The sequence below is a fragment of the Mesorhizobium sp. WSM4815 genome (assembly GCF_055811575.1).
This window is the reverse complement of sequence record NZ_JBVVQS010000095.1, coordinates 113,268-224,237: the sequence shown is the minus strand read 5'-3', so window position 1 is coordinate 224,237 and position 110,970 is coordinate 113,268. Positions and strand designations below refer to the sequence as shown.

Here is a 110,970-nt window from a genome sequence, read left to right as displayed (position 1 = left end):
GCCGGCGAAACCAGCCTTGCGTTCCAACAGATATCGGCGGTGTTTTCCGGAGTCGCCGACCTGAAGAGAGTGTTCGAGGCGGCGAAGCTGCGCCGCACCAACGGCCGTCAGACGCTGCTCTTCGTCGACGAGATCCATCGCTTCAACCGCGCCCAGCAGGACAGTTTTTTGCCTGTCATGGAAGACGGCACCGTCGTGTTGGTCGGCGCCACCACCGAAAACCCCTCATTCGAGCTGAATGCGGCGCTACTGTCCCGCGCGCGCGTGCTGGTCTTTCATTCGCTCGGTGAGGACAGCATCGCAAAACTGCTGGCCCGGGCCGAGGACACCGAGGGCAGGGCGCTGCCGCTCGACGACGAGGCGAGGGCGATGCTCGTCCGCATGAGCGATGGCGATGGTCGTGCGGCGCTGACGCTGGCAGAAGAGGTCTGGCGCGCCGCCAAGTCAGGCGAGGTGTTCGGCGCCGAGGGCCTGCAGCGCATCGTCCAGCGCCGCGCGCCGATCTACGACAAGGGCCAGGACGGCCATTACAATCTGATCTCGGCGCTGCACAAATCGGTGCGCGGCTCCGACCCCGACGCCGCCCTCTATTATCTCGCCCGCATGTTCGACGCCGGCGAGGATCCGCTCTATCTCGGCCGCCGCCTGGTGCGCATGGCGATGGAGGATATCGGGCTGGCAGACCCGCAGGCGCTGGTCGTCGCCAATGCCGCCAAGGATGCCTACGACTATCTGGGCTCGCCAGAGGGCGAGCTCGCCTTCGCCGAGGCCACGGTCTATCTCGCCAGCGCGCCTAAATCCAACGCCGTCTACACCGCCTTCAAGGCTGCCACACAGGCGGCTAAGGAGTTCGGCTCATTGCTGCCGCCCAAACACATCCTCAACGCGCCGACCAAGCTGATGAAGGAAGAAGATTACGGCGCCGGCTACCGTTACGACCACGACGAGCCGGACGCTTTTTCCGGACAGGATTATTTTCCGGAAAAGATGGGCCGCCGTAAATTCTATGATCCGCCCGAGCGCGGGTTCGAGCGTGATATCAGGAAGCGGCTCGACTATTGGGCGAAGCTGCGCGGCGAGCGGAAAAAGTAGGCTCGCGCCTACTTTCCCGCTCAGGGGCAGGGATTGACCGAGCCACCCTGTAAGGGCAGTAAACGGCGATGATCAATCTCCTCCTCGTTGCTGCGGGCGGCGCTATTGGTGCCGGGCTCCGCCACGTCGTCAATTTCCTTGCGCTGCGTCTTGTCGGCCCGAGTTTTCCCTGGGGCACGATGGCGATCAACATTGTCGGCTCGTTTGCCATGGGCCTGTTCATCACGACCCTGGCGCGGCGCTACGGCGGATCGAACGAGATTCGGCTGTTCGTCGCCACCGGAATCCTCGGCGGCTTCACCACGTTCTCCGCCTTTTCGCTCGATTTCGCGACGCTGTGGGAGCGCGGCGCGACGCTGCCGGCGTTCGGATACGCCCTTGCCAGCCTCATTGGCGCGATCATTGCCCTGTTTCTGGGTCTTTGGCTCGCAAGAAGCTTGCCTTAATGCTATTGCCCCCGCTTGCAGCGCCGCGTGCCCCTCAGGGCGCGCCAAGGACGCTGTAGCTTTTTGATTTGCGCATGACCCTTTCCGAAGATCGATTTCAGGTCATGCGCTAGAAACGGGTAAAAACGAGACAATGGCAGGCGTAGAACAGATCACGGTGGAGGCCGGCGAGGCGGGCATGCGGCTCGATCGCTGGTTCAAGACCCATTTTCCGGGTCTTGGCTTCGGCCATCTGCAAAAGTTGCTGCGCTCCGGCCAGATCCGTGTCGATGGCGGCAGGGTTAAGGCCGATACCCGCGTCGAGCCGGGCCAGACGGTTCGCATCCCACCGCTCGAAGTGGACAAGAAGGGCGAGAGCCCGCTCACCGGTCACTCGATCCGCAACCAGGGCGACGCCGACGTTCTGGCCAAGATGCTGATCCATGAAGATCCGAAAGTGTTTGTCTTCAACAAGCCGGCCGGCCTCGCCGTCCAGGGCGGCTCAGGTGTCACCCGCAATGTCGACGACATGCTGGAAGCCTGGCGCAGCCAGAAGGGCGAGAAACCGCGTCTGGTGCACCGGCTCGACCGCGACACGTCAGGCGTGCTGGTCGTCGCCCGCACCAGGCTCGCCGCCATGAAGCTTGCCGAGGCGTTCCGGGCGCGTGAGACCAAGAAGACCTATTGGGCGCTGGTCAAGGGCGTGCCGCCGAAGCGCGAGGACAAGATCTCGACCTGGCTGATCAAGGAACCGACGCCCGACGGCGACCGCGTGCGCGTCGCCAAGCATGGCGAAAAGGGCGCCGACCACGCGGTGTCTTATTACCGGATCGTCGAGCAGGCGGCGCAGACCCTGTCGTGGCTGGAGATGGAGCCTTATACCGGCCGCACCCACCAGCTTCGCGTCCATGCCGCTCACATCGGCTGCCCGATCATCGGCGATCCCAAATATTTCGAGGCCGATACCAATTGGGATTTTCCCGGCGGCATGCAGAACCGCTTGCATCTGCACGCGCGCCGCATCGTCATCCCGCATCCCGACAAGGGTTTCATCGACGTCACCGCACCGATGCCGCCGCATATGCGCCAGAGCTGGAACCTGATCGGCTTCGACGACGCCAGCGCGGAGGACTAGGTCCAGTGGGCATGGCCACAGATACGCTCGACCGTCGCGACAGGGTCGACATGGCCGCCGCCGCCATCATGGTCGGGCTGACCTTTTCCTGGGGGCTGAACTACGTCGCCGCCAAGATCTCCTATGCCGGCTACGATCCCGTTTTCCTGTCGATCGCACGGTCGGTCATCGGCGGGCTGTGCGTTCTCGTCTGGTGCCGCTGGCGCGGCATTGCGCTTTTTACCAGCGACGGAACCCTTGTCGCCGGCATTCTGGCAGGCGCGCTTTTTGGTCTCGAGTTCCTGTTTCTCTATGTCGGGCTCGAACAGACGACCGTCGCGCGCAACACCTTGCTGGTCAACACCATGCCGTTCTGGGTGCTGGTCGGCGGGCATTTCCTGCTCAACGAACGCATCACCGCGCGCCGGCTCGTCGGCCTTCTGCTCGCTTTCGCCGGCCTGGTCGCGGTGTTCTCCGACCAGTTGAGCGCCGATAACGGTGCGACCCTGATTGGTGATCTGCTCAGTCTCGGCGCCGGCATTCTGTGGGCCTTGACCTACATCGTCATCAAGCGCACGAAACTGGCGGAAACGAGCGCCGAGAAGTTGCTGCTCTACCAACTGGCCGGCGCTGCGATGGTCGGCGCCTTGGTGCTGCCTTTCGCCGGGCCGCCCGTCCGCGACTTCGCCGCTATGCCGACCTTGGCCTTGCTTTTCCAGGCGGTCTACATCGTCGCCTTCACCTATGTGCTCTGGTTCTGGTTGCTGCGGCGCTATCCGGCATCGGGCCTGTCGAGCTTCACCTTTCTTTCGCCGGTGTTCGGCGTTCTGTGCGGCGCCATCTTCTTGAACGAGCCGCTGACCATCCGTATTTTCCTGGCACTCGGCCTCATCGCAGCCGGTCTGATCATTGTGAATCGGCCGGCCCGAAAACAGATCCCCGGATGAAAGGCTCCGGCATGCGCGATATTCTCAACGACCTCGAAGCGGGAAAGCAGCTTTCCGATCCGGATCCGGTACGCCGTGCCCAGATCCAGATGAAGACGCACCTGCCGAAACGCTTCTACAAAACCGTCTCGGTCGCACCGGCCGAAGCTGGTTTTGCCGTTCATCTCGATGGCAAGCCGGTCCGCACGCCGGGCAAAGCGCTTCTGATCCTGCCGACCGAAAAAGCCGCCGCTCTGGTCGCCGGCGAGTTCGCTGCCCAAGGCGAGACGATCGACCCGATGACGATGCCGGTCATGCGTCTGGTCAACACGGCCATTGACGGCGTCGCCAGCGACCCGCAGGCGGTTTTGGAAGACATCCTGCGCTTTGCCTCGTCAGACCTGCTCTGCTATCGCGCCGACGCCCCCCAAGGGCTCGTCGATCGGCAGAACGAATATTGGGATCCCGTCATCGATTGGGCGCGGAGCGCGCTCGGCGCCCGGTTTCACCTCGCCGAAGGGGTGATCCATGTCGAGCAGCCGCGCGAGACCATTGCGGTGCTCGGCGTTCATCTTGCCCAGCGTGCCGACCCGCTCCGGCTTGCCGCCATCCACGTCATGACCTCGTTGACGGGATCGGCTTTGCTGGCGCTGGCCGTCGAGTTCGGCGAGATCGACGGCGACGCCGCCTGGGCTGCCGGCCATGTCGACGAGGACTGGCAGGCCGAGCACTGGGGCCATGACGCGGAAGCTGTCGCCCGCCGTGCCCACCGCAAGCGCGACATGATGGCCGCCGTCGGTCTCCTCGAGGCGCTCAAGGGCTGACGGCAATCGCCGCCCCCTCACTTCGTTTCGCCTTGCCCATCAGAGCGACGCGCGTCCAGTCGGGCGCACTATACATCGTGCTTTCCGAAGATCGATTCCGCTCTTCGGGCCGATGCATTGGACCAAAGTCATAATCCCAAAGACGGGCTGCCTCTGGGCGGCGCTTTCTGTCACTTCTCGCGGCGATAGCTGCCCGAGTTCGAGCCCAGAGGCGACACCGCGCAGCATCAAGCACAGCGAGATGTCACGGGAGGACGAATTCATGGCAATGGCAGTGACCGCCGGCAGAGCAAGCCGCGGAATGACGCGGGAAGAGAAGAAAGTCATCTTCGCTTCCTCGCTCGGCACCGTTTTCGAATGGTACGATTTCTATCTCTACGGCGCATTGGCTGCCGCGATCGGCTCGACATTCTTCAACTCGTATCCGGAAGCGACGCGCAACATCTTTACGCTGCTGGTTTTCGCCGCTGGCTTCCTCGTGCGCCCGTTCGGCGCGCTGGTGTTCGGCCGCATCGGCGATCTCGTTGGTCGCAAATACACCTTTCTCGTCACCATCATGATCATGGGCCTGTCGACGTTCCTGGTCGGCCTGCTGCCTGGTTCGGCAAGCTGGGGCATTGCAGCGCCTATTATCCTGATTGCGCTGCGCATGCTGCAGGGCCTGGCGCTCGGTGGTGAGTATGGCGGTGCGGCGACCTATGTGGCCGAGCATGCGCCCGACGACCGCCGCGGCTTCTACACATCGTGGATCCAGACGACGGCGACACTTGGCCTGTTCCTGTCGCTGGTCGTCATCCTTATCGTGCAAAATTCGCTGAGCAAGGAGGATTTCGAGGCCTGGGGCTGGCGCGTTCCATTCCTGCTCTCAGCCATTCTGCTCGGCATATCGGTCTGGATTCGCCTGTCGCTTGCCGAATCGCCGACCTTCCAGCGCATGAAGGACGAGGGCAAGGGCTCCAAGGCGCCGCTGACGGAAGCCTTCGGACAGTGGAAGAATGCCAAGATCGCCATTTTGGCGCTTTTCGGCCTTACTGCCGGCCAGGCCGTGGTTTGGTACAACGGCCAATTCTACGCGCTGTTTTTCCTGCAGAACGTGCTCAAGGTCGACGGCCAGTCGGTCAACATCATGATCGCCATCGCGCTGGCGCTCGGCACGATCTTCTTCGTCGTGTTCGGCTGGCTCTCCGACAAGATCGGCCGCAAGCCGATCATCATGGCGGGCCTGGCGCTGGCGATCGTCACCACGTTCCCGCTGTTCAAGGCGCTGACCTGGGCAGCCAACCCGGCGCTCGCCACCGCACAGCAAAACACCCGTGCCACGATTACCGCTGCGCCTGGCGACTGCAAGTTCCAGTTCAATCCGACCGGAACGCGCAAGCCTCTGACATCGTGCGATATTGCGACGGACTTCCTTGCCAAGAGCTCGGTGCCCTATGACATTGTCACGACAGCGGCACCGGGGACCGCGGCCAGTGTCAAGATCGGCACCGCAACCGTGGCGTCCTATGATGCCGTGGCAGCCGCAGACAAGGCAACTTCAAGCGACGCCGCGTTCAAGAAGGCAATCAACATTGCACTGCGGGACGGCGGCTATCCGCTGAAGCGTGGTGCGGCCAAGGTCGCCGACCAGAAGCTTGACGCCTTCGTCGCGGCCAATCCGGAACTGAAGCTCGACGCCGCCGCAATCCGCGCCGGCGACAAGACGACGGTTGCGGCCGACCGGGCGGTCAAGGACAAGCTGCTGACGGCCGATGATGCCGCGGCGGTGCCCGAGATCACCGTCTACAGCGTCCCGGCGGCAGGCGCCTTTGCGATGTTTGCCGACCCTGAACAGGTCAGTTGGGCAAAGGTCATCGGCATCCTGTTCATCCTGGTCCTTTACGTGACCATGGTCTACGGACCGATCGCCGCGATCCTGGTAGAAATGTTCCCGACCCGCATCCGCTATACCGGCATGTCGTTGCCCTATCACATCGGCAATGGCTGGTTCGGCGGCCTGCTGCCGGCGACGGTGTTCGCGCTCAGCGCCTACAGCGGCGATATCTATTACGGCCTCTGGTATCCGGTGGTGATCGCGGCGATGTCGCTGGTCATCGGTACGATCTTTGTCAGGGATACGCTGGGAACGGACTTGCACGCCAAGACCTGATCCTTGCCTGACGGCAAAATGAAAAGCCCGGCGCGAGCGATCGCGCCGGGCTTTGCAATTCGTCAAAAGCGATGCGGAGGAAAGGTTAGCTCTTCCGGTCCTGTTTTTCTTCCTCGATGGCCGCTTCGTGATACCAGCCGCTTCCGAAATCCGTACGGTTGCGCAATGAAGCAAGTTCTGCCGCGAACTTAGCCTTTCCGCTTAAATCTAAGGCAGAAGCGCGCGCTGCCACCGGGAACATCAGGATTTTGGCCGACTGACGGGTAGGAGTGATTTCCATTGTCGGTCTCCCTTCTTGTGCAGAGCCTTGCCAATTCAATCTTTCCCCAAGATAGGTTCTGCAATCCAGTTAGGCAATATGATTATAAAAAGATCAGTATCTGCCTGTTATTTATGCAGAACATGCTTGTGATTGATCCGGACGCATTGCGATTACGCGGCAGCGGATTTGTCGGGATGCGGCGTCAGTTTTGTCGCATCCTTGGCCGGCGAGAATGGCACACGAATTGCTTTTTAAAAATCCGGCAGGTCGGCTGCAGGGTGGCTGGCATGCCGGCGCCGTCCAAGGTTCGGTGATCAAAGCAACGAGAGGCTAGAATGACGAAATACAAGCTCGAGTACATTTGGCTCGATGGATACACCCCGGTTCCCAACCTTCGTGGAAAGACGCAGATCAAGGACTATGCCGAATTCCCGACGCTCGACCAGCTTCCGCTGTGGGGCTTCGACGGTTCCTCGACCATGCAGGCCGAAGGCCACTCGTCCGACTGCGTGCTGAAGCCGGTCGCCGTCTATCCGGATCCCGCGCGCAGCAATGGCGTGCTCGTCATGTGCGAAGTCATGATGCCGGACGGCGTGACGCCGCATGCATCCAACAAGCGCGCCACCATCCTCGACGACGAGGGCGCCTGGTTCGGCTTCGAGCAGGAGTATTTCTTTTACAAGGATGGCCGCCCGCTCGGCTTCCCCGAAAGCGGCTACCCTGCGCCGCAAGGCCCGTACTACACCGGCGTCGGCTACAGCAATGTCGGCAGCGTCGCCAGGCAGATCGTCGAGGAGCATCTCGACCTCTGCCTTGCCGCCGGCATCAACCATGAAGGCATCAACGCCGAGGTGGCCAAGGGCCAATGGGAGTTCCAAATCTTCGGCAAGGGCTCGAAAAAGGCCGCCGATCAGATGTGGATGGCCCGCTACCTGATGCAGCGCCTCACCGAGAAATACGGCATCGATATCGAATACCACTGCAAGCCGCTCGGCGACACCGACTGGAATGGTTCCGGCATGCACGCCAACTTCTCGACCGCTTATATGCGCGAAGTCGGCGGCAAGGACTATTTCGAGGCGCTGATGGCCGCCTTCGACAAGAACCTGATGGATCACATCGCCGTCTACGGGCCGGACAACGACAAGCGTCTGACCGGCAAGCATGAAACCGCGCCATGGAACAGGTTCAGCTATGGCATCGCCGATCGCGGCGCCTCGATCCGCGTGCCGCATTCGTTCATCAACAACGGCTACAAGGGCTATCTCGAGGATCGCCGCCCGAACTCGCAGGGCGACCCCTACCAGATCGCCTCGCAGATCCTGAAGACGATCGCCTCCGTCCCGACCAGCGCCGAGGTTTCGGCCGCCGCTTGAGCGCTCGTCACGGCTCGGACCTGAGAGGTCTGCAGCGACTGGATCCATCAAAAACCCGGCGGTTTCGCCGGGTTTTTTTGACATCGACGATCCCGGCGAGGATGACGCCGCGCCTGGGTCAGCCTGGTTATTCTGGCTACCTCGCTAGCCGCGTGCCCGCAAGGCGGCGGTCAGCGGCAACCGCGTCGCGGCAATAGCCGGGAACGCGCCGCCGAGGGCGCCTATGGCGAGGCCAAGCACGCCCGCGGTAAGCATGACATCGCCGTTGACCGTGAGCTGGAAGCTCGTACTGGCATTGTTGACGCCAATGGTGCTGGCCTGCCAGCCGTTGAAGACAAGCCAGGAGGCAAGGATGCCCAAAGCCGCGCCGACGGCCGCGATCGCGAAAGCTTCGAACCATGTCGCGAAAAAGGCCGAGAACCGACTGAAGCCGAGCGCGCGGACGGTGGCGATCTCGACAGTACGGTCGGAGACGGAACTCATCATCGTGTTCAATGCACCGGCGGTCGCGCCAATGGCCATAAGCAGCGTCACCGGCCAGCCAAAGAAACGGATGAGGCTGGATATCCGTTCCGATTGCGCGATGTAGAGATCGGCTTCCGAAACAGCGACCAGAGGGCTAGTGCTTGCGGCTGTCAGCCTGGCGTTCAGCGTTGCCAGGGATGATGGACCGGTGAGGCGCAGACGCAGGCTTTGCACCTGTCCTTGCCGGTCGAAGGCAGCACGAACTGCATCGAGATCGCCCCAGATTTCGGATTCGAACGCACTGCCATTGGCTGCGAAATGCCCTGTCACCGTCCAGTCCACGGCCCCCAGCCGGACGGCATCGCCAATGCCGAATCCCGGAAATTCGCTGGCGATTCGCGAGCCGACCACGATCTCGCGGGCGCCGGGGGCAAACAAGCGTCCCGCCGATAGCGCGACGCCATTGCGGATCGATGGACCACCAACATCCATGCCGCGAAGCGCAAGCGTCGTCGAGGCTTCGTCCTGCGCCCGGGCGACATCCACTGGAACCACAAGTTCGCGGGATGCCAGCAGGCCTCCCGCGCCATTGCGAACGACTCCGATATCGCCGGTCATCGATTGAATGCTGCGAATCGCATCGGCCGGGATATCCGAACCGGTCTCCTGGTTCGTACCGCCTCCGAGGACAACGGCGACAGAGGGTGAGCCGGCGCCAGCCAGGGCTTTCTCGAAACCCTTGGCCATGGCGAGGAAGCCGGCGAGGACCGCGACGACCAGCGCTACCGACAGCGCCATGGATAGCGAGATCGCGAGGCGGCGTGGCAGGCTGGAAAAATTGGCTCTCGTCATAACGAGCGTCTGTCTAAGCTGGATGGACATGGCGACTACCTCGTTCTGAAGGCGATGATGATAGGGATTCGCATGGCGTTGATGGCAGGCAGCAGGCCGGTCGCGAGGCCCAGAGCAAGGACGATGGCCGCCGCCTTGACCAGCACGAGCGGCGAGAAGACGAGCCCGAGGGTCGGTCCGGCAAGCACGGTCCCCAGTTTAGCCAGAGCGAGGCCCACGCTTCCGCCGATGATGAAGACGAGCAGCGTCTCGCTAAGCACCAGCGCCATGATCCTGAGACGGGAGATGCCCAGCGTCTTCAGCACGCCGATTTCGAAGGTGCGCTCGCGCACGGCGAAGACCATGGTATTTACAACAATCAGCAGCAGCGTGATGAAAGCCGCACCCGTGACGAGATCGACGATCAGACCGATATCGGCATATTGGCGCAGGAACGCTTCGAGGAACTGCTTTTCCGATTGGCTGCGTGTGGGGGCGGCAGAATTGGCGAACAGCGCATCGATGCGGGTGGCGAGTGCACCGGCCTTAACGCCATCGCGCGGGCGAACGATGAATGCATCCACCGTATCCTTGCCCCTCGCGCGGGCCGCATTGACATAGTCATAGCGTGCAATGGTGAAATATGTGTCGGTGCTGGCGCTTTCACCTTCGAAAATCCCCGCGATCTCAAAACGCCAGTCATGGCCCCCGTCCTGCCTGGCAATCTGGAACGCGGTCACGCCGATACGCTGGCCGACGCGCCAGCCTTGCGCTTCGGCCAGCGCGCGGCCGACTAGTACCCGGTCGCGCCCCTTGCCGAGCGCCTCGACCAGCGCCGGCGTCAGACCGAGCTCCTTGCCGTTGACGGCCATGAGTGCCTGCGGCTCGACGGCGCTGACCGCGATCACGTTCTTCTCGACATCCACAAAACCGCGCATGCGCGCCATGTAGCCGACTGCGGCGGCACCGGGTTCGGCGGCAATGCGGGAGAGATGCGCCCTTGGCAGGGCTTGCGTGCGTCCCGCCGCGCTCATTACGCCGATGATGTCTTCGCTGGCGGCCGAAGCCCCCTGCGAACCGGCGAGGAAGCTCGCCGTCAGGCCGTAAATGAGAAAGGCGACAGCGACGCAGACCATGAGGAGGACGGTGCGCAGCGGCTTCCGCCAGGCGTTCTTCCAGGCAAGATCGAGGAAGGTCATGAGGCGGCCCTCTTCTCTTCGACGAACTGACCCTTGTCGAGGTGCAAGGTCCGCTTGGCCGAACGCGCTGCCTGCGGGTCGTGCGTTACCATGACGATCGTCTTTTCCAGCTGACGGTTGAGGAATGAGAGCATCTCCAACACCTCGTCGGCGGATTTCCGGTCGAGATCGCCAGTCGGCTCGTCGCAGAGAAGCAGGCCGGGATCGGATACGATGGCGCGGGCGATACCGACGCGTTGCTGCTGCCCGCCGGACATCATGGAGGGATACTGCTTCTCGCGACCGGAAAGCCCGATGAGATCGAGCATTTTTCCGACCCGGTCGCGGCGTTCCCTAGCCGATAGAGGCTTCAGGAGCAGCGGCAGTTCGACGTTCTCCGCGGCGTTCAGCATCGGCAGGAGATTGTAGAACTGAAAGACGATGCCCATGTTGTGCGCCCGCCAGGTCGAGCGCGCGGCCTCGCCCATTCGGTCGAGGCGATGATTGCCTATGCTGAGGCTCCCCGCATCCGGCGCATCTATCCCGGCAAGCATGTTGAGCAGCGTCGACTTGCCCGATCCTGACGGACCCATGACCGCGACGAAATCGCCGCGCGGGATGGCTAGATCGAGCGCGGAGAAGATCGGGATCGCCTCGCCGCCTATGCGGTAGCCTTTCCGCACGCCCGCGAGAGCAATGTAAGGGTCTTGTGTCATTGCTTGGTGTCTCCAGTCTTGCTGAGAGTGTCGATGAGGGGAATGCGGATGCCCGCAGCCATGTTCGGCCGAATCCCTTCCGGCGGATCGCTGAGCGAGAGGCGCAGAGTGATCGTGCCCTTCTCGATGGAGGCGATGGGTGCGAGCCGAAGAACTTCGACGGCGAAGGGCTGATCCGGAAAACCGTCGAGAACTGCCTCGCCGTGCAGTCCAGGCCGAAGTGATGCGATGCTGGTTTCCACCACATCGGCATCGATCACCATGTTTGTCGTGTCGGCAATCGTCAGCAGGCTTTGGCTCTCGCGCACACTGTCGACGCGGGCGAGCACGGTGTCGCCTATATGAGCGTCGAGCCGGGTCACGGTCCCGGCGAAGGGCGCACGCACCGTCAGTTCCCGAACGGGCTCCTCGGCGATGCGGATGGCAAGCTCCGCGGTTGCGAGTTCCTGCCGTGCCTGGGCAACGGCGTTTTCGACGCTCTCGGCCGCGCTGCGCGCCTCCTCCAACTGCTGTTTGGAGGCAGCATCACGGGCAGCAAGCGTTGCGGTGCGGCCGAGGGCGGAACGCGCCTGGTCGAGATCGATGGTTCGGGCGGTGAGCAAAAGATCCGCCGCGACCGTGGCGGCCCTGGCCCGTTCGAGCGCGAACCAGGCTCCCGCATCGTCGAGTATCACCAGAGCTTGCCCGGCATCCACGAAATCTCCCAGTTCGATCGCGATGTTGGTGATCCTGCCTTCATATTTGGAGAAGACCATCGTGGCACGCGGTGCGATGACCGTGCCGGAGCCGGTGATCTCGCGGGCGGCGAGGGGTGGGCGGACAGCAGATTGCGCTGCTTGCTTCTCGACCTGTGGAAGGCTCGCCTGTTCGACGGGCGCGACAACAGCGTTGTCGGCCGCGCTGCCTGTCAGGCCTGTCGTCGTCAGGACCCTGTCTTCAAAACGGCGATATGCCTTTGGCGAGTAGAAAGCGACGGTGGCGACGACTAGTGCAGCCAGCGCCGACAGGCAGACGGGAAGGATGAGACGCCGGAGGTCTTTCTTCTGTATCTCGACGGTGTCCGGGGCAGATCCGAGAGATAGAGAGGTGAGCGCTGCGGCCAGTTTGCGGTCGTGTTCGGTGATCGTGTTCATGCCGCCAGTGTGATCAACCGGGCGGGAAAAGAGACCTGAAACGCGTTCCAGGCCGTGCTCGATCGCGATTTAGGCCGTGAGACTCTCAGATGGAGCCTTCTTCCGCCTCCATTCGAGCGGCGTCATTTCGGTGACGCGACGGAACTCACGGTTGAAGTTGGACTTGGCCAGGAAGCCAACGTCGAACATGATCTCGGTTACGGGCTTCTCGGTGTCTGTCAGTAGGTCGCACGCTTCTGCGATCCGGTGATCGTTGACATATTGCGAGACGTTCTTGCCCGTCGCACGGTTGATCGTCGCGGAAATCCGCCGGGCTGGAATTCCTGTCTTGCGGGCCAGCCGATCGAGATTGAGATCGACATCGCGATAGACGCGCTTCGTCTCCATCAGAACCTGAACTGCGGCGATGGTTTCCCTATCCTCCGCTATCTCCAATCTGGGAGTAATTCCGAGAGTCTGAGCGGGCCTGCCGCGGCGGCTGGCGGTCGCGACGGCAATTGACAGCAGAGCCAGCACTGCAAGGTTTGCAATGGTGACCAGCAGCGGGGTGTGGGCTCCCCGCGTCCATGCAAAATCGAAAAAGACGAAGATGTCCATCGCCGCCGACAGAAGCAGGGCAGATGCCGCGAAGAGGATTGCACGATAGGTAGATCCAGCATTCTCGAAAGGCGCAAGGCGCAGCGCATCCGCGCCCGACCGCATCAGTAGCAGTATCGCCATCGCGTAACCGACGAAGATCACTGCAATGCCGATGTCGATGGCGTCCCCCCATAGCGCGATAAGCAGCACCACGCCGGCAGCTGGAAGAAGATGCAGACCGACGCGCAGGAGGGTTGAAAGGTCACTCTTCCGGACCAGCCCGGACACGCCGCCATAGACAAGCGGCGGTACAGTTGCCGCGACGACAGGAAGGATGCGGCCAACGCCATCCACGCCGTAACCCCAACGCAGACCCAACAGCGTCGATTGAAAGGTGGCCACCAGAATCAAAGTGAGAAACGGCACATTTGGCTGCGCATCGTCGTCACGCCGGGCGACGGTGACGAAGAGAATGAGCAGCAGGATGGCGACGACGAAAGGAAGCGGGATGAAAAGCATTGGGTCTGCACAAGCCGGATGGCGAAAGACAATCGATCGGCGCCATCATGGTCCGCAGCAGAATTTTTTGCGACCTCGATTGTGTTCCAGGTCGAAAATTGCGGCAACGGCTTCGTCGACGGCCGCTGCTCACAAAAAGTCAAAGACCCAGGAATGGGATGGATTTTCGGAAGGATCGTGTGCAAAAATTCAGAAATGCAGCGTCTTTTGCGCATCGAATGGAACGCGGCGCCGTAGTCTCTCCGGCGGTCTGCCCGAGCAAGAACCCCGGCTTGTGCCGGGGTTCTTTTTGCAACGATTTCGGTGAGTTAGACCGAGTAATACATGTCGTACTCGACCGGATGCGGGGTCATTTCGAAGCGCATCACTTCGGCCATCTTGAGCTCGATGTAGCTGTCGATCTGGTCGTCGTCGAAGACGCCGCCGGCCTTCAGGAAGCCGCGGTCCTTGTCGAGGCTCTGCAGCGCTTCGCGCAGCGAGCCACAGACGGTCGGGATCTTCTTCAGTTCCTTAGGCGGCAGGTCGTAGAGATCCTTGTCCATCGGCTGTCCCGGGTGGATCTTGTTCTTGATGCCGTCGAGCCCGGCCATCAGCATGGCGGCAAAGGCGAGGTAGGGGTTGGCGCCCGGATCGGGGAAGCGGACCTCGACGCGCTTGGACTTCGGCGACGAGCCGAATGGAATGCGGCAGGAGGCAGAGCGGTTGCGGGCCGAATAGGCGAGCAGCACCGGCGCTTCATAGCCCGGCACCAGGCGCTTGTAGGAGTTTGTCAGCGGATTGGTGAAGGCGTTGATCGCCTTGGCATGCTTGATGATGCCGCCGATGTAGAACAGGCAGCTCTCCGAGAGGCCGGCATATTCATTGCCTGCGAAGGTCGGCTTGCCGCCCTTCCAGATCGACTGGTGGACGTGCATGCCCGAGCCGTTGTCGCCGAACACCGGCTTCGGCATGAAGGTGGCCGTCTTGCCGTAGGCGTTGGCGACCTGGTGCACGACATATTTGTAGATCAGCATCTTGTCGGCGTTGCGGACCAGCGTGTCGAACTTGATGCCGAGCTCGTGCTGGGCAGCGGCGACTTCGTGGTGGTGCTTTTCGACACGCACGCCCATTTCGGCGAGCACGGTCAGCATTTCAGAGCGCATGTCCTGCGCCGAGTCGATCGGCGGCACCGGGAAATAGCCACCCTTGATGCGCGGGCGGTGGCCGAGATTGCCGGTCTCGTAGTCGGTGTCGTCGTTGGACGGCAATTCGGTGGAGTCGAGCTTGAAGCCGGTGTTGTACGGATCGGCCTTGTACTTGACGTCGTCGAACACGAAGAACTCGGCTTCCGGGCCGACGAAGATCTGATCGCCGATGCCTTCCGCCTTCATATAGGCTTCAGCCTTCTTGGCGGTGCCGCGCGGGTCGCGATTGTAGGATTCTCCGGAGATCGGATCGAGGATATCGCACAGGATGACCATGGTCGACTGCGCGAAGAACGGGTCCATATGCACCGTCTCGGTGTCGGGCATCAGCACCATGTCGGACTCGTTGATCGCCTTCCAGCCGGCGATGGAGGACCCATCGAACATGACGCCGTCGGCAAACATGTCTTCCTCGACCTCAACGACATCCATCGTCACGTGCTGCAGCTTGCCCTTCGGATCTGTGAAGCGCAGGTCAACGAATTTCACGTCGTTGTCCTTGATCTGCTTCATGATGTCTTTGGCTGTCGTCATGTCATGTTTCCCTGTCTGATGACGTTTCGAGGAGATGATCTGAAATCAGAATCCTCAGACCGCGTCCATCCCTGTTTCGCCGGTGCGGATGCGCACGACTTCCTCGATGTTGGAGACGAAGATCTTGCCGTCGCCGATGCGGCCGGTCTGGGCCGCCTTGCGAATGGCTTCGATGGCGCCTTCGACCGCGTCGTCGCCGAGCACGACCTCGATCTTCACCTTGGGCAGAAAATCCACGACATATTCGGCGCCGCGATAGAGTTCGGTATGGCCCTTCTGGCGGCCAAAACCCTTGGCCTCCGTAACGGTGATGCCTTGCAGCCCGGCCTCCTGAAGCGCTTCCTTCACTTCGTCTAGCTTGAACGGCTTGATGATCGCTTCGATCTTTTTCATGTAAAAGTGGCCTCCACTGTCAAAAAAGACGGGTTGTGAGCCCCGCTTGCGCCTCTTTCAAGCACGAACTGTGCCAATTTGAGGGGATTCGAAGCGGTATCACGCGATTTCGATGCCATGCCGCGTTGAGGGCTAAATTCGCGTCATTCGCTGCATTGGCTGCGCCATGGATACTGGGAACCTACACATTGTCGGCGCTACCGTCCGCACAATAATTGGGCAGATAGAGCATTTCGCGGGCAATTGTGCTTCGACGACGCCATTGTCCCTAACGATGTGCTTATAGATCGTGCCATTTCATCGCAGTTTGCTTCGAACCTAAAACTGGACAATGTTTGACTCCAGGGATCGGGGTTTGACCACAAGGATCGGGGTTTGACCAAATGGATCGGGTTTGACCACAGGATCGGCTTGAGCCAATGCGGATCGGCATCCATGAGCAATGAAATTCTGTCTCCGGCCGAAATGGCTGAGGCCGACCGGTTGACGATTTCGGCCGGACCATTCGATGGCATTGGCTTGATGCGCAATGCGGGTGCCGCAGTCGCTGCGGTGGTGCTCGCCCATTTTCCGGCTGCCAGGCGTGTCCACGTGCTGTGCGGGCCTGGCAACAATGGCGGCGATGGCTATGTCGTCGCCCGCATTCTTGGGGACAGCGCCGTCGACGTCTTGCTGTGGGCATCCGGCTCGCCCAAAGCCGGCAGCGACGCGGCGCTCGCCGCGTCGGAATGCCGGGTCAGTCCACGGCCGTTGTCGGAATTTGCTGCCGATAAAGGTTCGATCCTGGTCGATGCGCTTTATGGGGCAGGGCTGTCCAAGCCGCTGTCCGGTGATGCCGCCAGGGCGGTCGAGGTTGCGACAGAACTGAACCTGCCTGTCGTCGCGGTCGATCTGCCCTCAGGCGTGTCAGGCGAGAGCGGCCAGATTCTCGGCCCGGCATTTCGCGCCCGAATCACGGTGACGTTTGCGCGAAAAAAGCCCGGCCATCTGCTGTTGCCGGGGCGCGAGATGTGCGGCGAGCTGGTGCTTGCCGACATCGGCATTAGCGACGATATCGTTGCGCCGCTTGAACCACTCACCTTCGAGAACATCCCGCCGCTTTGGCTCGAAAATTTCCCGGTCCCAGCCGTCGACGCGCATAAATACAGGCGCGGCCATGTCGGCGTCTTTTCCGGCGGGCCATCGGCGACCGGTGCCGCACGGCTATCGGCGCTTGCCGCGGCCAGAAGCGGGGCAGGGGCGGTGACCGTGCTGTCGCCGGCGAATGCCGTGCAGGTGAATGCCGCGCATCTGACTTCGATCATGCTGCAAAAGGCCGACAGCATCGCGGACGTGCAGGAATTCATCGACGGCCGCCGGCCATCGGCGTTCGTCCTCGGACCCGGATTTGGCGTCGGCGAAAAAACCCGCGATTTTGCCCTCGGCGTGCTGGCCGCCGGAGAGCGGCAGGACGGCAGGGTCGACGGGCTGGTGCTCGATGCCGATGGTATCAGCTCGTTTCGCGATGCGCCCAACGTTCTGTTCGAAGCCGCCCGTCGCCCGAACGCACCGGCGCTGGTGCTGACGCCGCATGAGGGCGAATTCGCCAGGCTGTTTGCGGACATCGCCGGAGACAAGACCCTGTCCAAGCTGGCCAAGGCGCGCTCTGCCGCCGCGCGCGCCGGCGCCATCGTCGTCTACAAGGGCGCGGACACGGTGATCGCGGCGCCCGATGGCCGGGCGGCGATCAACGGCAACGGCGCGCCATGGCTGGCCACCGCCGGTTCGGGCGACGTGCTGTCGGGCATCATCGCCGGGTTCCTGGCGCAAGGCATGCCGACTTTCGAAGCCGCCTGCGCGGCGGTCTGGATCCATGCTGAGGCCGGCAGCCGTTTCGGACCTGGGCTGATCGCTGAAGATCTGCCGCTGGGGCTGGTGCCGGTGCTGCGCGAGCTGGCCGAAAATCGCAACGGGATGACCGCTGAATGAACCGTCGGCTCGCCTTGATCGCCGTGATTTTCGCCAATTTTTTCTTGGCCAGCCTGGCGCGCGCCGAAGGTCCGGTGATGATCGTCGACGATCCGGCCGTGCTGGCCGGTCTCGACGCCAGGGGTTTTGATTTCGCCGGCATTTTCGATGTCGAAGGCAAGGGCGACCTGAAGACGCTCTATGACAAGGCGCCGGCCTATCATCAGATCGTCGAAACGATTGGTGGCGATGTCGCCGCGCTGCGCGCCGAGATGAAGGGTGGCGGGCGGTCGCTCTACGAAGTCACCGACGGCAATGTCGGCCGCATCATCGACATGCGCTGGCTGAAGACCGACGCCGCGCGCATTCGGCTGGTCGGTGTCGTCAACCGGCTCGATCGGCGTGATTTCGCCGAAATACGAGGCGACGGGGGCTGCGGCGAGGTCCGTTTCATCTACCGTCTTGCCTACAGCTTCAAGAAAAACGGCAAGGTTCTGGCCTCGCGCTTGCCGTTCAATTTCAATGCCATCTATAGCGTCGCGCCGGACGCCGATGGCGGCTGCGTCGGCGTTGCCGGACGCTGGACGCCGCAGCTCGATGAGACCGTCGACATCGGCTGGCTCATCGGCGGGCCGCTTGAAAAGGCCGGACTGAGCTTCAAGCAGCTCGAGCTCAACGCCCAGATGGTGCGCTTTCCCTCCGGCCAGGAGACCGAATTTGGCGGCCAGGCTGCCTACCTCATGCGGATTTTTGGCGTCGATGGAGAGACGGTCAGCGAAAAGCCGCTGGAAAACACGCCGGATGTGGCGCTGCTCTCGGAAGACGCCGCGCTGAAAGCAAAACTCGCCGACTATCTCAGCGCCAATCTCGCGGCGGTCGATCTCGGCGTCTACGAAATCCCCAATGAATTCTTGGCGAAGAAAGTCGTCTCATGGTCGACTTTCGGCAGCGCGAGGCAGGCCAATCACCCTTTCACGCCGCTGTTCCAGCCCGCGGATTTTTCCGGGCTGGACTATTCCGCGCTGAAGCTGCTGCGCACGCCGGAAGCGCTGGTCGAGCGGCTCGACAATGGCGCCTGCCAGGGTTGCCATCAGGCTGGTTCGACCGCCGGTTTCCATTTCATCGGCCTCGACGACAAGACGACATCGCCGCTGAACCGCATCGAGGTCGGCATCTCGCCGCATCTCCATGCCGAGATGCCGCGGCGCGAAGCCTGGCTGCGTGCGACCGCCGACGGCAAGGAGCCGAACCGCCTCCGCCCGCTGTCCTTCGCGCCGCCGGCCGTATGGAAAGACGCCAGCGAGGTCGCTTACGCACCGGCCGAGATGGCGATGCCATGTTTGATGCCGGAGGATGCGGCCCGCTTCGGTACGTCCTGGCAATGCGGTGGCGGCACCGTCTGCACGGCGCTGGCGACCGCATCGGGGGTGCGGACGAAACTGGCGCAATGCCTGCTGCCCAAGGACAGCGAAAAGATGTTCTCCGGCCATCCATGCCTGACCGGCTCGATCGCCAGCAACGGCACGCAGCCTTTCAATGACCGCTACAGCATTAGCGGCCAGTTCGCGGCCTTCGCCACCGACATTTCGCGCACCGCCTACACCTGCCGGCCGCCGAAGATCGGTGTGCCGGCCGGCATCGCCTATCGCGGATGCAATGACAAGGACCGTGCCTTTGCCGGCTTCAAGCCGGGCAAGCCGATGCCGAACGAGATCTGCGGGCTGGTCGGCGGCAAAAAATTCGACATCTGCGTGGCGACCAATAATTTCGACCAGTGCCTGGGCGGCGCCGTCAATCGCGGCAACCGGCCGGCTTGCTCGGCCGATCATTTCTGCCGCGAAGATTACATGTGCCAATCGCTGCCGCCCGACACGCCTGGTATCGGCAAGGTGAAAGGTGTCGGCTTCTGCTCGCCGACCTATTTTATCTTCCAGATGCGCATCGACAATCATGCCACGCCGTGGTCGGGCGCCGTCCGCGCGACGATGGGCGCAGGGTTCGGCGCCGCGGAAGCGGAGTGAGCTTTTGCTGTGGTCGCTTTCGCGACATCAGCGCCTCACAACGGAATGTTGTCGTGCTTCTTCCAGGGGTTTTGCATGTCCTTGTTGCGCAGCATGCGCAGCGCACGCGCAATGCGGCGGCGGGTCGAATGCGGCATGATCACCTCGTCGACATAGCCGCGCTCGGCGGCGACGAAGGGCGACAGGAAGCGATCCTCGTAAGCCTTTGTATGTGCTGCGATCTTCTCAGCATCGCCGATGTCCTTGCGATAGATGATCTCGACCGCGCCCCTGGCGCCCATCACTGCGATCTGCGCCGTCGGCCAGGCATAGTTCATGTCGCCGCGCAGATGCTTCGACGCCATCACGTCATAAGCGCCGCCATAGGCTTTTCGTGTGATGACGGTGATCTTCGGGACGGTCGCTTCGGCATAGGCGAACAAGAGCTTGGCGCCATGCTTGATCAGCCCGCCATATTCCTGCGCGGTGCCGGGCAGGAAGCCTGGAACGTCGACGAAGGTGACGATCGGAATCGAAAAACAGTCGCAGAAGCGTACGAACCGCGCCGCTTTGCGGCTGGCGTCCGAATCGAGCACGCCGGCCAGCACCATCGGCTGGTTGGCGACGAAGCCGACCGTGCGCCCTTCGACGCGCCCGAAGCCGGTTACGATGTTTTTTGCAAAATCCTGCTGGATCTCGAAGAAGTCACCCTCATCGGCAACTTTAAGGATCAACTCTTTGATGTCGTAAGGTTTGTTGGCGTTGTCGGGGATCAGTCGGTCGAGCGACAGATCATGATCGGTGACCGACTGATAACATTCGATCTCGGGGATTTCAGCCGTGTTGGAGGCAGGCAGCAGATCGACCAGCCGGCGCATCTGCAGCAGCGCCTCGACGTCATTGTCGTAAGCGCCATCGGCGATCGACGACTTCGTCGTGTGGACGAAGGCGCCGCCGAGGCTCTCGGCGGTTACCGTCTCGTTGGTGACGGTCTTCACCACGTCCGGGCCGGTGACGAACATGTAGGAGGTGCCGCGCACCATGAAGATGAAGTCGGTCATTGCCGGCGAATAGACGTCGCCGCCGGCGCAAGGGCCCATGATCACTGAAATCTGCGGGATGACGCCGGAGGCGAGCACATTGCGCTGGAAGATCTCGGCATAGCCGCCAAGTGCTGCCACGCCTTCCTGGATGCGGGCGCCGCCGGCGTCGTAGAGGCCGATGATCGGTGCGCGGTTGCGCAGCGCCATCTCCTGCACCTTGACCACCTTTTCGGCGTGGGCCTCGGACAGCGAGCCGCCGAACACAGTAAAGTCCTTGGCGAAGACATAGACCGGCCGGCCGTTGACGGTACCCCAGCCGGTGACGACGCCGTCGCCGGCGATCTTGGTTTTCTCCATGCCGAAATCGGTCGAGCGATGCTCGACATACATGTCGAACTCCTCGAACGAGCCTTCGTCGAGAAAGACGTCGATGCGTTCGCGCGCGGTGAGCTTGCCCTTCTTGTGCTGAGCGTCGATACGGGCCTTGCCGCCGCCCATACGCGCCATGGCGCGGCGGCGCTCGAGTTCCTTCAGCACGTCCTTCATCGCTCGGTCCCCAAAACGGAAAGCTGATTTGTGGTAATCATGGCGGTAAGCGAGCGCAAGCGCCGCTTTTCGCGTCGGTCTCGATAGGCTGGCGGGCACCCGGATCGAACGGGGAACAAACAGCCTTCAACAGCGAAACTTCTTGGCAGGCATTCGCCGGATATGGCAAACTAAACTCATGAAGAACCGCATAGAAATATCCGAGGATTTGAACCGCCGGATCGACATGTTGGCCTCGCGCTCAACCCTGACTCGCGATCAGATCATTGAGGACGCATTGTCCCATGGCCGTTCTCTGGCGTGGCAGGAAAAGTGGATCGCCGGTGTTCAGGCGGGGATCGAGGCCGCCGACCGCGGAGACTTCGCAAACGAAGAAGAGATCGCGGCGGTTCTCAACAAATATGGTCAGGCATAGCGGTCGGTGCGAATTGTCTGGACCCGACACTATCTGATCGAGCTTGCATCAATCGGCGACTACATCGGCCAGCATAACCCGCGTGCTGCCGCCCGCCTCGTTAATGACATTCATTCAAAGACGGCTCGGCTGTTGTCCGCGAATCCGTTTATCGGACGTGTCGGCGAGATCAACGGCACTCGTGAACTGGTGATTTCCGGCACACCCTACGTCGTTGCGTATCGGGTGAAAGACACTCAAATAGAGTTCTGTTCGTCCAGCATGGGGCGAGGGAATGGCCGCGAGAAGCTTGAGCAGACCTTCACGGCTGCTCGTCGTGGCTGTTTTTGCTGCGCTGCAACATAACGGCCCTTGCATTTCGTGGCGAACTGGGCCATATGCGGCGGCATAGGCGCTTGGGCCGGGACCTATCCGGCCTTCTCGACGAATGAGACTGGTTGCGTCTGTTTTCCCTCTTTCCGGCACATCGGCAAGGCGGCGAAAAAGCCCCGTGGCATGATGCCTGCGGGCACGACAGCGCAGCCGTGCGGACGATAACGTCCGCCCGCCTTGTCGTTTCATGACAGTTTTTCGACGGCAGGTTGCGCCCTGCCGCCATTGATGTTTGCGGCCAGGAGCCGCGTGAAAGAAGAATATTTTGAACAACGAAAACACTTTGACCGGTAACGACAATCTGACCGGTAAGAACACTGGCGAGCTTTCGGGATTCGCAGCGCTTGGAATTACGGGCGCGCTGCTCAAGGCCACCCATGGCGCAGGCTTCACCGATCCGAAGCCGATCCAGGCCCAGGCGATCCCGCCGCAGCTGGAAGGCCGTGACATTTTCGGCATCGCCCAGACTGGTTCGGGCAAGACCGCGGCGTTCGCGCTGCCGATCCTTTCGAAGATCATCGCTCTCGGCACCAAGCGCCGGCCGAAGACCGCTCGTGCGCTGATCCTGGCACCGACGCGTGAACTCGCCGTGCAGATCGAAGAGATGATCAAGCTCCTCGCCAAGGGCGCGCATGTCTCGACAGCACTCGTGCTTGGCGGCGTCTCGCGCTTCAGCCAGGTGAAGAAGATCGCTCCCGGCGTCGACATTTTGATTGCCACGCCCGGCAGGCTGACCGATCTGGTGCGTGAGGGCGACCTCGTGCTTGCCGACACCAAATGGCTGGTGCTCGACGAAGGCGACCGCATGCTCGACATGGGCTTCATCAACGACGTCAAGCGCATCGCCAGGGCGACCGCGCCGGACCGTCAGACGGTGCTGTTCTCGGCGACCATGCCGGCCGAAATCGCCGAGCTGGCGAAAGGCCTGCTGAAGAACCCGATCCGCGTCGAAGTGGCGCCGCACAGCACTGCGGCGGCCGAGATCGTGCAGGGCGTCGTCTTTGCCCGTACCAAACAGAAGCGCCAGGTTCTGGCGACGATGCTCGCCGACGAGGCGATGAAGTCCGTCATCATCTTTTCGCGCACCAAGCATGGCGCCGACAGGGTGACCAAGGATCTCGAGCGCGATGGCTTCAAGGTCGCCGTCATCCACGGCAACAAGTCGCAGAACGCCCGCCAGAAGGCGCTGAACGATTTCCGCGAGGGTTCGGTGCGCATTCTTGTGGCGACCGATATCGCGGCGCGCGGCATCGACGTGCCCGGCATCAGCCATGTGGTGAATTTCGACCTGCCGGACGAGGCGGAGAGCTATGTCCACCGCATCGGCCGCACCGGCCGTAACGGCATGGACGGCATCGCCATCACGCTTTGCGACCCGTCCGAGAACAGCAAGCTGCGTCAGGTCGAGCGCATCATCCGCACCAAGCTGCCAATCGTTGCCGACCATCTCGGCAGTCCCGACCCGCAGCGCAATCCTGCCGAAAAGAACGAGCGCAGCTTCGAGCCGGCCAACGACCGTAATGGTCGTCGCGACGGCAGGCGGCCGGGCGGCCACAACAACGGCAACAAGCGCTTCGGCGACAAGCCGGCCTTTGCCGGCGAACGCAAGCCGGAGGGCGCCAAGGCGTTCAAGGGCAACAACAAGCGTCGTTTCGGCGGCAAGCGGCCAGCAGCGCGGGCTGCGTAATCAGATAGCGCATCCGGCCCGCGCCTGTCGGGTCGGCTGCTCACAATGAAAAAGGCGATCGGAGCGATGCTTCGGTCGCCTTTTTCGCCAGAAATCTACTTCACCACCGCCTGTACCCAGACGACAATGCGCTGGGCGAGGAAAGCTGTGGTTGCTGGCGACAGCGCGTCTCCGGCAATGACATGGTTGTCCCGATCGCCGGTATCGTCGACCGGCACCAGTTCGTGCGCCGCGCCCCAGCGCCCGGCGATGTCACGGGTGCGGTCCGGCCGCACGATCCTGTCCGAATCGGAAAGGATGAAGAGGGCAGGGATGGTCGCCTTCTCCACCGGCGCGCCATAGGCCAGCTCGGTCAGCGCCACCATCGGCAGCGTCGCCGCGATCGGATAGCGCCAGGTCCAGAATTTCTCGTGCAGCGCATTGCGCGGCACGAAGCTGCGGTCCTTGCCGGCAACCAGCTCGGCGATCTCTCGGCCCCACGGCATGGTCAGAAGTTCGGCGCCGGAAGCCTTGACGCCGAAATTCGGCGAGATGAACGCTATTGCCGCCACCCCGTCGGATGCGCCCGGCTGCGTCGCCGCCCAGGCTGCCAGCGAGCCGCCGGTCGAGGTGGCGATGACGATCACCTTGTCGCCGATCGCTCGGCCGATGGCGAGCGCTTCCTCATAGTCGTTGATCCAGGCGTTGACGCTGCCGTCCGCCATTGCGGCGCCGCCCTGTCCGTGGCCGGTGAGACGGGTGTAGTAAAGATTGGCGTCGAGCTGGTCGGCCACCTCGTCGGGAAGCGGCCGAACCTCGCCCTTCGACGCCGAAAAGCCGTGGATATAGACGATCGACAGCGGCGTCCTGGCGTGAACCATCGGATTGGCCCAGATGATTTCCTTTTCCAGCCCGTCGTGGATATCAGGTACGGCCGCCTCTTTGCGTGTCAGATAGGCTTGCGGGTCATCGCCGATCACGGAAGGATCGAAGCGGATCGTGATGTCGGCTGGGACGCGCGGGCCAAAGACGTAGGCAAGGACGAGAATGACGGCGAGAGCCAATATCGCAAGCACGATCCGTCGCCCCATCGCAGACTCCATGCAATAAATCTCAGCCTATGACCACGATGGCAAACAGGCAACGACGTCCCGCCGGCGGCGGGATCGCCAACTTTGATGGCCGATCTATTCGCTCGGCGGCTTTCGGTCGAAATTAAGCGGACGCGCCGTCCAGCGGGTCGCGGTGCTGATGACCCATCGGCAGAACGGTCTCGGCAGGATTCTGAGCAGCTTCAGGCCCCAGCTCAAGCGCCACGGGAAGGTGACTTCGAAGCCGCCGGACTTGATGCCGCGCGCCATGCGGCGCGAGGCGCGATTGACCGGCATCAGCCCGGGCATCGGCAGCAAATTCTTCTCGGTCAGCGGGGTGTCGACGAAGCCCGGGTTTATCACCTGGATGCGGACGTTCATCTTGTCGAAATCGTACTTCAGCGATTCGGCGAGGATATTGATCGCCGCCTTGGTGCCGCCATAGGCGGCCGTGGTCGGCCAGCCGAAATAGGCAGTGACCGAACCGACCAGGACGATATGGCCGCGCGCGCGGACGCGCATGCGCTCGATGACCGGCACCAGGCCGTGGATGATGCCGAAATAATTGACATCGAAGGACTGGCGAAATCCACGGACGGTGAGGTCTTCGCCGGCGGTCGCAATATAGCTCCCGGCATTGAACACGGCCAAGACGATCGGGCCGAGATCCTTCTCGATCGCCGCGACCGTCCTTGCCATGCGGTTCTCGTCGGTGACGTCGCAAGGATAGGCCGTGACGTGGCCCGGCATCTGCACCGTCTCGACAACAAGCGTGTCGATCGGATCGTCGTCGAGCGCCGTCACCGCGACGACATAGCCTTGCGCCGCAAGGTCCTTGGCCAGTGAACGGCCGATGCCGCTGCTGCCGCCGGTAATCCAGGCGACGCCGTGCTTCGGGTCGGCCCGATAGAGTGTCATGCTATGCCCTGCGACTTTTTCTTAGCCTGTGCTCTAGCGGTGAAGAAATCGGATGAAAAGAGCGCTTTTCAATGGTGAGCTTCAATGATTGGCGCAACGCAACGTCTGTTTTAGGAAATTGCAGCCCGGAAATGCTGCTGGACCAGGCAAATTCTTGCCTTGAAACCCAAGCTTCGGGTTTCTAGGGTTCGGCCGCAAGCATAAAGGAATCTCCATGCCCCGTTCTGTGATCGAAGCGATCGGCAATACGCCTCTGATCCGCCTCAACAAAGCCTCGGAAGAAACCGGCTGCGAGATCCTAGGCAAGGCCGAATTCATGAATCCGGGCCAGTCGGTCAAGGACCGTGCCGCGCTGTTCATCATCCGCGACGCCGAGCAGCGCGGACTTTTGAGGCCGGGCGGGGTGATTGTCGAGGGGACGGCCGGCAACACCGGCATCGGATTGACGTTGGTCGCCAAGGCGCTTGGCTACCGCACCGTAATCGTCATCCCGGAGACGCAAAGCCAGGAGAAGAAGGACACGATCAGATTGCTTGGCGCCGAGCTGATCGAGGTGCCTGCCGTTCCCTACAAGAACCCCAACAATTATGTGAAACTGTCGGGCCGTCTGGCCGAGCAGATGGCCCGGTCCGAGCCGAACGGCGCGATCTGGGCCAATCAGTTCGACAACGTCGCCAACCGTGATGGCCATACCCGCACCACGGCGGAAGAAATCTGGGCCCAGACCGGCGGCAAGGTCGACGGTTTCGTCTCGGCGGTCGGCTCCGGCGGAACACTGGCAGGGGTCGCCTTCGGGCTCAAGGCCAGGAGCAAGGACGTCAAGATCGCGCTCGCCGATCCGCTCGGTGCGGCGCTCTACAGTTTCTACACCAGCGGCGAGCTGAAATCCGAAGGCAGCTCGATCACCGAAGGCATCGGGCAGGGGCGGGTCACCGCCAATCTGGAAGGGTTCACGCCGGATTTCTCCTTCCAGATTCCGGACGAGGATGCACTGCCGATCGTCTTCGACCTGATCCAGGAGGAAGGCCTGTGCGTCGGCGGCTCGACCGGCATCAACATTGCCGGCGCGATCCGGCTGGCACGTGAGATGGGTCCCGGCCATACCATCGTGACCGTGCTTTGCGACTACGGCACGCGCTATCAGTCGAAATTGTTCAACCCGGAATTCCTGCGTCAAAAGCAGCTGCCGGTGCCGGGCTGGATGGAACAGCGGAGCACAATCTCGGTGCCGTTCGAAAAGGTTGGGTGATGGCTTACAGGACGGATGCCCTGTTTCGCGACGACGCCTATCTCAGGACGGCTGATGCCGTGGTTGTCGCCGTCAACGACCGTGGCGGCATCATTCTGGACCGGACGATCTTCTATGCCACGTCGGGCGGGCAGCCTGGCGATACGGGCACCCTCGAACGCGCCGACGGCAGCCTGATCCCTGTTGCCGCCACCATCACCGGTGAGACCAAGGATGACATCATCCATGTGCCGCCGCCTGAGCAGGCGGTGCCTGAGGTCGGTGAGCCGGTAAAGCTTGCCCTCGATTGGCAGAGGCGGCATCTGCTGATGCGCATGCACACAGCCTGCCACTTGCTTACCGTCGTCTGCCCGTTCCCGATCACCGGTGCCTCGGTTTCCGAGGACGACAGCCGTATCGATTTCGATATTCCGGATGCCGGCTTCACCAGGGAAGACGTGACGGCCCGGCTGATGGAATTGGTGCGGGCCGACCACCCGGTCTTTGTCAGGCTGATCACCGACGAGGAGTTGGCGGCCAATCGGGGACTGGTGAAATCGAAGAATGTTCGGCCGCCGGTCGGCACGGGCAAGATCCGCTTGGTCTGCATTGGCGAGAACGCCTCGATCGACAGCCAGCCTTGCGGCGGCACTCATGTGAAGAGCACTGGAGAAGTCGGCGAGATCCATATCGGCAAGATCGAGAAGAAGGGTCGCGAGAACCGGCGCTTCCGAATACGCTTTGGACCAATGCCGCCGGCCTGATAAACAGCCGGCCTGATAAACAGATTATCGAAGGCGGGCAGGAGAAGAACAATGGCCGAAGACAGCCCTTTCACCATCGATGCGGACTGGTTGCAGAAGCGCCTCGGCGAGCCTGGCCTGACCATCGTCGACGCGTCCTGGTATTTGCCGGCGCAGAAACGCGACGCGCGCGCCGAATATGACGCAGCGCACATTCCGGGCGCCCGTTTCCTGGATCACGATGCGATCTCGGATCCTGATTCCCCACTGCCGCACACACTGCCGTCGCCGCAGCATTTCGCCCAATATGTCGGCGCCATGGGCATTTCGGCCGACGACACCATCGTTGTCTATGACGGCCCGGGCTTCTTCTCGGCGCCGCGCGCCTGGTGGATGTTCCGTGTCATGGGGGTGTTCCAGGTCTACATATTGGACGGCGGCTTCGATCGCTGGAAAGCGGCTGGACGGCCGGTGACGGCGGAGCCGACGAAGATCGCGCCTTGCGTGTTCCATGCCGACTTCGATGCCGCTCGCGTCGCCAGCCTGGCCGACATGCGCCGGATCGTCGAGACCGGAGAAAGCCAGATCGCCGACGCGCGTTCGCCTGGCCGGTTTGCCGGTACCGAGCCGGAGCCTCGCGCCGGCGTCCGCTCGGGTCATATGCCCGGCGCGCGCAATGCGCCGTTTTCGGCGCTTGCCGAGGATGGCGAGTTGCTGTCGAAAGACCGGTTGCGCAAGGTGATCGAGGACGCCGGCATCGACCTGTCAAAGCCGGTCGTCACCTCTTGCGGCTCAGGCGTTACGGCGGCGGCGATCACGCTGGCGCTCGAGACGCTAGGCCACACCGACAACAGGCTCTACGACGGTTCATGGACCGAATGGGGTGGGCTTGGCGATACGCCCGTCGTGACGGGCAAGGACTGACTGCGATGGAAAACGGCGCGCTTGAAGACATCGAGGTCACGGTGACGTTTCTCGAAATGCATGCGCCGCCGGCCTATTCGCCGCCGCTGCCGTACAACCGCCAGATCGCATTGCTGAAAACCAAGGACATTCCGCTGCATTTCTACCGCTATTTGATGGATCGGGTGGGCCGCAAATGGCACTGGGTCAACGTGCTGAGGCTGAGCGACGAGGAGCTTTCTGCCGGGATCCACCGCGAGGACCGGGACATCAGGGTGCTGTATCTCGACGGCTCGCCGGCCGGCTTTTTCGACCTGAAGCCGCATCTGCCGGGAGAAGTGGAACTGGCCTATTTTGGCATGATGGAGCACGCCACCGGCCAAGGCATCGGCCGCTGGTTCCTGGGTGCGGCGATCGACGCCGCCTGGTCGCACGGACCAAGGCGGGTGACGGTGCAGACCTGCACGCTCGACCATCCAGCGGCATTGCCGCTGTATCAGAAGCTCGGCTTTGAACCGGTCGCGCAAAAGAAGGAGATGGTGCATCCAATGACCTTCGCCGAACGTGCGGCCAGCGTCATGCGGCCATGATTTTCTCCGCAGACTGAATTTCATCGATGCTTCAGCTCGGAGGCAAACTGTTGGAGCGTTCGCCACGCATCCAAGGGAACGCGTGGCGCTCGAAATGGCGATGGGAGGATCAATGATGATTCGGGTGGTGATGGCCGGTGCGACCGGCTGGGTCGGCAAGGCACTGGTTCCGGCGATCGGGGCGCAAGGCGACATGGCGCTGGCCGCGGCCGTGTCACGCAGCGGCGCTGGGCAGGATTCCGGCCTGCTGGTCGGCCTGCCGGCAAACGGCATCATCGTTGCCGCCTCGCTGGCCGAGGCAATGGAGGTGCCGTCGGACGTGCTGGTCGACTACACCAAACCGCATGTCGTGAAGGACCACGCGCTGCTGGCCATCGAAAACGGACGGCACGTGGTGATCGGCACCTCGGGGCTGGGTGCGACCGATTTCGGCGAGATCGATGCTGCAGCCCGCGCCAACCGTGTCGGCGTCATTGCCGCAGGCAATTTTTCGATCACCGCCACGCTGATGAAGCGGTTTGCCCTGATCGCGGCGAAATACGTGCCGGATGTCGAGGTCATCGACTATGCCAGCGCCAGGAAACCCGACGCGCCGTCCGGCACGGCGCGCGAGCTTGCCGAAGTGCTGGCCGAAGTCCGCAAGGCTTCGACCGCGCGGCCGGTCTCGGAGGTCTCCGGTGTGCCGGGAACGCGCGGTGCGGCGGTTGGCACGGGTGAGGGGGTGCAGGTGCATGCGCTTCGCCTGCCTTCCTACATCCTGTCCTGCGAAGCGCTGTTCGGCCTGCCCGACGAGCGGCTGACCATCCGCCACGACGCCGGCTCGTCCGCTGCCCCTTATGTGGCCGGCACGCTGCTCGCTATCCGGCGGGTACAGGAGATCACAGGGCTGGTGCGCGGTCTCGACGCGCTGATGGACTGATCCAGATTGGCAGGAATCGGGTGGGAAGCGCTGGCGCAGCGACGTAATTTCCGGTCGACGACATCGGAGATTTCACCATGACCATCCAATTCAAGGCCTTGCCCACGGAAGGCGTCAGAGCTTTGCAGCGCGGCGGGCCGGACGCCTATGGCCTGATCCCAGAGCGGAAAATATCCGACGGTGACGGCGTGCCTTGCCGCCACTGCCTGAAGAACGTCGCCGCTGGAGAAGCCTACCTTGTCCTGGCTTATCGGCCATTCCCGCAATTGCAGCCTTATGCCGAGACCGGTCCGATCTTCCTGCATGCCGAGCCTTGCGAGCGCGCTGCCGAGGCCGAGGCGCTTCCCGAAATTCTCGAAAGCAGCGACTACATCGTGCGCGGCTACGGCAGCGACGACCGCATCGTGTACGGCAGCGGCGGCGTCATCCCAACGGGCGCTATCGCGGCGCGGGCCGAGAGTTTGTTCGAGCGCGACGACATCGCCTATGTGCATGTCCGCTCGGCACGAAACAATTGCTACCAGTGCCGGATCGAGCGCGCGTGACCGGATCGGTCGCAGCTGTCGTACGCCTGTCGCAATGTCGCGTTATGGAATGATTGTCGATCGATTTGCCGACCGCGGATGAACCGGCGGGAGATCTCGATATCAGAGGAAGCGGGGCTTTGGCTCCGCTTTTTTGCTGCCTGCATTATATTTCTTTACCCAAAGAAAAAGCCCGCCGGAATGACCGACGGGCTTTGACTGTTGTCTGGACGGCTCGAAAATTAGTTGAACTTGTACTTCGCACCAATGCGGACGGTGTGAAACGAAGGCGTAGAGGTGAGAGTGTCGTCCGGCAGCCCAAGTTCAGAGGAAAAATCCTCCTCGGAGAACTGCGAGTAGCGGTACTCGAGGCCGACGGTCACGTTGCTGGACATGGCCGTTTCCAGACCACCACCCACCGAGAAGCCGCTGGAGTCCCAATCGAGGATGTCGCCTATGGGCGAAGACGCATTCAGATCGAAATGCTGCCAGCTGTAACCGCCGAGCACATAGGCGAGTGTCGATTCGTTGACTTTCATGCCGACGCGGGCAAGCACATCGAAGCCGTAATCGGTATCCAGATTGATCGATCCGCCTGGAAATTCCAACTCGGAAGTCATGCCGGAGTAGCGGGCATCCACCATGACACCTGCGACCCAGCTGCCGAAATCATGGTCATAGCCGACGTTCAATTCGCCGAACACACCTTCGCCGCCGAGCCCGTTGAACTCGAGCCCGCCAAGCGGCGGAACTTCGATCTGATGCACCGACGCACCCGCGCCGGCGGCGCCGCCGACGTAGAAGCCGGTCCAGTTGTAGGCAGGCGCTTCAAAAGAGGCGACGCCGCCATTCTGGGCGCCGAAGCGATAGTTGGCCCCGACCTGGAACGTATGCCGCGATGTGTCGATATTGAGGGCGCCATCCAGCAAACCGAACTCGGAAAGCAGATCATCATTGGTGCCGAAGCGGGTATAGCGATATTCTGTCTTGATGGTCCAGTTGCTGTTGATGGCCGTTTCAACGCCGGCTCCGACGAAGTAGCCGCTCTGGTCCCAATCCAGGTCAATACCAGCGTTGGTGTCGAGTTCGTATTTCTGCCAGGAATAGCCGCCGAGCACATAGCCCAGCGTGTTCGGCGTGAACAGGTAACCGGCCCGCAGACCAGCGTCGAAACCGTAAGTCTCGCGGACCGAAGCCTCGAATCCAGCTACGTCGAGCGTGGTTTCAATGTTGCCGATATGGGCGTCCAGGAGTCCGCCGATCAGGAAGCGCGGCGACACCATATAGTCGTACCCAACGGTCAGCTCACCGTATACGCCTTCACCACCAATGCCGTTCAACGAGAAGCCGGGAAGGAAATCGCTGCTGAGCTCGTGGACATTGGCGCCGGCGCCGACGCCGAAGCCAACATAAATGCCACTCCAGTTGAACGCCGACGTCTCGACGACCGGCACAAGCGCGTCGGCGGCATGAGAAGCCGAACCAAGCGCCAGAACGGAAACTGCGCCAAGAAGAAGAGATTTTGCGAATCGTTTGTTGATCATTGCCCCTGCCTTTTGAAAAACCCGTCAGCCGTCTAGCACCTGCCCGTGCTGGCGGATGTAACAAAAAAGCCACAGTAATGACACATTGCAAGCAAAGCGGGTAAAGCCGGCCAGTTGATCGCAAACCGTGAAATTTTCTTGTGGAAAAAAAAGCCGCCGGGGCGCCGGCGGCTTTGTCGGGAGAGAATCAGCGGCAGGTTCAGGCGGCGAGAACGGCCTTCGGCTCGACCAACTCATAGCCGAGTGATTCGGCCACCGCGCGGTTGGTGATCTTGCCCTTGTGGACATTGAGGCCGTTGCGCAAATGATGATCGTCGACCAGCGCGTTCAGGCCTTTGTCGGCAAGCTGCAGGCCGTAATGCAGCGTCGCGTTGTTCAACGCCTGGGCCGAGGTGACCGGCACCGCGCCCGGCATGTTGGCGACGCAATAGTGAACGACGCCGTCGACCTCATAGGTCGGGTCGGCATGAGTTGTGGCGTGCGAGGTCTCGAAGCAGCCGCCCTGGTCGATGGCAACATCGACCAACACCGAGCCTTTCTTCATTCCCGACAGCATTTCGCGCGAAACGAGTTTTGGCGCGGCGGCACCCGGGATCAGCACGGCGCCGACGACGATGTCGGCCGAAAAACATTCCTCTTCCAGCGCCTCGACCGTCGAGTAGCGGGTGTGGACGCGGCCGCCGAAGATATCATCGAGCTGGCGCAGGCGCGGGATCGAGCGGTCGATGATGGTGACGTCGGCGCCAAGGCCGGCCGCCATCCGTGCGGCATGCAGGCCGACGACGCCGCCGCCGAGCACAGTGACCTTGCCAGGCAGCACGCCGGGCACGCCGCCGAGCAGAACGCCGCGGCCGCCATTGGCCTTCTGCAGCGCGGTGGCGCCCGCCTGGATCGACAGGCGGCCCGCGACTTCCGACATCGGCGCCAGCAGCGGCAGGCCGCCGCGGTCGTCGGTGACCGTCTCGTAGGCGATGGCCGTCACGCCCGAGGCCAGCAGGCCCTTGGTCTGCTCCGGATCCGGAGCGAGATGGAGATAGGTGTAGAGGATCTGGCCGTCACGGAGCTGGACCCATTCGTTGGGCTGCGGCTCCTTGACCTTGACGATCATGTCGGACTTGGCAAACACGTCGGCGGCCGTCTTGGCGATGGTGGCGCCGGCGGCGCGATAGGCGTTGTCGTCGGCGCCGATGCCGGCGCCGGCGCCGGTCTCGACCAGCACTTCGTGGCCATGCGCGACATATTCGCGGACCGATCCCGGCGTCAGGCCGACGCGGTATTCGTGGTTCTTGATTTCCCGGGGGCAGCCGACGCGCATCTTCTTCTCCTCCTGATCCAGCCTTTTGGGGCATGTTCGCTGTTGAGAGACAGTGAACCACGAATCGTCGCGTAGGTGTTTGCGAATACGCTTGCGCAAGACGGTGCGGTTCGATAATCGTTGCGTAAAACAGCTGGATTGTCGCAGGAATCCCGAAAAATGCCGCTCGACAGGATTGATATCGCCATCCTCGAAACGTTGCAACGGGATGGGCGGATACCCAACGCGGCGCTTGCCGAGAAGGTCGGCCTGTCACAGTCGGCCTGCTCGCGGCGGCTGGACAATCTGGAGAAATCCGGAACCATCCGCGGCTACCACGCCCGGCTGTCCAATGCCGCTCTTGGCCACCAGATGACGGCGATTGTGCATATATCGCTGTCGGGGCAATTCGAAAAGACACTGTCGGATTTCGAGGCGGCGATAAAGCGCTGCCCGAACGTGTTGTCCTGCCACCTGATGTCGGGTGAATACGATTATATCCTGCGCATCGCGGCAAAGGACCTCGTCGACTATGAGCGCATCCACAAGGAATGGCTGTCGGCAATGCCGCATGTGACGAAGATCAACTCGTCGTTCGCCTTGCGCGAGATCGTCGACCGGACGGCGGTCGGGATGAAGCCGGAACTTGCCTAGGCTTTGAAAGCCTCCGTTACCACCCGGTCCATCGGGATGTCATGCGGCTGCGGGTAGATGGTGGCGATGCGCTGCAGTTCGTAGCCGACACCGATGACCAGCGGCTTGAACGGCATCGCCGCCAGCGTGCGGTCGAAGAAGCCGCCGCCATAGCCCAGCCGATACTGTCTCGGATCGATGCCGACGACAGGCGAGATGACGATGTCGGGCAGCACCGCATCGCCTCCAGCCGGGATCGGGATGTTCCAGACGCCCTTCTCAAGCCGGTCGCCCGGTGCGTAGGCGCGAAAGATGAGCGGGCGGGCTTTTTCGACGACAACAGGCAGCGCGGTACGGCCGCCGCGCTCATTGACGGAAGCCATCCAGGCCCGCAAATCCGGCTCGCCGCGGAACGGCCAGTAGAGGCTGACCATGCGGCCGGCAATATCGCCGATCACCGCGTCGAGGTTTTTGCCGATGCGCTGCGACATTGCCGTCCGCACCTCAGCCGGGACAGCGAGGCGCGCCGCAATCAGCCGCTCGCGCTCGGCCTTGCGCCATCGTTTCACGTCGTTCCAGTCGGATAGGGGCGGCCGGAATTCCGGGTCGAGCTCGTGCATGAAGCAAGGCGGCGAGGAATATTGCCCCGGACCGTCGTCATGATCGCTATGCAAGTTCCTCTCCTTTCGTCTGCTTCGATGAAATTATACTCGGCGGCAGGATGGGGGCATGTACAACAGCGACATCTTCCGGCGTGCAGTCGGCAAAGTCGGATGTTGTTGCGGTGCACAAAAGTCGCTACATCAGCCTTGGCGAAATTGCTGTCCAGTCTGCGCTCCCGCCCCACCTGCTCTCCTGGCCCAACCTGCTCCCGGAGTGAATGAGATGAACGAAACCAGCCATCATGTCGTCGTCGTCGGGGCGGGCTTCGGGGGTCTCGAACTCACCCGCGCGCTTGACGGCGCGCCGGTGCGCATCACCATGATCGACAAGCGCAACCATCATCTTTTCCAGCCGCTGCTCTATCAGGTGGCGACTACGGCGCTGGCGACCTCGGAAGTCGCCTGGCCGATCCGCCATCTCCTGCGCAAGCGCAAGGATGTGACGACACTGCTGGCCACCGTCAGCGGCGTCGACCGCGCCGGCAGAAATGTGCTGCTCGATGATGGCGGCGCGGTTGGATACGACACGCTGCTGCTGGCCACCGGCGCCCGCCACGCCTATTTCGGCCATGACGAATGGGAGAATTTCGCACCGGGGCTGAAGACGCTGGAGGACGCCACCACCATTCGACGGCGCATTCTGCTCGCCTTCGAGCAAGCCGAGCGGGAAAGTGATCCCGCCAGGCGCCAGGCGCTGCTGACACTGGCGATCGTCGGTGGCGGACCAACAGGCGTGGAACTGGCCGGCACCATTGTCGAACTGGCGCACGAGATGCTGCGCGGCGAGTTCCGCAACATCGATACGCGGCAGACGCGCGTGGTGCTGATCGAGGCCGGTGACCGTATCCTTTCCAATTTCGCGCCGGAACTCTCCGACTATGCCAGCAAGGCGCTCGAGCGGCTTGGCGTGACGGTCGAACTCGGTCGGCCCGTGACACGTTGCGACGCGGAGGGTGTCGTCTTCGGTGAAACGCATCTGCCGGCCAGGACTATCCTGTGGGCAGCAGGCGTCGCCGCTTCGCCGGCTGCCGAATGGCTGGGGGCGGCAGCGGACCGCGCGGGCAGGGTGCTGGTCGACCCCGATCTGACTGTGCCGGGCAGTCCGGAGATTTTCGTCGTCGGTGACGCTGCGCACGTCCTGCGGCCGGATGGCCGCATGGTGCCCGGCGTAGCACCCGCCGCCAAGCAGCAGGGCCGGCATGTCGCCGCGACGATCAAGGCCCGGCTTGCCGGCGACATGAACCCGCGGCCTTTCCGCTACAGGCATGACGGCGATCTGGCGACGATCGGCAAGCGCGCCGCCGCGATCGACATCGGCTGGATCAAGCTCACCGGCCGGCTGGCCTGGTGGCTATGGGGCCTGGCGCACATCTATTTTCTGATCGGCTTCCGTAACCGGCTTGCGGTTTCGCTGAGCTGGCTATGGATCTACCTGACAGGGCAGCGCAGCGCGCGGCTGATCACCCAAGGCGACGACGACAGGCGCTGACGTCTCCGCCCGCGCACATGCATCCGCACGTCATCTGTTCCCTTATGGACTCGACCGGATTCAGGCGCGAAGCTCTGCTTCGGTCAGGACTTGGCACGCTATTGAAGGCTGGCACGCCGTTGAACAGCAGCCGGCTCGAACCGCATCATCGACTTGATGTTCGACGGAGAACCAATTGATCCCATGCGGAAATTAGTCGTCGCCACCCTAAGCCCTGTAAACCACCTGGCGGACATCGATGTAGCTGGCGCGGAAGCCGGCTTCGCAATAATGCAGGTAAAACTCCCAGAGCTTCTTGAAGCGATCGTCGAAACCGAGCGGGACGATCTTTTCCCATGACCCACAAAAACGGTGGCGCCATTCGGCGAGCGTGCGGGCATAGTCGTCCGGGAAAATGCGCTCGCGCAGATGAGCAAGGCCATGGTCTTTGCCGAGCGTTTTCAGGATCGACGGCGTCGGCAGCATGCCGCCCGGGAAGACGTAACGCTGGATGAAATCCGGCCGGGCGCGATAGGTATCGTAGGCTTTCTCGTTGATGGTGATGATCTGCAGGCCGGCGGTGCCGCCAGGCCGCAGGCAATCCTTCATCTTGCCGAAAAACACGGGCCAGTACTTTTCGCCGACCGCCTCGAACATCTCGATCGAGGCGATGCGGTCGTAGGAACCGGTTTCGTCGCGGTAGTCCTGCAGCTTGATGTCGATCTTGTCGGCAAATCCAGCCTTCTGGACGCGTGCTCTGGCGAAATCATGCTGTTCGCGGCTGATCGTCAGCCCGGTGACGCGGCAGCCGATCTCGCGCGCCGCGAATTCGGCAAAGCCGCCCCAGCCGCAACCGATTTCAAGCACGTGGTCGTTCGCGCCGATGCCCGTGTCCTTGGCCAGCGCGCGATATTTGGCGGCTTGCGCGCTTTCCAGATCGTTGGCACCAGCCGCATAGAGCGCCGACGAATAGGTCATGCTCGGATCCAGCCATTCCTTGTAAAAGGCGTTGCCGAGATCGTAATGCGCCGAAATGTTGCGCTTCGAGCCGGTGCGGGTGTTTTGGTTGAACCAGTGGCGGACACGCTGGACGGCGTTGATCAACCAGCTGGCGCCGCCGGCGATGCGCTCTCCGATTTCTGAATTGACGACGAACAGTTCCAGGAAACTGGTCACATCGGGACTGTCCCAATCGCCGTCGATGTAGGATTCGGCGATGCCGATGGTGCCGCCGGTGAAGGCACGGCCGGGCAAACGCCAGTTCTTGAGCACCAGTTCGGCGTCCGGACCCGGGCCCTTGCCGCCGACGAGGACGGCACGGCCGTCCGGCATCCTCACCTTGAGCGAGCCACGCGGCAGGTTCATCGCTGCCGACAGCACCATGCGCGCCTTGGCCGGCAGGCCTTTGACGGTCTCGGCGAAATTGAATTCGTCCAATTTGACCGCGTCGCCCGACGCAACGCCGGTGTCTTCCTTGTGAGCCATGTCACGCCCCCGGGACTTCTGCGGCGCCGGCGCAAAATCGCCGGTTTCCAACTCTCTCGCAGTTCATCGGCAGGGCGCGAACGCCGCTTCCCGATGAATCCCCGCAGCAATCTTTCACGTCATCAAGGGGAACTTCAAGAGCCAAGGCAAGCGAGCACGGATCATGGAAAGATTTTGGGGGAGGGCGCTGATCAACGCCGGAATCACTATGGTTGCAGCCACCCGGATGCAGTAGTTTTAGCCATGCGTTATGTCATCGTCATCTGCGCCGTCACGTTCTTCCTGATCTGGGACGGGCTCTACAATCAGGGCAGCTATCTCGACACCACGGTCAGGGAGATTAACCGCATCGTGCGCTACATTACCAGCATGATGTAAGTTTCCTCGCCATCGCCCCAACGCGTTGTTGCCGCGACATCGTTGCCGGTTGACGCAATCGTGTTGCCCACACAAAACATGGCTGCACATCGATCGAGGAGGCTGGGGTTGATCCGGCATATCGTTTTCTTCAGCGCACGGCACAAAGAGGACGTCGAGGCCGTACGCACGGGCTTGCTGGCGCTGGGCAACATCCCCCATTCCCGTCTGTTCGAGGTGACGCTCAACAGCAAGGTCGACCCGCTTTCGGACGAGATCGACTTGGTCGTTTATGCCGAGTTCGAGGATGACGCCGCTCTGGCCGCGTACAAGGCGCATCCGCTCTATGCCGAGACGACCAGTCAGGTCAAACCGCTGCGTGAATTGCGCTATTCGGCGGACATTGTGGCTGCGACTTGAAGGGAAACTGACCGAAGCAGGAGCGCACCCATCTGCGGCCGTTGGTTCGGTCGGATCAGCGCCCTGCCGCTTTCGCGCGTCGCCAAGGCAGCGTGGCCAAGAACAGCCATCGCGACGACCGCTGCCGCTATATGAAATCCGTGCGCGTCAGGCGAGGGCTCTTGAACCAACTTCCGGAATGATGCACACCGCGCCGGCATGATCGAGACGATGCCAGCACGCCCTCATTCGCCCGGCGCTTATCCGCCCGGCCCCTGTCCGCTTGACCATCTTGTGCTGCCGACCGCGAGCCTCGACGTGGCACGGGCGCGGCTGGCTTCGCTTGGCTTTGTCGTGGCGCCGACCGGCATCCATCCTTTCGGCACGGAAAACTGCTGCGTCTTCCTTGAGGACGGCACCTATCTCGAGCTGCTGGCAGTGGGCAATGCGCGAGCGGCGGCGAAAGCGGTCGCTGACGACAACGTCTTCGTCGCGCGCGATCGCGCCTATCGCGACAGCTGCGGCAATGAGGGATTTTCCGCCCTTGTCCTGGGCACCCAAAGTGCGGATGCCGACCACGCACGCTATGTCGAAGCCGGCCTGTCGGCTGGAGACATGCTGAGCTTTTCGCGCGCCTTCACCGACGCGGCGGGAAACAGCGACACGGCATCGTTCAAACTGGCCTTCGCCTCCGGCACCGGGGCGACGGACGCATTCCTGTTTGCTTGCGAGCGGATCAATGCGCCGAAAGTGGACCGCAGCGCGTTGCAGGTCCACGCCAATGGCGCAAACGGCATTGTCGAGGTCGTGGCGGTCAGCAATGAGCCATCCGAACAGCGCCGTTTGACTTCGATCGCGACGCACAGTCCGGCGACCGTGCCGGGGAGCAGCACTGCGTTTGAGCTGCCGAACGCGACCTTGACCCTGCTTGACCCCGTCGCTTTCGAATCGCGCTTCGGCATACCTGCCGGCGCGCCATCGGAACTCCGCTTCGCGGCGATCGTCTTTTCAGTTGGTTCCGCCGACACGGTCGCCAAGCTGCTTGCCGCAAGTTCCGTAGAACATGACATACGCGGCGATGATATTGTCGTGCGGCCGGCATCCGGGCAGGGTGCGGTCTTCGTTTTCCAGGAGAAAGCATGAGCAAGCCCAATTCGTCCGTAACCGTCGGCAATGTCGTCTTCGGCAACACCGCGCCGCTGTCGCTGATTGCCGGCCCGTGCCAGCTTGAATCGCGCCAGCACGCCTTCGACATGGCTGGCGCGCTGAAGGAACTGACCGAGAAGCTCGGGCTGGGCCTCGTCTACAAGACCAGTTACGACAAGGCCAACCGCACCTCGCTTGGCGGCACGCGCGGCGCCGGGCTCGATGCGGCGCTGCCCGTCTTCGACGATTTGCGCAAGGCGTTTTCGCTGCCGATCCTGACCGATATCCACACCGAGGAACAGTGCGCGCTCGTCGCGCCGCATGTCGATATCCTGCAGATTCCGGCTTTCCTCAGCCGCCAGACCGATCTGCTGGTCGCGGCGGCAAGAACTGGCAAGGTCGTCAATGTGAAGAAGGGCCAGTTCCTCGCGCCGTGGGACATGAAGAACGTCGTCGCCAAGGTCACCGGTTCCGGCAACGCCAATGTGCTGGTCACCGAGCGCGGCGCGTGCTTCGGCTACAACACGCTGGTGTCCGATATGCGCGCCCTGCCGATCATGGCCGAGATCGGCGCGCCGGTGATTTTCGACGCCACGCATTCGGTGCAGCAGCCGGGCGGGCAGGGCGGCTCGTCAGGCGGCGATCGGCGCTTCGTCGAGACGCTGGCGCGCGCCGCGGTTGCGGTCGGTGTCGCCGGCGTCTTCATCGAGACGCATCAGGATCCCGACAACGCCCCCTCCGACGGTCCCAACATGGTGCCGCTGAAGGACCTTCGGGCGCTGCTTGAGAGGCTGATGGCATTCGATCGCGTCGCCAAGGGCTGAGCAAGTTCAGCGGCCCAGCCCTAAGTCCGACCCGAAACTTGTGATCAACAGGCGCCGGTTGTACGCTGCCCAGGCAACCGAGTGCCTTGGAGGAGGAAGCCATGTCCGTCGCCCGCGTCACCGAAATCACATCATCGTCGAATAAGAGCTTTCAGGACGCCATCGAACAGGGGATTGCCCGCGCCGCAAAGACATTGAAGAACGTCGAAGGCGCCTGGATCCAGGACCAGAAGGTCGTCGTCGAGAACGGCACGATCTCCGCCTACCGCGTCAACATGAAGGTCACCTTCATCCTCGCTGAGTGATCAGCCCTGCACGTATGACCGCGTCCATAAAAATCTGGAACCTTCGCAGCCCTCTCCTCATTGTCGAAGCTGAAGTGAACGACAAGAGGAGCACATCATGACAACCCAGACAGGACACACTGAAGCCATCGCTGCCTCGCGGGTGATCGGCACTTCCGTCTACAACACGGAAGGCACGCACATCGGCGACATCGAGGATGTCATGCTCGACAAATTGTCGAATGGAATCATGTTTGCCGTGATCGGCTTTGGCGGATTTCTCGGCATCGGCGAGAAATACCACGCCATTCCGTGGGCGAGCCTCGACTATGACGAGAACAAGGGCGGCTATGTCGTGCCGTTCACCAAGGAGCAACTGAAGGCAGCTCCCGCCTATTCGATCAACGAATTGACGGGCGCCGACGGCGAGGCCGCGCGTGATGCTTCATACAGTTACTACAGGGTCGAGCCTTATTGGCATTGATCTTGCTCTGCCGGAATCAAAAGGCCCCCGGTTGAACCGGGGGCCTTTTTTGCAGGATATCTACTCCGCTGCAAGGGTCGACAACTCTACCGCGCCCTGTTGAGGCTGCTGAGTGTCACACGACGTCAAAAACGCCGCCGCGATCAGGAACAAACTCACAATACCGCTCAACTGAGACATGGCGAAACTCCTCCTGTTTCGCCCCGCGCAGCTGTGAGCATAAACCAGAAAGCCGCATGCCGCCAAGGCCTATGACTGACATGACTTATGATGACAGCAACTTGTGCTTCGTGATTCGATGTGGCGGAAGTGGCGGCACTATTTGCGGACGCCCCGATTGCGTTTTGCGGCACTTTGGCTAAGACGTGCGCGACGCTTCGTCAGATCAATCGGGGACATCGCAATGACTGCCATCATCGACATTGTCGGGCGCGAAATCCTGGACAGCCGCGGAAACCCGACCGTCGAGGTCGACGTCGTGCTCGAAGACGGCTCGATGGGCCGCGCTGCGGTGCCTTCCGGCGCCTCGACCGGCGCGCATGAGGCGGTCGAGCTGCGCGACGGCGGCGCCCGCTACCTCGGCAAGGGCGTCATGCGGGCGGTAGAGGCCGTCAATGGCGAGCTGTTCGAGGCTATCGGCGGGATGGAAGCCGAGAACCAGATCCACATCGACCAGACCATGATCGAGATCGACGGCACACCCAACAAGAGCCGCCTCGGCGCCAATGCGATCCTTGGCGTGTCGCTGGCGGTGGCCAAGGCTGCGGCGGAAGCGGCTGGCCTGCCGCTCTACCGCTATGTCGGTGGCACCAAGGCGCATGTGCTTCCGGTGCCGATGATGAACATCATCAACGGTGGCGCCCATGCCGACAACCCGATCGATTTCCAGGAATTCATGATCCTGCCGATCGGTGCGCCGACACTGCGTGACGGCGTGCGCTGGGGTTCGGAAATCTTCCATACGCTGAGGAAGCGGCTGAAGGACGCCGGCCACAACACCAATGTCGGCGACGAGGGTGGCTTCGCTCCTAACTTGAAAAGCGCGCCCGCAGCGCTCGATTTCATCATGGAATCGATCGAGAAGGCTGGCTTCAAGCCGGGCGAAGAGGTTGCGCTCGGCCTCGACTGCGCCGCGACCGAATTCTTCAAGGACGGCAACTACGTCTATGAAGGCGAGAAAAAGACCCGCGATCCGAAGACCCAGGCCAAGTATCTGGCCAAGCTCGCCGCGGACTATCCGATTATCACCATCGAGGATGGGCTGGCCGAAGACGACTGGGACGGCTGGAAAACGCTGACCGACCTCATCGGCAACAAGACCCAGCTGGTCGGCGACGATCTGTTCGTCACCAATACGGCCCGGCTGCGCGACGGCATCCGCATGGGCGTCGCCAATTCTATCCTGGTCAAGGTCAACCAGATCGGCTCACTGACCGAAACGCTCGATGCCGTCGAGACCGCGCACAAGGCCGGCTACACCGCGGTCATGTCGCACCGCTCGGGCGAAACCGAAGATTCGACCATCGCCGATCTCGCCGTCGCCACCAATTGCGGGCAGATCAAGACGGGTTCGCTGTCGCGCTCGGATCGCATGGCCAAGTACAATCAGCTCATCCGCATCGAGGAAGAGCTCGGCAAACAGGCGCTCTACGCCGGCAAGTCGATCGTGAAGGGCTGAGCCGCAGAAAATCCTAAAACCCAGAAAATCCGAAAACGAAAGGGCGGGGCATTCTCGCCTTTTTTGTTTCAACACCGCCAGATCCAGTCGCCCGTAACCGTCCATTAAGCACAATCGGGCGAGAAAGGGCGAGTCGCAGAGTGGTTAGAGCGCCCTTTGCGCGTCCAGGCGGGCGCGCGGCGCTCTAAGGGATTTAGGTCATGTGGACACGTCAGCACAAGCAGAGAAATACCGGTCGGCTGATCATCCCCTCGCTCTGCGTCGCGTTCCTCGCCTATTTCGGTTTTCACGCCTACCACGGCGAATTCGGCATCTATTCCAAATACCGGTTGGAGGCCGAAGCCGTCGACCTGCAAGGTAAGCTCGATGCCGTCAAGGCGCGCCGGCTCGATCTGCAGCGGCGGGTTCAGCTGATGCATCAGGGCACGCTGGAGAAGGACATGCTCGACGAGCAGGCGCGCAAGGCGCTCAATGTGTCCCACGCCGACGAAATCACCATCATGCTACCGGCCACGGCAAGATAACCAAATTCAAGTTAATCGCCGATATTTTCAACGATTTTAATCGCTTAGACGCATGTCAGCCATGCATTTTTCGGCATGGCGAAACGCTTTCTCGCGTGTTAGCCTTTGCCAAATCGGTCGGGAGAACTGATCTCCCTCAGTGTCCGCAAGAGACGCCAACAGGGAGTGATGCATGGCCACCGCCGCCAGAAAAGCGCCTGCCAAAACCAAACCCAAATCCGACGGCAAATCGGCAGGGCTTTCAGCCCCCAAGCCTCTCGACTTCACCAAGGATGAGGAGCTTGACGCCTACCGGCGCATGCTGCTCATTCGCCGCTTCGAGGAAAAGGCCGGCCAGCTCTACGGCATGGGCTTTATCGGCGGCTTCTGCCACCTCTATATCGGCCAGGAAGCAGTTGTCACCGGCATGAAGATGGCGCTGATCGACGGCGACCAGATGATCACCGCCTACCGCGACCATGGTCACATGCTGGCGATGGAACTGTCGCCGCGCGGCGTCATGGCCGAATTGACCGGGCGCCGCGGCGGCCTGTCCAGGGGCAAGGGCGGCTCCATGCACATGTTCTCCAAGGAGAAGCATTTTTACGGCGGCCACGGCATTGTCGGCGCGCAGGTCTCGCTCGGCACCGGCCTCGGCTTCGCCAATCGCTATCGCGGCAACAACAATGTGACACTGACCTATTTCGGCGACGGCGCCGCCAATCAGGGCCAGGTCTATGAGAGCTTCAACATGGCCTCGCTGTGGAAGCTGCCGGTGATCTTCATCATCGAGAACAACCGCTATGCCATGGGCACCTCGGTAACGCGTTCGTCGGCCGAGACGGATTTTTCGCACCGCGGCGCCTCCTTCAAGATCCCCGGCATCCAGGTCGATGGCATGGACGTCCGTGCAGTCAAGGCAGCCGGCGATCTCGCCACCGAATGGTGCCGTGACGGCAAGGGGCCGCTGATTCTCGAAATGCAGACCTATCGCTACCGCGGCCACTCGATGTCCGATCCGGCAAAATACCGCTCCAAGGAAGAAGTGCAGAAGATGCGCTCCGAGCGCGACCCGATCGAGCAGGTCAAGGCGCGCCTGCTCGACAAGAAGTGGGCTGATGAGGACGAGCTCAAAGCCGTCGACAAGGAGGTCCGCGACATTGTCGCCGACGCCGCTGAATTTGCCCAGAACGACGCAGAGCCGGATCCGTCCGAGCTCTGGACCGATATCGTACTGTAACGAGAGGGCAAGGCCATGCCGATCGAAATTCTCATGCCCGCTCTCTCGCCGACCATGGAAGAGGGCAATGTTTCCAAATGGTTGAAGAAAGAGGGCGATAAGGTTGTCGCTGGTGATGTCATCGCCGAGATCGAAACCGACAAGGCGACGATGGAAGTCGAGGCCGTCGACGAAGGCACGCTAGCCAAGATCGTGGTTCCTGCCGGCACCGAAGGTGTCAAGGTCAACACGCTGATCGCCGTGCTCGCCGTTGATGGTGAAGACATCGACAAGGCAGGCGAAGGCATCGGCGAGGAACCTGCCAAGGAAACTGCAGCGCCAGCGCCTGCTGCGGCCAAAAGCGAGGGCGCAGCACCTGTCGCCGCGGCGCCGAGAACCGAAATCGCCGCCGATCCCGACATCCCGGCCGGCACGGAGATGGTCTCGACCACGGTGCGCGAAGCGCTGCGTGACGCGATGGCCGAGGAAATGCGCCGTGACGCAGACGTCTTCGTGATGGGCGAGGAGGTCGCCGAGTACCAGGGCGCTTACAAGATCACGCAAGGGCTGCTGCAGGAATTCGGGGCGCGTCGCGTCGTCGACACGCCGATCACCGAGCACGGTTTTGCCGGCGTCGGTGTTGGCGCGGCGATGGCCGGCCTGAGGCCGATCGTCGAGTTCATGACCTTCAACTTCGCCATGCAGGCGATCGATCATGTCATCAACTCCGCCGCCAAGACGCTCTACATGTCCGGCGGCCAGATGGGCGCGCCCATCGTCTTCCGCGGGCCAAACGGCGCGGCCGCCCGTGTCGCCGCCCAGCACTCACAGTGCTATGCCGCCTGGTACAGCCACATTCCCGGCCTCAAAGTGGTGATGCCCTACACCGCCGCCGACGCCAAGGGATTGCTGAAGGCCGCAATCCGCGACCCGAACCCGGTCATCTTCCTCGAGAACGAAATCCTCTACGGCCAGTCCTTCGATGTGCCGAAGATCGACGATTTCGTGCTGCCGATCGGCAAGGCGCGCATCCACAAGCCGGGCAAGGATGTCACCATCGTCTCCTTCGGCATCGGCATGAGCTACACGGTGAAGGCCGAGGCCGAATTGCGCGGCATGGGCATCGATGCCGAGATCATCGACCTCAGGACCATCCGCCCGCTCGATTTCGACACCATCATCGCCTCGGTGAAGAAGACCAATCGTCTGGTGGTGGTGGAGGAAGGATTTCCGCAGAGCTCGGTCGGCGACCATATCGCCAGCCAGGTGTCGCAGCGCGCCTTCGATTTCCTCGACGCGCCGGTCATCACCATTGCCGGCAAGGACGTGCCGATGCCCTATGCGGCAAACCTCGAAAAGCTGGCGCTGCCCAATGTCGGCGAGGTCGTCGAGGCGGTCAAAGCCGTCACATATCGCTGATGAATGGGGAGGATCCGGTGGCGACTGCGAGAGAGACACGACGGATTGCTTGGGCGATTTTTTGGCGCGCGGGCCTTACAGGCATTGTCCTCGGCTTTGTCTCTGGCTTTATATTCGGATTTGTCATCAATTTTGTTGGAACGATCGCCGGCGTTGATCGGCAACTTCTTTACCAAATAAGTGCGTGGGGTGGCGGTATTCTCGGACTGGTCGCTTCTTTCCTGGCATTCAACTATTTCCTCGCTTGGTCGATCGGCAGACCGATCGGTGAAAAGACTCTTTCGCTATCTGTATAGCGCTGCTGACACGGTGAACGCATTTCGCTTGGGAGAAGAATACCTATGCCGATTAACATCACCATGCCGGCCCTGTCGCCCACGATGGAAGAGGGCAATCTTGCCAAGTGGCTGGTCAAGGAGGGCGACAAGATTTCGCCGGGCGATGTGATCGCCGAGATCGAGACCGACAAGGCGACGATGGAAGTCGAAGCTGTCGATGAGGGCACTGTGGCCAAGCTGGTGGTTCCAGCCGGCACCGAAGGCGTCAAGGTCAACGCGCTGATCGCCGTGCTCGCTGCCGAAGGTGAAGATGCGGCGGCTGCCGCGAAAAGCGGCGACGGCGCTGCGCCGGCAAAGGCCGAGGCAAAACAGGATAAGGCGCCAATCTCCCCACCCGTGGGGGAGATGTCGACGAAGTCGACAGAGGGGGGCGCTGTCCCGCCAGCGGCAAGGAACGAGGCGCCCCCCTCTGGCCTGCCGGCCATCTCCCCCACAAGGGGGGAGATCAGCCAGTCGGACGGTCGCACCTTCGCCTCGCCGCTGGCCCGTCGCATCGCCCGGGAAGCCGGTGTCGATGTCTCCGCGGTGACAGGCTCCGGCCCGCATGGCCGCGTGGTCAAGGCCGATGTCGATGCAGCGATTTCCAGCGGCGGCGCCAAGGCAGCACCCGCCGCGAAAGCGGCACCTGCCGGCGCTCCGGCTCCGGCGGCCGCAGCCAAGCCAATGTCGGACGACCAGGTGCTGAAACTGTTTGCCGACGGCTCTTACGAGCTTGTCCCGCATGACAACATGCGCAAGACCATTGCGCGCCGGCTGGTCGAGGCCACGACCACCATCCCGCATTTCTATCTGACGCTCGACTGCGAGCTTGATGCGCTCCTGGCCCTGCGCACGCAGGTCAATGCGGCCGCCCCGGTGAAGAAGACCGACAAGGGTGAGGCGCCGGCCTACAAGCTGTCGGTCAACGACATGGTCATCAAAGCGATGGCAATGGCGCTGATGGCGGTGCCGGATGCCAATGCGTCATGGACCGAGAGCGCCATGGTCAAGCACAAGCATGCCGACGTCGGTGTCGCCGTGTCGATCCCCGGCGGGCTGATCACGCCGATCATCCGGCGTGCCGACGAAAAGACGCTGTCGGTCATCTCCAACGAGATGAAGGATCTTGCCAGCCGCGCGCGCAGCCGCAAGCTGAAGCCGGAAGAATACCAGGGTGGCACCACGGCGGTGTCCAATCTCGGCATGTTCGGCATCAAGGACTTTGCCGCCGTCATCAACCCGCCGCATGCAACGATCCTGGCGGTCGGCGCCGGCGAGGAGCGCGCGGTGGTCAAGAACGGTGAGATCAAGATCGCCACCATCATGTCGGTGACATTGTCGACCGATCACCGCGCTGTCGACGGCGCGCTCGGCGCCGAACTGCTCGTCGCCTTCAAGCGCATGATCGAAAACCCGATGGGCATGCTGGTCTAGAGGGAAAAGAAGGCGGTGCGGGAACTCTTCACCGGCCTTTTTGCCTTCAGCCCTTCCAGCGTTGCAACGATCGTCGTGCATTGGCTGTTCGTGGGCTGGCGGGTGAGGCGCGCGCCGGCAGATTTCGACCGGAGTGGGGCAAACGCATGAAAACAGTCCTTTGCTACGGCGATTCGCTGACCTGGGGCTATGATGCGGCAAGTCTGGATCGCCACCCGCTCAAGGACCGCTGGCCGAGTGTGCTGCAGGCGACGTTGGAAGCCAGCGTCGAGGTCATCGCCGAAGGCTTGAACGGCCGCACAACGGCTTTCGACGACCATTTGGCCGGCGCCGACCGTAACGGCGCAAGAGTGCTGCCGACGATCTTGATGACGCATGCGCCGATCGACCTGGTCATCATCATGCTCGGCGCCAACGACATGAAGCCGTGGATTCACGGCAATCCGGTCGCCGCCAAGCAAGGCATGCAGCGCCTGATCGATATCGTGCGCGGTCACGACTACCCGTTCGATTGGCCGTCGCCGCAAATCCTGATCGTCGCGCCGCCCGCCGTCAGCCGCACGGAAAACGCCGAATTCAAAGAAATGTTCGCCGGCGGCGATGAAGCGTCGAAGCGGCTGGCGCCACAATATTCCGTCCTTGCCGACGAGGTCGGCTGCGGCTTCTTCGATGCCGGCTCGGTGGCCGAGACCACGCCACTCGACGGCGTCCATCTCGACGCAGAGAACACGCGCAAAATCGGGCAGGCATTGGCGCCAATCGTGCGCGTGATGCTGGAACTCTAGTGAATCATGGGAGAAATCCGTGGCTGAGAACTACGACGTCATCATCATCGGCTCCGGCCCCGGCGGCTATGTCACGGCGGTGCGTTCCGCCCAACTCGGGTTCAAGACAGCGATCGTCGAGCGCGAGCATCTCGGCGGCATCTGCCTTAACTGGGGTTGCATCCCGACCAAGGCGCTGCTGCGTTCGGCCGAGATCATGCACTATTCGGATCATTTAAAGGACTACGGCTTGAAGATCGACGGCAAGGTCGGCGTCGATACCGCTGCCGTGGTCGACCGCTCGCGAAAGGTCTCGCTGCGGCTGAACGGCGGCGTCGCCTTCCTGATGAAGAAGAACAAGGTCGATGTCATCTGGGGCGAAGCCAAGCTGTCCAAAACGGCTTCCGGCGACAGGCCGGGCGAGATCGTCGTGTCGAAATCGTCGAAGAAGCCGATGGAGCCACAGCCGCCGGCGCCCAAGGGCGTCAAGGGCGAGGGCACATACACTGCCAAGCACATCATCCTGGCGACCGGGGCCAGGCCGCGGGCGTTGCCCGGCATCGAGCCCGACGGCAAGCTGATCTGGACCTATTTCGAAGCGATGGTGCCGAAGGAGATGCCGAAATCGCTGCTGGTGATGGGTTCGGGCGCAATCGGCATCGAATTCGCCTCATTCTACCGCACCATGGGCGCGGAGGTGACGGTGGTCGAGCTATTGCCGGCGGTGATGCCGGTCGAGGACGCAGAGGTCTCGAAATTCGCGCAAAAGCAGTTCGAGAAGCAAGGCATGAAGATCATCCTCGATGCCAAGGTCACCAAGGTCGAAAAAGCTGCGAACTCGGTAACCGCGCATGTCGAGATGAAGGACGGCAAGGTCGAGAAGATCACCGCCGACCGGATGATCTCGGCCGTCGGCGTGCAGGGCAATATCGAGAATCTCGGCCTCGAGACGCTCGGCGTGAAGACCGATCGCGGCTGCGTCGTCGTCGACGGCTACGGCAGCACCAATGTGCCCGGCATCTATGCCATCGGCGACGTTGCCGGCCCGCCTATGCTCGCCCACAAGGCCGAGCATGAAGGCGTGGTCTGCGTGGAAAAGATCGCCAACGTCCCCGGCGTGCACGCCACTGACAAACTGAAAATTCCGGGCTGCACCTATTGCAACCCGCAGGTTGCCTCCGTCGGGTTGACTGAAGCGAAAGCCAAGGCCGAAGGCAAGGACATCCGCGTCGGCCGCTTCCAGTTCGCCGCCAACGGCAAGGCCATCGCGCTCGGCGAGGACCAGGGTTTCGTAAAAACCATCTTCGACAGGAAGACCGGGCAGTTGCTCGGCGCGCATATGGTCGGTGCCGAAGTGACCGAGCTGATCCAGGGCTTTGTCGTGGCGATGAACCTGGAGACCACCGAGGAGGAACTGATGCACACGATCTTCCCGCACCCGACGCTGTCGGAGATGATGAAGGAAAGCGTGCTCGACGCCTATGGCCGCGCGCTCAACGCGTGATAAATTGACCGCGTGAGACTCAAAAGGTGAGAGCCAAGGAACTCAACCGTAAGGTAATTCGTTTCCGGATGCATTTATCACCAGAGGAGAGGGCATATGGACGTGAATGGCGTGGGCTGGATCGCAGCCATCATCATCGGCGGGCTGGCGGGCTGGCTTGCCGAGATGTTCATGAAAAGCAACATGGGCATCTTGATGAACATCGTTCTGGGCATCGTCGGCGCGATCGTGCTGAATGCCATCCTGCAGGCGCTCAACATCGGCGCCTTCGGCACCGGCTGGATCGCCTATCTGATCACCGGTTTCGTTGGCGCCTGCCTGCTGATCTTGGCAGGGCGCATGGTGCGCCGTTAGTTGCTGAACTCTTGCCATGCGAAAACGGCTGTGGCGGCATGCGCCGCCCCGGCCTTTTTCTTTGCAGCGAAAAGTCCTAGATGGAAAGCGAACGCCGGAAGCGATCGCGAATGAACTGGATTTCTGATGGTCACCGTCCTCGACACGATCGCCAATGCGCCGCGCCTGCGGCATCCTGAAAAGGCGCACAAGCCTGACCAGGATGTGCTGCGCAAGCCCGACTGGATCCGCGTCAAGGCGCCGATGTCGAAAGGCTATGCCGAGACGCGCGACATCGTGAAGTCGCACAGGCTGGTGACGGTGTGCGAAGAGGCCGGGTGCCCCAATATCGGTGAGTGCTGGGAGAAGAAGCACGCCACCTTCATGATCATGGGCGAGATCTGCACGCGCGCCTGCGCCTTCTGCAACGTCGCCACCGGCATTCCGACCGCGCTCGATCCCGATGAACCGGCGCGCATCGCCGACGCCGTCAAGCAAATGGGTCTAACCCATGTCGTCATCACCTCAGTCGACCGCGACGATCTCGCCGATGGCGGCGCTCAGCACTTTGCCGAGGTCATCGGCGCCATCAGGGCGGCAACGCCTTCGACGACGATCGAAATCCTGACGCCCGACTTCCTGCGCAAGGAAGGCGCGCTGGAGATCGTAGTGGCGGCCAAGCCTGATGTGTTCAACCACAATCTGGAGACCGTTCCATCGAACTATCTGACAGTCCGCCCGGGCGCCCGCTATTTCCATTCGATCAGGCTGCTGCAGCGGGTCAAGGAACTCGATCCCTCGATCTTCACCAAATCCGGCATCATGGTTGGCCTTGGCGAGGAGCGGAACGAGATCCTGCAATTGATGGATGATCTGCGTTCGGCCAATGTCGACTTCATGACCATCGGTCAGTATCTGCAGCCATCGAAAAAGCACCATCCGGTGATCCGTTTCGTCACGCCGGAGGAATTCAAGTCTTTTGAGACGATCGGCAAGACCAAGGGCTTCCTGCTGGTGGCATCGAGCCCGTTGACGCGTTCGTCGCATCACGCCGGCGACGATTTCGCCAAGCTGCGCGCGGCACGGGAAGCGTTTCTCAAGAAGTCCGCCTAACACACTGGTTTCATGCCACAATTCGAAGCCCATCGCCGCGTTGCGCATACGTCGGAACAGATGTTCGCTCTGGTCGCCGATGTCGAATCCTATCCGCAATTCCTGCCGCTTTGCGAGGCGCTGACGGTTCGCTCGCGCAAGGAACGCGACGGACGTACCCTCCTCGTCGCCGACATGAGCATTGGCTACAAGGCGATCCGCGAGACTTTCACCACGCAGGTGCTGCTAAAGCCCGACGAGAAGGCCATCGACGTCAAATACATCGACGGTCCGTTCAAATATCTGAGCAATGCCTGGCGTTTCGAGCCGGCCGACGGCGGTTGCAATGTCTGCTTCTTCATCGACTACGAATTCAAGAGTCGTATTCTGGGTGCGGTGATGGGAGCGATGTTCGATCGCGCCTTCCGCATGTTCTCCGAGGCGTTCGAGAAGCGCGCCGACGTCATCTACGGCGCAGCGCCGGCAGCCTGATCGGCGGCGAGCGCGCGCAAGCCCAGTTTAAGCGCATGCCCGACCGTCTCACGGCGGATGAAATTGCGGCCCTTGTCGGCAAACAACTGCAATTCGCTGACGACCGGCCGGCCGGTCAAGGCGATACCGAACCAGACCAGGCCGACGGGCTTTTCCGTCGAGCCGCCGCCCGGACCGGCAATGCCGGTGACGGCAAGGGTCAGCCCGGCGCGCGAATGGGCCAAGGCGCCGGCTGCCATCTCGACCGCCGTTTCCCGTGAGACCGCGCCGTGCACCTTGAGCGTGGCGGCGGAAACGCCGAGCATCTCCGTCTTGGCCTCGTTGGAATAGGTGATGAAACCCCGGTCGACCACCGTCGATGAGCCGGCGATGTCGGTCAAGGCGGCGATGATCATGCCGCCGGTGCAGCTCTCGGCCGTCGCCAGCATGATGCCGCGCTGTTGGCAGGCTTGAAGCAGGGCATCTGCGAGATCGCTGTTGCTCATTCGGGGACATCACCTGGAAACACGACGCTGGCGGTCGCGATGGCGGCTATGCCTTCCTCGCGTCCGACAAAGCCGAGCTTTTCGTTGGTCGTCGCCTTGATCGAGATGCGGTCCCGGGAAATCGCCAGCATTGCCGAAAGGATTTCGGTCATTGCTTCGCGATGCGGGCCAACGCGCGGCGCCTCGCAGATCAGCGTGATGTCGGCATTGGCGATGCGCCCGCCGCGCGCGCGTACCAATCCTGCCGCATGTTCGACGAAGATCCGCGAGGCCACGCCTTTCCACTGCGGGTCCGACGGCGGGAAATGCGTGCCGATGTCGCCCGCACCGCAAGTGGCGAGCAGCGCGTCGGTCAAGGCGTGCAGGCCGACATCGGCATCCGAATGGCCGGACAGTTTCTTGTCGTGCGGGATCGAGACGCCGCACAGGACGACATGGTCGCCGGGCTCGAAGGCATGGACGTCGTAGCCATTGCCGGTGCGGATGTCCGGAAAACGCGGCCGTTCGCCGGAAAGCCGCTGATCCGCCATCGAGATATCCCTTGCCCAGGTGAGTTTGACATTGTCCGGCGAGCCCGGGACGATTTTCACCGGAATATTCGCCCATTCGGCAATCGCGGCATCGTCGGTGAAGTCCGCCTTGCCCAGATGATGGGCCTTTTCATGGGCGGCCAGGATCGGCCAGAACGGGAAGCCCTGCGGCGTCTGGGCGGCATGAAGCCCGTTCCTGGAAACCGTCTCGCCGATCATGCCGGCGGCCGATTCGCGTTTCAGCGTATCGGCGACGGGCAGGGCAGGCAGCGCTGCCTGGCGCTCGCCGATGGCGGCGATCGTGCGGTCTATCAATTCCGCGTCGACGAACGGGCGGACGGCATCATGGACCAGAACCCGGCGCGGCGCATGGCCTCTCAGCGCCAGCAATCCGAGCCGGACGGAGTCCTGCCTGGACGCGCCACCGGTCACCGTGACCACCCGATCGGCGTTGGCGCCGGCGGCGCTGCGAAAAAGTCCGCTGTCGTCGGCATGAATGGCGACGACGACAGGACCGATTCCCGGATGCGCCAAAAACACGTCCAATGTGCGCGCGATGACGGCACGGCCGCCGATCCTTTGATATTGCTTCGGCCCGTCGGCCTGACCGGCGCGCGCGCCGCGGCCGGCGGCGACGATAACGACGGCAACCTTGTCGTCCGCAGCCAAAGCCTGCTTTTCGCTTGCGTCTGTCATGCCGAGACGCTTAGCGCATCATCCCAAAAAGTGGAATCGCTTTTCGGAAGAGATCATGCGCAGATGCAAAGTGCCAATAGCCTCCCCAACACGCACCGCACTTTGGCTAGTGCCAGCATTTTCCCAAATGCGCCTTAATGCGACGTCATTGCGCGTTGCACATTGCCGCCATTCTGGCTAGTGAATGTGCAGCTATCAAAAATGCTTGGTTTTTGTGCATGCTTGACCTGACCAAATTGGCATCTCCGCTGGATGTGGGTCGTGTGAGAATCCGCAATCGCGCTTTTCTCGCGCCCATGTCGGGCATAACAGATGAGCCGTTCCGGCAGCGTGCCTATGCGCATGGCGCCGGGTTGGTGGTGTCGGAGATGGTGGCGAGCGGCGAACTTGCCAGGGGCAGAGCCGGTTGCGGCCTGCGCATCCGCCATTCCGGGCTGCCGGTGCACATGGTCCAGCTTGCCGGCCGTGAGGCGGTGCATATGGCAGAGGGCGCCCGTATAGCCGCGGGCGAGGGCGCCGACATCATCGACATCAACATGGGCTGCCCGGCCAAGAAGGTGACGGGCGGCTATGCCGGTTCGGCGCTGATGCGCGATCTCGATCACGCTTTGTCGCTGATCGAGGCCGTGGTCGGCGCCGTCGAGGTGCCGGTCACGGTCAAGATGCGGCTCGGCTGGGACGAAAGCGCGCTCAATGCGCCTGTTCTGGCGCGCCGCGCCGAGCAGGCGGGGGTTCAGATGGTGACGGTGCATGGCCGCACGCGCTGCCAGTTCTACCAGGGCAAGGCCGACTGGCGCGCCATCGCACGCATAAAGCAGGCTGTTTCGATCCCGGTCGTTGCCAATGGCGATGTCGGCTCGCCGGCGGAGGCAGCAATGATCCTCGACCAGTCGGGCGCCGACGCGGTGATGATCGGCCGCGCACACTACGGCGTGCCATGGACGGCAGGCAGCATCGCGGCAGGCGCGGCAAAAGAGGCGACGCCCGGTGTGCCGGAAAGCCCGCAAGCGCTGGCCGACTACGTCGTTGCCCACTATCAGGACATGCTGTCGCTCTACGGCATCGAAAGCGGCGTGCGCCAGGCGCGCAAGCATCTTGGCTGGTATCTCGACCGCCACGCCGCTGGCGTCGTTGATGAGCAGCGAAGGGCCATCCTTACCTGCTTCGAGCCCGTCCGCGTCATTGCCGCGTTGCGCGAGGTGTTTTCAAGCGCTGCCGAGGCGATGAACCTGCGGAGCGCAGCATGAATGCCACCGTTGCACAGAACATGGACATCGCGGACGCCGCACACATCGTGCTCAACACCATCCGCCGCCCGGTGATCATGCTCGATGCGGAAGGGTTCATCACCTTCGCCAACGCCGATGCCGAGGATTTCTTCCGCTCGAGCGCGACCATGCTCGCCCGCAACACATTATCCAAGCTCATTCCGTTCGGCAGCCCGTTGCTGACGCTTGTCGACCAGGTGCGCGAGCGCCGGGCACCCGTCAACGAATACCGGGTCGACGTGTCGTCGCCGCGCCTCGGCATCGAGAAGGTCGTCGATCTCTATGTCGCGCCGGTGTCGGAATTCCCGGGCTCCGTCGTGGTGATGTTCCAGGAACGGTCGATGGCCGACAAGATCGACCGGCAGATGACGCACCGCGGTGCCGCACGCTCGGTGACCGGCCTTGCCGCGATGCTTGCCCACGAGATCAAGAACCCGCTATCCGGCATCCGGGGCGCCGCCCAACTGCTCGAACTGTCGGCTTCCGACGAGGATCGCGCGCTGACCCGGCTGATCACCGACGAGACCGACCGCATCGTCTCGCTGGTCGATCGCATGGAGGTGTTTTCCGACGAGCGGCCCGTCGATCGCTATCCGGTCAACATCCATATCGTGCTCGACCATGTGAAGGCGATTGCCAAGAACGGTTTTGCCAAGCGGATCAAGATATTGGAGGATTATGATCCATCATTGCCTCCGGTTTTCGCCAACCGCGACCAGCTCATCCAGGTGTTCCTCAACCTGGTCAAGAATGCGGCCGAGGCCATTGGCGGCGATCCGCAAGGCGAGATCACCCTGTCGACCGCGTTCCGGCCGGGCATCCGTGTTTCCGTTCCGGGATCGCAGGGCCGCGTGTCGCTGCCGCTGGAATTTTGCGTGCGCGACAACGGTTCTGGCGTCTCCGAAGATATCCTGCCGATCCTGTTCGACCCCTTCATCACCACCAAGCCGAACGGGTCGGGGCTTGGTCTGGCGCTGGTCGCGAAAATCGTTGGCGAGCATGGCGGCATCATCGAATGCGATTCGACGCCGCGCGCAACTACCTTCCGCATCCTGATGCCAGCCTGGAAAGAAACGCCGTTCGGCACAGACGACGATGGCGAAGGAGACCGCAAATGACGGTTCGCGGCAATATTCTCGTCGCCGACGACGATGCGGCCATCCGCACCGTCCTCAATCAGGCGCTTTCGCGCGTCGGCCATGAGGTGCGCGTGACGTCCAACGCCTCGACGCTGTGGCGCTGGGTGGCGGCGGGCGAGGGCGATCTCGTCATCACCGACGTGGTTATGCCCGACGAAAACGCCTTCGACATGCTGCCGCGCATCAAGAAGGCGCGACCGGAACTGCCCGTCATCGTCATGAGCGCCCAGAACACGTTCATGACCGCGATTCGCGCCTCCGAAACCGGCGCATACGAATATCTGCCGAAACCGTTCGACCTGACCGAGCTTCTCAACATCGTCAACCGGGCGCTTTCCGAGCCCCGACGGCCGAAAATCGATGCGCGGGCGGACGAGCCGCCGGAAACCATGCCGCTGGTTGGCCGCTCGGCCGCCATGCAGGATATCTACCGCATGCTGGCGCGCATGATGCAGACCGACCTGACGGTGATGATTTCAGGCGAATCGGGCACCGGCAAGGAACTGGTCGCGCGCGCGCTGCACGAGTATGGCCGCCGCCGCGGCGGCCCCTTCGTCGCGATCAACATGGCTGCGATCCCGCGCGACCTGATCGAATCGGAACTGTTCGGGCACGAGAAGGGCGCCTTCACCGGCGCGCAGAACCGCTCCACCGGCCGTTTCGAGCAGGCCGAAGGCGGCACGCTCTTCCTTGACGAGATCGGCGACATGCCGATGGAGGCGCAGACCCGCCTGCTGCGTGTCCTGCAGCAGGGCGAATACACCACCGTCGGTGGCCGCACGCCGATCAAGACCGACGTGCGCATCGTCGCCGCCACCAACAAGGATCTGCGCACGCTGATCAATCAAGGGCTTTTCCGCGAGGATCTGTTCTATCGCCTGAATGTTGTGCCGCTAAGGCTGCCGGCGCTGCGCGAGCGGTCCGAGGACGTTCCGGATCTCGTCCGGCACTTCTTCAAGCTTGGCGCCAGCGAAGGCCTGCAGACCAAGCGCATTTCCACGGGCGGCATCGAGCTGATGAAGCGCTATCCGTGGCCGGGCAACGTGCGCGAGCTCGAAAATCTTGTCCGCAGACTTGCCGCGCTCTATTCGCAGGACGAGATTTCTGCCGAAGTCATCGAGGCGGAACTGAAGACCGGCGAGAGGCCGGTCGTTCCCGGCCGCGGCAACCTCATTCCCGACGACCTGTCCATCGGCCAGGCGGTGGAACATTTCCTGCAGCGCTATTTTGCTTCGTTCGCCGGCGACTTGCCGCCCGCCGGCCTCTATCAGCGTATCCTTTCCGAGGTCGAATATCCGCTGGTGCTTGCTTCGATGACGGCAACCCGCGGCAACCAGATCAAGGCTGCGGAGCTCCTCGGGCTCAATCGCAACACGCTGCGCAAGAAGATTCGCGAACTCGGCGTCAACGTCTACAAATCGACCAGGCAAGCTTAGAGCGCCGTTTTCTTTCAATAAATCGATCCCGAATTTCGGGCCGGTGTGACAGAGCGAAGCCTTTTCCGGGGGATCGAGCGCCGAAACAGTTCCGTCCAGGCCACACTTGTTGCATAATCGCCACAATGCGTTGCATACATCCGACGCAATCACTGGCTCTAGACGGCGACATGGCTCCACGGGCATCGAGACTGAGCGAAACGCTTTTCAGCGAACCCCGCACAAGTGACGGGCGCCGGCTGCTTGCGCTGCCGGGCGTAGTGGCAATTGCCGGTGCGCTGGTTACGGCGGCGATCTCCTTCGCCATCCTCGTCGGTGCCACGCCGATCACGCCGGACGAGAGCACAACGCTGGCGCTAATCGCCGTCAATGCGGCGTTCATCCTGTTCCTGATCGCGCTGGTTGGCCGCGAAGTACATCGTATCGTGATGGCGCGCCGGCGCGGCAAGGCGGCGTCGCGGCTGCATGTGCGGATCGTCGCGATGTTCGCGCTGGTCGCCGCGATTCCTGCCATCATGGTGGCGATCATCGCCTCGATCACGCTCGATATCGGTCTTGATCGCTGGTTCGAAATCCGCACCAAGACGATCGTCAATTCGTCGCTGTCGATAGCCGATGCCTATGTGCAGGAGAACGCTCGCAACCTCCAGGGAACGACCCTGTCGATGGCTTACGATCTCGACGCCTCCCGCACGCTCTACGGCCTCGATCGAACCGGCTTCCTCGATCTGATGAACAAGGAAGCCGTTGGACGCTCGCTGGCCCATGCCGCACTGATCAGGTCCGACGGTTCGTTCGTCATGAGCGCCAAGACCGACGCCGATTTTGCCATGCCGGAGCCGCCGGAAGGCGCCATGAGCGGTGCCGCTGACGGCAGGCCGGTGCTGATCGAGCCGAAGACGCGCAACATCATGGGCGCCATCGTCAAACTGCGCGAGATCGAAGGGCTCTATCTCTACACCATCCGGCTCGTCGATCCCGAGGTGATCAAGGCGCGGCAGATTGTCAGGTCCAACAGCGACGAATATCGCGGCCTCGAAGACAGTCGCCGCACTTCGCAGGTGGCCTTTGCACTTCCCTATCTGTCGCTGACGCTGATCATCATCCTGTCCGCCATCTGGACCGGCATCGCCGTGGCCGACCGCCTGGTGCGGCCGATCCGCCAGCTCATCGGCGCGGCCGACGAGGTCGCGACCGGCAATCTCGACGTTGCCGTGCCGGTTCGGCCCTCCGACGGCGACGTCGCCTCGCTCGGCGACACCTTCAACAAGATGCTGCTGGAACTGAAATCGCAGCGTAACGAGATTCTGTCCGCCAAGGATTTGATCGACGAGCGGCGGCGTTTTTCGGAAGCCGTGCTTGCCGGTGTCACCGCCGGCGTTATCGGTGTCGATCCGTATGGCATCGTCACCATCGTCAACCGGTCGGCCGAAACGATGCTGGCCATATCCGCCACCGCCGCACTCGGGCAAAACCTCTCCGCCGTGCTGCCGCATGTCGGCCGCGTCTTCGAGATCGGCCGCAAGTCGGGCAAGCCTGTCCATCGCGAGCAGGTGACCTTCTATCGCGCCGGCGCGGAGCGCACCTTCAACGTGCAGATCACGGTCGAGGCCGGCGACGACGGTTCGGAAGAAAAATCCTATGTCGTGACGGTGGACGACATCACCGATCTGGTCCAGGCGCAGCGTTCCTCGGCCTGGGCGGATGTGGCGCGGCGCATCGCCCACGAGATCAAGAACCCGCTGACGCCGATCCAGCTTTCGGCCGAGCGCATCAAGCGCCGCTACGGCAAGGTCATCACCGAAGACCGCGAGGTTTTCGATCAGTGCACCGATACGATCATCAGGCAAGTGGAGGACATCGGCCGCATGGTCGACGAGTTCTCCGCTTTCGCACGCATGCCCAAGCCCGAAATGAAGGCCCTCGATTTGCGCGAATCGTTGCGCGAAGCCTCGTTCCTCGTCGAGGTGAGCCGCTCCGATATCACCTTCGAGCGCGTATTCGGCAACGAACCGCTCAAAGGCACGTTCGACAGCCGCCTGATGGCGCAGGCCTTTGGCAACGTCATCAAGAACGCAGCCGAGGCGATTGACGGACTTGATCAAAAGGACCGCTCGCACGGCATAATCCGGATTCAAGCCGGGCGCCAGAATGATACGATTCGCATCGATGTCATCGACAACGGCAAGGGCTTGCCGCGCGAGAACCGCCAGCGATTGCTCGAGCCTTACATGACGACACGCGAGAAGGGCACCGGGCTCGGCCTCGCTATCGTCAAGAAGATAGTGGAGGACCATGGCGGCCGGCTCGAATTGCATGACGCGCCGGCGGATTTCCACGACGGGCGAGGCGCGATGATCAGCATCATCCTGCCACTCGCCGCCACTGTACCGTCGCGCGGCGAAGGCAGGACAGAACCCGAAAGAGAAACTGAAAAGGTCGGTAATGGCGTCTGACATTCTCATCGTCGATGACGAGGAAGACATCCGCGAGCTTGTCGCCGGTATCCTGAGCGACGAAGGTCACGAAACCCGCACGGCATTCGACGCCGACAGCGCCCTGGCGGCGATCGCCGACCGGGCGCCGAGGCTAATTTTCCTCGACATCTGGCTGCAAGGCTCACGCCTGGACGGACTGGCGCTGCTGGACGAGATCAAGACGATGCATCCGAGCCTGCCGGTGGTGATGATCTCGGGCCACGGCAACATCGAGACGGCGGTCTCGGCCATCCGCCGCGGCGCCTATGACTTCATCGAAAAACCGTTCAAGGCCGACAGGCTGATCCTCATCGCCGAACGTGCGATTGAAACCTCGAAGCTGAGACGCGAGGTTTCGGATCTCAAGCTGCGCAGCGGCGAGACCTTCGACCTGATCGGCATGTCGTCGGCGATGAGCCAGTTGCGCCAGACCATCGAGCGCGTCGCGCCGACCAACAGCCGCGTCATGATCATCGGCCCATCCGGCTCGGGTAAGGAACTCGCGGCACGCGCCATCCACACGCTGTCGGCGCGCAAGGGCGCCCCGTTTGTCACGCTGAGCGCCGCCAACATCACGCCCGAACGCATGGAGGTCGAGCTGTTCGGCACCGAATCAAACGGTGTCGAACGCAAGGTCGGCGCGCTTGAGGAAGCCCATCGCGGCATTCTCTACATCGACGAAGTGGCCGACATGCCGCGCGAAACGCAAAACAAGATCTTGCGCGTGCTGGTCGAGCAGCAGTTCGAGCGGGTAGGGGGCACCAAACGGGTCAAGGTCGATGTCCGTATCATTTCGTCGACGTCGCAGAACCTGGAGGCGATGATCGCCGACGGTCGTTTCCGCGAGGATCTCTATCACCGCCTGGCGGTGGTTCCGGTCATGGTGCCGGGATTGGCCGAGCGGCGTGAGGACATCCCCTATCTTGTCGACAATTTCATGAAGCAGATCGCCCGCCAGGCCGGAATCCGGCCGCGGCGCATCGGCGACGACGCGCTGGCGGTGCTGCAGGCGCACAACTGGCCAGGCAACGTTCGCCAGTTGCGCAACAACGTCGAGCGGCTGATGATCCTGGCGCGCGGCGACGATATCGACGCACCGATCACCGCCGATCTCTTGCCTGCCGAGATCGGCGACGTCATGCCGCGCACGCCGAACCAATCCGATCAGCACATCATGGCGCTGCCGTTGCGTGAAGCGCGCGAACAGTTCGAGAAGGACTATCTGATCGCCCAGATCAACCGTTTTGGCGGCAACATCTCGAAGACGGCCGAGTTCATCGGCATGGAGCGCTCGGCGCTTCACCGGAAGCTGAAATCGCTGGGCGTCTGACAGCCAATCCGGTCGTGGCCTACGCAATTATCGGTTACGGCGGCGGCGGAATCGCATAAGAAACGCTGCCGCGCGTCTTTTGGGCCGCGCAACGACGCTGTAGCATTTTGTTTTTTGCGCATGCTCCTTCCCGAAAATAGAGTCCGATTTTCGGGGTCATGCGCTGACTTCTTCAGGGGTGACCCATGCCGCGCATTGCCTATGTGAACGGGCGCTATGTCGCTCACGCCGACGCTTTCGTGCATATCGAGGACCGTGGCTATCAGTTCGCCGACGGTGTCTACGAGGTCTGCGAGGTGGCGCGCGGCTTCATCGTCGACATGCCTCGCCATCTCGGACGGCTGAACCGCTCGCTGACCGAATTGTCGATCGACTGGCCGGTCACGCCGGGCGTGTTGCCGATCATCCTGCGCGAGGTGGTCCGCCGCAACCATGTCGCCGATGGCCTGGTCTATCTTCAGGTGACGCGCGGCGTCGCCAGCCGTGATTTTGCTTTCCCGGCAGGCACGAAGCCGTCGCTGGTGGTTACCGCCAGGAAAGCCGACCCCGCTGCTGCCGCCAGGAGGGCCGAAAGCGGAATCAAGGTCATCACCGTGCCGGAGAACCGTTGGGACCGGGTCGACATCAAGTCGGTCGGCCTGCTGCCAAATGTGCTCGCCAAGCAGAAGGCCAAGGAAGCCGGCGCCCAGGAAGCCTGGTTCGTCGATGCCGACGGCACCGTCAAGGAAGGTGGGTCGTCGAACGCCTGGATCATCACCAGGGACGGCGTGCTGGTGACGCGTCCGGCCGAGCACGGCATCCTGCGCGGCATCACCCGCACCACGCTGTTCGACGTGGCCGCCAAGCTCGGCCTGACGATCGAGGAGCGGGGCTTTTCGGTCGCCGAAGCCAAGGCCGCGCGCGAGGTTTTCATCAGCTCCGCGACCACAATCGCCATGCCGATCGTGGCGATCGACGGTGCTCCGGTCGCCAACGGCCATCCGGGCTCGATAACACTTTCCTTGCGGCACGCCTTTTTTGACGTTGCGGAAAAAAGTCCAGCCTGATAACCGCACAGGTGGAATGAACATCAATATATCTCGTTCTGCTTGTCGTTATTGACGGCAAGACGGTGTTTGCGCGCTTGACATGTGCCAGTTAATTTGGCGCATTGGCCTGCAAACCGAAGGGGATCGGCGAAAGACAAGAACAATGGCGGAACGATCGCAAAATCTTCAGGACCTGTTCCTGAATTCAGTTCGCAAAAGCAAAAACCCACTCACCATCTTCCTCATCAACGGCGTGAAGCTGACCGGTGTGGTCACTTCCTTCGACAATTTCTGTGTTCTGCTGCGTCGAGACGGCCACTCCCAGCTCGTCTACAAGCACGCCATTTCCACGATCATGCCGAGCCAGCCGGTTCAGATGTTCGATGGCGAGGAAAGCCAGGGCGCCTGATTGGCACGTAAGAAAGACGCGGATCGCAGCGTTCGCGAAAAACCAGCATATCAGCCGGGGGCGGAGGCCGAAGGCCCGACCCGGGCCGTGGTCATCGTGCCGGTGCTTACCCGCCAGCCGCGCGGCGACGAGGACACCAATCGCCCGCGCCTGACGCGTTCTGCCGAGGCCCGCCACGACGAGGCGGTTGGTCTTGCCCAAGCCATAAACCTCGACCCGATCCATACCGCGGTTGTGACCGTCAACGATCCCCGGCCTGCAACCCTGCTCGGCAGCGGCAAGGTCGCGGAGTTCGCCGAGATCGTCAAAGAGGGCCGTGCCGAACTGGTCATTGTCGATCATCCGCTGACGCCGGTGCAGCAGCGCAACCTGGAAAAGGAATTGAACGCCAAGGTGCTGGATCGCACCGGCCTGATCCTGGAAATTTTCGGCGAGCGCGCGCGGACCAAGGAAGGCACGCTGCAGGTCGATCTGGCGCACCTCAACTATCAGAAGGGCCGGCTGGTGCGAAGCTGGACTCACCTCGAGCGCCAGCGCGGCGGTGCCGGTTTCCTCGGTGGCCCTGGCGAAACGCAGATCGAATCGGACCGCCGTGTCCTGCAGGACAAGATCAACAAGCTGAAGCACGAGCTGGAAACAGTGCGACGCACACGTGACCTGCACCGCGCCAAGCGCAAGAAGGTGCCGTTCCCGGTTGTGGCCATTGTCGGCTATACCAACGCCGGCAAGTCGACGCTGTTCAACAGGCTGACCGGAGCTGGGGTGCTGGCCGAGGACATGCTGTTCGCCACGCTCGACCCGACACTGCGTCGGGTGCGGCTGCCGCACGGCACGCCGGTCATCCTTTCGGACACGGTCGGTTTCATTTCGGACCTGCCGACGCATCTGATCGCGGCCTTCCGGGCAACGCTCGAAGAGGTGGTCGAGGCCGATCTCGTCATCCATTTGCGCGATATTTCGGATCCCGACACGGCCGCCCAGGCCGAGGATGTCGAGCGCATCCTCGCCGATCTCGGCGTCGATGCCGGCGACAGCAGGCGCGTCATCGAAGTGTGGAACAAGATCGACCGGCTCGATGCGGGCAACCGGGAGCGGTTGCTCGCCGACGGGATCGACGGCAGCAAGGCACCGCCGATTGCCATATCGGCCGCCACCGGCGAGGGCATCGATGTGCTGAAGGCGATCATCGAGACACGAGTTTCAGGCGAACTGGAAACGCAGACCGTCACGCTCAAGCCTGACCAGCTTGGGTTCGTCGACTGGCTCTACCGCAATGGCGACGTGGTCTCGCGCACCGATAATGAAGATGGCGGAATAACCGTGTCGCTCAAAGCGACGCGAAGCGCACACGAAGAGATAGAAACCAGATTGCACCGTAAAAACAACGGGTAATTTCTGTTACTTCGCGCTTTTAGCTTGCTGCCAAAGCGCCTCCATCTCGTCGAGCGTCGCCTTTTCCAGGGTGTTTCCGGACCTTTCCAGCGCGTGCTCGACATAGTGGAACCGCGACCGGAATTTCTCGTTGGTGCCGCTGAGCGCCGCTTCGGAATCAACCTTGAGATGACGCCCGAGATTGACGACGGCAAACAGCATGTCGCCGAACTCGTCCTTGATCGAAGCCGTATCGCCCTTGGCAAGGGCCTGGCGCAACTCGCCGATCTCTTCCTCGATCTTGTCGAGGATCGGCGTGGCCTCGCTCCAGTCGAAGCCGACGCGGGCCGCTTTTTCCTGCAGCTTGAGCGCCCGCGTCAAAGCGGGCAGGGCGACCGGTACGCTGTCCAGAAAACCCTTGCCATGATCCTCCGGATCGTGCCCGCGGGCGAGGCGGGCATTTCGCTTTTCGGCTTTTTCCTCGGCCTTGATCTTCTCCCACATGCCCTTGGCCATGCCGGCGCTGCGCGCCTCAACGTCGCCGAAGACATGCGGATGGCGGCGGATCATTTTTGTGGTGATGGCCTGGACCACGTCGGCAAAGGCGAATTCACCGGCCTCCTCGGCCATCTGCGCATGGTAGACGACCTGCAGCAGCAGGTCGCCGAGCTCGTCGCGCAGATCGTCCAGGTCGCCACGCGCGATGGCGTCCGCCACCTCGTAGGCTTCCTCGATCGTGTAGGGCGCGATGCTCGAGAAATCCTGCTCGACGTCCCACGGGCAGCCGGTTTCCGGCGCCCGCAGCGCCGCCATGATCTCGATCAGCCGGGAAATGTCTTTCGAGGGTTTCATCGGTCGCATGCTAGCCTGCGTCCGACGGTGCAGCCAACGCCGTCGCACGGCGAGGGGCGATTGTCCACAGCGCCGCTCAAAATCTCAGTCGAGCACGGAGACGATCGCCTTGGCGAGCGCGTCCATGCCGTCCTCCGGCAGGCCGGCGACGTTGATGCGGCTGTCGCCGACCATATAGACGCCGTGCTCGGCGCGCAGCCGCTCGACCTGCGCTTCGGACAGGCCAAGCCGGGAAAACATGCCGCGATGGCTGGCGACGAAATCGAAGCGATCGGAATTGGACTGCCGCCGCAGCGCTTCGGCGAATTGCACCCGAAGCCGCAGCATGCGCATGCGCATCTCCTCGAGCTCCGCTTCCCAGTCGGCGCGCAGCGTGGCGTCTTCAAGCACGATGCGCACCGCGGCCGCGCCGTGGTCCGGCGGCATCGAGTACATGGCGCGCGCCGCCGACAGCATCTGGCTCATTGCGACATCCGCCTGCGCGCTGTCTTTTGCCAGGATCATCGCCGCGCCGACGCGCTCACGATACACGGCAAAGTTCTTCGAGCAGCTCGAGGCAACGACCATTTCCGGGACTTTTGCTGCCAGCAGGCGCAAGCCGGCGGCGTCAGCGTCAAGGCCCTCGCCAAACCCCTGATAGGCAATGTCGACAAAGGGCAGCAGGCCGCGCTCGACGACGAGGTCTGCTATTTCAGCCCACTGCGCGGTGTCCAGATTGGCGCCTGTCGGATTGTGGCAACAACCATGCAGCAGCACCACGTCGCCGCTCCTGGCGGTCGCCAGCGCGCTCATCATGTCGGCGAAGCGAACAGCACCTGAGGCTGCGTCGAAGTAGGGATATTCGCGTATCTGCAAGCCGGCGGCGCGCATCACCGGCATGTGGTTCGGCCAGGTCGGGTCCGACAGCCAGATCGTCGCGTCGGATCGCGTCCTCTTGAGCAGTTCCGCCACCAGCCGCAGCGCGCCCGAGCCGCCGGGCGCCTGCGCCGCACGGATGCGCGTCAGCTCGGCCGCGGGGCCAAAAACCAGCCTCGCCATCGCCGTGTTGAAGCCGGTATCGCCGGCAAGGCCAAGATAGGTCTTGGTATCCTGGCTCTGCAGCAATCGCTTTTCGGCTTCGCGCACGGCGCGCATTACCGGCGTCTTACCATCGCGATCCTTGTAGACACCAACGCCGAGGTCGACCTTGCCGGGGCGGGGATCGGAACGATAGAGGCCGATCAAGGCGAGGATCTTGTCGGCTGGGGCAGGCTGGAGGTCTTCGAACATCGGCGCGGTTTCCGTTGGCGGCGGAGTGATACGCAAATCGGCTGTGCTGCGCCAGCGGTTTTCAGTTGCGCCAGGCGGAAAACCGCCAACCGGGCGACTGGACACAGCAATGCAAAGCGTGGCCTGGAGGCGAGGCTCGCACCGTCGAAAGGCCTTGATCGCACGGCGCGTCGCGCCGTTCTATCATGCCGGTTTGAGAGCAGCAGACGGCAAGGCGGCTCCAGATTGCCGCTTCTTGCCGCCCCAACCGATCCGCGGCAACCATTCGAGGTAGTAGGCGAAGCCGAACTGCAGCGCGATGCCTGTCGAGATCAGGATCGCGTCGTAGAGGACGCCGCCTGGGCTGACGACCTTCATGACCTGCGCGATCATGGCGAGGATCGTTCCGGCGATGAAGACCGGCAGCGAATGCTTGCCGAGAACCGCGAGCGGGTGTCCGGGCCTCGTCTTCGCCAGGTTGGAAAGCGCCGGGATTGCCACGATCAGATAGGCGATCGCCAGAATGTGCATGAGGCGCGACAGCGACAGGAACGTCTTGTCGAAGCCAGTCAGCACAGTAGGCAGGCCGGAGGCCGTCTCGATGCCCCACAGCGGCAACCGCACCCAGATCAGCGCGCCGACCAGATACAGGACGGCCGCGCTCGCCATCATCCAGTTGAAGCGGATTTCGCCGCCGCGCTTGATATGCAGCATGCCGGCGATGCCGATGACGAAGAGAAACTGCCAGGAGAGCGGGTTCAGGAACCAGAAGCCGTCGCCGGGAAAATTTGAAGGCGCGATCTGGAAAACGCCGACGATGAGCCAGAGGAGAGCGGACGCAGCGAGCATCAGGCGCAGGCTGAAAGTGCCGATCCACAGGAAAACCGGCATCATCAGAAGTACGACGGCATACATGGAAAGAATGTTGTTATAGCCGATCTGATGCCCGAGCGCCGCGATGCCCAGCAGCGCTTCCGGCGTGTCCTCGATGATCATCTGGATGTTGATCAGCTTCAAAAGATCGGGCCGCGAGAAATGCAATGCAGCCGCCGAGAAGATCGCCAGCGTCGCGACAGTGGTCATGACGTGGGTGACATAGAGGACACCGGCACGCCGCCAGGCCTTCAGGGTGATGAGCAACCTATTCCCCGGCTGGAACTTCAGTCCGTAGGCGAGCCCAACGGCAATCCCCGAAATCAGCACGAATGCTTCGGCCGAATCGGAAAAGCCGAAATTCTTGTGCGTGACATACTCGAAGATCGTCCCCGGCACGTGGTTGACGAAGATCGTCAGCAGCGCTAGCGCGCGGAAGACATCGATGCGGGTATCCCGCTGGGCTGGCACATTGCCTGTCATGTCGGGGCTTGTCATGTCGGGTCGATAATTCGTTGAACAAAAGCGGGCCCAAAGCGCCGTCGGCGAAGGGAAGATTCGGCGGTGAATGTTTCCTGCCTATAACTCGCAAGTGCCCCGAAAAAGATGACACTTTCGCGATTTTTCGCGTCACAAATTAATTCAGGGATAAACATCGAAATCCCCGGTGGCGCTAAAACCACGCGGCGAATTGAGGCGGATGAGGTATCGTTCGCGGACAAGGAAGCCGTACGCGCGATGGTTGCGTTGACCATCCCGGATCGCAAAAAACGCAAAGAGCGGGATTAAAAGTCTGCCATGCTCCGTAAACAGGACGTGAGAGGGTCGATGCCACGCTTCGATATCGTAGGACAGCTTGGTTCTTTGCGCCGCTACGCGCGTTCTCTGACGCGCGACAGCGCGGAAGCAGAGGATCTTGTGCATGACGCGCTGGTGCGTGCCTATGAGCGGCGCGGCACCTTTCGATCCGGCGGAAACCTGCGTGCATGGCTGCTGTCGATCGTCCACAACGCTTTCATTGACGGCTTGCGGTCCCGCAAATCCGAAGCGGCGCGCGTCGAGCAGGCCGGATATCTTGCCGACGCCAGTATGCAGGCACCCCAGGAGCATTCCGTCCGCCTGGCTCAGGTACGCGAAGCTTTTTTCAAATTGCCCGATGAGCAGCGTTCGGCGCTGCATCTCGTCGCCATCGAGGGACTTACCTACAGCCAGGCGGCCGAGGCCAGCGGCGTACCGCTGGGAACGCTGATGTCGCGCATCGGCAGGGCGCGCGCAGCGCTTCGCGAGATAGAGGACAAATTGCCGGCACATGCGAAAAGCCACCTCAAGATCGTGGGAGGCCCGTGATGTCCATGATGAGCGAACTGCGCGACCCGGTGACGGATGCCGACCTCGACGCCTATGTCGACGACCAGCTGGACGTTGCCCGCCGCATTGAGGTCGAGGCGTTTCTGTCCGCCCGTCCGGAGGCTGCCGCCCGCGTCATGTCCGACCTCAGGACGCGCGACGAACTGCGCGTGGCGCTTGCCGGATGCAAGGGCATGGCGCGGCCGGCGACGGCTGATGCGGCACGGCGGCTGGAACGGGGACTGGCTCGAGGGCGCGCTTTGCGCACGTTGCAGCGGGCTGCGGCGGTCGCAGTCCTGGTGGCTGCGGGCTGGCTGGCCAACGGGATCGTCGGGCCGATATCGGTGACGAAAGTCGTCGCCTCGACCCAGCCGCCCGTCTATCTGGAAGAGGCGATCCGGGCACACAGGACGACGATCCTGCGCGAGGCGATGTCATCCCAGCCCGAAGCGCCGGATTACGATGCGGACGAAATCCGCGCTGCCACGGCGATCGTCATGCCGTCGCTGCCGAAGGACTGGAAAGTCCGTGACGTCCAGATCTATCCATCGCAGTTCGGCCCGAGCGTCGAGATGGCTGTCGAAACAACAGACCTGGGACTGGTCTCGCTGTTCGCGATCAGGCCCGGAACGTTCGACGTGGTCCAGCCGACCGTCGCCCCGTCGGGCGAAATTTCCTCGGCCTATTTCCAGATCGGCGAAGTTGCTTACGCAGTCGTCGCCCGAAGCGGTGTCCGCGATCTCGATCGGACCGCGGAAACGCTCGCCAACACGCTTTACTGACCTTCACAAAGGAGAACCCGCATGAACACCCCCAATCTAGGATACCGCACCGGCGTCGGAGCCCAAACCGGCGCCGTCTATGACGAAGGCCTGCGCCAGCACATGCTGCGCGTTTACAACTACATGGGCGTTGGCCTCGTCGTTACCGGCGTGATCGCCTTCGTCGTGGCTTCGACGCCAGCCCTCTACGTGCCGATCTTTTCCACTCCGTTGAAGTGGGTGGTGATGCTGGCACCGCTCGCCTTCGTGCTGCTGTTCTCGTTCCGGATGCAGACGATGTCCGCGGCCGGCGCTCAGGCGATGTTCTGGGCATTCTGTGCGGTCATGGGCCTGTCGCTGGCGTCCGTGTTCCTGGTATTCACCGGGACCAGCATCGCGCGCACCTTCTTCATCGCCGCCACCATGTTCGGCGCCACCAGCCTTTACGGCTACACGACCAAACGCGACCTGACCCAGTTCTCGTCCTTCCTGATCATGGGTCTGATCGGCGTGGTGATCGCCAGCATCGTCAACATCTTCCTCGGCTCGACCGCGCTCCAGTTCGCCATCTCGGTGATCGGCATCGCCGTGTTCATCGGTCTCACCGCCTGGGATACCCAGACGATCAAGGAGCAGTTTGCGGAAAATTTTGGTGCGGAATCGCAGCAGAAGCTCGCCGTGTTCGGGGCATTCTCGCTCTATCTGAATTTTATCAACATCTTCCAGCTGCTGTTGAACTTCACCGGCGAGCGCGAATAGCCGCGTCAAATCCATGCATGTCGCGGCAGCGTTTGGAGCTGCGACATGCATGAACAGAGAACTGAAGCGCGTCGCGAAAATCTCTCGGAACGCGGCGCGCCTGGATATCGGAGTTGCTTGCCATGGATAGGAACGACCAGCAGGCGATCGCCACTCTTTTCGAGAAACTTGCCAATGTCGAGCGGCAGACGCCGCCGCGCGACGCCGAAGCGGAACGCTTCATCAACGATCAGATTGCCCGGCAGCCCGGCGCCCCATACTACATGGCGCAGACGATCGTTGTGCAGGAACAGGCGCTGAACGCGGCACAGGCCCGCATCGAAGACCTGGAGCAACAGGCACAGCAGCCTGCCGGCGGCGGATTGCTTGGCGGCCTCTTTGGCAGCGGCGGCGCCAGGCGCTCGAGTTCGGTCCCGCGGGTCGGGCGCACCGCTGCCGCTGCGCTGCAGGAGCCGCTTTCGGGCGATGATCGGCGCAGCGCAGGCGGCGGTTTCCTCGCCGGAGCCGCGCAAACTGCGATGAGCGTGGCCGGCGGCGTGCTTCTCGGCAACGCGATCGCCGGCATGTTTGGCGCAAGCCAAGCGCAGGCAACCGAGCCGGCGGCGCCACAGGCAGAGGAGGGCGGTTCCGACCAGGCAGATGATGCCGGCTCCGATGGCGGCGGCGATTTTGGCGATATTGACTTCTGACAAGGAGCGGCAAGCGCGCAGCGCGGTCTGAGCAGGAAATCGGCCTTCACGCGAGTCTGTGGTGTCGCGGCAAGTCTGGCAATGACAAGGCGAAGGGCAGGGTGCGGCCCTAAGCCGCCATGTCATCAACCTAAAAGTAAATGATGCAGTGCATTCACAGCGGCAGGGCGATGACGACTTGGGGCCGGATATACGATGGGTGATTTGCTACAATTTCTCGGTGACGTGCTGGGTAACTTGATATCGGGCAATCGTTCGAAGTCGAAATTTATGCGATGGTTGGAACGCGCCGTCATTGCAATTGTATGGGGCCTGATCCCGCTTGTGCTTTATCGGATGTACTCGTGATGATGACCGCAGTCGGCGCCTTTCAGATGTTCATTAGATTGCGCCGAGAGCTTTAACGATCTCAGAAACAGTCACTATTTTGGCTATCTTGCCGTTCATGTAATCCAGGGAGACGCGCGCGTGCTCTGCGTCGTAGGAGCCGACGCATTCCTCGGCCAGGACCACCCGGAAATCTCGTTGATAGGCGTCTACCGCAGCCATTCGGATGCAGGCGTGCGTATTCACGCCGCATAAGACCAGTTCATCGATGCCCATTTCCGCCAGTAGCTCGTCAAGCCCGGTCTTGAAGAACGCGCTGTAACGCTTCTTAATGATCGTCGCATCCCTTGGCTGCCAATCGAGCCCCGCGTGAAGCTGGGCACCTCTCGTGCCCTGAATTGTAACGGCGATACGTTTGTCGCGCATCTCAAGGAATGCGTCACTGAGATCCGAACGGAACTCCTGCCGCACCCAGATAACCGGGAGCTGTAAACTTCTGAAAGCGCCCACCAACCGGTTGGTGTTCTGAACCAGTCGATCGGCCCTATCTGCGTCCCAAAGGTCGAGATACTCATTCAGCAGGTCGATGATGATGAGGCAGCGTTTGACCATGGTCGAGCTGTATGAAGCGCCGAATGCAGCTTTGTGACAACGTCGTATCTCTGGCCGGTTGTCAAAGCGATTTAGAGACACGACACCGTTTGCCGAGGCCTGCGATCAGGTCGATCACCTGCGCAAGGTGAGGCCGCCCGGCGCCACGCCGGCATGATGCCGGGATCTACCCATCCGAAAGTCGCATAAGATAGGCCTCGGCCAGGACCGTCCGGAGCCGACAGGCCAAGATCGCTGTCAAACAGACGTTCCCAGCTTGACAGATGGCGATCGCTCCTCTATCTACCGACTAGTAGGTATGTTAGAGAGTCAAAGTTCATGCTGGCGGGACAATCCGACACCTGGAACGAAAGACTGGGCGCGCTGGTCAAGCGGGTCGGCGGATTAGCAAATGCGACCCGCCGGTTACGAGCGCCTTCCATAAGGTGGAAGCCGCCACGCAAGAGAGGGACCTATGTCTCCGCGCGCTCGAAGTCTATGAGCAGCTTTGATCGAGCGATCGGCTGGCTGCGCGCCGACCGGTAATGTGAAGCAATTGGAACGGCGCGCGCCAAGAGGCGAGGCGGATGGAAAGACCATGGCAATCGCAACACGTGATGCACTGATCAAGACCGCGGAGGGTCTGATACGGACCAGAGGGTATGCGGCCTTCAGTTATGCGGATCTGGCCAAAACGGTGGGCATCAGCAAGCCGACCATCCACCATCATTTCCCCGCCAAGGAGGATCTCGGGACCGCCATCGTCGAAGCCTATATTGATCGGGTCCGGCGTGACTTCGATCGGATCGAGGCCGAGAACGGTGGCGTCATCGCACGTCTCGAAGCCTTCTTTACAATGTTCCGGAAGAGCACCGAGAGCGGGTTTTTGCCCTTGTGTGGTGCGCTGGCCGCGGAAATGTCGGCGCTCCCGGCTGGGCTGCAAAAGATGACCAAACGCTTCTTCGACATTCAGCTCAAGTGGCTGAGCGGGATCATCGAGCAGGGAATAGGCCGCGGCGAAATTCCGCTCGGGTGCGGCGCCAGGCAGAAGGCCTTCATGCTGTTAAGTTTGCTGGAGGGTTCCAGCTTCATCGACTGGGCAACCAAAGACGGCGATGTCATCGACGACGGCATCATCCGCCTCATCATAGAAGGCACCTGAGAACGGCCACGCGGTCGGGCCCCGGGGTTCGGTGAACCGTGGCGGCATCCATTTCCCTTGAGAGCCAACCAACTAGTCGGGTTGGAGCGGCAACGACAAAGTCCGTGGTGACCACATCTCGCGACCTAAAAAGGCGGCTACCCGCCGCCTGGGGTCGATCCTCTTCCACCATCACTCCACATCCAGAAACAAGGACATCTCACATGACTGACAATCCCAATAGGATCGACCCCAATGGCATCGATGTTGCCGCCCTTCAACAGTTTGCCATGGGGGTCGCCGAAGACCCGTCGAAGCGCAGCGCGCGGTTCAACGTCAAGACGAAGTGGGCCGGCCAGACCCGCTCCGTCGCGACCGTCAGCCACTTTTCGCTGGGCGGTTTGGAGCATCAGCGCAACTTCGAGATCGCCGCGGACGAGCCGACCGAACTGCTCGGCCAGAATTCGGCGCCCAACCCCCAGGAACTGCTGATGGCGGCGCTTAATGCCTGCCTGACCGTCGGTTACGTCGTCAATGCCGCGGCGATGGGCATCACCGTACACAGCCTCGAGATCGAGACCGACGGCGAACTCGACCTTCGCGGTTTCCTCGGGCTCGATGAGAGCGTCAACCCCGGCTACGACGAGGTCAGCTACGTCGTTCGCCTGACGACCGACGCCCCGCGCGACCGGCTGGAAGAACTTCACGCCGTCGTCACCAGGACATCGGTCAACCTGGCGAACTTCTCAAAGGCGATCCGGATGGTCTCGAAGCTGGAGATCGTCGAGGCCTAGGTCCCTCCAAGCCAACCTTCCTGTCGACACCGGGCGCCCGCAACTACCATGAGCAAGCTATCACCTCCTGCGACCTGTCGGGCGCCACCCTTGCCAATCGCGTCGTCATTGGCCGTCCAATGTCGGCCGGCCCTCCCAACATGATGGCGGCAATGGGCCGTCGCTCGCAGTCCTGTTGATACTGGCGCACCCATGACCTTCGACTTCGACCGCATCATTCCACGCACCGCGACCAACGCCGTGGCCGAGGACGGTTTCGAGAACTATCTGTTCGGCGGCGACGCCGATTTGAAGTTGCCAGTCCCTCGATCTGAATTGATCTCGATGTGGGTCGCGGACATGCAGTTCGCCGCGCCGCAAGCTGCCCTCGATGCAATGACGGAACGGCTGGCGCACCCGATCTTCGGGTACACGATGAACATGGGCGACGAACTCTACGACGCGTTCCATGCCTGGTGCGTCGAGCGATACGACTGGCGCTTCGAACGCGAGGCCTTGCAGGTGTCGCTGGGCGTTATCCCCGCGCTCTATGCGCTTGCGGAGTATCTTTGCGCGCCAGGGGACAAAATTCTGACCCTGACGCCCGCCTATGGCTATTTCCAGCGCGCAGCCGTTCAGACCGGCCATGAACTGGTGTCATCCGCGCTCGTCTTGAAGGATGGGCTTTATGAAATCGACTTCGTCGATTTCGAGGCGAAGGTGAAGGACCCGTCTGTCACGCTGTTCTTCCTGTGCCACCCACACAATCCGACCGGCCGCGCCTGGACGGAGCACGAACTGCGCCGTGTGGGCGAATTCTGCTTCGCCAATGGCGTTCGTGTGGTGTCGGACGAAATTCACGCCGATTTGTTGCGTCGGGGCAAACGGCACCTCCCGCTGGCGAAGCTGTTTCCGGACAGCAAGGACATCGTCACCTGTATGGCGGTCAGCAAGACGTTCAACCTCGCTGGACTGATGCTCGCGACCGTCATCATCCCGGATCCGTCGCTTCGCGCGCAGTGGCGCGAGCGGCACTATCCGTTCGTCAATCCGATCAGCCTTGCCGCGGCGGTCGCGGTTTACACCGATGGAGGTGCGTGGCTGGACGCGCTACGCACCTATCTCGACGAAAACTTTCGGATGGTTGCGGCCTTCCTTGGCCAACATCTGCAACAAGCCCGCTTCAAGATCCCCGATGCGACCTATCTCGCCTGGGTCGACTTGTCGGCCTATTTCCCACGGCCGATCAACCTGACGCGCTTCTTCCTGGAAAAAGCAGGCGTCGTACTGGAAGGCGGTGAGATGTTCGTGTCGAACGGTGGCTGCCATGTTCGCCTCAACATCGCATGCCCACGGCCAGTGCTGTCGAGCGCCCTCATGCATATACATCAGGCGCTTGCGGGGCGAGGGACCCAACCAATCAACGCGGATGCAAGGCCGCTGCGGTAACCCCGAAGATCGCTTCGGCGGAAGTTTCGGGTTTTGCCGACAGAGCGGAAGGCACCGGCCTGTTCGGCTGGGGGCCTTGTGCTCGGCCTCAGTCGCCGCATGCATGGTGGTCGGGATGTCGCCGGCGTCGATGCAGCAGACCGGCTTGCCGTGCCGGGATAGGTGCTGCCGTGACCGGCTCCGAAGATCACCGCACGGGCGTCTGGCCATTGGCGAGACGATCGGGGAAGCCGAGAAAGGGAGGCGGTCATTTTGATGGTCTTGAGGATTTCGGTGCTGTAGGGGACGAAATCCTACGCTAAGCCGATCGACGCAAAAATCAGAGAGGCTTTCCGTCGGTTCACGCTGAGAATTCCACCCATCAAAAAGTCGCATAAGAGAGATTATGGAACTGATGTGCGTTGTGATTGCGTTGCTTTTCGGCCCAACCGCAGTTCCTTGTTTCCTTTGGAACCAGCGGAACTGCGGTTGATGGCGTTGCGCCTCCTGCGACGCACACAAGTTCCTACGCCGCCTGTGGCACGCAGGCCTCGCAGATCGCCGCGACGTGCCGGTGGTCGGTGCCGCAGCAGCCGCCCAGGATGCGCATCGTCGGAAACGAAGCTGTCAGCCTGCTGTAGCGCCGCCCGAGATCGTCCGGGTCGCCCGCGTCGAGCGTTTCCGATTCATCCAGTTCGGCATGGCTTTTGGTTGAAGCGTTCGCCTTCACGCCATAGACGCGATCGAGCCAGCGCTCGCCCTTGTTCAGCGCCTGCATGAAATGCGTCGGATGGGCGCAGTTGATCATATAGTAGGCCGGCGCACCGTCTGTCGCGTCGTCGACCCTGTCGATCGCCTCGCCGAGCGCCATGCCGGTCACCAGCTTGCCGTCCGTCTCCACGGTGAACGAGATCATGCACGGCATGGCATGCGCCTTGGCAGCCCGCGCCACGCCGATTGCCTCGTGGAAATTGGTGAGCGTATAGGCCGCAACCATGTCGGCCTCGGTCCGCGCGAAACTCTCGATCTGCGCCGCGTGATAGGCTTCCGCCTCGCTGGCGTCCATCTTGCCGGCTTTGTAGCCGTCGCCGCGCGGCCCGATCGCGCCGCTGATGACGCACGGCGTTTCGGCGGTCTCGAACTCATTGCGCAGGTCGAGAAGAAGCTCGATCGAGGCCTCGTTGACGGCCCGCAACGCTTCCGGCCCGTAGCCGAGCAAGGTTCCCCAATCGGGGTTGGCTCGCCACGTCGGCGTGTCGAGGATGAAGCCGGTCCCGTTTCTGCGCGCAATGGTCAGATAACGGACAAAATATTCCCTCAGCTTCTGCCGGCCTTCAGCCGTTGCCATCAGCGTGAATGAAGCAAAGTGCGGAAGGTCGAGGCCTTCGTGAAAGATGAGGGTCGTTTCCATGCCGCCATCGCTCAGGAATGTTCTGTTGGCGAGTTGCGGCAGATTCTGGCGGTACTTGGCCATGTTTGTCTCCAGTGGTAAGATGACACCGTGCCGCCCTGATGGCGGCCGGTTCGCAATAGCCAGGTTTTAGCAGTACGTGCCGCCGGTGCGGTAGAAGGCTTGTGGTCCGGTACTCCACCGAAGTGGAAACCGCAGCAATTACAGGCGGATAGCCGCGCTGGGCCGGTCATATTGCTATCGGTGCCGATGGTGGCGGGTGTGAAAACCATACCGCCGGTACAGTAGATCTAAGGGCATTCGGCCATGCGCAAAGGTGCGGAAACGCGCGAACGCATTCTGGAGATCGCCGAGGCCTCGGTGCTCGCCAAGGGGTTCGGCGCGACGTCCATCGAGGAGGTGATCGCCGAAGCCGGCATCACCAAGAGCGGCTTCTTCTATCATTTCAAGGACAAGAACGAACTCGCCCGCGCCTTGATGCTGCGCTACGTCGAGGAGAACGATCGCATCTTCGATGATGTGTTTCACCGCGGCCGGCAATTGTCCGATGATCCGTTGCAGTCGTTCCTGATCACGCTCAAGCTGCTTGCCGAGCTGATGGGTGACTTGCCGAACGGCCACCCCGGCTGCCTGATCGCGACGTTCACCTATCAGGAGCGCCTCTTTGACCGCACCGTTCGCGACATCGCCGCCGCCGCCGTCCGCTCCTGGAACGGGCGGTTTCGCGATGCGCTGAACGAGATCGCGGCCGTTTATCCTGCCCGCAAGGGCATGGACCTCGACGACGTCGCCATCATGTTCTCCTGTGTGATCGATGGCGGCATCATCATGTCGCGCGGGCTCGGCGACCCGCGTGTCCTCGAACGCCAGATCCTCGCCTTCCGCAACGTCGTAAAGATGTTGTTCGCGCCGGCGGCGCCCGAAATCATGCAGCCGCCCACCGCCATCGCCGCCGAATAGAGTGCGCCGGGCGGCGCTCGCTTCAGCCTCGAGACTGCGTATCAGGCGCGTTCGATTCAGACTGCCAGCGTCTTTCCGCTGGTTTCTCCCTGGAACACCAGGGATTTGACGATCTGGGCGACTGTGCAGCCGCATTGCGCGGCGGCTTCCTCGGCGGTGCGTGTCGAGGCGCCCATGCGCCTGATTTCGATGTCGAGGCCGGCATCGGCCGCTGCCCTGGTCACACGATCAATGCTTCCAGCCATGAAGAACCGAACCTATCATGCAGATTCATAAGGGATTTCGATCGTCATGCCGTCATAGGCCGGGTCGATGTCGGCCGGCGTCTCGGCAATCACCGCAGCGTAGTCGAGCGGCACATGCATATGCGTCAGTACGGCCTTTTTCGGCGCCAGTTTTTCGATCCAGCCGAGTGCCTGGCCGAGCGACAGATGGCTCGGATGCGGCCTGTATTGCAGCGCATCGATGACCAGCACGTCGAGATCGCGCAGCCGTTCGGCGGTGGCGTCGGGGAAATCACTGACATCGGGGCAATAGGCGAGGCCGCCGATGCGAAACCCAAGCGATATGATGTCGCCATGGATCTGCGGCAGCGGCTCAAGGGTGAGGGCACCCCCCTCGCCTTCGATCACCACCGGCCTGGCATGGTCGATGATATGGGGCTCGACAATGGGCGGATAGGAACTGCCTAACGGTGTTTCGAAACAATAGCCGAACGCTTCCCGTAACCGCAGCATGGTCGGCTGGTCGGCGTGGATATCGATCCGATGACGCTGCTCGAGCACGAAGCCGCGCAAATCGTCGATGCCGTGGATGTGGTCGGCATGCGGATGCGTATAGACGACCGCATCGATGCGCCTGACTGAAGCCAGCAGCATCTGCGCGCGGAAATCCGGCCCGGTGTCGATGACGACTGTGGTCCTGTCGCCGTTTGCCGCGATCCGCTCGATGAGCGCTGCGGTGCGCATGCGCCGGTTCCTCGGATTGGCCGGATCGCAATTGCCCCAGTCGCCGGTGATGCGCGGCGTGCCCGGCGATGAGCCGCAGCCGAGAATGGTGAGGCGCAGCCGGTCGCTCATGCGTCAAACGCTCAGCGCGGTCGGCCGCGGCATCTTGCTGAACAGCCGGAAGAAATTGTCCGTGGTGACAGCGGCGATGTCAGCCTCGCTGACGCCGATCGTTTCGGCCAGCACCTTGGCCGTATGCGCGACATAGGCAGGCTCGTTGCGCTTGCCGCGAAACGGTACCGGCGCAAGGTACGGCGCGTCGGTTTCGACCAGCAGGCGGTCATGTGGCACATCGGCGGCGATGGCGCGCAGCTCGGCTGAATTCTTGAAAGTCACGATGCCGGAAAAGGAAACATAGCCGCCGAGCGCCACGCCGATTTCGGCCAGCCTGCGCCCTGACGAAAAACAGTGCAGGATGAACGGGAAGGCGCCCTTCCCTGTTTCCTCCTTGAGGATATCAGCCATGTCGCTGTCGGCATCACGCGCGTGGATGACCAGAGGCAGGCCCGTCTCGCGCGCTGCGGCGATGTGCGTGCGAAAGCTCTGCGCCTGCGCATCGCGCGGCGCATGATCGTAGAAATAGTCGAGCCCGGCCTCGCCGATCGCCACCACTTTGCGATGAGCGGACAGCCGGACAAGCGCCTCGACAGTCACGTCCAGCTCCTCGGCGGCGTTGTGAGGATGGGTGCCGACAGAGCAATAGACTTCGTCGAAAGATTCAGCGATCTCAATCACTTGTTGGAACCGCTTCACACGCGTCGAGATCGTCACCATGCGACCGATTCCAGCGGCCAAGGCGCGGGCGACGATGGCCGCCCGCTCCTCTGCGAAATCCGGAAAGTCGAGATGGCAGTGACTGTCGACCAACATCAGATGTTCGCGTCCGGTTGCTCGACGTAACGCGGAAACACGCCCTCCGGCGCGGGCAGAGTAACCCCCGATACCAGCGCATGGTCCGCGTGGACATGCACGAAATCGCGGCTGTCCGCCGGTACGGCCAGCAGGTCGAGCAGCTTGGCGGCCGATCCCGGAATGAAGGGCTGGCACAGCAGCGCCACGCGTCGGACGACTTCCGCGGTCGTCCACAGCACCGTTTCCATGCGCGCCAGATCGGTCTTTCTGAGCGCCCAGGGTTCCTGCGAGGCGAAGTAGCGATCGGCCTCCGCCACGACGCCGAAGATCGCCGCCAGCGCCAGATGGATAGCCTGCTCCGCCATTGCCTTGCGTGCAGCAGCAAGCGCCTCCACAGTCTGATCGAGGATTGCCCTGTCGGCCTCCGCCAGTTCGCTGCGTTTCGGCACCATGCCGCCGCAGTTCTTGGCGATCATCGACAGCGAGCGCTGCGCCAGATTGCCAAGGCCGTTGGCGAGGTCGGCATTGGTGCGGTTGACGATGGCGTCGTGGCTGTAGCTGCCGTCCTGGCCGAACGGCACTTCGCGCATGAAGAAATAGCGCACCTGGTCGAGACCGTAATGCTCGATCATCGCGAACGGATCGACGACATTGCCGACCGACTTCGACATTTTCTCGCCGCGGTTGAACAGAAAGCCGTGACCGAAGACACGGTTCGGCAAGGGGAGTCCTGCCGACATCAGGAAGGCCGGCCAATAGACTGCGTGGAAGCGCACAATGTCCTTGCCGATGATGTGTGCATCGGCAGGCCAGAAACGCCAATTGTCAGCATTTTCATCGGGATATCCGGCAGCGGTGATGTAGTTGGTCAGCGCGTCGACCCAGACATACATCACATGCTTCTCGTCGCCCGGCACCGGAACGCCCCAGTCGAACGTGGTCCGCGAAATCGAAAGATCCTTCAGGCCCGACTTGACGAAGCTGACCACCTCGTTGCGCCGTTCGGCCGGGCCGACGAAGTCGGGCTGGTCTTCGTAGAGTGCCAGCAGCTTGTCCTGATAGGCCGACAGACGGAAGAAATAGCTCTCTTCCTCAACCCATTCGACCGATGTTCCCTGCGGCCCGTAGCGGAGATCGTCGGCGCGGACCTCGGTTTCTTCTTCACCGTAATAGGCTTCGTCGCGTACCGAATACCAGCCGGCATAACCGCCCTTGTAGATGTCGCCATTGGCGGCCATCGCCTTCCAGATCGCCTGAGAGGCTGCGTAGTGCCGCTTTTCGGTGGTGCGGATGAAATCGTCATTGGAGGCGTTGAGCGCAACGGCCATGCGCTGGAAGTCGGCCGAATTGCGGTCGGCCAGTTCACGCGGCAAAATACCTTCCTTCTTCGCCGTCTGCAGCATCTTGATGCCGTGCTCGTCGGTGCCGGTGAGGAAGAAGACTTGTTTGCCGTCGAGCCGCTGAAAGCGGGCGAGTGCGTCGGTGGCGATAAGCTCGTAGGCATGGCCGATATGCGGCTTGCCATTGGGATAGGAAATCGCCGTGGTGATGTAGAAGGTGTCGCGTGACATGAATTAACCGTCATGAATGTCTGAATGAAAGATGTCGGTGGATATCGCATCGAAACGGCGATTGCCATCCCGATGGGCCGTCACATTCGCATTGCAGAATTCAGGCGGTCGATCATGGTCAAGGCATGCTGCTTCCTGTCGAGATTGTAGGTGTCGGTCTCAGATATAGCGTTCAAAGCCTCGTGCCAAGTATCGGACAGCGTTTTGGCCCGCGCCAGATCGCCCGCCAGCGCGGCCTGGCTTGCGCCGGTCGAGAGCAGGTCGAGCGCCCGGCGATTGAAAATCTCGAACTGGATCGCCCGGTCGCGCCCGGCGACCGCCTCCGCGAGGCGATAGGCGCCGGCAACATCGCTCTTTGCCGCTGTCGCCAGGGCGTCGAGCGTCTCGGCGATTTCCAGCCCGCCATACTGCGTCAACAGTATTGCGGTGCGCGCGCTGCCCCCTGCCCGCTTGGCCAGTGCCGCGCGCGCCGCGGGATCGTCCGGTGGCGGTGGCTCGACGCTCTCCAGAACCGTCATCAGGCTCTCGGCATCCAGCGGCGTCAGCCGCACCATCTGGCAGCGTGAGCGGATCGTCGGCAACAGGCTGCCCGGCGCGTGGACGATGAGGATGAACAAGGTGCGTGCAGGTGGTTCTTCAAGATTCTTCAGCAAGGCGTTGGCCGCATTGGTATTCATGTCGTCGGCCGGATCGACGATCACCACCCGGTAGCTGCCGTCGTGCGAGGTCAGCGACAGGAAACGGCTGACCTTGCGGATCTCGTCGACGGTGACGACCGTCTTGAAACTCTTGGTCTTGTCGTTCGGCGGGCGGGTCAGATGCAGCACCGAAGGATGCGCGCCGGTGGCGATCTGGCGAAACAGCGATGACGCCGGATCGGGAACGGCAAGCACCTCCGGCGCCTGTTCGAACGCCGGATGCTTCAACAGATGATGCGCCAGATGAAAGGCGAGCGTCGCCTTGCCGATGCCGACCGGCCCGACAAAGATCAGCGCATGCGGCAGCTTCCCGGAGCGATAGGCTGATGCCAGCATGTTCGCTGCCTGGTCATGTCCGACCAGGCGCGGCGTCTCGGATGGCTCCGGTACGCCGTCAAGCGTGTCGTGCTGTTCTGGTGCGATCCGTTCGAAAATCATCCCGGCGCCTGCTTCCTGTGTCTCGGCGTCATCGTCTCCAGCGCCGCGAACACGGCGCCGGCGACGACATTCTCCACCGTGTCGGGGTCGGCGGAGGCGTCGACGACGATGCAGCGCTCGGGTTCTGCCGCGGCGATCGCCAGAAACGCTTCGCGGCGGCGCTGATGGATATCAAGCGTTTCCTTTTCGAAGCGGTCGGCGCCGGCATCGGTGCCGCGCCGTGCGGTGGCGCGCCGCAGTCCTTCGGCCGGGTCGAGATCAAAGATCAGCGTCATGTCGGGCACCATGCCGTTGATGGCGATCTTTTCCAGCGCGTCCATGAAGGCTGGATCGAGGCCGCCGGTGACGCCCTGGTAGACGCGCGAGGAGTCCATGAAGCGATCACAAAGCACGACCGAGCCGCGCTCGACCGCCGGCCGGATGACTTGCTCGACATGGTCGGAACGCGCGGCGGCGAACAGCAGCGCCTCCATTCTGGGGCCGAATGGCTCGGCAGCGCCGGAAAGCAGGACATGCCGGACCGCCTCTGCGCCTGGCGAGCCGCCCGGCTCGCGCGTGACAACGACATCGTATTGCTTGGCGCGCATCTTGCCGGCCAGGCGCTCGATCTGCGTCGACTTGCCTGCCCCTTCTCCGCCTTCGAAGGTGATGAAAAATCCGCTCACCAAAGCCTTTGTCCATGCTGAGGGACCGTAATAGTCCGGACTTGAGAAAAGGTCCACGCCGCGGCTGCTAACGCAGCCAGCCGACCGCCAGTTCCTTGGCGGCATCGAGCGCGCGTTGCGGCAGCGAGCCGACGCCAACCGGCTCGGCGGCGAACAGCGGCGTCTCCTGGCTCAGCGTGTCACCGATCCAGACCCGCAGCGCACCCACCGGTTGCCCCTCCTCCACTGGGGCTGCAACCGGTCCCTCATAGACGATCCTGGCGGTCAGCTTGTCGCGGTTGGCGATCGGCAGGAAGATGACCACGGGCGCTTTTGCCTTCAGCGCCACGCCGGATTTCGCACCGCCGAAAACCTGGGCCTCGCCGACCACCTCATCCTTGGCGAAAATCTCGGTTTTCTCAAAGGAACGAAGGCCCCAATCGAGCAGCTTTCGCGCTTCCTCGGCGCGCTCGCGGTCGCTTGCCAGGCCGCTCATCGCCGCAATGACCCGCCTGCCACCTTGGCTGACCGAGCCGACGATGCCGAAGCCGGATGCCTCGCTCCTGCCCATCGCCAGGCCGTCGGCGCCGATATCCATCGCCAGCAGCGGGTTGCGGTTCCTCTGGGTGATTTTGTTCCAGGTGAAATCCTTCTGGCCGTAGTAGTGATAGAGGTCCGGGTACTCGCGCCAGATATGCAGGGCAAGGAGCGCAAGCTCTCGAACCGTCGTCTGCTGACCATCGGCCGGCAGGCCGGTTGCATTGACGAATGTCGATTTCTCGAGGCCAATCTGCCTTGCGCGCTCGGTCATCTCAGTCGCGAAATTCGCCTCCGATCCGGCAAAACCTTCGGCGATGATGATGCAGCCGTCATTGGCTGCGTGGACCGTCACGCCCTGGATCAGGTCTTGAAGCCGGATCGTCGACTTGAGCTGGGCAAACATCGTCGACGTCCCGGATGGCGCGCCGCCGGTGCGCCATGCGTTCTCACTCACCACGTATGTATCGTCGAGCGTCACGCGCCCCGATTTGATGGCGTTGAAAACCACCTCCATTGTCATCAGCTTGGCCAGCGACGCAGGCTGAATCGGCCTGTCGGCATCCTTGGAAAACAGCACCGTTCCGGTTTCGGCATCGATCATGAAGGCCTGCGCGGCCTTGGTTTCGAAAAGCTGCGCCGCGGCCGGAGCCAGCGAAAGCAGCAGGATGCCAAAACCCAGAAGCCCGGCGAGAGGCGCGGCGAAGCGAAATTTCATGAGAAGTTCGACCTGTCAGCCGGCATCTTTTGGGGCAAGCTCTAGGCTATCAGGCTTTGTCCCGGCCGAGCAACCGCGCGATGGACAACTGGCCAAAACTTCAGGTTTTGCCGGTCAATTCCGAACCACGAGCGCGTCCGGCGCGCCATGCGACCATGCCGCCTGCAGCATGTCGTCCAGGCTGCCATGGCCGTCCGGATAGAGATTGACTGAATACCAATCCTTGCCCTCGAATTCGGAGCGCTGGATTTCGGTCTTGCCAAAGCCGGAAAGCTGGGTTGCCACCTGCTGCGCCTCGGCGGCATCCTCGAACGAGCCCGCCGCGATATAGTCGGTGGGCGAAGCGGCCGAAGGACCTTGCCGCTTCCACGATTGCAGGATTTCGGCGGGCGACATGCCGGCGCCATCCAGCCCGGCAAAAACAACGGAGGCGCGCTGCACGCGTTCGGTCGCGTAAGACAGCGTCGCTACGGCGAACGGCGATTGCGGCGGCAGATTGATCTGCGGCCGTTCCGGCACGATCGGCCCGAAATCCGGCAGCGTCACGCTGCCAGCGGCCGGCGTCTGCGCCGCCACGACAGGCTGTGCCGATGCGGAATTCGTCAACTGACCGGGAAAGGCAGCGGCTGCGGCCAACGCCGTGCTCGGCGATGGTCCGTTCATGGCGATCATGACGCCGGTGGGCAGGCCGTCCGACGGATCCGGCGCCCTGTTGCCGGGATGGTAAGAGGCCATCAGATAGTGTTCGTCATTGCCGTGAAGCGGCGCCCGTCCGACATATTCGACCTTCACCTTGGCCGTGCCGATATTGGCATAGTCGAGCATTTCGGCGGCGCGCTTCGACACATCGATGATGCGCCCGTCATGGTAAGGACCGCGATCGTTGACGCGCACGACGACCGAGCTGCCGGTCTTCAGGTTGGTGACGCGGGCATAGCTCGGCAGCGGCATTGTCGGATGCGCGCCGGTCAGATGTGTCATGTCGTAGACTTCGCCGTTGGCGGTCAGCCTGCCGTGGAAGGCTTCGCCATACCAGGAGGCGAGACCCTTCTTGGCGTAGCGCTTGTCTTCCTTCGGATAATACCACTTGCCGCGCACTTGATAGGGCTTGCCGAGCTGATCGCGTCCGCCGCCACGCTGCAGGCCCGACATCTTGAAGCTAACGCGCGGGCTGGCTTTTACGCCATATTCGGATTCGGCAAAATATTCCTTGGAGCGAGGCTTCTTGTTAACCATTGCCTTTGGCTGTGGCGGCGCCGCGCAAGCCGCCAGCAAGGCAGCCGACAGGGCACACAACGCGAAAGCGGAAGCGCGACGAAGACGCGGGCGCGTCGTGCGTGGCATTTTTCGATTGTCCCCTCTCAACAAAGGCGCCGCCACTTGAACGTCGGCAAGGCCAAAACCTACCCGACAATGCCAGCGACACCTTGATTCGCAATCCCTTGTGCACAGGAATTGTTTATCACCGTATTAATCGATTATGGTCGGAACCGGGCGAGATTGTGGCACAAGCCGTCCCGGCGATCGCTGTGAGAAATCACGGCGTTTCGAGCTTCGGCGCAGCGCTGCTCGTCCTGCTCAAGCCCGCCGTCAAGCACCCGCGCCCTGCCCCTGGCAGGAACCGGCAACAGCCGGTTGACAGGACTTCGTTGGGCGCACTAGAGCAATGAAGCGCGAACGATCTCCGAGGCGTGCCCACAGGGTGCGCGTTGCGATCAGGACGAGCATCCAGGTGGTTGAAAAATCACGATGGAGGGATGGCCGAGCGGTTTAAGATCCAGTGCGGACTTTTCAATGCTAGTTCCTCCACCCACCGGTAGGATCGCGCAGTTGAGGCACCGTTGCGTTGCAAAAAGCGTAGCAACTCGTTCACCGGCTGTTCTGGGCTCGCGCTCCCAAGGATTTCCTGCGACTATCGGCAGGTCCGGGCGCTACGGTATCGGACAGGACGACGCGGCACGAACGGCGCTGCTGGGTCTTCAAATGCTTGATAGACAAGGCGTTGCGGGTACGCGACGGGATGGGCAGGGATGGCTGGCAGCGAATTTCAAGACCGGTGCCTGATAGATGCCGTCATATTCCCACGACGTCGTGTCACCCTGTTTTTGGCTTCCGCGCTTAGCTTTCTATCGAGCCAGTCGAGCGCCGAATTTCGTACCCTCACGTATGCCGAACAGGCCATCAAATGGAATTCCACGCTTGACTTGATCGCTCAAACGCAGGGTCTTTCGGGATCGGACGCATTTACGGCCAAACAGATCGCTGCAGCGTGGCAATTCCTCGGGCCGTGTCGCGGAAGCGCCAATGATCTCAGAAGCGCGGGAGAAGATGCTATATCTTTGGTTATGATCGCAGATCCAACCATCCCTGCTTATGCAGCAGTCTTGGAAATGATTGGGTCTCTCGGGCGCGAGAATCTGGGTCGACAACCACCGGCCGATTTGTGCCGATTTGCCCGAGAAACTGCGAACGCCCACTAGGTGACTCTAAATGACCCGCCTATCTGAGAGCTTGAAAGCGCCGCCGACTGTATCGCCGATCTGTCACGCCCGGATCTGCAGATCATCCTGCGACGGGCTGCATTGATGCTCAGAAACGTCTCCATCGTGCAATCTACCCCAACGCCCCCAAGCGGCGCCGGCCACTTTCAGCCCCTTCGTTCGAAGGTTGGCTTCCAGTCGCGATTGCGCGCCCGCTGCTGGCCTTCGTAGTCAGGAATGCATGTGAAGAACACCTGCCGGCGGTCACGGCCGGCAGCCTTGCAATTTGAGCAGACAAAGAGCCCGACCAAGTCGTCATGCATCGAGCCGCGATCTGGTCGAGGCAGCCAAAGCTCTCAACGTACAGAACGCCATCATTGACGGCGAAGTCGTCGTTCTGAATGAGGCTGGCCTTTCGGACTTTGCCGCGCTGCGCAAGGCAATCACCAGGCGCCAGCACGACCTCTATTTCGTCGCGTTCGATCTGCTGCATCTCAACGGCCACGACTTGCGCGACATGGTACTTGAGGATCGGCGGGAAATCCTTGCCGGCCTTATAGGGTCTGACAGCCGCATCCAGTTCAGTGAGACAATGCCAGGCGAGGCTAATGCGATCGATCATCTGATCGACGCGGCCGGCCTGGAAGGGATGGTATCGAAGCGTCGAGACAGCAAATATCGCAGCGGCCCGACTACCAATTGGCTGAAGACAAAAGCCTTCACCGAAAGCGAGTTTGAACTTCTGGGAGTCGAACGCGAGAGGGGCAAGCCGGCGTTTGCTCTAATGGCTGAGCCAGGCACCCGGAAATATGTCGGCAGCGCGTTTGTCACCGTCAATCGTGAGATGCGGGAGCGGCTTTGGAGACGTGTGCAGGAATACGCCGGGCCACCACCCAAGGACATGCCAAAGCGGCCGGCAACGCAGGGTCAAGCCAGGCATAAAGGTCCGCATCAAGCACCTACGTGGGGAGGAAGACCTTCGGCACGCCTCGCTGCAGGATTTTTGGGATGAGAGTTAGCGACCAGTGGCAAGGGATAAGCATTCAGGAATATAATCCTCCCGTTGCGGCGAGCCCTTCAACGGAGAATCGCCATGCCTCGAAAGACCCTCGCCGACACTCTGGCCACCCGCGAAACCATCTATGTCAATTGTGCGCACCCGATGTGCTGCAACTCGGCGAAACTCGACATCCAGGCGCTGATTGACAGGCTCGGCCGTGACCACGGTATTGGGACGTCCAGTCGAGTCCGCGGCGGGTGAAGATCCGCACACCGCCGGCGTCGATAATGATCTGGGAACGGTAGCCGTCGAATTTGGCTTCATGCATCCAGTCATCGCCTTGGGGCGGCTTGGCGACCAAGGTAGGCATCATTGGCGGGAGAAACTTCAAATGCATGCATTGACTCGCAAAACCGCGATTTCAATTAGCATGCGCTTAATTAGTTCCAATTTTAACGAATCGTTGACCGCGCTGTCCCAGAATAGGACGGCGCAGTCAAACCCCAACCCGGGATTGCGCAGGCGGCTCCGGCAATCCAGCTCCCCCGCCTCACTGTCGGAGCCGCTTCCACACTCCTCTAGAATTACCAGCAACGGTTGAATCAACTGTTACCGCACTTGCTTTCCAGTGCGCTTTCCCAGTTGTTAAACTTTGATGGAACAGGGCTCTCGCCTTCACGGTTTGACGCTGAGACAGTCCATCTCAGCGAGGAAGCATGGAAGCCCAAGAGAACATCCGCAACGCCTGGGCGGCCCTCAGGCTGGTTCGCCTTGCTATCTCCCCCGTTTTCTGGACGCGGCGTTCCATGCGAGCCCGGATTCAGCCACTTAGAAATCTAGGACGTAGACCCATAAGCGCGTAGCCAGATGCGGATTGCGACGAGTTTGAGGGCAGCGAGGTAGTTTTCTGCCAGCTTGTCGTATCGGGTTGCGATGCGACGGAACTCTTTGGTCTTGTTGAAGAAGCGCTCGATCAGGTTACGCGCTCGGGCCTTCTTCCGGATGGCGGGGCCGACGCCCATGTGATTGAAACGGCGCATTAATGTCGCCGCCCTCCAGCAGGAAAACGCGCGTCTGAAGTCGCTTCTGGCGCAGACGCAGGCCGCCTTGGCCAAGCACCAGGCGGCGCTGGCGCAGTCGGAGGAAGCGCGGCGCCGGCTGGAGAGCATCTCGGCGATCTGCGGCGCGAGAAGTTCGGCGCGAAACCGAGAAGTGAGCCCCGACCAGTACAATCTGCCGCTGGAAGACGCACTCGAAACCTTACGGAATCCTGTATTCTCCCTCGAGCATGTCCCAGGCGGTCGTATCGGACGTAAAGGTTATCACGAACGTGCCGTTGCCGGTTATTCCTTTGTACCTGTCCGTCCCTCCGATGAATGTCCACTCGCCGTTGAAGGTCGGTTGCGCGCCACCGGTCACCGTATATTTGCCGATAACCTTCGCGCCGTTTCCGTCGGTGAACGTCTTATAACCGCCACTGACCATGCCGCCAGAGTCGAAGAGGTCCACGGCCTGATAGCGGGCGTTGTCGAGAAATGGCTTCTCGCCCTCGCTGAAGACGACTCCGTCGAACTGCGTGAGCGAGACCGTGTGATCCGCGGTGTCGGCCACCTTGACGGTTGGAGCGCTCGTAATGACCAGCACCGCTTTGCCTTTCCAGTGGCCGCTCTCCTCAGCCGAGGCTGTCGCACTCCACGGAACGCTAAGCACTGCCGCCAATGCGATTCCTGTCAGCAGGCTCTTTTCAAGCGAACATCTAGGCATAGCATCCTCCACACTGTTGGTTCGGCATATTAGCGCGCCCAGATATTGCGAGAGTCAACTGGTCCTGTGCCGATCACGCGCGGCAAGCCCTCCCCCATGTTCTCCGCATGAACCCGGCTTGCGCCTTCAGACCACGCTACGCTTTAAAATATCAAAATGCCGCCCTGAATTCCGACAGACCCATCAGGCCAGATCGACTTGCCTCGCCAGGTCGGTAGGACGCCTGAAGCTTGCCCGTTTCCTCTCTCGCCAACCTGAATGCGAAAGCCGCCATGTTTTCATGCGCGCTAGGTCGGCAGTGCCTCCCATACCGCTTCCTGATTGCGGCCTGTTCGCGGCGAGCAAGCCGAGAGGTGGTGTTTTCCTTTCCGGTTATGACTGCCTCCGAAAATTCCGCGCGTATTGCGCAGAAAAGCGGCAGCTTGGTCTTTTAGGGCCCGACAAAAATCATCTATTTCCCCCTACTTTAGGCGCGGCGCCCCGTGCCTAGCCGGCAACCGATTGAGAATGCAGCGCTTTCGAATTTTACTCCCCCCGTCTAATTCGCTCTATTTTAGACCCCCGAGACTGACGCTAAAAAAGCGGTAGCGTCGAAGCATGCCGAGCCATCGGAAAGCCCTAAACACTTGATTTCATGAAGGAATGCCCAGTTAACTGGTGGATGCCTGCGCGCGGGGAATCCTTCTGCAGCCTAGGCAATATCAGGTGAGGCAAAACACTCACGTATTGCCGGCGGGGCTGGTGGGATCGATTTTCGTCATGCGTTCCTTGGCCTCGACCAGACTCCGTTGCGTTCGTATCCTGCTGCACAGCGCGATATTCTCGGCGATCATTTCTTCTGTGCGTGCGAGCGCGAGCTCGGCCCGTTTGATGCGCTGCTCTGCAGTATCGGCCGCCGTCCCGCGTCCGTGGGGTTCCATGGTGTCCATGAGTTTCTAACACATGGTGGGCAATATCGTTCCCTGATGTCGGAGTGCTGGCAGGAAGTCGAGCGAACGCACGGGACTTCAGAAGGCTGCCAGAGCGAATATCAAGTGCATTCTTCGGACATGGCAGGAACCGGGTGGCACTGAGGAACGCCTCGACAGCAAGCGGAACCCGCTCGCATTTTATGTCTGCGGTGAGCCGGCATGAAGACGAAGGCCTCTTCTTCGCCGGCATCTGCCCCACTGCCTCACCTGCGGCTGTGGCAAGGTGTGGCGCCCGTGGCAACTGCACTGCCTCACCACCACCCCTTTAGGGTGTTGCGGGGCAAAGTAGCCGGGGCAATTTCAGGTGAGGCAAAACACTCACATATGATTGCTGGCGGGGCTGTTGGCATCGATCTTCGTCATGCGTTCCCTCGCCTCGCTCACGCGCCTTTGCTCGGACCGTATGCGGTCGCACAACGCGAGATTGACGGCGACGCAGCCATCGTCCGCCAACTTCGCATGTTTAAGCGAGCGCTCGGCTCGTTTTACGCGCAGCCTGGCAGTGGCCAATTCGAAGCTAAAAATATCAATCATCATCATACCGCTTCGTTTGCGGTCCCTTCGATTGTTAACCGGCTTCGATCTCATTTGTTCCGACCGCACGCGGCGCAGCGCCGGGACGGAGCGATATGACGACGGTATCACAGTTTAAGCAAAAAACCCCGGCGCGGCGGTAAGATCTGCCGCGCCGCTAGGGCTGGGACGCGTTTCGCACCCGACGTATGTTGAACGCATAACTAGGCAACTCGGCCATCGCGCTGTGCTTCGAGCCGCTCGATGCGCTCCCAGTAAATTCGCTCCTGTCCGATAGCTTTTCCCTGCGCTTCGGCATGGACCTGGCTTGCGCCTTCAGACCACGTTGCGCTTTAAAATATCGCTGATCTGAGTTGCCGCCCATGTGCCACCGCGAGCCGTCGGGATACCCCGCGCATTGAGGGCGGCGGCCGTTTTCCGCATGGATGCGCCCGTTGCTTGAATTTCTCTGATAATGGGCAGGACGTTGGATGCGAAGCCGTCGGCAATGGCCGTACGGCGCTCTGCAGCGGCTTCCTGAGCCTTGCGGATCTGCGGATTGCCGAGCTTTACGCCACGGGCCTTGACGGCTGCGAGCGCGTCTTTCGTGCGCTGTGAAATCATTGCGCGTTCCTGTTCCGCAACGGCTGCATAGATGTGCAGCATGAAAGGCGATACGTCCACGCCCAACTCTGCGACAATGAACGGCGTCCGCTTCGCCATAAGAGCCGAAATAAAGGCCACATCACGGGACAGCCGATCGAGCTTGGCGACGACAACCGCGCAATTGTTGCGCTTGGCATCAGACAAGGCAGCTGCGAGTTGGGGGCGCTTATTCAAAGCATCCGCGCCTTTGCCCGTCTCGACTTCCTGAAATTCGGCGATCAGCTCTAAGTCTTCGGCCTCAGCAAACTTCGCAATCGCAACCCGCTGCGCTTCGAGGCCAAGACCCGACTTGCCCTGCTGTGCTGTCGAAACGCGGATGTAAGCGACGGCCCGTTTCATTACCCTGTGTCCCTTCCTGTCATGTAAGGACACTATACGTCTGTTTAGAAAGCTTACAATAGGCGCCTTTTGCCATTTTCCGCCTGCTTGTCGCGGCCGAGGATGGCGGACGGATGCACCAGGCCATGGTGACCTTGGCCGGAAAGGCTCGGGATGCCTTATGGAAGACTCTGGAGAAGCGACACGCGACCGAGCCGCCCCTGCGGGAACTGAGACGAAAAGATGTGCAATGGGTAAAACCAGGATTGCGAATGTAACCCTAGAAGGAAACCACGTGCTAGTGGTCAAAATCTGACACTTGGTACCGAAGCCGTAGGGCCGCTCAGGGTGGAAAGTTCACGTTGCCGCCGTCGATCCGAACGTGAAGAAAGGGGCCAACAGCGGACGTTCAGTAGACAGACGCCCGGAGAGGCGCGGCTGAGGCGGGACACGTTGGTCATCGCTCCGCCGAGTGTTGCCGTGCTCGATTTTGTCACGCGCGAGACCAAGCCGTGTCAGCACGCGGGCTATTTGCCGAATTCACAAAGCAGCATAGGGTGACCTCATCAGCGGGGGACGCAATGACGAGCGAAACGGACATTCTTGATGCCGTGGTCATCGGTGCTGGCTGGGCGGGGTTAGGCGTCAGTCATGCGCTGATGCAGCGCGGTTTGCGTCACAAAGTATTGGAACGAGGTCGTATTGGTGAGACCTGGCGGACGCAACGCTGGGACTCCTTTCGTCTAAATATACCCAACATCCAAACAGTCATGCCCGGGGATACCTATAGCGGCTCCGATCCCGACGGTGCGATGACAAGCGGCAAGTTCGTCGCGCTGTTGGAGGACTATGCCGGCCGGCATGGCCTGCCGGTGGAAACGGGTACGCCGGTGACCGACCTTGTTGCGAGCGGTGGCTTGTACCGGCTGACCATTCCGCGCGGCCCGCTGTGGACGAGGAATGTGGTGATCGCCAGCAGTAACCAGAATTGCCCGACGCGCCCGCCCTTCTCGGCTTTGTTGCCGCCCGATATCCACCAGATTGACGCATCGGCCTATCGCAACGCATCTGATCTCGACAGTGGAGCCGTGTTGGTGGTCGGCAGCGCCCAGTCGGGCGGCCAGCTCGCCGAGGACCTGGTCCTGGCGGGGCGAACTGTGTTTCTTGCAACCGGCCGGGTCGGCCGGCTGCCCCGGACGTACCGAGGTCGTCACATCAGTGTCTGGATGGTCCTTACCGGGCTGATAGATGTGACGCGAAGCGAAATACTTGAACAGGGACCCATCCCTGGAAGGCCGCTGCAAGGCGCGCTCCAGACGATCAGCCTGCAATCCCTCAGCGCGCAAGGCGTTGTCTTGCTGGGTCGTCTCACGGGCGTCGACGACGGCTGCCTCTCGTTCAGCGACGATGCGGAAGAGCATGTTCGCCATGCGGACGAGGGCTCCGCCAGGATTCGAAGCTTGGTCGACGAGTACATCGCGCGCAACGGGATCGACGCCCCTCCGGCCGAGCAAGACCCGGCAGAGGTGATTGCCGCGGTGCTGCCGAATCCGCCTATCCGATCGATTGATCTCGCCGCACGGGGAATCACAACCGTGATCTGGTGCACCGGGTTCAAAGGGGATTTCGAGTGGGTGCGCGTTCCCAATGTGCTCGATGCGCAAGGTCAGCCATCGTACGAAAACGGGTTGTGGAGCGTCCGTGGTGTGTATTTTGCCGGCCTGCCTTTCGCGATCTCGCGACGGTCGGGCACAATATTGGCCATCGCGGAGGAAGCAGCCCTGTTGGCCGACGATATCCTGCGTCGGTTAAACACCCACCCCTAACACCTGATTCAGTGATGAAGCGCCCAAGCGAATGTCATCCGGGAGGCGGCTTCCCCCCTCGCGAGATTCAATCCGTAAAGGTGAATGGCCGCAATGGGCCGACTTGCCGCCGCAGGGCGAGCAAGCCTGGATGACTGCAGTGGGTCGGAACAGGTAATCCGTATCGGGTACCAAGCGTCAGATTCCTACCCCTAGCAACAGCCGAATCTATTGCCCACGCGTGCCGTCGAACCGTCCTAAAACTTTTTTCGTGGCGTTTATGGAAGAGAGACGACCCGACCGGTACGCACGCTCAGATGGCCCAGGGTTGTCGATGCCCCCCCGGCCCCCAGAGCCTCAACCGATGTCGTCTAGCGTCTGTCGGCAGAGCCACGCCATTGCTCGGACGTTGGCCAAAGATGCCATGATTTCCTTTGTCTGCCCGCCGTGGCGATAGTTGCCGTTACGCTTGCCCTCAGGTGCGCCGCCGGAAGCGCAAGCCGAACACGGGTGGCTAACGCGAACGCTGGAAACTCTGCGCGGGTGGATGAATTGAGGCTACATTCGATCAAGGCCGCAAGCTAAGGACGCAGGCACAACGCCAGAATGAAGGCCGCGGCGAGCAGCATGGGCGACTAGTCCCTAGTTAATCCGATAGATCATCGATCGTCTGCCGACATAGCCGCGCCATTGCCTGGACAACCGCCAAGGCTGCCATGGTGCGATTCGTCCTGCCTCCGTTGCGATAGTTGCCGTTCCTCTTGCCTTCAGGTGCGCCACCGCCCGCACCGTGCATGCGACAGACTGCGCTGCCCCTCACCGCTGGCGATCGACACTGGCAACCCGTCCGCTTCGACCGAGCATGACACCGAGGCGCTGGGTTCATGAGGTTGACGTTATTTTTTTCGGTCACCCTGCCCCCCATGCGAGACGTTGCCGACAATAGCTTGGCCGCCATCATTCACCGTGACGTGCTTCACCGTGACGTGCTGCTGGCCGCCGGTGCGGTATTTCTTTAGGGCTTCCACCTTGGTCGCGAATGTCCTGGTGAGCTTGTTGAACGCACGTTCGGCGCTGTCTTGCTGCGGGATAGTTTCGCAATGAGCAAGGCGGCGGGCGAAGGTCATTGTCGCCATATGCACCGCGGCCATCTGCGATGCCAGCATAGCTTCGATCTGATCCTGCGGTTTAATGCCTTTCACGATCGAGGCGACAAAGGCCGTGCCCTGATCGTCTGCCGTTTTGCCGTGGCTGCCGACATTCACCAGCTGGCGCAGGAAGCCATTGATGAAATCTTCGTCCGACGATCCGAAGGCTTTCTGGGCCGCCATATGATCGATCGTGACGCTGCTGCCGTCGATCTTTATGAGGCGCGTTGGGCCAGGCGGTGACATGGGAAAGGCTGGTGCGCAATCCGGCGCGGGCGACGACACCGCCGAAGGTCGAGCGGAAGAAAATGCTTGCCTACGACGTGAGCCAGACCGCCATCTTGCTTGAAACGCTCCGACCGACGCGCATGTTCATCCCGGTTCTGCTCGCTGTGACGTGCGGATTGCGACGCGGCGAGATTCTGGCGTTGCGCTGGCACCACTTGGAACTCGGGGACAACCGCCGACAGATTTCTATCGAAGAAAGCGCAGAGCAGACGAATGACGGAGTGCGCTACAAAGAACCAAAGTCTGGCAGAGCGCGAACAGTGGCACTTTCAGCCAGCACCGCTGCAGAGCTTAAAGCGCATCGAGCTCGGCAAGCCGAGGAACAACTCCGGTTAGGGCTGCGGCCGGACGGTGACAGCTTCGTAGTTGCCCAGGTCGACGGCTCGCCATTGCAGCCAAGGTCGCTTACGCATGAGTGGGTGCGCGTCTTGGGCAGGACGGCCCTGCCCCGCATCCGCTTTCATGACCTTCGGCACACCCACGCCACACAGATGCTATCGTCCGGCGTTCATCCAAAGGTCGCCAGCGAACGCTCGGGCCACTCGACAATCGGGATTACCTTGGATCTGTATTCCCATGTCATGCCCGGCATGCAGGCTGACGCGGCAGAGCAAGTTGACGCGGCGTTGCAGGTGGCTATAAGCGCAAGTCGAAAGACCATATAGTTGCAAAGTGCGTAGCAAACGGCCTTTTGAGCAAACCGCAGAGGGCCGGAAGGCACTTTAAAATCAACTATTTGGAGGGATGGCCGAGCGGTTTAAGGCACCGGTCTTGAAAACCGGCGTGGGTGCAAGCCCACCGTGGGTTCGAATCCCACTCCCTCCGCCATCTGCCGTTGATTTATCTAAGTGGGGTAGCTTACGCGATCAGGCTTGACGCTCTGCCCTGCCGCGCGATGCTGAGTACGGCTTGGGGGGATCATTTGCTTACCCGCGGTGGGGGGAACATGACTCCTGAGTTCTTTGGGAGTTGGCTGCTCCAAGTAGCCGTGATGCTTTGCGTCGTTGCGGGATTGGCAATGACCATCGTTGCGGTTCGCACTGGATGGAGCTCCATTGGTTTCGTGATGATCGGCTTTGCCAAGGCGAGGCCGACACGAGTACATGCTGTCATCGATGGTCGAGAAGATCCTGACCACGTATCTGCGGGAAAAGGGCTACCTGCCGAAAGGCGCAGCAGAATAGCTATGCTCGTCACCGTCAGCCGGGAGGAGTGTAGAGCGGCTCTCTGCATCGATGAACCAAGCACTGGCCATCGAGCGTCGGCACAAACCCTACCGCTGGGATTTCCGACCAGTCGCACGCATTGCTGTACCGGCGGACGTAGAGGGCATAGGTGTTCGGGCCGGTGGTCAGCACCGCCGAGCCATGGCTCTGGATTAGCGCCTGCGTCTGTTGGCAGGTCATGGCGCGGGTGTCCGGCCTGGCCTGGGCGAGGGTTGTGAAGGCAAGCGTGACCGCTGCCGAGGTCAACGCAATCCGGCGAATGGACATGACGAGACTCCCATGATGAGCCATTTGGTTGACAAACTCGCATGTCGCAGGGCAGCTGTGCAATGGCGGCCTCCAAATCGGAATTTCCGGACTGGAGCAAACCGCCCGCCCCGTGCGAATTGACGGCGTGCCGCTGGAACCCGCAACCGAGGACACTCTCAACCTGCCGGCGGTCACGGCCGGCAGCCTTGCAATTTGAGCAAACAAATAGCCCGACCAAGTCGTCATGCATCGAGCCGTGGTCACGGCCGAGCCTGTCAATCAGCGCCTGGATGTCGAGCTTTGTCGATCTGCAGCACATATTCATCAGCCAAGTGGAGCACGCCCCCGAAGGCTCGCCAGGCCCAGCGACCTCCTCCGCAACCAAAGCCGCTGGGCCGCCCCGCTCCGCCAGTCCGGCTAGAGCTTCCCTTTGAACCGATCGCCATCCATGGGGCTGGGCAGCACCATCACAGGCGAACGAATCCTATAAGCGGTAGATGATCGGAGGCGACCCGCGAAAGCGGCGTGTCATGGGCTTCGACGGATGAGATCATTCCGTGTCGATTTGCCATGATCCGGTCGAGCGACAGCAGCGGCAGACTCGATGGAAAGGTGGGGACCGCCGGTGGCGCGGGACCGAAAGTCGTGTGCAGCGTATTCAGCGCGGAACGGTTTCCGAGTCGCCATTCGTTCAAATCGCCGAGCAGCAGTGTTGGTTTTTCGTCCGGTCTGTTCATGATTTCGAGCACGACACGGGCCTGTTCGGAGCGCGATCGGCGCAGCAAGCCGAGATGGGCTGCGATAATGCGCAGAGTTCGTTTCTCGTCCAGATCGATTTCGGCAACCAGGGCTCCGCGCGGCTCCAACCCCGGGAGCTTTATCTGATGGACATTGCGAACGATGCCCCGTTTGAAAAGCAGAACGTTGCCGTGCCAGCCGTGTCCTTTGCCGTTTCCGGACACCGGCACCGGCACCAGGCCTGTTTCCAATTCGAGACGCAGCAGATCCAGAAGGCCGGCACGATCTCCAAAGCGATTGTCCGCTTCCTGCAACGCAATGACATCCGGGCCGATTTCCCGGATGACGCGACCGATTCGTTCGGGATCGAACTTTCTGTCGACGCCCACGCATTTGTGAACATTGTAAGATGCGACCAGAGTCCCCGCGGGGCGTGTCCCTTCGGACGGCGCAGCGTTCGCCTTCTGCTTTTTTCTGTCGCGAATGGATTTGAGCACACTTGCAGGAAAGCTATGTCCAGTTCTTTGCATGAGTCTGCTGCTCGTCCTCACCACCTTCAAGACTTAGCTTTGTCTCACTCAAACAGGATCTGCAATCGCTGCTTCCTGCCCTGACGAGATGCGGCGCTCGAAAGGAGCGATGGCTGCGTCGCCCGAATTGCCCCGGGCAGAACGAGAAAGCCTCTAAAGGTAGGGCGATCCCAGCCACAACACTCGGTCGAACAGGCGGACGATGAATGGCCGGGCTCTCAAGGTTTCGATCGTTACAGACGCGGCGGAGGCGATTGCCGATCCGATCCGCGCTTCAATCTCCGCGGCAAAGCCTGCATCAAGAACCTCTACATCAATCTCAAAATTCAGCCGCAGGGACCGGGCATCAAGATTGGAGGATCCTATAAAAGCCCAAACTCCATCGACCGACAGCAGCTTCGAATGATCGAACGAGCCCTGCGTGCGCCATACGCGGCAATAGTGCTTCAGGACCTGATCGAATTGCGCCGTCATCGCCCGGTCAATAAGGAAAAGATTGTTCATCGCCGGTACCACGATGTCGATCTCGACGCCTCGCCTGGCTGCGGTCGTCAGCGCGCTGATCAGTTCCCGATCCGGCAGGAAATAGGGCGACATGATGCGGATCGATTTGCGGGCGACGGAAAACGCCCCGATCAGCAAGTTGTGGTTCGTTTCGATGCTGGCATCCGGCCCGGATGCAACCGCCCGCGCCAGCATTGGTTGACCGGGAGCCGCGGGAAGCGTGGCCACTTGCCAGGTGTCGCCTTTCAGGAACTCGCCGCTCACGAAGCGCCAATCTTCGGCGGCAACCGAAAAAAGGTCCGCTACGACCGGCCCGGTGACCTGAAAATGCGTGTCCCTCGCGCTGGAGGAGCCGGCGAACTCGGCTGAGAATCCCTTTCGGATGTTCATCCCTCCGGTGAACGCAATCGTGCCATCGACGACCAGGATCTTCCGGTGCGTTCTGAGGTTGGCGTAGGGAAGACGCAGGCCCATGACAATGTTGCCGTTGAAGAGGTCTGCTGGGATTCCTGCCTGTCGCAGGCGCCCTAGAATGCTGGGGACGGAGTAACGCGCCCCGACTGCATCGATCAGCACGCGAACGCTGACACCCCGCTGGACGGCTCCGGCGAGAGATTCCACGAAAAGCCGCCCGACATCGTCATTGTCGAAGATGTAGGTCTCGAGAAGGATAGTGCGTTGAGCGCCATCAATCGCTCGGCACATTGCGGTATAGGCCTCGTCACCTGTCTCCAATATCGCAATCGCGTTTCCCGAGGTCAGGGCACGCCGGGCCACCCTGTCGCCCAATGTCTTCAGGCCGGTGAAGCGTTGGCCGTACCGCTCCGCAATCAGTTCCTCGGCGGCAACGTTGCGCTCATGTTTTGCGGAATCCGCCTCACTGGAAAGGGGCCGCATGGCGCTGATCGTTGCACGACGGATGCGGTTTATGCCGGCAACGGCGTAGATGATCGCGCCGAGGAATGGCGACAGGAACATCACGCCGACCCAACCTGTGGCGGCGCGGACGTCTTCCTTCGTCATTATGGCGTGGACGATGCCGATGGCCGCCATCACCACCGGGATGATCGCGAGGACCTGGGGCCAATGAGTCATCAAGGTCTGCAACATCGCCAAGACTATCCAGCGAGCGGTTGCAGAACGCAATGCAACTCATTCCCGGCGTCAGACCACGGTAACAAACTGGACAGAGCCGCTATCTGGTTCGATGGAACGGCCCCCGTCGCCGGAGGCCAACAGCCACGAGCGGGCACTACAGGCCTAACTTCTCCCGGAGTGCATCGATGCGTTTAGAGGCTTCCACCTTGCTGAGGCCGTCAGCATAGGCGTCAGGGTCGTCGGCCTGTTCCGCCAAAGTTTTCAAATAGGAGGCTTGTGCGGGGGTCATGGGATCATCTCCGCTGATCCAATCTTCCGGGTCCTTTTCGACATTTGCCGGTGCCTCGATTTTTGGGTTGTGCCGGTCACCCATGATCAATCTCCCTTGATGATCACCACAATGAGAATGATCATGATTTGTTCCGCCAGATTAGTCTGCGGGTCGCGTCCGGCCGCGTAGGCCTCAAATCGGTGAGGACGCCCGTGAGCAGTGATCAGGGCATTGGAGCCGTGCCTGGCTCATAAACGACCCCCAATTGGGGAGTCGGCTTCTTCGAATTTTTTGGCCTTCAGCCATGTGCTCGACAGTCCGCTCCTGTAGCGGCTGTCGGCGCGCTTCGAGATAATTCCATTGAGCCCGATCTTCTCGACGGTGCGGAAGAGCGCCAGCGCGCTGCCCTCGAAATGCTCACTGTATTGGATCTTGCCGAGGCCAGGCTCAACCAGTTGCCACAGCGCCTGCTTGCGCTGCAGCAGCGGCAAGGAGCCTAGATCGTGGCCGTCGAGATGGAGGATATCGAACGCGACGAACACCAGCCGGTTCGGCTCGTTCCAGATCGCCGCTTCCAGCGCAGGGCAATCGAAAGCGCCCTGCTCGCCGGGAACAATGACTTCGCCGTCGAGAATGGCAGTCCGGCATGGCAGATCGACGGCTAGTGCGATGGGCCAGTATTTCGTGGTCCAGTCGCGGCCGTTCTTGCTGTAAAGACGCACACCGGCATTATCGATGATGATCTGGGTTCGATAGCCGTCGAGATTGGCCTCGTGGACCCAGCCCTCACCTTCAGGCGGCCGCTCGACCCGAGTCGGGATCTGCGGCGGAAGAAACTCCAGCCGGCCGCCAACGACCTTGGCACGCTTACTCAATGACGCCACCTTTGACCGCGCAGCGGCGGCTATCGGCACAGGCAGCACGACATCTCCCCAACATGATGCCTGCCACCTGTGCCGAGCCCCCGCCAAGCCGCCGAGCCCCCGCCAAGCATTGCAAGCATCTACGCACGAAGCCGATCTGTCGTTAGCTTTGCATCCTAATACTTATCCCGGCGTACATATCTTGCTCGGCGCGGCGCTCTTCGTTCCCGACCGGCTAATTGCTGTCCGGGATCGCCGCCAGCCTACGCAGCCCTTTGCTGGTGAGATAATCCGGGCTAGAGCGGTTCGTCATTTCAAGGAACCGCAGAACCGCTCTATCTCTTTGTTTCTTGACTTGGCAAACATACGACTCGCGGTCTCAACAAGTGTCTTATGCTGCGTAGTTGCAATGTATGCTCCGCTGTGATGCGCGGCGACATCGATGAACAGTCGGTTGATAAATCGGGGATCGGCTATAATTGATGGCGCGGTGAACGCGACACGAAAATATTCTGGTCCATGAGGCGACTGATCTTCCCCGCCCTGTTTTAAGCCCGCCCCACTTCAACCATTCCCGATCCTGTACTCAGCTTCCGAGCGCTTTGAGCCAATGTTCAAAGGAAGAGGCCTCCTCGTGTCCGGCATGCGAAACAGAGTGGGCGGGGCGCGGTAACACCACGGAGCTTCGGACTTCGCGGGGGCTGTAGCCGAATTCCTTGCTAAAAGCTCGGCTGAAATTAGCCGCTGAACTAAACCCGACGGCTTCGGCAATATTAACAATGCGCCGGCTGTCCGCCGGATTGCTAAGCGCAACATGGGCTGCCAGAAGTCGGCGACTTTGTATGTAGTGGAGAACACCACCGCTCGGTTCGAACAACTGATAAAGACGAGAGCGCGAGACGCCGAGCGCCCGGCACATTGAATCCGGCGTCAGATGAGCCGCATCCAGATTGTTGTGGACGTATCGACGGGCTCGCTCCATCAGCGCGACACTCACCAATTGTTCGGTGGCCGCGGCATGTTCTGCCGGGGGCGAGAGGCAGGCAATGATCATGCTGCGTGTTGCGTGCACGATGCGGGGCAGATCGTCAGCCGTGAGACTGCGCAGTCTTGCTTCGATGTTCTTGAGGTAGTCGAGCAAAAGGTTGGCAAAGTTGCCGGACAGAATTGAATTATTCTTTGCGTCCAGGGTTGCCGCCGCATCGGCGAACAAATCACGCGGCAAATAGAGAAAGAGACTTTGGGATTCCGTTGCCCTCCCCCGAAACGGGTAGCCAAGCGATCTAATCTCCAATTTGCCCGGCTGGTTTTCCGCTACGCGGCGATCGACCTCCGTCCACGACCGGCCAGTATGCGGCAAAGCGATATACCAGTGATCGATCGAACTGGACCGAAGCTTCGCAGCAGAACGCATATAACTATGTGCCGGTGCGCGCTGTTGAACGATCAGCATGCCGCCGAGGTTCCAAGCCGTGTGGTCGGCGGGAAAGCCATCGTCGAGCGATTTGTCATCCGGCAATTTGATCTCGACAAGCGGAGCCATATGCGCCTGCCAAGCGACGAATTGATCTTCTGGCGCCAGTTCGAGCGTCGAAAAGGGCAAAGGTTCGAGCGCCGGCGCAAGTGACGGGGCAGCCTCATTGTAAGGTTGAGCTTCGCGCGGCCAACGACGTCGATCGCGCTCAAGCGCCTGGCTCGCAAGCGCCTTGTCCTGCCTCTTAGCGTCCATCGCGTAGTGCCGTATCCGATTCCGGTATGCCCATCGCCACCGCAATCATGTGGTGTATCACAGCCATCTGGCAAGACCAGCGGAACGCGAGTCCACAGAGCGCCATCACGCTGGGTTACACCAAGAAATGCATTCCGAGATAAGTTTCTGGATGCGACGATAACGACACTCTTCAACGTGGTGCGTATAGAGTCTGGCACGGTGAAAGCGTAGTTGAGGAGGCAACGAAATGAACGCAAACCTCAAAACAGAAGCTCGTCGCAAGATAATTCTTGATGGATATTTTAATAACGAACCTTTGAAAGATATTGCAGCCAAGGTCGAATGCTCACTGGCGAGTTTGAAAGTCACCGCCAGTAAACTCGGTTGCACACGAACTCCGAAAGAGCCGGCGGATTTCGGCGCGGATTTCATGTCCCAGAAAAAAAACTGCGATATTACCGACAACTTATGATTGCTGGACAGTATAGAGCTCGCGATTGCGCGTTGATTTTGGGACTATCGAAAGACCAATCATCAGTCAGCGAGTAAACTTATTCCAATCACGCCTCAGCGGTTCATCGGCAAAAAAAGTCCGCCGCAAACACTGACAACAGGCCCTGAAAGGTTCGCACAGATGCTGCGTCGGCGTTTCAATCGCACCTGCCTCAGCCCTCATGATCTGGCTATTTGCGAACGCGTGTTCGATCAGGTTTGCGCAGATGAACACATGGACTCTTCAAGCCGGGATGCCGAGGCCTTAGCGGTGGCGATTGTCGCAATCTTCCGAAACATTACGACCAAGGAGCGCGAACTGCTGGATGAATTGAGGTCTCTTCGTCTCTCAAAGGGCGCAGAGAAGGCGCACTAGCTTGGCGGCTTTCCCTGACGAATTGTTCGCGTTAGCACCGCCGGATTGGCATCTGCATTGCCCCATTGAGTCCCGCCAGAGCCACAGCGCTTGCGAAGGAGATGGAAATGGGTTTAGCCCAAGACTTGTCTGATGTTGCGCTCACATTCGATTGTCCGAATTGCTCGCATCCGGCGGTAAGGAAGGGCTCTGCGCAAGAACGATCGCGCACTTCAGATGCGACGGGTGCAACGCCAAGGTACGGATCACCTATCCGCAGAAGCTGGCGATCTTCGAAAAGTACAGGCTATTAGCCGCCCAAGGGGCATTGCGATAAGACGATCCGGAAACGCGTCGCCAATGGCGGTGACGCGGACCAGATGCAAAAGGTCGATGCCCCTGGTGGTGGGTCTCGCTAAAGAAAAGGCCCACCGGCAACTGGCCGGGTTAGAAAGCCCGGCAGATAAAGCGTGGTCGTGGTTGTGGTCGTGGAGGTCTCGCCAGAAGTTCCGCTCGTCGTCTGGGCAAAGGAAAGGCCGGCGGAAAGCGCCAACACGGCCGAGGTCAAAACGATTCGTTTCGTATTCCTTTCTCCTGTCTTAAGCGCACGACGCGCTCACAAACCAGCATGCGGACAGAAGGGATGTTCCACTGATGGGCTCACCCTCGGAATCGTTCCGCGTGCCAGTGGATTTTGCCGTCAGGCCGGCGTGATCGTGAGATCCTCGCTTAATCGAACATGATCCGAGAGGTTCCTCTTTCTGCGATCGACATTCTCCGAGCTTCTTGGATCCGCTCGGCCTGTTGTTTGGTATAGGGACCCATCGGCCGGGTCTTTTCATGGCCGCGGCGAACCCGACAATACCAGTGGCCGCTGTCAGAGAAGATCTCAACCGAGGTCGGTGCATCGTTGGCCGCCTCCTTAGCGACCTCGCTGATGAATTTCACGACCTTTGAATGGTGCCGGGCGGGTGCAACCGTGCGCAAACCACTGGTGACGATAAGTTCCTGCTGCACTGGGGACATGGTCGAACTCCTGTCGGTCATTTGCTTGCGCTCCCTCCCACCGGCGCTGCGCAGCATTCAGCGCAGAGCTCGGTGGATAATCTCGAAGCCTATTGCTCTGACTAGCTATCTAGCAAACGAAATTGATTGACATTTAAACGCAATTTTTATGCTATATGTTTTATGGATATTGAACTCGCCCGGACTTTCATCGAGATCGTTTCGACAGGGAGTTTCATTCGGGCATCGGAGCGCTTGAATGTCGCCCAGACGACCGTAAGCGCACGGATTCGCAACCTCGAGCAGCAATTGGGCCGCGCGCTTTTTGTTCGCCACAAAGGCGGAGCTTCTCTCACCCCGGCCGGTGAGCAATTTCTGCGCCACGCCCCGATGTTCGTCCAACTATGGCAACGCACCCTTCACCAGGTTGCCGTGCCCCCGGGACGTCGAGCTGTTCTGACGGTCGGCAGCGAAGTCAGCCTAGCGCAACCTCTTCTGCTCGATTGGGTCCGATGGATGCGCGGGTCGCTTCAGGATATTGCACTTCGAGTACACGTCGATGTGCCGAAGGATTTGATCAATCAGGTCGCGTCAGGAATGGTCGACTTGGCTATCATGTACGCGCCCCCCCACAGACCGGGTTTGAAGATCGATCTGCTTCTGGAGGAAAAACTCGTCCTCGTGACGACCAATTCCGAAGCGCGCCTCCTGGACGAATCCGATTATGTTTATATGGATTGGGGGCCGGATTTTGAACTTCACCACGGGATGAATTTCCCGAGTGCTGCGCCGGATCTTTCTTTCGATCTCGGTCCGCTCGCACTGAGCTATGTTCTTGCGACTGGCGGCTCTGGATATTTCAGGATGAGTTCTGTGCGGCCTCACATGGAGGCCGGCCGGCTGCACCTTGTGCCTGAAATGCCGCAGTTCTCCTATCCGGTTTACGCGGTGCAATCCGCAAGTGCGGACGAGAGCGTGGTAGGTCCTGCCCTGGCAGGATTGCATTCCGTCGCGAGCGCCGACATCAAATTGTAGGAGTTGTTGGGCGTCTAAAGGTCCGCTTGGATTGACGGGAACAGAAGGTCGACCGTTGTTCCAATCCCTCGCTCACTCTTTATCCGGATCCGACCACCAACCATTTGCGCCAATGCCTGCACTTGCAACATCCCTATCCCGGTGCCCTTCTCACCCTTCGTCGTGAAGAAAGGATCAAACACCTTTCGCAAGACTTCCGGAGCCATGCCGCAACCATCGTCCTTGACGCGAACGCATGCGTAGGTTTCGGGCCCGGGCAGGTCAGGCGTCGGGGCCGTCTGCACCAATCGCTCAGTGGTGACGCGGATCTCCCCGCCACTTGGCATCGCATCTCGTGCGTTCATTACGAGATTAAGCACTGCAGAGTCGAACAGCGCCGGGTCGATCAAGCAGTTCGGGATATCGGAACCAAGCTCCAGCTTGACGCGGACATCGGGGCCTGCGCCATATCTCAGGAAAGGCTCAAAAGACCTGAGGAATTCATTCAAATTGCCAGCGTGGATTTCGAGTTCCTGATGTTTTGCGAAGGCCAGTACCAGTGACGTCAGTTCGATACCTCGATCGATTCCCTGCCGCGCTGCAGCAATGTAGGTCCTCACGCTTTCGGGCTCCTCGGCTCTTATTTCGGCAAGCCTCAGGCCGGATCCGATGACTGCCAGGAGGTTTCTGAAATCATGGGCAATACCGCCAGTCATCTCGCCTAAGGCGGCAAGCTGATGTGTGGCACGCTCACGTTGTTGGGCTGCGGCCCGAGCACCGAGAGGCATATCTACCTGACGCTCGTCGCGCTTCGCTCGTGTTTCATTATCGTATGGAAACGCGCTGCCGGTCATGATGGTCGCCCCTATCGATCATTGACGACAAACAGAAACTCGGGCTCCCATTCGCATCGTCGTTTGGGTTCTCCTGTTGCTGGTGTCACGCATCCTGCACGCATGCCTAGGCGCGCCGCACGATCCCTTTCGTCATGATGTCTTCGACCATCGGAAAGGCCTTGACGGCCTCTTCCGGTAGGTCTCCCTTCGCTCCGGTTAGCTCCGTCCAGTCATGCGCCTCGGGCTCGCCGACGACGATACGACCGACCATTCCAGCATGCTCATGCGGAATGCAGTAATAATCATAGACCCCCTGCTCGGTGAAAGTAACCGAAAAGCTTTCGTCGGGCAGTAGATAGTCAGAATCCCAAGATTTTGCCGCTTTGGGCATGCGGAGCGGCCGCTCGAAGTTTGTGGGATTGTATGCCGTCGTCGTGTGCGAATTGCCGGGATTGAGATTGGTCCAGCGGATCGTCTGTCCTGGTTTGATCAGAATGCCTATCGGGTCGAACCAGACGTGTGAACCGTCGTCGCGCCCTTGCATCTTGACTTCGATCATCTCGCCACCCAACACGGCCAGAGAAGAGAGGGAAAGGGCGGCGGCGAGCCCGCCGCCAGCGCCCAGTATCTCACGACGCGTCAGTGTCATTTGGCGACCTGTGCCTCGTCAGCCGCCGAAACATGCCACAGCACGACATGGACATGCGGCTCTTCTACCCCCGGATGGCCGGCATTGTAGTAGACGTCCACATGGTCGACATTGCCGCCGGGTGAAGCGAGGTCGCCAAAACGCTTGTCCGGATTGAGGTCTTTGATCGGCAGCATGTAAATCGTGCTGACAAGCTCGCCATCGTGGTCATAGGCAAGGAATGGTCCGGCAGGCAATGTCGTCGGATCGACGAAAAGTTGGCCCATGCCCGGCAGGAAGTCGGGCAGTTTCACAAGGTTGCTGACCTGTTCGTAAGGAGCGGCTGGCGGAGCTTTGGTGACCTCATTCGCCGCCATGGCGCAAAGCGAACTGCCCACTGTCAAGGCAACTGCGAGGACGAGTTTTTTCATCACGGCATCTCCTGGTTGAAATAAAAATTGCGACGGCTGAAGATCTGGAAGTCCGTCTAAATATTCGATTTTCACTTTCTGACACGGCATGTTCGCGCCCAGCTAGCAAGCAGGAGACTGTTCTGTTCGTCAAACGAAAATAACTGGCATTTAAAAGCATTATTTCTGTTAGTCAGGCCCGTACCTGTTTTGCTTGATTTTCAAAAAATCTTCCACTACCTCTGAATTGCTATGAATATTTTCAGCCTCAATTTCCGGCGGGAGCCTAAACGCCTCAAAACGGGCCATTAGCCCGGACGCGAGAGAGTTCGCGTCATTTGCGATCGCGTCTGGATCGACACGGAGGTTGACCCTGATGATCTCCCCCATCCTGTCAGAAGAAGACATTTCGCTTGATCTTGTGACGAAGGGAAAGCAATCAGCCTTGTCAAGAATTGCGATCAGGATTGCTCGGAGAAATGGGCTTGACGAGCAGATGGTTATCCGTGGTCTTTTCGACCGTGAGTGTCTCGGCTCGACGGGCATCGGTCGTGGCGTCGCGATCCCCCACGCTCTGCTCGGTATGATCTCTTCGCCTGCCGCGTCTTTGACAAGTTTGGCTCAGCCTATCGATTTCGACGGCCCGGACGACGATCCCGTCGACCTCATTTACACCATACTTTGCCCAGCCTCTGCCACGTCCGCCTTCCTCCCTACCCTTTCCCAAATATGCCGGCTGCTTCGGGCATCTCAGGTTCGGGCGCGACTCCGACAGGCACGGACATCCGATGAGGCGTTGGCGATTCTCGAAGCTAAGCCGGTTCCGGCAATTTCCACCAATTTGCATACTTGCTGCTTCGAGCCTGGAGTTCTGGTGTCCAGGCACCTGAGCAATGCCTAGTCAGATGGCCCTGCTCGACCAGCGCCTTCAGATGGTCCTTGATCGTGTTGCGGCTCGCGCCGCTGACCCTCGCGGTCTCGGCCACCGTAGCCCGGCCATGCTCACTCGCCAGTTCGAGGATCGGGACCGATGACTCCGGCAGCGCAGCGAGCATGACCTGCTCGCGCTCCATCTTCTTCTCGAGGTGCTGTTTTTGGCTCTGCAAGGCTCGCAGGAAGAACTCCAGCCATGGGTTCCAGTCCGGCGCATCCATCCGGATCGTCCCCTGCGTCCGCCGAAGCGACAGGTCATAACTTCCTTGTTCTGCTCGATCACGCTCTCCAGCGAGCTTGTAGGGCACGTAGGCATAGCCCGCGCGCAGCAGCAGCAGCGTCGTCAGGTGATGCCGCCATGGCCGTTTGTCCACCTGTTTCCATCCAATGTCGTTCTGCGCAACACTCCTAACAGAGGATGGCCGGAAGGGGCCGTAGCGTAATCCAAGCGCACCTCCGCGCACATCGCTGGCAAGCATCGCACATCGCGGAATCGCCAGATATACAGTAAGCGTTTGTTATCCTTGAGCTTTGTGAGTTGTGGCCTTTCTGTTCCAAACTCCGTTTCTAACCTCCACAAACGATGAAGCTCGGCCATCGTGCCGCGCTGCTCAGTCTCCTTTGACACGCGCGGTGAACGGCGAGCGACCGCACCCCTAAAGTTTGGAAAGACTGCTCCAGAACAAAGACTGCTCCAGATTGGTATCGAGTTCGTGGCGTCGCCCGCGCATGCGGGTTGCGCCGACGTATCTTGCACGGCAAGCTGCCTCGAAGCACTGCAACGATCGCACGTGGCCGCTCCAATGAGGCTATTCTGGATCTTCAGGTTCTGGCGTTCCTTCTCAGCCGCTGGCCTGCTGATCGGAACACTCTTCATTGCGGCCTCGCTCACCCCTTCGCTGCTTCCACGCACGTTTGTGACCCAAGGCGTTCTGTCCGGATGCTCTTTCGCGGCCGGATATGGGCCTGGCGTGTTCGGGCGCTGGCTGGCCGACTATCTGGAGTTGCCCAAGCCCACGGGCCGCATCTTGCAGGCCATCAAACTCGTTGCTGCGGCCACCTGCATCCTGGTTGCCGTCGCCTTTCTCTGGCAGGCTTCGGAATGGCAAAATTCGATCCGGAAGCTCATGAGGCTCGAGCCGGTAGAGACTGCGCACCCCCTGAAGGTCAGTCTGATCGCGTTGCTGAGCTTCGTGCTCTTGATCCTCTTGGCGCGATTGTTTCAGGTCACGTTCCTGTTCATCTCGCGAATGCTTGGCCGGATCGTGCCGAAACGCGTGTCATACGTGATCGGCATGGCGCTGCGGCTGCGTTGTTCTGGACGGTAGTCAACGGCGTTTTCTTCAGGTTTGCGCTCCATGCCGCGGATTCGTCCTTCCAGGCATTCGATGAGCTAATCGAGCCCGAGACCCAACAGCCGGCCGACCCCAGCAAGACCGGAAGCGATACCTCGCTGATCGAGTGGGACGAGCTAGGAAGGGCGGGACGGGAGTTCATCGCGACCGGACCGACGAGCAAGGATTTAGGCGCGTTCCTGGGGATGGATGCGCGTGAGCCGATCCGTGTCTATGTCGGACTGCGGTCTGCGGAGACAGCCGAGGAGCGCGCAAAGCTCGCCCTCGAGGAGCTCAAGCGCGTCGGCGGATTCGATCGCTCGGTGCTGATCGTGGTGATGCCGACAGGCACCGGTTGGATAGACCCTGCTGCAATGGACACCGTCGAATATCTCCACGGCGGCGACGTCGCGAGCGTCGCCATGCAGTATTCGTATCTCACAAGCTGGCTGTCCCTCCTGGTCGAGCCCGGCTATGGCGCCGAGGCCATTCGTACCCTGTTTGCGGAAATCTACGCGCATTGGACCACGCTTCCAAGGAAAGGCGCCCCAGGCTCTATTTGCATGGGCTGAGCCTTGGCGCCTTGAGCTCCGAGCAATCCGCCGAGTTGTTCGAAGTGATCGGCGACCCGTATCAGGGGGCACTTTGGAGCGGCCCGCCATTTCCGAGCAGGGTCTGGCGTTCCGTCACCGACGACCGCGAGCGAGGATCGCCAGCCTGGCTGCCACGCTTCAGGGACGGGTCGTATGTGCGGTTCACGAGCCAGGAGAACGGCCTGGCGATCCCGGACGCACATTGGGGACCGATGCGGATCGTCTATCTTCAATATGCGAGCGACCCGGTGACGTTCTTCGACTACCGGTCCCTGTACCGACAGCCGGAATGGATGGCGGGGCCGTGCGGTTCCGACGTGTCTCCCGAGCTCAAATGGTATCCGATCGTGACGCTTCTCCAACTCACCGTCGACATGGCGATGGCCACAACGGCCCCGATGGGGCACGGGCATGTGTATGCGCCGGAGCATTACATCGATGCCTGGGTCGAAGTGACTGACGTTGGGGGATGGACCGCGGAGCAGATCGACCGGCTGAAGCTGGAATTTTTGCGACGGCGGTGAAGGGGCGCGGCTGGCGAAGGGTCGCGGTGCGATTGGGCTGGTCTATTGCTTCTCCGGTATCAAGGTCGATTTCGACCTGACGGCGCGCGACATCCTGCTCGTCTACTTCTTCACCGTGATCGGCCTCAACGCCACGTCGGCGATCTCGCAAGGGGCGGCAGGCCGCTGCCGACGTGGTTCTCAGTGCCCGGAGAGGACAAGCGTCTGTACCGGAAGGAGCAGCGCCTGAATTCGAAGGATGACGGCGTGCACGACCCCGACCGTGTCTATGACGTGGAAAAACAGCCATTTCGAGGTGCTCAGTCCTTCTTCGGACAGCCGGTCGTGATTGTTGGTATACGCATTGGCAATACAGCTGCTTCCCGGCGGAACGCCTTCGAACCCACCCTGGAAAAGTGGTTCCAGAAACACGGTGATCGTCCCGGGCCTGACCACTTGCTGAGCGTCGATCAGTTGATCCGACGCGCGCACCTGGCCGGTTGCGATAAGATCCTGCACCTCGGTCACAACCATCGGGATGATGGTCATCGGCATCGAGATGCAGGTGGCCTCGGCAACCATGCCTACCTTCATGACCTGCGCCTCCAACTGGCCGAAGCCCGCCACAAGCGCCCGCCTGCCTGCCTCCGCGGGAACCAGCACTCCCGCCGGCCGCATGATAGGATTGACTATATCTCCCTTGCGCAGCGTGAACTGCTCGAGCGTTCCGTCCACTCCCGCATAGACGACCGTCTTGTCCAGTTCGACCTGCGCCTGGGCAAGTGCTGCCTCGGCGCTGGCTTTCTGCGCCGGCAGTACTGAAGCGATCTGGGCTTCGACGGACTGCTTGCCAGCCAGGACGGCAGACACCGCGGCTTGGCGACCATCGACAATATTCTGAAGTTTCTCGATCTCCCGTTGCGCAACCGTACCGGAGTTTCGCCTCTGAAGGTCGGTTCTGGTCGCGAGTTCGTCCACGGCCTGCTGATA

Annotated in this window: 108 protein-coding genes, 1 tRNA gene and 5 pseudogenes (2 of these 114 running past the window's edge); 65 read left to right on the top strand and 49 right to left on the bottom strand. The window is 61.4% G+C overall.

All coding sequences use genetic code 11. From position 1 onward, the window contains the following. The 6 genes from AC0L2B_RS18295 to AC0L2B_RS18270 form a co-directional block, all read left to right on the top strand. Nucleotides 1–1,092: the 3' portion of a replication-associated recombination protein A gene (locus tag AC0L2B_RS18295; protein WP_473746342.1), read on the top strand. 219 nt of this gene lie to the left of the window's left edge; only the last 1,092 of its 1,311 coding nucleotides appear in the window; its start codon lies off the left edge, out of view; its stop codon occupies nt 1,090–1,092. A gap of 68 nt (nt 1,093–1,160) precedes the next feature. Continuing rightward, nucleotides 1,161–1,538 carry a fluoride efflux transporter CrcB gene (gene crcB, locus AC0L2B_RS18290; protein ID WP_473746341.1) on the top strand — a complete coding sequence of 126 codons (378 nt, stop codon included), beginning with the start codon at nt 1,161–1,163 and terminating at the stop codon, nt 1,536–1,538. A gap of 133 nt (nt 1,539–1,671) precedes the next feature. Continuing rightward, a complete protein-coding gene (locus AC0L2B_RS18285; protein ID WP_091591186.1) occupies nt 1,672–2,652 on the top strand; it encodes an RluA family pseudouridine synthase in 981 nt (326 codons plus the stop codon). Nucleotides 2,653–2,663: 11 nt separating this feature from the next. Further along, nucleotides 2,664–3,578, top strand: a complete 915-nt coding sequence (locus tag AC0L2B_RS18280; protein WP_473746352.1) for a DMT family transporter — start codon at nt 2,664–2,666, stop codon at nt 3,576–3,578. A gap of 11 nt (nt 3,579–3,589) precedes the next feature. Beyond that, the gene (locus AC0L2B_RS18275; protein WP_473746340.1) at nt 3,590–4,381 is read left to right on the top strand and encodes an ATP12 family chaperone protein; all 792 of its coding nucleotides are present in this window, start codon (nt 3,590–3,592) and stop codon (nt 4,379–4,381) included. 262 nt (nt 4,382–4,643) lie between these two features. Next, nucleotides 4,644–6,530 carry an MFS transporter gene (locus AC0L2B_RS18270; RefSeq protein WP_473746339.1) on the top strand — a complete coding sequence of 629 codons (1,887 nt, stop codon included), beginning with the start codon at nt 4,644–4,646 and terminating at the stop codon, nt 6,528–6,530. An 85-nt stretch (nt 6,531–6,615) separates the two neighbouring features. Here AC0L2B_RS18270 and AC0L2B_RS18265 read toward each other — a convergent pair whose 3' ends face one another. After that, on the bottom strand, nt 6,616–6,810 hold the full coding sequence (locus AC0L2B_RS18265) for a DUF2735 domain-containing protein (RefSeq protein ID WP_473746338.1): 195 nt from the start codon (nt 6,808–6,810) through the stop codon (nt 6,616–6,618). A gap of 317 nt (nt 6,811–7,127) precedes the next feature. Here AC0L2B_RS18265 and AC0L2B_RS18260 point away from each other — a divergent pair, with 317 nt between their 5' ends. Continuing rightward, a complete protein-coding gene (locus tag AC0L2B_RS18260; protein WP_473494207.1) occupies nt 7,128–8,168 on the top strand; it encodes a glutamine synthetase beta-grasp domain-containing protein in 1,041 nt (346 codons plus the stop codon). Nucleotides 8,169–8,312: 144 nt separating this feature from the next. On the opposite strand, the gene AC0L2B_RS18255 is transcribed toward AC0L2B_RS18260, so the two are convergent. The 5 genes from AC0L2B_RS18255 to AC0L2B_RS18235 all read right to left on the bottom strand — a co-directional run bounded on the left by AC0L2B_RS18255 (nt 8,313) and on the right by AC0L2B_RS18235 (nt 13,589). Continuing rightward, nucleotides 8,313–9,515 carry an ABC transporter permease gene (locus tag AC0L2B_RS18255; protein ID WP_473746337.1) on the bottom strand — a complete coding sequence of 401 codons (1,203 nt, stop codon included), beginning with the start codon at nt 9,513–9,515 and terminating at the stop codon, nt 8,313–8,315. A 5-nt stretch (nt 9,516–9,520) separates the two neighbouring features. After that, nucleotides 9,521–10,663 carry an ABC transporter permease gene (locus tag AC0L2B_RS18250; RefSeq protein ID WP_473746336.1) on the bottom strand — a complete coding sequence of 381 codons (1,143 nt, stop codon included), beginning with the start codon at nt 10,661–10,663 and terminating at the stop codon, nt 9,521–9,523. Further along, nucleotides 10,660–11,358: an ABC transporter ATP-binding protein gene (locus tag AC0L2B_RS18245; RefSeq protein WP_473746335.1), complete on the bottom strand. Its 699-nt coding sequence runs from the start codon at nt 11,356–11,358 to the stop codon at nt 10,660–10,662. The genes AC0L2B_RS18250 and AC0L2B_RS18245 overlap by 4 nt, the downstream gene beginning before the upstream one ends. Further along, nucleotides 11,355–12,491, bottom strand: a complete 1,137-nt coding sequence (locus AC0L2B_RS18240) for an efflux RND transporter periplasmic adaptor subunit (RefSeq protein WP_473746334.1) — start codon at nt 12,489–12,491, stop codon at nt 11,355–11,357. The genes AC0L2B_RS18245 and AC0L2B_RS18240 overlap by 4 nt, the downstream gene beginning before the upstream one ends. A gap of 69 nt (nt 12,492–12,560) precedes the next feature. Continuing rightward, nucleotides 12,561–13,589 carry a helix-turn-helix domain-containing protein gene (locus AC0L2B_RS18235; RefSeq protein ID WP_473746333.1) on the bottom strand — a complete coding sequence of 343 codons (1,029 nt, stop codon included), beginning with the start codon at nt 13,587–13,589 and terminating at the stop codon, nt 12,561–12,563. An 18-nt stretch (nt 13,590–13,607) separates the two neighbouring features. On the opposite strand from AC0L2B_RS18235, the gene AC0L2B_RS18230 reads away from it, so the two are divergent. Beyond that, nucleotides 13,608–13,826, top strand: coding sequence for a hypothetical protein (locus AC0L2B_RS18230; RefSeq protein WP_473746332.1), 219 nt, complete (start codon nt 13,608–13,610; stop codon nt 13,824–13,826). 71 nt (nt 13,827–13,897) lie between these two features. On the opposite strand, the gene glnA is transcribed toward AC0L2B_RS18230, so the two are convergent. Both glnA and AC0L2B_RS18220 read right to left on the bottom strand, forming a co-directional pair. Beyond that, complete coding sequence (gene glnA / locus AC0L2B_RS18225) at nt 13,898–15,307, bottom strand: type I glutamate--ammonia ligase (protein ID WP_023799265.1); 1,410 nt, start codon at nt 15,305–15,307, stop codon at nt 13,898–13,900. Between the two features lie 54 nt (nt 15,308–15,361). Then, on the bottom strand, nt 15,362–15,700 hold the full coding sequence (locus tag AC0L2B_RS18220; RefSeq protein ID WP_006205430.1) for a P-II family nitrogen regulator: 339 nt from the start codon (nt 15,698–15,700) through the stop codon (nt 15,362–15,364). A gap of 435 nt (nt 15,701–16,135) precedes the next feature. Between AC0L2B_RS18220 and AC0L2B_RS18215 the strand changes: the two genes are divergently transcribed. Then, nucleotides 16,136–17,668, top strand: a complete 1,533-nt coding sequence (locus AC0L2B_RS18215) for an NAD(P)H-hydrate dehydratase (protein WP_473746331.1) — start codon at nt 16,136–16,138, stop codon at nt 17,666–17,668. Next, on the top strand, nt 17,665–19,668 hold the full coding sequence (locus AC0L2B_RS18210) for a hypothetical protein (protein ID WP_473746330.1): 2,004 nt from the start codon (nt 17,665–17,667) through the stop codon (nt 19,666–19,668). Before AC0L2B_RS18215 ends, AC0L2B_RS18210 begins: the two co-directional genes overlap by 4 nt. A gap of 35 nt (nt 19,669–19,703) precedes the next feature. Here the strand turns inward: AC0L2B_RS18210 and AC0L2B_RS18205 are convergent, their stop codons facing one another. After that, nucleotides 19,704–21,236, bottom strand: coding sequence for an acyl-CoA carboxylase subunit beta (locus AC0L2B_RS18205; RefSeq protein ID WP_287327910.1), 1,533 nt, complete (start codon nt 21,234–21,236; stop codon nt 19,704–19,706). 178 nt (nt 21,237–21,414) lie between these two features. On the opposite strand from AC0L2B_RS18205, the gene AC0L2B_RS18200 reads away from it, so the two are divergent. The 3 genes from AC0L2B_RS18200 to AC0L2B_RS18190 all read left to right on the top strand — a co-directional run bounded on the left by AC0L2B_RS18200 (nt 21,415) and on the right by AC0L2B_RS18190 (nt 23,710). Continuing rightward, a complete protein-coding gene (locus AC0L2B_RS18200) occupies nt 21,415–21,651 on the top strand; it encodes a transcriptional regulator (protein ID WP_473608521.1) in 237 nt (78 codons plus the stop codon). A gap of 6 nt (nt 21,652–21,657) precedes the next feature. Next, nucleotides 21,658–21,996: a type II toxin-antitoxin system RelE/ParE family toxin gene (locus tag AC0L2B_RS18195; protein ID WP_473746329.1), complete on the top strand. Its 339-nt coding sequence runs from the start codon at nt 21,658–21,660 to the stop codon at nt 21,994–21,996. A gap of 292 nt (nt 21,997–22,288) precedes the next feature. Beyond that, nucleotides 22,289–23,710, top strand: coding sequence for a DEAD/DEAH box helicase (locus AC0L2B_RS18190; RefSeq protein ID WP_473746328.1), 1,422 nt, complete (start codon nt 22,289–22,291; stop codon nt 23,708–23,710). Between the two features lie 95 nt (nt 23,711–23,805). Here AC0L2B_RS18190 and AC0L2B_RS18185 read toward each other — a convergent pair whose 3' ends face one another. Beyond that, nucleotides 23,806–24,780 (bottom strand): alpha/beta hydrolase, encoded by a 975-nt coding sequence (locus AC0L2B_RS18185; RefSeq protein WP_473746327.1) that lies wholly within the window; start codon nt 24,778–24,780, stop codon nt 23,806–23,808. A gap of 96 nt (nt 24,781–24,876) precedes the next feature. After that, nucleotides 24,877–25,698: an SDR family oxidoreductase gene (locus AC0L2B_RS18180; protein WP_473587206.1), complete on the bottom strand. Its 822-nt coding sequence runs from the start codon at nt 25,696–25,698 to the stop codon at nt 24,877–24,879. A 214-nt stretch (nt 25,699–25,912) separates the two neighbouring features. Here AC0L2B_RS18180 and AC0L2B_RS18175 point away from each other — a divergent pair, with 214 nt between their 5' ends. From AC0L2B_RS18175 to AC0L2B_RS18150, 6 genes are all read left to right on the top strand, one after another. Beyond that, nucleotides 25,913–26,947 (top strand): cysteine synthase A, encoded by a 1,035-nt coding sequence (locus tag AC0L2B_RS18175; protein ID WP_473494199.1) that lies wholly within the window; start codon nt 25,913–25,915, stop codon nt 26,945–26,947. Next, nucleotides 26,947–27,690 carry an alanyl-tRNA editing protein gene (locus AC0L2B_RS18170; protein ID WP_473587204.1) on the top strand — a complete coding sequence of 248 codons (744 nt, stop codon included), beginning with the start codon at nt 26,947–26,949 and terminating at the stop codon, nt 27,688–27,690. Before AC0L2B_RS18175 ends, AC0L2B_RS18170 begins: the two co-directional genes overlap by 1 nt. Nucleotides 27,691–27,741: 51 nt before the next feature. Then, nucleotides 27,742–28,593 carry a 3-mercaptopyruvate sulfurtransferase gene (gene sseA, locus AC0L2B_RS18165; RefSeq protein ID WP_473587203.1) on the top strand — a complete coding sequence of 284 codons (852 nt, stop codon included), beginning with the start codon at nt 27,742–27,744 and terminating at the stop codon, nt 28,591–28,593. Nucleotides 28,594–28,598: 5 nt separating this feature from the next. Beyond that, complete coding sequence (locus AC0L2B_RS18160) at nt 28,599–29,162, top strand: GNAT family N-acetyltransferase (RefSeq protein ID WP_027154015.1); 564 nt, start codon at nt 28,599–28,601, stop codon at nt 29,160–29,162. A 112-nt stretch (nt 29,163–29,274) separates the two neighbouring features. Beyond that, nucleotides 29,275–30,081: a 4-hydroxy-tetrahydrodipicolinate reductase gene (gene dapB / locus AC0L2B_RS18155; RefSeq protein WP_473587202.1), complete on the top strand. Its 807-nt coding sequence runs from the start codon at nt 29,275–29,277 to the stop codon at nt 30,079–30,081. A gap of 77 nt (nt 30,082–30,158) precedes the next feature. Continuing rightward, a complete protein-coding gene (locus tag AC0L2B_RS18150) occupies nt 30,159–30,626 on the top strand; it encodes a DUF1203 domain-containing protein (RefSeq protein ID WP_473515228.1) in 468 nt (155 codons plus the stop codon). Nucleotides 30,627–30,847: 221 nt separating this feature from the next. On the opposite strand, the gene AC0L2B_RS18145 is transcribed toward AC0L2B_RS18150, so the two are convergent. Next, entirely contained in the window at nt 30,848–32,149 is a 1,302-nt protein-coding gene (locus AC0L2B_RS18145) for an outer membrane protein (RefSeq protein ID WP_473746326.1), read from the bottom strand. A gap of 199 nt (nt 32,150–32,348) precedes the next feature. Continuing rightward, nucleotides 32,349–33,464: an alanine dehydrogenase gene (gene ald / locus AC0L2B_RS18140; protein ID WP_473746325.1), complete on the bottom strand. Its 1,116-nt coding sequence runs from the start codon at nt 33,462–33,464 to the stop codon at nt 32,349–32,351. A gap of 159 nt (nt 33,465–33,623) precedes the next feature. Between ald and AC0L2B_RS18135 the strand changes: the two genes are divergently transcribed. Further along, a complete protein-coding gene (locus AC0L2B_RS18135) occupies nt 33,624–34,097 on the top strand; it encodes an Lrp/AsnC family transcriptional regulator (protein ID WP_023799250.1) in 474 nt (157 codons plus the stop codon). On the opposite strand, the gene AC0L2B_RS18130 is transcribed toward AC0L2B_RS18135, so the two are convergent. Continuing rightward, nucleotides 34,094–34,696, bottom strand: coding sequence for a 5-formyltetrahydrofolate cyclo-ligase (locus tag AC0L2B_RS18130; RefSeq protein ID WP_473746351.1), 603 nt, complete (start codon nt 34,694–34,696; stop codon nt 34,094–34,096). The two genes, AC0L2B_RS18135 and AC0L2B_RS18130, sit on opposite strands and share 4 nt — an antisense overlap. Before the next feature lie 265 nt (nt 34,697–34,961). Between AC0L2B_RS18130 and AC0L2B_RS18125 the strand changes: the two genes are divergently transcribed. Beyond that, nucleotides 34,962–36,227, top strand: coding sequence for an NAD(P)/FAD-dependent oxidoreductase (locus AC0L2B_RS18125; protein WP_473746324.1), 1,266 nt, complete (start codon nt 34,962–34,964; stop codon nt 36,225–36,227). A gap of 207 nt (nt 36,228–36,434) precedes the next feature. Here the strand turns inward: AC0L2B_RS18125 and AC0L2B_RS18120 are convergent, their stop codons facing one another. Then, nucleotides 36,435–37,691 carry an SAM-dependent methyltransferase gene (locus tag AC0L2B_RS18120; protein WP_287346982.1) on the bottom strand — a complete coding sequence of 419 codons (1,257 nt, stop codon included), beginning with the start codon at nt 37,689–37,691 and terminating at the stop codon, nt 36,435–36,437. Between the two features lie 243 nt (nt 37,692–37,934). On the opposite strand from AC0L2B_RS18120, the gene AC0L2B_RS18115 reads away from it, so the two are divergent. The 17 genes from AC0L2B_RS18115 to AC0L2B_RS18035 all read left to right on the top strand — a co-directional run bounded on the left by AC0L2B_RS18115 (nt 37,935) and on the right by AC0L2B_RS18035 (nt 51,940). Further along, on the top strand, nt 37,935–38,069 hold the full coding sequence (locus AC0L2B_RS18115; RefSeq protein WP_023799246.1) for a hypothetical protein: 135 nt from the start codon (nt 37,935–37,937) through the stop codon (nt 38,067–38,069). A 108-nt stretch (nt 38,070–38,177) separates the two neighbouring features. Then, nucleotides 38,178–38,468 carry a Dabb family protein gene (locus tag AC0L2B_RS18110; protein WP_473587197.1) on the top strand — a complete coding sequence of 97 codons (291 nt, stop codon included), beginning with the start codon at nt 38,178–38,180 and terminating at the stop codon, nt 38,466–38,468. 210 nt (nt 38,469–38,678) lie between these two features. Continuing rightward, nucleotides 38,679–39,590 (top strand): VOC family protein, encoded by a 912-nt coding sequence (locus AC0L2B_RS18105; protein WP_473746323.1) that lies wholly within the window; start codon nt 38,679–38,681, stop codon nt 39,588–39,590. Further along, nucleotides 39,587–40,417 (top strand): 3-deoxy-8-phosphooctulonate synthase, encoded by an 831-nt coding sequence (kdsA, locus tag AC0L2B_RS18100; RefSeq protein WP_473587195.1) that lies wholly within the window; start codon nt 39,587–39,589, stop codon nt 40,415–40,417. Before AC0L2B_RS18105 ends, kdsA begins: the two co-directional genes overlap by 4 nt. Nucleotides 40,418–40,518: 101 nt before the next feature. Next, complete coding sequence (locus tag AC0L2B_RS18095; protein ID WP_023799242.1) at nt 40,519–40,722, top strand: dodecin family protein; 204 nt, start codon at nt 40,519–40,521, stop codon at nt 40,720–40,722. 97 nt (nt 40,723–40,819) lie between these two features. Further along, complete coding sequence (locus AC0L2B_RS18090) at nt 40,820–41,185, top strand: PRC-barrel domain-containing protein (RefSeq protein ID WP_023799241.1); 366 nt, start codon at nt 40,820–40,822, stop codon at nt 41,183–41,185. Nucleotides 41,186–41,588: 403 nt separating this feature from the next. Beyond that, nucleotides 41,589–42,863 (top strand): phosphopyruvate hydratase, encoded by a 1,275-nt coding sequence (gene eno, locus AC0L2B_RS18085; RefSeq protein ID WP_473746322.1) that lies wholly within the window; start codon nt 41,589–41,591, stop codon nt 42,861–42,863. Nucleotides 42,864–43,063: 200 nt separating this feature from the next. Beyond that, nucleotides 43,064–43,387 carry an FtsB family cell division protein gene (locus AC0L2B_RS18080; RefSeq protein WP_128187469.1) on the top strand — a complete coding sequence of 108 codons (324 nt, stop codon included), beginning with the start codon at nt 43,064–43,066 and terminating at the stop codon, nt 43,385–43,387. Between the two features lie 172 nt (nt 43,388–43,559). Then, entirely contained in the window at nt 43,560–44,606 is a 1,047-nt protein-coding gene (pdhA, locus tag AC0L2B_RS18075; RefSeq protein WP_473746321.1) for a pyruvate dehydrogenase (acetyl-transferring) E1 component subunit alpha, read from the top strand. 15 nt (nt 44,607–44,621) lie between these two features. After that, on the top strand, nt 44,622–46,004 hold the full coding sequence (locus AC0L2B_RS18070) for a pyruvate dehydrogenase complex E1 component subunit beta (RefSeq protein WP_473746320.1): 1,383 nt from the start codon (nt 44,622–44,624) through the stop codon (nt 46,002–46,004). Nucleotides 46,005–46,021: 17 nt separating this feature from the next. Next, nucleotides 46,022–46,300: a hypothetical protein gene (locus AC0L2B_RS18065; protein WP_139172514.1), complete on the top strand. Its 279-nt coding sequence runs from the start codon at nt 46,022–46,024 to the stop codon at nt 46,298–46,300. A gap of 45 nt (nt 46,301–46,345) precedes the next feature. Next, nucleotides 46,346–47,755, top strand: coding sequence for a pyruvate dehydrogenase complex dihydrolipoamide acetyltransferase (locus tag AC0L2B_RS18060; protein WP_473746319.1), 1,410 nt, complete (start codon nt 46,346–46,348; stop codon nt 47,753–47,755). 146 nt (nt 47,756–47,901) lie between these two features. Next, on the top strand, nt 47,902–48,540 hold the full coding sequence (locus tag AC0L2B_RS18055) for an SGNH/GDSL hydrolase family protein (protein WP_473746318.1): 639 nt from the start codon (nt 47,902–47,904) through the stop codon (nt 48,538–48,540). Nucleotides 48,541–48,559: 19 nt separating this feature from the next. Further along, nucleotides 48,560–50,023, top strand: a complete 1,464-nt coding sequence (gene lpdA, locus AC0L2B_RS18050) for a dihydrolipoyl dehydrogenase (protein ID WP_473746317.1) — start codon at nt 48,560–48,562, stop codon at nt 50,021–50,023. A 96-nt stretch (nt 50,024–50,119) separates the two neighbouring features. After that, nucleotides 50,120–50,377 carry a GlsB/YeaQ/YmgE family stress response membrane protein gene (locus AC0L2B_RS18045; RefSeq protein WP_023799232.1) on the top strand — a complete coding sequence of 86 codons (258 nt, stop codon included), beginning with the start codon at nt 50,120–50,122 and terminating at the stop codon, nt 50,375–50,377. 126 nt (nt 50,378–50,503) lie between these two features. After that, nucleotides 50,504–51,469, top strand: coding sequence for a lipoyl synthase (gene lipA, locus AC0L2B_RS18040; RefSeq protein WP_473746316.1), 966 nt, complete (start codon nt 50,504–50,506; stop codon nt 51,467–51,469). A 12-nt stretch (nt 51,470–51,481) separates the two neighbouring features. After that, nucleotides 51,482–51,940 carry a type II toxin-antitoxin system RatA family toxin gene (locus AC0L2B_RS18035; RefSeq protein WP_473746315.1) on the top strand — a complete coding sequence of 153 codons (459 nt, stop codon included), beginning with the start codon at nt 51,482–51,484 and terminating at the stop codon, nt 51,938–51,940. On the opposite strand, the gene AC0L2B_RS18030 is transcribed toward AC0L2B_RS18035, so the two are convergent. Continuing rightward, nucleotides 51,916–52,425 carry a CinA family protein gene (locus AC0L2B_RS18030; protein ID WP_473746314.1) on the bottom strand — a complete coding sequence of 170 codons (510 nt, stop codon included), beginning with the start codon at nt 52,423–52,425 and terminating at the stop codon, nt 51,916–51,918. The two genes, AC0L2B_RS18035 and AC0L2B_RS18030, sit on opposite strands and share 25 nt — an antisense overlap. Further along, a complete protein-coding gene (locus AC0L2B_RS18025; protein ID WP_473507647.1) occupies nt 52,422–53,651 on the bottom strand; it encodes a bifunctional 2-C-methyl-D-erythritol 4-phosphate cytidylyltransferase/2-C-methyl-D-erythritol 2,4-cyclodiphosphate synthase in 1,230 nt (409 codons plus the stop codon). The genes AC0L2B_RS18030 and AC0L2B_RS18025 overlap by 4 nt, the downstream gene beginning before the upstream one ends. Nucleotides 53,652–53,869: 218 nt before the next feature. Here AC0L2B_RS18025 and dusB point away from each other — a divergent pair, with 218 nt between their 5' ends. The 8 genes from dusB (at nt 53,870) to hflX (ending at nt 64,130) form a co-directional block, all read left to right on the top strand. Then, nucleotides 53,870–54,898: a tRNA dihydrouridine synthase DusB gene (gene dusB, locus AC0L2B_RS18020; protein WP_473746313.1), complete on the top strand. Its 1,029-nt coding sequence runs from the start codon at nt 53,870–53,872 to the stop codon at nt 54,896–54,898. After that, complete coding sequence (locus AC0L2B_RS18015; RefSeq protein ID WP_473608554.1) at nt 54,895–56,037, top strand: two-component system sensor histidine kinase NtrB; 1,143 nt, start codon at nt 54,895–54,897, stop codon at nt 56,035–56,037. The genes dusB and AC0L2B_RS18015 overlap by 4 nt, the downstream gene beginning before the upstream one ends. Continuing rightward, nucleotides 56,034–57,494, top strand: a complete 1,461-nt coding sequence (gene ntrC, locus AC0L2B_RS18010) for a nitrogen regulation protein NR(I) (RefSeq protein WP_473746312.1) — start codon at nt 56,034–56,036, stop codon at nt 57,492–57,494. Before AC0L2B_RS18015 ends, ntrC begins: the two co-directional genes overlap by 4 nt. Nucleotides 57,495–57,664: 170 nt before the next feature. Then, complete coding sequence (locus AC0L2B_RS18005; RefSeq protein ID WP_473746311.1) at nt 57,665–59,950, top strand: sensor histidine kinase NtrY-like; 2,286 nt, start codon at nt 57,665–57,667, stop codon at nt 59,948–59,950. Continuing rightward, nucleotides 59,940–61,301, top strand: coding sequence for a nitrogen assimilation response regulator NtrX (gene ntrX, locus AC0L2B_RS18000; RefSeq protein ID WP_027153990.1), 1,362 nt, complete (start codon nt 59,940–59,942; stop codon nt 61,299–61,301). The genes AC0L2B_RS18005 and ntrX overlap by 11 nt, the downstream gene beginning before the upstream one ends. Nucleotides 61,302–61,486: 185 nt before the next feature. Further along, nucleotides 61,487–62,347, top strand: a complete 861-nt coding sequence (locus AC0L2B_RS17995) for a D-amino-acid transaminase (protein WP_473746310.1) — start codon at nt 61,487–61,489, stop codon at nt 62,345–62,347. A 145-nt stretch (nt 62,348–62,492) separates the two neighbouring features. Then, nucleotides 62,493–62,738, top strand: coding sequence for an RNA chaperone Hfq (gene hfq, locus AC0L2B_RS17990; RefSeq protein ID WP_006202172.1), 246 nt, complete (start codon nt 62,493–62,495; stop codon nt 62,736–62,738). Beyond that, nucleotides 62,739–64,130 (top strand): GTPase HflX, encoded by a 1,392-nt coding sequence (gene hflX / locus AC0L2B_RS17985; RefSeq protein ID WP_287320026.1) that lies wholly within the window; start codon nt 62,739–62,741, stop codon nt 64,128–64,130. A gap of 6 nt (nt 64,131–64,136) precedes the next feature. On the opposite strand, the gene mazG is transcribed toward hflX, so the two are convergent. From mazG to AC0L2B_RS17970, 3 genes are all read right to left on the bottom strand, one after another. Beyond that, nucleotides 64,137–64,961 carry a nucleoside triphosphate pyrophosphohydrolase gene (mazG, locus tag AC0L2B_RS17980; RefSeq protein WP_473746309.1) on the bottom strand — a complete coding sequence of 275 codons (825 nt, stop codon included), beginning with the start codon at nt 64,959–64,961 and terminating at the stop codon, nt 64,137–64,139. 84 nt (nt 64,962–65,045) lie between these two features. After that, the gene (locus AC0L2B_RS17975) at nt 65,046–66,230 is read right to left on the bottom strand and encodes an amino acid aminotransferase (protein WP_473746308.1); all 1,185 of its coding nucleotides are present in this window, start codon (nt 66,228–66,230) and stop codon (nt 65,046–65,048) included. A gap of 183 nt (nt 66,231–66,413) precedes the next feature. Next, a complete protein-coding gene (locus AC0L2B_RS17970) occupies nt 66,414–67,580 on the bottom strand; it encodes an OpgC family protein (protein ID WP_473608562.1) in 1,167 nt (388 codons plus the stop codon). A 330-nt stretch (nt 67,581–67,910) separates the two neighbouring features. Here AC0L2B_RS17970 and AC0L2B_RS17965 point away from each other — a divergent pair, with 330 nt between their 5' ends. From AC0L2B_RS17965 to AC0L2B_RS17950, 4 genes are all read left to right on the top strand, one after another. Continuing rightward, nucleotides 67,911–68,429 (top strand): sigma-70 family RNA polymerase sigma factor, encoded by a 519-nt coding sequence (locus AC0L2B_RS17965; protein ID WP_473746307.1) that lies wholly within the window; start codon nt 67,911–67,913, stop codon nt 68,427–68,429. 8 nt (nt 68,430–68,437) lie between these two features. After that, the gene (locus AC0L2B_RS17960; RefSeq protein ID WP_473515356.1) at nt 68,438–69,211 is read left to right on the top strand and encodes an anti-sigma factor family protein; all 774 of its coding nucleotides are present in this window, start codon (nt 68,438–68,440) and stop codon (nt 69,209–69,211) included. Nucleotides 69,212–69,232: 21 nt separating this feature from the next. Further along, nucleotides 69,233–69,949, top strand: a complete 717-nt coding sequence (locus tag AC0L2B_RS17955; protein WP_091591079.1) for a Bax inhibitor-1/YccA family protein — start codon at nt 69,233–69,235, stop codon at nt 69,947–69,949. 122 nt (nt 69,950–70,071) lie between these two features. Further along, on the top strand, nt 70,072–70,638 hold the full coding sequence (locus tag AC0L2B_RS17950; RefSeq protein ID WP_473746306.1) for a DUF2076 domain-containing protein: 567 nt from the start codon (nt 70,072–70,074) through the stop codon (nt 70,636–70,638). 381 nt (nt 70,639–71,019) lie between these two features. Here the strand turns inward: AC0L2B_RS17950 and AC0L2B_RS17945 are convergent, their stop codons facing one another. After that, a complete protein-coding gene (locus tag AC0L2B_RS17945) occupies nt 71,020–71,577 on the bottom strand; it encodes a cysteine hydrolase family protein (protein ID WP_473746305.1) in 558 nt (185 codons plus the stop codon). Nucleotides 71,578–72,064: 487 nt separating this feature from the next. Between AC0L2B_RS17945 and AC0L2B_RS17940 the strand changes: the two genes are divergently transcribed. From AC0L2B_RS17940 to AC0L2B_RS17930, 3 genes are all read left to right on the top strand, one after another. Beyond that, the gene (locus AC0L2B_RS17940; RefSeq protein ID WP_473746304.1) at nt 72,065–72,718 is read left to right on the top strand and encodes a TetR/AcrR family transcriptional regulator; all 654 of its coding nucleotides are present in this window, start codon (nt 72,065–72,067) and stop codon (nt 72,716–72,718) included. A gap of 203 nt (nt 72,719–72,921) precedes the next feature. Beyond that, the gene (locus tag AC0L2B_RS17935) at nt 72,922–73,491 is read left to right on the top strand and encodes an OsmC family protein (protein ID WP_473746303.1); all 570 of its coding nucleotides are present in this window, start codon (nt 72,922–72,924) and stop codon (nt 73,489–73,491) included. Between the two features lie 240 nt (nt 73,492–73,731). Continuing rightward, the gene (locus tag AC0L2B_RS17930; RefSeq protein ID WP_473746302.1) at nt 73,732–74,919 is read left to right on the top strand and encodes a MalY/PatB family protein; all 1,188 of its coding nucleotides are present in this window, start codon (nt 73,732–73,734) and stop codon (nt 74,917–74,919) included. Nucleotides 74,920–75,424: 505 nt separating this feature from the next. On the opposite strand, the gene AC0L2B_RS17925 is transcribed toward AC0L2B_RS17930, so the two are convergent. Then, complete coding sequence (locus AC0L2B_RS17925; RefSeq protein ID WP_473746301.1) at nt 75,425–76,372, bottom strand: homocysteine S-methyltransferase family protein; 948 nt, start codon at nt 76,370–76,372, stop codon at nt 75,425–75,427. 243 nt (nt 76,373–76,615) lie between these two features. Here AC0L2B_RS17925 and AC0L2B_RS17920 point away from each other — a divergent pair, with 243 nt between their 5' ends. After that, nucleotides 76,616–77,269 (top strand): TetR/AcrR family transcriptional regulator, encoded by a 654-nt coding sequence (locus AC0L2B_RS17920; RefSeq protein ID WP_023799208.1) that lies wholly within the window; start codon nt 76,616–76,618, stop codon nt 77,267–77,269. Nucleotides 77,270–77,340: 71 nt separating this feature from the next. On the opposite strand, the pseudogene AC0L2B_RS17915 reads toward AC0L2B_RS17920, so the two are convergent. From AC0L2B_RS17915 to AC0L2B_RS17880, 8 genes and pseudogenes are all read right to left on the bottom strand, one after another. Continuing rightward, nucleotides 77,341–77,514 (bottom strand): annotated as a pseudogene (locus AC0L2B_RS17915) (YbaK/EbsC family protein); the annotation flags it as partial. Nucleotides 77,515–77,529: 15 nt separating this feature from the next. Beyond that, the gene (locus AC0L2B_RS17910) at nt 77,530–78,348 is read right to left on the bottom strand and encodes an MBL fold metallo-hydrolase (protein ID WP_473746300.1); all 819 of its coding nucleotides are present in this window, start codon (nt 78,346–78,348) and stop codon (nt 77,530–77,532) included. Nucleotides 78,349–78,351: 3 nt separating this feature from the next. Then, nucleotides 78,352–79,146 carry a TatD family hydrolase gene (locus AC0L2B_RS17905; RefSeq protein WP_473746299.1) on the bottom strand — a complete coding sequence of 265 codons (795 nt, stop codon included), beginning with the start codon at nt 79,144–79,146 and terminating at the stop codon, nt 78,352–78,354. Further along, complete coding sequence (gene metG / locus AC0L2B_RS17900) at nt 79,146–80,699, bottom strand: methionine--tRNA ligase (RefSeq protein ID WP_473746298.1); 1,554 nt, start codon at nt 80,697–80,699, stop codon at nt 79,146–79,148. The genes AC0L2B_RS17905 and metG overlap by 1 nt, the downstream gene beginning before the upstream one ends. Nucleotides 80,700–80,779: 80 nt before the next feature. Then, the gene (locus AC0L2B_RS17895; RefSeq protein WP_473746297.1) at nt 80,780–81,835 is read right to left on the bottom strand and encodes a DNA polymerase III subunit delta'; all 1,056 of its coding nucleotides are present in this window, start codon (nt 81,833–81,835) and stop codon (nt 80,780–80,782) included. Further along, nucleotides 81,832–82,503, bottom strand: a complete 672-nt coding sequence (tmk, locus tag AC0L2B_RS17890; RefSeq protein ID WP_473746350.1) for a dTMP kinase — start codon at nt 82,501–82,503, stop codon at nt 81,832–81,834. The genes AC0L2B_RS17895 and tmk overlap by 4 nt, the downstream gene beginning before the upstream one ends. A 64-nt stretch (nt 82,504–82,567) precedes the next feature. After that, nucleotides 82,568–83,734 carry a D-alanyl-D-alanine carboxypeptidase family protein gene (locus tag AC0L2B_RS17885; protein WP_473746296.1) on the bottom strand — a complete coding sequence of 389 codons (1,167 nt, stop codon included), beginning with the start codon at nt 83,732–83,734 and terminating at the stop codon, nt 82,568–82,570. 114 nt (nt 83,735–83,848) lie between these two features. After that, entirely contained in the window at nt 83,849–85,078 is a 1,230-nt protein-coding gene (locus AC0L2B_RS17880; RefSeq protein ID WP_473746295.1) for a septal ring lytic transglycosylase RlpA family protein, read from the bottom strand. 1,187 nt (nt 85,079–86,265) lie between these two features. Here AC0L2B_RS17880 and AC0L2B_RS17875 point away from each other — a divergent pair. From AC0L2B_RS17875 to AC0L2B_RS17865, 3 genes and pseudogenes are all read left to right on the top strand, one after another. Then, a pseudogene (locus tag AC0L2B_RS17875) lies at nt 86,266–86,343 on the top strand (CopG family transcriptional regulator); the annotation flags it as partial. A 157-nt stretch (nt 86,344–86,500) separates the two neighbouring features. After that, nucleotides 86,501–87,226 carry an ATP-dependent DNA ligase gene (locus tag AC0L2B_RS17870; RefSeq protein ID WP_473746294.1) on the top strand — a complete coding sequence of 242 codons (726 nt, stop codon included), beginning with the start codon at nt 86,501–86,503 and terminating at the stop codon, nt 87,224–87,226. 81 nt (nt 87,227–87,307) lie between these two features. Continuing rightward, complete coding sequence (locus AC0L2B_RS17865) at nt 87,308–87,475, top strand: hypothetical protein (protein ID WP_473746353.1); 168 nt, start codon at nt 87,308–87,310, stop codon at nt 87,473–87,475. A gap of 19 nt (nt 87,476–87,494) precedes the next feature. Here AC0L2B_RS17865 and AC0L2B_RS17860 read toward each other — a convergent pair. The 6 genes and pseudogenes from AC0L2B_RS17860 to AC0L2B_RS17835 all read right to left on the bottom strand — a co-directional run. Then, a pseudogene (locus tag AC0L2B_RS17860) lies at nt 87,495–87,542 on the bottom strand (hypothetical protein); the annotation flags it as partial. 508 nt (nt 87,543–88,050) lie between these two features. Then, a pseudogene (locus AC0L2B_RS17855) lies at nt 88,051–88,203 on the bottom strand (transposase); the annotation flags it as partial. Between the two features lie 271 nt (nt 88,204–88,474). Further along, complete coding sequence (locus AC0L2B_RS17850; protein WP_236387403.1) at nt 88,475–88,978, bottom strand: hypothetical protein; 504 nt, start codon at nt 88,976–88,978, stop codon at nt 88,475–88,477. A 719-nt stretch (nt 88,979–89,697) separates the two neighbouring features. Beyond that, entirely contained in the window at nt 89,698–89,907 is a 210-nt protein-coding gene (locus tag AC0L2B_RS17845) for a hypothetical protein (RefSeq protein WP_473746293.1), read from the bottom strand. 360 nt (nt 89,908–90,267) lie between these two features. Then, on the bottom strand, nt 90,268–90,489 hold the full coding sequence (locus AC0L2B_RS17840; RefSeq protein WP_473746292.1) for a hypothetical protein: 222 nt from the start codon (nt 90,487–90,489) through the stop codon (nt 90,268–90,270). Nucleotides 90,490–90,798: 309 nt separating this feature from the next. Beyond that, nucleotides 90,799–91,467 carry a recombinase family protein gene (locus tag AC0L2B_RS17835; RefSeq protein ID WP_473746291.1) on the bottom strand — a complete coding sequence of 223 codons (669 nt, stop codon included), beginning with the start codon at nt 91,465–91,467 and terminating at the stop codon, nt 90,799–90,801. 560 nt (nt 91,468–92,027) lie between these two features. On the opposite strand from AC0L2B_RS17835, the gene AC0L2B_RS17830 reads away from it, so the two are divergent. Further along, nucleotides 92,028–93,272 carry a flavin-containing monooxygenase gene (locus AC0L2B_RS17830; RefSeq protein WP_473746290.1) on the top strand — a complete coding sequence of 415 codons (1,245 nt, stop codon included), beginning with the start codon at nt 92,028–92,030 and terminating at the stop codon, nt 93,270–93,272. An 875-nt stretch (nt 93,273–94,147) separates the two neighbouring features. On the opposite strand, the gene AC0L2B_RS17825 is transcribed toward AC0L2B_RS17830, so the two are convergent. Next, entirely contained in the window at nt 94,148–94,582 is a 435-nt protein-coding gene (locus AC0L2B_RS17825) for a hypothetical protein (protein WP_473746289.1), read from the bottom strand. Nucleotides 94,583–94,656: 74 nt separating this feature from the next. Here AC0L2B_RS17825 and AC0L2B_RS17820 point away from each other — a divergent pair, with 74 nt between their 5' ends. Further along, the gene (locus AC0L2B_RS17820) at nt 94,657–95,352 is read left to right on the top strand and encodes a site-specific integrase (protein WP_473746288.1); all 696 of its coding nucleotides are present in this window, start codon (nt 94,657–94,659) and stop codon (nt 95,350–95,352) included. Nucleotides 95,353–95,425: 73 nt separating this feature from the next. Beyond that, nucleotides 95,426–95,515 (top strand) — tRNA-Ser (locus AC0L2B_RS17815). A 371-nt stretch (nt 95,516–95,886) separates the two neighbouring features. Here AC0L2B_RS17815 and AC0L2B_RS17810 read toward each other — a convergent pair. From AC0L2B_RS17810 to AC0L2B_RS17785, 6 genes are all read right to left on the bottom strand, one after another. Next, nucleotides 95,887–96,180, bottom strand: coding sequence for a hypothetical protein (locus AC0L2B_RS17810; protein ID WP_091591761.1), 294 nt, complete (start codon nt 96,178–96,180; stop codon nt 95,887–95,889). A 449-nt stretch (nt 96,181–96,629) separates the two neighbouring features. Next, nucleotides 96,630–97,430 (bottom strand): endonuclease/exonuclease/phosphatase family protein, encoded by an 801-nt coding sequence (locus tag AC0L2B_RS17805; RefSeq protein ID WP_473746287.1) that lies wholly within the window; start codon nt 97,428–97,430, stop codon nt 96,630–96,632. 153 nt (nt 97,431–97,583) lie between these two features. Continuing rightward, nucleotides 97,584–99,044 (bottom strand): phospholipase D-like domain-containing protein, encoded by a 1,461-nt coding sequence (locus AC0L2B_RS17800; RefSeq protein ID WP_473746286.1) that lies wholly within the window; start codon nt 99,042–99,044, stop codon nt 97,584–97,586. A 142-nt stretch (nt 99,045–99,186) separates the two neighbouring features. Then, nucleotides 99,187–99,405, bottom strand: a complete 219-nt coding sequence (locus tag AC0L2B_RS17795) for a DUF3072 domain-containing protein (RefSeq protein WP_473746285.1) — start codon at nt 99,403–99,405, stop codon at nt 99,187–99,189. A 146-nt stretch (nt 99,406–99,551) separates the two neighbouring features. Then, on the bottom strand, nt 99,552–100,178 hold the full coding sequence (locus AC0L2B_RS17790; protein WP_473746284.1) for an ATP-dependent DNA ligase: 627 nt from the start codon (nt 100,176–100,178) through the stop codon (nt 99,552–99,554). A 574-nt stretch (nt 100,179–100,752) separates the two neighbouring features. Continuing rightward, nucleotides 100,753–101,895 (bottom strand): helix-turn-helix domain-containing protein, encoded by a 1,143-nt coding sequence (locus AC0L2B_RS17785; RefSeq protein ID WP_473746283.1) that lies wholly within the window; start codon nt 101,893–101,895, stop codon nt 100,753–100,755. Between the two features lie 229 nt (nt 101,896–102,124). Between AC0L2B_RS17785 and AC0L2B_RS17780 the strand changes: the two genes are divergently transcribed. Together AC0L2B_RS17780 and AC0L2B_RS17775 are read left to right on the top strand one after the other, a co-directional pair. Beyond that, entirely contained in the window at nt 102,125–102,349 is a 225-nt protein-coding gene (locus AC0L2B_RS17780; RefSeq protein WP_473746282.1) for a hypothetical protein, read from the top strand. Between the two features lie 162 nt (nt 102,350–102,511). Beyond that, entirely contained in the window at nt 102,512–102,745 is a 234-nt protein-coding gene (locus tag AC0L2B_RS17775) for a hypothetical protein (RefSeq protein WP_023801795.1), read from the top strand. 708 nt (nt 102,746–103,453) lie between these two features. On the opposite strand, the gene AC0L2B_RS17770 is transcribed toward AC0L2B_RS17775, so the two are convergent. Then, a complete protein-coding gene (locus tag AC0L2B_RS17770; RefSeq protein ID WP_473746281.1) occupies nt 103,454–103,750 on the bottom strand; it encodes a hypothetical protein in 297 nt (98 codons plus the stop codon). Between the two features lie 162 nt (nt 103,751–103,912). On the opposite strand from AC0L2B_RS17770, the gene AC0L2B_RS17765 reads away from it, so the two are divergent. After that, nucleotides 103,913–104,764, top strand: a complete 852-nt coding sequence (locus AC0L2B_RS17765) for a LysR family transcriptional regulator (protein WP_027153958.1) — start codon at nt 103,913–103,915, stop codon at nt 104,762–104,764. Between the two features lie 14 nt (nt 104,765–104,778). Here AC0L2B_RS17765 and AC0L2B_RS17760 read toward each other — a convergent pair whose 3' ends face one another. The 3 genes from AC0L2B_RS17760 to AC0L2B_RS17750 form a co-directional block, all read right to left on the bottom strand. Next, nucleotides 104,779–105,597, bottom strand: a complete 819-nt coding sequence (locus AC0L2B_RS17760; RefSeq protein WP_473746280.1) for an ATP-binding protein — start codon at nt 105,595–105,597, stop codon at nt 104,779–104,781. Nucleotides 105,598–105,703: 106 nt separating this feature from the next. Next, nucleotides 105,704–106,228, bottom strand: coding sequence for a plastocyanin/azurin family copper-binding protein (locus AC0L2B_RS17755; protein ID WP_027153956.1), 525 nt, complete (start codon nt 106,226–106,228; stop codon nt 105,704–105,706). Then, nucleotides 106,225–106,638, bottom strand: a complete 414-nt coding sequence (locus tag AC0L2B_RS17750) for a DUF5602 domain-containing protein (RefSeq protein ID WP_473746349.1) — start codon at nt 106,636–106,638, stop codon at nt 106,225–106,227. Before AC0L2B_RS17750 ends, AC0L2B_RS17755 begins: the two co-directional genes overlap by 4 nt. 355 nt (nt 106,639–106,993) lie before the next feature. Here AC0L2B_RS17750 and AC0L2B_RS17745 point away from each other — a divergent pair, with 355 nt between their 5' ends. Continuing rightward, nucleotides 106,994–107,518, top strand: a complete 525-nt coding sequence (locus tag AC0L2B_RS17745; protein ID WP_473746279.1) for a PTS sugar transporter subunit IIA — start codon at nt 106,994–106,996, stop codon at nt 107,516–107,518. Here the strand turns inward: AC0L2B_RS17745 and AC0L2B_RS17740 are convergent. Further along, on the bottom strand, nt 107,430–108,029 hold the full coding sequence (locus tag AC0L2B_RS17740; protein WP_473746278.1) for a winged helix-turn-helix transcriptional regulator: 600 nt from the start codon (nt 108,027–108,029) through the stop codon (nt 107,430–107,432). The genes AC0L2B_RS17745 and AC0L2B_RS17740 overlap by 89 nt on opposite strands. A gap of 324 nt (nt 108,030–108,353) precedes the next feature. On the opposite strand from AC0L2B_RS17740, the pseudogene AC0L2B_RS17735 reads away from it, so the two are divergent. Then, nucleotides 108,354–110,001 (top strand): annotated as a pseudogene (locus AC0L2B_RS17735) (alpha/beta hydrolase). Nucleotides 110,002–110,181: 180 nt separating this feature from the next. Here the strand turns inward: AC0L2B_RS17735 and AC0L2B_RS17730 are convergent. Then, a protein-coding gene (locus tag AC0L2B_RS17730; protein ID WP_473746277.1) for an HlyD family secretion protein crosses the window boundary here: on the bottom strand, nt 110,182–110,970 show its 3' portion. The gene runs 444 nt beyond the window's last position; only the last 789 of its 1,233 coding nucleotides appear in the window; its start codon lies beyond the right edge, outside the window — the gene reads right to left on this strand; the stop codon is at nt 110,182–110,184.

Excerpts from the sequence above, each read along its gene's own strand:
- AC0L2B_RS18045 (WP_023799232.1), top strand. The coding sequence starts at position 50,120 with ATGGACGTGAATGGCGTGGGCTGGATCGCAGCCATCATCATCGGCGGG.
- AC0L2B_RS18105 (WP_473746323.1), top strand. The coding sequence starts at position 38,679 with ATGCCAGCACGCCCTCATTCGCCCGGCGCTTATCCGCCCGGCCCCTGT.
- AC0L2B_RS17825 (WP_473746289.1), bottom strand. The coding sequence starts at position 94,582 with ATGGCGGCCCAGAAAGCCTTCGGATCGTCGGACGAAGATTTCATCAAT.
- AC0L2B_RS17755 (WP_027153956.1), bottom strand. The coding sequence starts at position 106,228 with ATGACACTGACGCGTCGTGAGATACTGGGCGCTGGCGGCGGGCTCGCC.
- AC0L2B_RS18265 (WP_473746338.1), bottom strand. The coding sequence starts at position 6,810 with ATGGAAATCACTCCTACCCGTCAGTCGGCCAAAATCCTGATGTTCCCG.
- AC0L2B_RS18060 (WP_473746319.1), top strand. The coding sequence starts at position 46,346 with ATGCCGATTAACATCACCATGCCGGCCCTGTCGCCCACGATGGAAGAG.
- AC0L2B_RS18180 (WP_473587206.1), bottom strand. The coding sequence starts at position 25,698 with ATGACACTCTATCGGGCCGACCCGAAGCACGGCGTCGCCTGGATTACC.
- pdhA (WP_473746321.1), top strand. The coding sequence starts at position 43,560 with ATGGCCACCGCCGCCAGAAAAGCGCCTGCCAAAACCAAACCCAAATCC.
- AC0L2B_RS18215 (WP_473746331.1), top strand. The coding sequence starts at position 16,136 with ATGAGCAATGAAATTCTGTCTCCGGCCGAAATGGCTGAGGCCGACCGG.
- AC0L2B_RS18235 (WP_473746333.1), bottom strand. The coding sequence starts at position 13,589 with ATGCTTTTCATCCCGCTTCCTTTCGTCGTCGCCATCCTGCTGCTCATT.
- AC0L2B_RS17910 (WP_473746300.1), bottom strand. The coding sequence starts at position 78,348 with ATGAGCGACCGGCTGCGCCTCACCATTCTCGGCTGCGGCTCATCGCCG.
- AC0L2B_RS18030 (WP_473746314.1), bottom strand. The coding sequence starts at position 52,425 with ATGAGCAACAGCGATCTCGCAGATGCCCTGCTTCAAGCCTGCCAACAG.
- AC0L2B_RS17845 (WP_473746293.1), bottom strand. The coding sequence starts at position 89,907 with ATGGACACCATGGAACCCCACGGACGCGGGACGGCGGCCGATACTGCA.
- AC0L2B_RS18245 (WP_473746335.1), bottom strand. The coding sequence starts at position 11,358 with ATGACACAAGACCCTTACATTGCTCTCGCGGGCGTGCGGAAAGGCTAC.
- AC0L2B_RS18135 (WP_023799250.1), top strand. The coding sequence starts at position 33,624 with ATGCCGCTCGACAGGATTGATATCGCCATCCTCGAAACGTTGCAACGG.
- AC0L2B_RS18125 (WP_473746324.1), top strand. The coding sequence starts at position 34,962 with ATGAACGAAACCAGCCATCATGTCGTCGTCGTCGGGGCGGGCTTCGGG.
- AC0L2B_RS18115 (WP_023799246.1), top strand. The coding sequence starts at position 37,935 with ATGCGTTATGTCATCGTCATCTGCGCCGTCACGTTCTTCCTGATCTGG.
- AC0L2B_RS18005 (WP_473746311.1), top strand. The coding sequence starts at position 57,665 with ATGGCTCCACGGGCATCGAGACTGAGCGAAACGCTTTTCAGCGAACCC.
- AC0L2B_RS17760 (WP_473746280.1), bottom strand. The coding sequence starts at position 105,597 with ATGACCGGCAGCGCGTTTCCATACGATAATGAAACACGAGCGAAGCGC.
- AC0L2B_RS18280 (WP_473746352.1), top strand. The coding sequence starts at position 2,664 with ATGGCCACAGATACGCTCGACCGTCGCGACAGGGTCGACATGGCCGCC.
- AC0L2B_RS18220 (WP_006205430.1), bottom strand. The coding sequence starts at position 15,700 with ATGAAAAAGATCGAAGCGATCATCAAGCCGTTCAAGCTAGACGAAGTG.
- AC0L2B_RS17865 (WP_473746353.1), top strand. The coding sequence starts at position 87,308 with ATGCCTCGAAAGACCCTCGCCGACACTCTGGCCACCCGCGAAACCATC.
- ntrC (WP_473746312.1), top strand. The coding sequence starts at position 56,034 with ATGACGGTTCGCGGCAATATTCTCGTCGCCGACGACGATGCGGCCATC.
- AC0L2B_RS18200 (WP_473608521.1), top strand. The coding sequence starts at position 21,415 with ATGAAGAACCGCATAGAAATATCCGAGGATTTGAACCGCCGGATCGAC.
- AC0L2B_RS17785 (WP_473746283.1), bottom strand. The coding sequence starts at position 101,895 with ATGGACGCTAAGAGGCAGGACAAGGCGCTTGCGAGCCAGGCGCTTGAG.
- crcB (WP_473746341.1), top strand. The coding sequence starts at position 1,161 with ATGATCAATCTCCTCCTCGTTGCTGCGGGCGGCGCTATTGGTGCCGGG.
- AC0L2B_RS17810 (WP_091591761.1), bottom strand. The coding sequence starts at position 96,180 with ATGTCCATTCGCCGGATTGCGTTGACCTCGGCAGCGGTCACGCTTGCC.
- glnA (WP_023799265.1), bottom strand. The coding sequence starts at position 15,307 with ATGACGACAGCCAAAGACATCATGAAGCAGATCAAGGACAACGACGTG.
- AC0L2B_RS17840 (WP_473746292.1), bottom strand. The coding sequence starts at position 90,489 with ATGATGATGATTGATATTTTTAGCTTCGAATTGGCCACTGCCAGGCTG.
- AC0L2B_RS18130 (WP_473746351.1), bottom strand. The coding sequence starts at position 34,696 with ATGCACGAGCTCGACCCGGAATTCCGGCCGCCCCTATCCGACTGGAAC.
- hfq (WP_006202172.1), top strand. The coding sequence starts at position 62,493 with ATGGCGGAACGATCGCAAAATCTTCAGGACCTGTTCCTGAATTCAGTT.
- AC0L2B_RS17970 (WP_473608562.1), bottom strand. The coding sequence starts at position 67,580 with ATGACAAGCCCCGACATGACAGGCAATGTGCCAGCCCAGCGGGATACC.
- AC0L2B_RS18170 (WP_473587204.1), top strand. The coding sequence starts at position 26,947 with ATGGCTTACAGGACGGATGCCCTGTTTCGCGACGACGCCTATCTCAGG.
- AC0L2B_RS18250 (WP_473746336.1), bottom strand. The coding sequence starts at position 10,663 with ATGACCTTCCTCGATCTTGCCTGGAAGAACGCCTGGCGGAAGCCGCTG.
- AC0L2B_RS17950 (WP_473746306.1), top strand. The coding sequence starts at position 70,072 with ATGGATAGGAACGACCAGCAGGCGATCGCCACTCTTTTCGAGAAACTT.
- AC0L2B_RS17960 (WP_473515356.1), top strand. The coding sequence starts at position 68,438 with ATGAGCGAACTGCGCGACCCGGTGACGGATGCCGACCTCGACGCCTAT.
- AC0L2B_RS18240 (WP_473746334.1), bottom strand. The coding sequence starts at position 12,491 with ATGAACACGATCACCGAACACGACCGCAAACTGGCCGCAGCGCTCACC.
- AC0L2B_RS17800 (WP_473746286.1), bottom strand. The coding sequence starts at position 99,044 with ATGTTGCAGACCTTGATGACTCATTGGCCCCAGGTCCTCGCGATCATC.
- AC0L2B_RS17750 (WP_473746349.1), bottom strand. The coding sequence starts at position 106,638 with ATGAAAAAACTCGTCCTCGCAGTTGCCTTGACAGTGGGCAGTTCGCTT.
- AC0L2B_RS18095 (WP_023799242.1), top strand. The coding sequence starts at position 40,519 with ATGTCCGTCGCCCGCGTCACCGAAATCACATCATCGTCGAATAAGAGC.
- AC0L2B_RS18160 (WP_027154015.1), top strand. The coding sequence starts at position 28,599 with ATGGAAAACGGCGCGCTTGAAGACATCGAGGTCACGGTGACGTTTCTC.
- AC0L2B_RS18285 (WP_091591186.1), top strand. The coding sequence starts at position 1,672 with ATGGCAGGCGTAGAACAGATCACGGTGGAGGCCGGCGAGGCGGGCATG.
- AC0L2B_RS18185 (WP_473746327.1), bottom strand. The coding sequence starts at position 24,780 with ATGGGGCGACGGATCGTGCTTGCGATATTGGCTCTCGCCGTCATTCTC.
- AC0L2B_RS18275 (WP_473746340.1), top strand. The coding sequence starts at position 3,590 with ATGCGCGATATTCTCAACGACCTCGAAGCGGGAAAGCAGCTTTCCGAT.
- AC0L2B_RS18205 (WP_287327910.1), bottom strand. The coding sequence starts at position 21,236 with ATGAAGGACGTGCTGAAGGAACTCGAGCGCCGCCGCGCCATGGCGCGT.
- AC0L2B_RS17765 (WP_027153958.1), top strand. The coding sequence starts at position 103,913 with ATGGATATTGAACTCGCCCGGACTTTCATCGAGATCGTTTCGACAGGG.
- AC0L2B_RS17945 (WP_473746305.1), bottom strand. The coding sequence starts at position 71,577 with ATGGTCAAACGCTGCCTCATCATCATCGACCTGCTGAATGAGTATCTC.
- AC0L2B_RS18230 (WP_473746332.1), top strand. The coding sequence starts at position 13,608 with ATGGCGAAAGACAATCGATCGGCGCCATCATGGTCCGCAGCAGAATTT.
- AC0L2B_RS17880 (WP_473746295.1), bottom strand. The coding sequence starts at position 85,078 with ATGCCACGCACGACGCGCCCGCGTCTTCGTCGCGCTTCCGCTTTCGCG.
- AC0L2B_RS18210 (WP_473746330.1), top strand. The coding sequence starts at position 17,665 with ATGAACCGTCGGCTCGCCTTGATCGCCGTGATTTTCGCCAATTTTTTC.
- AC0L2B_RS18035 (WP_473746315.1), top strand. The coding sequence starts at position 51,482 with ATGCCACAATTCGAAGCCCATCGCCGCGTTGCGCATACGTCGGAACAG.
- AC0L2B_RS17770 (WP_473746281.1), bottom strand. The coding sequence starts at position 103,750 with ATGTCCCCAGTGCAGCAGGAACTTATCGTCACCAGTGGTTTGCGCACG.
- AC0L2B_RS18270 (WP_473746339.1), top strand. The coding sequence starts at position 4,644 with ATGGCAATGGCAGTGACCGCCGGCAGAGCAAGCCGCGGAATGACGCGG.
- AC0L2B_RS18055 (WP_473746318.1), top strand. The coding sequence starts at position 47,902 with ATGAAAACAGTCCTTTGCTACGGCGATTCGCTGACCTGGGGCTATGAT.
- AC0L2B_RS18255 (WP_473746337.1), bottom strand. The coding sequence starts at position 9,515 with ATGTCCATCCAGCTTAGACAGACGCTCGTTATGACGAGAGCCAATTTT.
- dapB (WP_473587202.1), top strand. The coding sequence starts at position 29,275 with ATGATGATTCGGGTGGTGATGGCCGGTGCGACCGGCTGGGTCGGCAAG.
- AC0L2B_RS17775 (WP_023801795.1), top strand. The coding sequence starts at position 102,512 with ATGCTGCGTCGGCGTTTCAATCGCACCTGCCTCAGCCCTCATGATCTG.
- AC0L2B_RS17805 (WP_473746287.1), bottom strand. The coding sequence starts at position 97,430 with ATGCAAAGAACTGGACATAGCTTTCCTGCAAGTGTGCTCAAATCCATT.
- AC0L2B_RS17780 (WP_473746282.1), top strand. The coding sequence starts at position 102,125 with ATGAACGCAAACCTCAAAACAGAAGCTCGTCGCAAGATAATTCTTGAT.
- AC0L2B_RS17895 (WP_473746297.1), bottom strand. The coding sequence starts at position 81,835 with ATGATTTTCGAACGGATCGCACCAGAACAGCACGACACGCTTGACGGC.
- AC0L2B_RS18175 (WP_473494199.1), top strand. The coding sequence starts at position 25,913 with ATGCCCCGTTCTGTGATCGAAGCGATCGGCAATACGCCTCTGATCCGC.
- AC0L2B_RS17835 (WP_473746291.1), bottom strand. The coding sequence starts at position 91,467 with ATGAAACGGGCCGTCGCTTACATCCGCGTTTCGACAGCACAGCAGGGC.
- AC0L2B_RS17740 (WP_473746278.1), bottom strand. The coding sequence starts at position 108,029 with ATGCTTGCCAGCGATGTGCGCGGAGGTGCGCTTGGATTACGCTACGGC.
- sseA (WP_473587203.1), top strand. The coding sequence starts at position 27,742 with ATGGCCGAAGACAGCCCTTTCACCATCGATGCGGACTGGTTGCAGAAG.
- ald (WP_473746325.1), bottom strand. The coding sequence starts at position 33,464 with ATGCGCGTCGGCTGCCCCCGGGAAATCAAGAACCACGAATACCGCGTC.
- AC0L2B_RS17920 (WP_023799208.1), top strand. The coding sequence starts at position 76,616 with ATGCGCAAAGGTGCGGAAACGCGCGAACGCATTCTGGAGATCGCCGAG.
- lipA (WP_473746316.1), top strand. The coding sequence starts at position 50,504 with ATGGTCACCGTCCTCGACACGATCGCCAATGCGCCGCGCCTGCGGCAT.
- AC0L2B_RS18145 (WP_473746326.1), bottom strand. The coding sequence starts at position 32,149 with ATGATCAACAAACGATTCGCAAAATCTCTTCTTCTTGGCGCAGTTTCC.
- AC0L2B_RS18080 (WP_128187469.1), top strand. The coding sequence starts at position 43,064 with ATGTGGACACGTCAGCACAAGCAGAGAAATACCGGTCGGCTGATCATC.
- AC0L2B_RS18025 (WP_473507647.1), bottom strand. The coding sequence starts at position 53,651 with ATGACAGACGCAAGCGAAAAGCAGGCTTTGGCTGCGGACGACAAGGTT.
- ntrX (WP_027153990.1), top strand. The coding sequence starts at position 59,940 with ATGGCGTCTGACATTCTCATCGTCGATGACGAGGAAGACATCCGCGAG.
- AC0L2B_RS18260 (WP_473494207.1), top strand. The coding sequence starts at position 7,128 with ATGACGAAATACAAGCTCGAGTACATTTGGCTCGATGGATACACCCCG.
- AC0L2B_RS17965 (WP_473746307.1), top strand. The coding sequence starts at position 67,911 with ATGCCACGCTTCGATATCGTAGGACAGCTTGGTTCTTTGCGCCGCTAC.
- AC0L2B_RS17830 (WP_473746290.1), top strand. The coding sequence starts at position 92,028 with ATGACGAGCGAAACGGACATTCTTGATGCCGTGGTCATCGGTGCTGGC.
- AC0L2B_RS18015 (WP_473608554.1), top strand. The coding sequence starts at position 54,895 with ATGAATGCCACCGTTGCACAGAACATGGACATCGCGGACGCCGCACAC.
- AC0L2B_RS17795 (WP_473746285.1), bottom strand. The coding sequence starts at position 99,405 with ATGGGTGACCGGCACAACCCAAAAATCGAGGCACCGGCAAATGTCGAA.
- AC0L2B_RS17745 (WP_473746279.1), top strand. The coding sequence starts at position 106,994 with ATGATCTCCCCCATCCTGTCAGAAGAAGACATTTCGCTTGATCTTGTG.
- AC0L2B_RS18090 (WP_023799241.1), top strand. The coding sequence starts at position 40,820 with ATGACAACCCAGACAGGACACACTGAAGCCATCGCTGCCTCGCGGGTG.
- AC0L2B_RS17935 (WP_473746303.1), top strand. The coding sequence starts at position 72,922 with ATGACTGACAATCCCAATAGGATCGACCCCAATGGCATCGATGTTGCC.
- AC0L2B_RS18070 (WP_473746320.1), top strand. The coding sequence starts at position 44,622 with ATGCCGATCGAAATTCTCATGCCCGCTCTCTCGCCGACCATGGAAGAG.
- metG (WP_473746298.1), bottom strand. The coding sequence starts at position 80,699 with ATGTCACGCGACACCTTCTACATCACCACGGCGATTTCCTATCCCAAT.
- dusB (WP_473746313.1), top strand. The coding sequence starts at position 53,870 with ATGCTTGACCTGACCAAATTGGCATCTCCGCTGGATGTGGGTCGTGTG.
- AC0L2B_RS17885 (WP_473746296.1), bottom strand. The coding sequence starts at position 83,734 with ATGAAATTTCGCTTCGCCGCGCCTCTCGCCGGGCTTCTGGGTTTTGGC.
- AC0L2B_RS17955 (WP_091591079.1), top strand. The coding sequence starts at position 69,233 with ATGAACACCCCCAATCTAGGATACCGCACCGGCGTCGGAGCCCAAACC.
- AC0L2B_RS17975 (WP_473746308.1), bottom strand. The coding sequence starts at position 66,230 with ATGTTCGAAGACCTCCAGCCTGCCCCAGCCGACAAGATCCTCGCCTTG.
- AC0L2B_RS17850 (WP_236387403.1), bottom strand. The coding sequence starts at position 88,978 with ATGCCTAGATGTTCGCTTGAAAAGAGCCTGCTGACAGGAATCGCATTG.
- mazG (WP_473746309.1), bottom strand. The coding sequence starts at position 64,961 with ATGAAACCCTCGAAAGACATTTCCCGGCTGATCGAGATCATGGCGGCG.
- AC0L2B_RS17905 (WP_473746299.1), bottom strand. The coding sequence starts at position 79,146 with ATGTTGGTCGACAGTCACTGCCATCTCGACTTTCCGGATTTCGCAGAG.
- kdsA (WP_473587195.1), top strand. The coding sequence starts at position 39,587 with ATGAGCAAGCCCAATTCGTCCGTAACCGTCGGCAATGTCGTCTTCGGC.
- AC0L2B_RS18120 (WP_287346982.1), bottom strand. The coding sequence starts at position 37,691 with ATGGCTCACAAGGAAGACACCGGCGTTGCGTCGGGCGACGCGGTCAAA.
- eno (WP_473746322.1), top strand. The coding sequence starts at position 41,589 with ATGACTGCCATCATCGACATTGTCGGGCGCGAAATCCTGGACAGCCGC.
- AC0L2B_RS17995 (WP_473746310.1), top strand. The coding sequence starts at position 61,487 with ATGCCGCGCATTGCCTATGTGAACGGGCGCTATGTCGCTCACGCCGAC.
- AC0L2B_RS17925 (WP_473746301.1), bottom strand. The coding sequence starts at position 76,372 with ATGGCCAAGTACCGCCAGAATCTGCCGCAACTCGCCAACAGAACATTC.
- AC0L2B_RS18150 (WP_473515228.1), top strand. The coding sequence starts at position 30,159 with ATGACCATCCAATTCAAGGCCTTGCCCACGGAAGGCGTCAGAGCTTTG.